Origin of the sequence: Anaerobacillus sp. MEB173 (genome assembly GCF_052119505.1) — a bacterium.
GTDB lineage: Bacteria > Bacillota > Bacilli > Bacillales > JBJMAU01 > JBJMAU01.
On the sequence record NZ_JBJMAU010000008.1, the window covers coordinates 1 to 115,343 of the forward strand.

Here is a 115,343-nt window from a genome sequence, read left to right on the forward strand (position 1 = left end):
ATTAATTAATTATCTTAGTATTTTGTACCCTTAGCTCAGCAACGAGCAAAACATCAGTGAAATAACTACGAGTTGTTTCGACGCAGCTAGCATCTAAGAAATACGAGAAGAGGAAGAAACAGGATTTTTTCTTTGAAAATACATCAATAAACATCTGCGCCCTTAGCTCAGCAGGATAGAGCAACGGCCTTCTAAGCCGTCGGTCAGAGGTTCGAATCCTCTAGGGTGCGCCATTAACAAAAAAATAGCTATACATAAATAAGAAAAAAAGATCTAACTTAGGTTAGGTCTTTTTTATTTACATAACATTATTTATATAGTAGAGAATATTTTGGATTAAGTGAGGGAGTACTGTTGTTAATTATTATTCAAAATGGATCCCTTCTGATAGCTTTATCTAACTGTTAACTAGTTTTGAAGGAAACAAATCGTTGAGTTAATAGCCGTTTTATCACCTATTACATATACTTGTTAAAAAAAGGGGTGAAGTTAATGATCGGTATCCTCCTTTCCCAATATATATTAAGTAAAATCACTAAAGGTAAAAAAACGATTGAAAATATAGATTTTTATGTAAAAGCAGCGGATGATGAAAAACAAGATATTTGCTTTTATGCCATAAAAAATATTCAACGAAATAAAAATCAGGTCAATGGATATATATACTCCTATTTAAAGCAAACATTTCAAAAGAAAACCGTAATCATCCCTAAGGTTAACTTATGTCGACTAAATTTACGTACGCGAAAAGGTGTAGGGAGATTAAACAAACTCGAAAAAAATTATGGGGTTATTTTTATCAATAAAACGCTACAAAAGGATCGTAACAAATACGATATTAACCATTATTTGTGTGGAATCCCTATGATACGGCCACATATTCCGGATACCGAACGTCTAACGCATGATCTTCTTCAGCAATTTTTACAAAAATATAAGACAGTCTATATTAAACCTTCTAATGGTAGCCTTGGCAGCAAAATAATAAAGATCTCAAGCAAAGGACTCGGTAACAATACCACTTATGTTGTAGATAATCAGTGGCGAAAAATAGTATTTCCAAAAGTGCAATTGCCTCACTATTTAGTAAGTCGATTCAAAAATCCAAAATTGTACCACATTCAGGAAGAAATTTCGGCCATAGAATATGAAGGAGCTAAATGTGACTTCTGGAACTGCAGTAATGTTTGGGGCAACTACAGGACATCCAACTGACATTGCCTCTGTAAAAATATTGCCGAATGATTCTCTTTGAGTTGTTGAGAGGAGACATCCACCAGAATAAGAAACCTTGGAATAGATCAGTGGGAGATCTTTGTAAAGAACAACAGGAAACCATTTAACATGGTTAGATAGTGACAGTTTTTGTATCATTTTTTCGAAATCACCTGCTTCAGCGCTATGTTTTCCTCCGATGACCCAAAGTTCAAGATCTTTATGTTCCATAATTAATGATTTATAGATTTGTAATAGAAATTTCCAGCGTTTTTGTTGGTCAAGTAGGTTTCCAACCCATAAGAGAACTTTTTTATTTTGTGGAAGCTCTGGTTCTTTGTTTCTTAGCAGATTCAAATTTGTAATCGGTTTAAAGAATTCTGTATCGATCGAGTTATAAATAACAGATAAAGGGATATCTTTGCGATAAGCAGTTACATTACTTTTTTGAAAATTAGAAGGTACAATAATATGAGTTGGATCAATACCTGTCGTATTCGTAATTTGCCGCTTCACGTATTCAGCTCGTGGGACTCTAGATTCAAGTATAATTGTTCCATTATAATTGGCTTTCTTAATCAGTGGATACATTTCTCTGTAATCTACAACAATAATACAGTCGTAATTATTCAATTTTATTATTCTAACGATTTCGGCATTATTTTTGGTCAAATAGTATTTTGCTACACCATCCAATAGAGTATTACCACCAGTATCTTCTGTATAAAGAAATTCAGTAGTGATGCCATACTTGGAAAAATAACTAGCCCTATTTCTCCAACCGGTGTTAATCCCTCCTACAGAAAGACGTTTCCACATGACTAAAATCTTCATCGCAGCCACCTCGTATAATAAATAATCGAATGCCAAATAGTATTTTTACTATCGAAATATAAGCATCAGCCTCTTTAGATAAGATATATTGAGTAGGTGCTTTTTGACACGGCGGTTGTATTTGTTTTGATGAAAAATCTCAATATATGAATTCCAGCAGAGTCTAGGATCCTGATACTTCCTAGCCTCTTCATTGTCCGAAAAGCCCGGTTAGTGTCCCGATGCACAGGCGTTGCATCGGGGACGTGGCGATCTTAGCCTGAGACCGTTAAACTATCAGTAGGGGGATGAAGATAAACCCCTGTTTATGATAGTTTCATTTTATTGTGGCATCATGGTATGAGTGCTATTATTTAGAGTGTAAATGTTAATCGGTTTGATAAGGGGGAAATTTATTGAAACAAATAAAAATTTCTTTATTACATCTATTACCTATTGCAGGGAATATCCCATATAATCAAAAACTAATTGAAAAAGCAGTAACACAAGCATCAGCTAATAAAGCTGATTGGATTATTACACCTGAATTAGCTGTAAGTGGCTTGCAGTTTTCACATCTAATTGGAACGGATTGGATTAATGAACAACCAGACGATTGGCTAAAACATTTTTGTAAACTTGTAGACGCTGTTAATGCAACTGTTTTTCTTGGCTGTGCTGAAAGGTCAATAGATAATCATCTTTATAATACAGTATTTGTTATTAACCAAAATGGTGAAATCATTGGAAAACAGAGAAAGCTATCCAGGGTGGATAATTGGTCGACATCGGGTAAAGAAATTATGCCTATTGAGATTAGTAATGTAAAAGTTGGCGTTCTAGTATGTGCTGATTCTTATAACCCAAAAATTGCTCATAGTTTATTAGATCAAGGAGCAAAGTTTTTAGTGGCACCTTCATCATGGGGACCAGGTTTACATGGACCAACTGGAGAGTGGGAGCAAAGATCAAAAGAAACAGGCTTACCTTTAATTGTTTGTAATCGTACAGGGGAAGATAAGACAGTAACATTTTGGGAAGCTGAAAGTCTTGTTATTAATAATGGACAACGTCTTCTCTCTCATAAGTCCTCACGATCGGCTATTTTGAGCTTTGAGTGGGATATGGAGAAGATGGAATTATTATCGAACGAATTTGAAGTTGAATATCTGTAAGTATTTTATTTAAGTGGAGACTTCCTTATTACATTTGCTAAGGAAGTCTTTTTTTGTTGACTCTCACTCAGCGTAATACTTTACAATAATGAGTGAAAGGAGGGCTGAATAATATGGCAATGAGAGTAATTAGAAAAGTGATAAGTAGCATTATTTTGATCAGCAAAAAAATGACAGAACAATAGGAGAAACCCTAGTGTTTCTCAGTGTCAGTTACCTTTCCACCTTGACTAAGTTTGTTTGTTTTGGCATGTTTTTTTGGAGGAGTAAATGTAACAGCTCTTTACTTTGCGGAAGTGACACCTGCAATAATGTGCCAAGAAAAAATGCAATAATAATCGTCCCCACACCAACAGGTCCACCTAATAACCATCCAAGGAGTAATACAGTAACCTCGATACCATTACGAACTGCCTGAATACTCCAACCCGTTTTCTCAACGATTAATAACATAATTGAATCACGTGGACCTGCTCCAAAATCAGCAGCAACATAAAGACCAATTCCATAACTTAAGATGATGACACCTAGAGAGAAAACAATGACTTGAATCATAATGCTTTCTGGGTTTGGTAATATAAAGTTGAATAGATCGATAAAAATCCCTAATAAAAACATATTAATAAAAGCGCCGATTTTAGGCAGTTTTTTTGTGAAAAGGGAAGTTATGGTTAAAAGTAAGAATCCGGTAATAATTGACCATGTACCAATCGATAATCCAAATTGGACAAATAATCCATAATGAAAAACATCCCAAGGTCCAATTCCTAAATCTTTTCCTTTTATCGTTAAAGTAATACCGAATGCAAGTGTAATTAGTCCAAATACAAAAAAAGACCAGCGTAATAATAATTCTCTTCTCATTCAATTATCTCCCTATTCGTTCTAAAATTCTATAGTAGTATAACATATTATTAGATAGTTAGAATAGATGGAGGAGTAAAGTACGATGATAGGATTTAGATTAAGATGTTTGCAATACTGAAGATACTTTTGTTATAAGTAAAATAAGAAGAATGAATAGAACGATCTAATATTATAGTAAAACAAATTTAAAAACGTAATCATAGGGTGGGATTGGCAATGGATTTAAAATCGATACATACTAGTAAGGAAAGAAGAAAATCGCTTGAAAAGATAGTAAAGCCGTTTATAGAGCGGGCAAAAAAGCATGATGAAGATAACTCGTTTCCATATGAAAACATTGAGGACTTACGAAAAGTCGGTTATCCTTCTTTAACAGTCCCAAAGCGGTATGGAGGTCTTGAAATCTCACTGCTTGAAATGGTTCAGCTCCAAGAAACAATTGGAAAGGCAGATGGATCTACCGCTCTTTCAATCGGTTGGCACATGGGAATCGTCAAGAATTTACATGAAAATCCAACGTGGGAGGAGTCAACGTACCAGAAATTTTGTGAGGATGTTGTAAATCGTGGCGCTTTAATTAATAATGCCTCTTCTGAACGTGCCACTGGTAGTCCAACAAGAGGTGGTAAGCCTGAAACTGAAGCCATTGCACAAGGGGAACAATGGGTGATCTCTGGTAGAAAGACATTTACTACGCTATCCCCAGTTCTTGATTACTTTGTTGTTAGTGCGTCGATAAAAGGTACTGATCAAGTCGGCAGTTTTTTAATACATAGGGAATCAAATGGTGTAACCATTGAAGAAACATGGGATTCAATTGCAATGAGAGGGACTGGTAGTCATGATCTTGTATTAGAAGGAGTTAAGGTAAGTAAAGAAAGCCTTGTTGAATACATAACACCAGGTAATAAACGAGCTGCTGGATGGTTATTACACATTCCTGCTTGTTATTTAGGGATTGCCAAGGCAGCCAAGGAGGATGCGATACAATTTGCAAAAAGCTATTCTCCCAACAGTATTGAAGGAACAATAGCTGATTTACCAAATGTGAAACAAAAAATTGGTGAAATGGAGCTGCGGATTCTTCAGAGTCAACACTTTCTATATGCTGTTGCCAAAACTTGGGATGAAGCAGATCAAGATGCTCGTCAACTGATGAAGCCAGACCTTTCAGCTGTAAAGCATTCAGTTGTCAATCAGGCGATTGAAGTTGTCGATTTGGCCATGCGGATTGTAGGAGCACAAAGCTTGTCACAGCAAAATCCACTGCAAAGGTATTACCGTGATGTACGAGCAGGCCTGCATAATCCACCAATGGATGATATGACAATTATGTTATTAGCTAATAGTGCGATGAAGGAATAACTCTAGAAGATATTTTTTAGCATTATCACTTTATACGTGGTAATGCTTTTTGTCTTGATCATAAAATTATTCTAGTAATCTTATAATTATTAATTATGAAGAATTTCATGTAATATAGATTATAATCTACAATCTATGTTGTTTGATAATTAGAAGGTGCAACTTTGTCTAGCTTCATTCCCTAGTTGTATGCGCTTTTCTTAAGTCTGGAGGGTTATATGTTAAAAACATTGGCTTACCTTAAACCTTATCGATTTTTTATGGCTGTAGCATTATTTTTATTATTTATAGAGCTAATTGTAGAATTAATTCAACCATTATTTATGGCAAAAATTATTAATGATGGCATTTTGAAAGAAGATCTTTCGATTGTAATGTTTTGGGGCGGGATCATGGTTGGTCTCTCTTTTCTTGCCTTTTTGGCGGGAATTATAAATTCGTTCTTTGCAGCCCATGTTAGTCAACATTATGGCTATGATTTACGAAAGAATTTATATGAGAAAGTTCAATCGTTCTCCTTTGCGAATTTTAACAGATTTCCAACTTCCTCTTTAATAACGAGAATGACTAATGATGTAAACCAAATTCAAATGGTTGTGTTTATGGGCTTGCGTATAATGTTACGTGCGCCGCTGGTTGTTATTGGTGGTATGATCATGGCTTTTTTGATAAATGTAAAAATCGCCATGTTTATTATTATTGCTGTTTCAATTCTTATGTTGTTTTTATTCTGGGTATTAAAAAAAGGGAGAATGCTGTTTAGTACAGTTCAGGAAAGGCTGGATGGAGTAAATAAAGTAATGCGGGAAAACTTATGGGGAATAAGAATCATTAAAGCCCTTTTAAGAAAAGAGCATGAAGAGAAACGCTTTACTAACGCAAATGATGAGTTACGCGAGAAAACAGTTTCGGCATTACGATTGATGGAAGTGACGATGCCGATACTCATGCTGGTTATGAACTTAAGTATATTGGGAGTTCTTTGGTTTGGCAGTATTGGTGTATCTTCTGGTAGCGCTAATGTCGGTGATGTCGTAGCTATTGTTAATTATGCAACAAGAATTACTGCGGCATTTTCAATATTTTCGATGATCATTATGATTTTTTCCCGTGGAAGAGCTTCGGCAAGTCGGATATCAGACGTATTAGAGACGGAAGTTGATGTAACGGATTTAGATAACCCAGACAAATCATTACGAATGAATGGTGGGAAAATTGAGTTTACATCTGTTTCGTTTACATACCCTGACTCAAATGAACATGTTCTTTCTGATCTTTCTTTTGTTATTGATCCTGGGAAAACGGTAGCAATACTAGGAGCAACAGGCTCTGGAAAGACTTCATTGTTTCAATTAATTCCAAGGTTATATGATGTAACAAAAGGAAATATCTTTATTGATGGTTATAACATCAAAATGATGAAACTTAATTATTTAAGGAAGCAAATTGGGTATGTTCCACAAGAGGCATTACTTTTTACAGGAACAGTGAAAGAAAACATCAAATGGGGAAAAGAAGATGCTACATTAGAAGAAATCATTGAAGCGGCAAAATCAGCACAAATTCATGAGACAATTATGAATATGCCACTTCAATATGATACGATCATTGGTCAAAAAGGAGTAAATTTATCAGGGGGACAAAAGCAAAGACTATCCATTGCAAGAGCTCTGATTAGAAAACCGAAACTCCTATTGTTAGATGACAGTACAAGTGCCCTCGATGTGAGTACGGAGGCGAAATTATTTAAAAAAATAAAAGAGCATCACTGTACAACGTTAATCATTACCCAAAAGATTAGTACGGCACTTTCGGCTGATCAGATTTTACTCTTAGAGGATGGGAAGCTGATTGCTGACGGAAATCATGACGAACTGATTCAAAGTTCTGCACTCTATTTAGAAATTGTACGCTCTCAGTATGGAAAGGAGTGGAATTATCATGTTCAAACAGTTAAGTAAACCTTTCCAACACAAGAAAATTTCATTTGACAATCCGCAATCAGAAAATGACCAAAAAAAATCAAAAGCAAAAAATATGCGAGGAACGATTACTAGACTGTGGGGGTATCTTTCTGAAAGTAAAGGGCAACTGGCTCTTGTCTTGCTCATGATTGTTCTCAGTTCAAGTCTTACTCTTCTTGGTCCATTTTTAGTGGGGATAGCGATTGATAATTATATTGTAACAAAAGATACTAGTGGTATTACGAGGCTGTTAATTGGCCTAGTAGTCATTTATGTAATGTTATCGGCATCAAAGTGGCTACAAAGCTATTGGATGATAAGGATTGCCCAACACACCGTCTATACATTACGAACACAATTATTTAGTCATTTGCATACATTGCCGATCACCTTTTTTGATCAGCGTCAACAAGGTGAACTAATGAGTAGAGTAACTAATGATATTGAAAATGTCAGTTCAACACTGAATAGCTCAGTTGTTCAAATCTTTACAAGTATACTAACGTTGATTGGGATTGTTTCTGTCATGCTTTGGCTAAGTCCGTTACTTACACTTATTACATTAATCATTATTCCGCTCATGTTCTTTGGTATGAAATGGATTACAAAACGGACCGGAAGACTTTTTAAAGAACAGCAAAAAAACCTAGGTGATTTGAATGGTTTTATTGAGGAATCAGTTTCTGGTCAAAGGATTGTCAAAACGTTTTCTCAAGAGGAGCGAGTGATTGCTGATTTCAAGGTTAAAAATGAAAGACTTAGAGAATCAGGGTTTTGGGCTCAAACATATTCAGGTTTTATCCCAAAATTGATGAATGTCTTAAATAATTTAAGCTTTGCCATCATTACTGGTGTTGGAGGGATCTTTGCTTTATACGGAATGATTTCAATTGGAGTAATTGTCATTTTTACTGAGTATGCTCGTCAGTTTACACGTCCGTTAAACGATCTTGCTAATCAATTTAACACCATTCTCTCAGCAATTGCTGGAGCAGAGAGGGTGTTTGAAGTGCTTGATGAAAGCGATGAAGCAGTCGATGAAATAGAGGCCATCAATGTTGAACAAGTAAAAGGAGATGTGGAGTTTCAAAATGTAACGTTTTCCTATGATAAGGAAGTTAAAACAATTAAAAGTGTCAGCTTCTGTGTTTCAGCTGGACAAACGATTGCATTAGTAGGATCAACAGGCGCGGGAAAAACAAGCTTAATTAACTTACTTTCACGCTTTTATGATCCAGATCGAGGAAGTATTTTCATTGACGGTATCGATAGTAAAAAAATGAAGAGAGAGAGTCTACGTAGGCAGATGGGTTTTGTCTTGCAGGATACCTTCCTTTTCGAAGGTACGATCAGAGAGAATATTCGCTACGGCAAACTCGATGCGAGTGATGAAGAGGTAGAAAGAGCAGCTAAACTCGCTAATGCACACTCGTTTATTATGAAATTACCTCATCAATATGATTCGTTTTTACAGCAGGATGGATCAGGGATTAGTCAAGGTCAAAAGCAGCTCCTATCGATTGCTCGTGCTATCCTTTCAAACCCATCAATTTTAATTCTCGATGAAGCAACAAGTAGCATTGATACGATAACTGAAATGAAGATACAACAAGCGTTACAGCGATTGATGAAAGGAAGAACGAGTTTTGTCATTGCCCATCGTTTAAATACGATCAGACAAGCGGATCAAATCCTTGTCTTACAAGATGGTTGTATTATTGAAAAAGGAAATCATCATGACCTACTCGATCATCAAGGCTTTTATGCCGGATTATATCATGGTCAATGGAAGAATGGATTGATTTCATAATAATTGAAAGAAGAGCCCAATAGGCTCTTCTATTATTGTACAACAATATAGCCAATCATCGGGCCATTGTCAGCAATTGTTGCATGTGTTGTACAGATTAACCGGTAGACGCCTTCTTTTTCGAATTGGAGATGAAGAACTGTTTCTTTTCCTTTCTGGACAGTTCCACTTACATCGGTTCCTTCAATAATGAAAGGATGTTCCTTTCCATTTACCCCGAAGATCGATAGTTTTACTTTTTCCCCTTTTGGAACAAAAATAGTACCAGGATCCCATCGGTATGCTTCTATTTCTTTTCCATCTTCTGTTGTTGTCTTGAATTCTCCAGTAACGAGATTAATTTCAAATTCATTTTGTTCCGCTTGGTTGGACATTGTTGTTTCAGTAGGTGATGGGGAGAAAAAGTACAAACCAGTAGCTATAATAATACATACAATTCCTAAAACAAGCCATTTTTTGCGTACAACCATAAATGTCATAACGATTGTCCTCCTTTTCATAGATTACTTATTTGTATGCACACATGTAATAAAAACTTGTCTACTATTTCAAATTTTGTTTAATAGGAAGTAGTTTTATTTTCAGAAAAAAGAAGGTACTGTATAGGGAAAATTTAGTAACTAAAAAAAACTATTGTAAAACGCTTTCATTTATTTTATACTCTAACTAAATCGATTTACTAAACCGATTTACTAAAACGATTTAGTGAATAGGTAAGTCAATTCATTATGTAGAAATAATAAGAAGTATGGAGATAAAATATGCGTAAAGTTACGATAACCGATGTAGCCAAAAAAGCAAATGTATCAAAAAGTACTGTCTCCCAATATTTAAACAAGCGTTTTGATTATATGGCTGAGAAGACCAAGGAGAGAATTGAACAAGCAATTGAAGAATTAGGTTATAAACCTAATATCGTTGCTAGAAGTTTAAAACAGAAATCCACTTCAACAATCGGAGTTATTGTAGCTAATATTTTACATGCATTTTCAACACAAGTAATTCGAGCCATTGAGGATTACTGCCATGAGTATGGGTTTCATATCATCGTTTGTAATGCCGATGATGAACCCGAAAAAGAAAAGAAATACATTGAAATGTTATTAGCCAAACAAGTTGATGGATTAATAATTTTTCCGACTGTTGGAAATGTGGATACTTATCAAGATTTAGTTAAAGCGAATTATCCGGTTGTTTTTATCGACCGAATGGTACACGATGTAAAGATTCCATCAGTTATGTTAAATAATGAAAAGGCTTCTGACTTAGCAGTTACTCACTTTGCTGAAAAAGGATATAAAAAAATAGGAATCATTACAACATCTGTCAGTCACAATGTGACACCGAGAATTGAACGTGTAAAAGGATTTAAGAAATCATTAGTAGAAAATAACCTTCCTGTAATAAATGATTTTATAAAAAGCCTTGAAGTTGATGAAATTCAACAAGGTCTCAAGGACATGCTTCAACAAGAGAATTGCCCTGACGCATTGTTAGCTGGAAATGATCTAGTGTTAATGGAAATTCTAAAGTATGTAAAAGATCACTCCATTAACATACCAACTGAATTAGCGGTAATTGGGATCGATGATGTTGAGTTTGCCGGGGTGTATTATCCGACTTTAACAACGATTGCCCAGCCTACATTTGAGATGGGGCTAAAAGCTGCAACTTTAATTCTTGATAAATTACAAAATAAAGAGATTGATAGTGAAGAGATTTACAGATTCGAACCGACTCTCATAAGTCGTGAATCTTGTTAGGAGGAACACAGACATGGATGTAATTACGATAGGAGATGCGATGGTATCCCTAAATCCTCAATCGAAAGGTCCACTGCGCTTTGTATCAGCTTTTGATCGAAAAGTAGGTGGAGCTGAGCTAAATGTTGCAATTGGATGTTCAAGGTTAGGGTTACAAACAAGATGGATTAGTCGACTTGGTAAGGATGAGTTTGGTCGCTATATTTATAACTTTGTACGAGGAGAAGGCGTTGATGTTTCGGAAGTGAAGTTGGTTGACGGATATCCAACATCAGTACATTTTAAAGAAATTTTTGAAGATGGAAGTGGAAGTACGTACTATTATCGTTCGAACTCACCAACATCAACAATTACAGAGAATGCAATACATCCATCACAGTTTGCTGGAGCTAAACTTCTGCATATTACAGGTGTCTTTCCAGCAGTGGATAAAGATAAGAATGTAGATGTTATTAAAAAAGCAATACTTCTTGCAAAGGAACAAGGCTTACTGATTTCATGTGATCCAAATATCCGTCTAAAGCTTTGGAGCAAAGAGGATGCTAAAGCAGCGTTACAAGAATTTTTACCTTATGTTGATATTTTACTAACCGGTGTAGATGAAGCAAAAATTATATTTGGAACAGACATACCTGAAGAAATTATCGCAGCCAGTAAGAAGTTTGGAATATCCTACATTGCGATAAAGCAAGGTGAAATAGGTTCAATTGGATACCATAATGAGGAATATCTTGTAGCACCTGCTGTCAAGCCGAAGAAGGTTGTTGATACTGTTGGTGCAGGAGACGGATTTGACGTTGGGTTTATCTATGGGGTACTGCAAAACTGGCCATTAGAAAAAATCTTACATTTTGCAAATACGATAGGATCAATGATTGTTAGTGTTTCTGGTGATAATGAAGGATTACCATACTTGGATGATCTCCTTGTACAGCTTGGAGAGAAGGAGTTTATTGAAAGGTAGAAAGGGGGACACAGCATGAATATACAGTTAGCGCTTGATCGACTTAGCAAAGACGAATGTTTCAGGATACTTGAGGAAACAGTCGATTCCATTGATTGGATCGAAATTGGTACAGGTGTCATTAAAGAATATGGAATGACCATTGTACGTGAAATCAAGAGTATGTATCCAAATAAAGTGATTGTTGCTGATATGAAAACGTGTGACGCTGGTAAACATGAAGCACTTCAAGCATTTGAGGCTGGTGCTGATATCACAACAGTTATGGCCTTCTCTGCAGATAAAACGATTACCGACATGCTAGAGGTTGCCAAGCAACTACAGAAACGAATTATGGTCGACTTATTAGGTGTGACAGATCAAAATCGTATGAAAGAGCTAGAAGGTTTAGGGATAGATCTCGTTAGTTTGCATTATGGGAAGGACATGCAAACAGAGGGAGAAATGCAAGATGATATCTTCTCTCTGTTAGATAATCACTCAACCTTTGAAGTAGCGGTTGCCGGTGGCATTAATGTAGGTAGTCTGCCTGGGATAATAGAAAAGAGACCAACTACTGTTATTGTTGGTAGTGCAATCACTAAGGCTGATAGTCGAGCTGTAGCTGAGAAAATGAGAGGAATGATCGAAAAGTATGAAATCAGTCATTGAAACTGTGGCAAATGAAATGTCCACTGTTCTTGCAAATGTAAATGAAGAGGAAGCTCTGCAGTTAAGTCAAGAGCTTAAACAAGCAAAGAGAATCTTTGTTACCGGTGAAGGTCGCTCCGGATTAATGGGTAAGGCCTTTGCGATGCGACTTATGCACGGAGGATTCAATGTGTTTGTCATTGGTGAAACCGTTACACCGAGTATTGAATCAGGAGACTTGTTAGTTGCTATTTCTGGATCGGGTTCAACAGGAGCAATCTATCAGTTTGCAACAAAAGCAAAAGACGTCGGTGCAAATGTATTTTTAGTAACGACAAATCGAGAGTCTAAGATTGCAGCAATAAGTGATGGGGTACTTGTCATTCCTGCGGCAACAAAGTATCGCCATCCGCATGAACCAAAGACGATTCAACCGCTTGGAAATCAATTTGATCAAGCTGTACACCTTGTGCTTGATGCGACTATTATCGGTACATTAAACAATGTAGAGTCAGACACTGATTTTGCGGAAATGACCAAAAGGCATGCAAATCTTGAATAGAGTAGTTAATCTTAGCCTATTCATTTTTGATAAAAAAACAAACAGAAAGCAACTTGAGGAGGAAATGAAATGAAAAGATCTGTAATGACAACAATATTTTCAGTGTTAACAGCTTCAATGCTACTAGTAGGTTGTGGAGGAAATGAAGAAACAAGTAACACAGGTGGGGAAGGTGCAGCTGAAAGTCTAAAGATTATCGCTGCTCATAACCAAACATCACCTGACAATCCATACCAGGATGGATTAATAAAATTTAAAGAAGTAGCAGAGAGTGAATCAGATGGAGCAATCGAAGTTGAAGTCCACGCAGGTACATTAGGAACTGAAGAGTCAGAATTGGTTGAAAAACTTAAATTAGGTGGCGCGGATGTTGTTTTAGTATCTCCTGGTTTTATGACGGCAACTGGTATTAAAGAAGTTGATTTATTTGCCCTTCCGTACCTTTTTGAAAGCTATGACCACTGGGAAAGTGTAGTTGACGGAGAAGTTGGGGAAGAAATTGCTGCGTTAATTAATGAGAAGTCTAACAATGACTTTAAGATTATTGGATATTGGACAGCCGGTGTAAGACACTATTACGGTAAAAAGCCTTTAGAATCAATTGAAGACATTAAAGGAATGACAATTCGAACACAAACGTCTGGTGTAGTTTCAGAGTACTGGCAACAAGTCGGCGCAATCCCAACATCTGTAGCTTGGGGAGAGTTATATCAAGCATTACAACAAAATGTTGTTGATTCTTCTGAAAATGCTTACCCTTATTTCGTGCAACAAAATCATCACAAGACACCAAACGGAAAATATACAACAGAAACAGCGCATGACTACACAACTCGTCTATTATTAATTAGCGGCAAGAAATTTGATGCATTAACTGATGAGCAAAAAGAAATCTTACTTGCTGCTGCGGAAGCATCTGTCGAAGCTGAGCGTCAGGCGTTATATACTCAAGAAGAAGAGTACAAGCAATTAGCAATTGAAGATGGTGCAGAAATTAACGAAATTGATCGTGCTCCATTTATCGAAATTGCGAAGCCGCTTCATGAGAAAGCTGCTCAAGATATGGGTGTTGTTGAGTTATTAAATAAAATTTACGAATTAAAGTAATAGGTAGAAACGAAAAGGGAGGACACAGGACACAATTGTGTTCCTCCCTTTACTCTTCTAAAAAGAAGGTGGAAATATGGCTATTAGACTACTAGAAAAAATCCAGTTAACAGTAGGTGTTATCTTTTTAGCAATTTTCTTTTTTGCTATTCTCATCCAAGTGATAAGTCGCTATCTAGGTATCTCAGTCATTTGGACAGAAGAAGTAGCGACAAATTCATTTATTTGGGCCATTTTTATGGGAGCAGCCGTTATGGTCAACCGAAAGGATCATTTTAGTTTTGATCTTTTATCAAAATTGTTAAAAGGCAAGGCCAGAGTAACTCTCTTGATTGTGATTGATATGATCCTCTTAGTTTTCTGTGCAGGATTGTTTTATTACAGCTTAACTGCATTATCAAGCTTTTGGAACTACACTTGGACAACATTACCAATGATTAAAATGGGTTATGTGTGGTTAGCCCTTCCTGTTATGGCTATCACTATGGTGATCTATTTAATTAATCATATTGTAAAGAATGCAAAACAAGTGGTAGTAGGGGAGGTAAGTGAATAATGGGAATCTTATTAGTCGCAATGTTCCTCATCTTAATGTTTATTGGCGTCCCTATTGCTTTTGTTATCGGAATTGTGGCATTAATGGGTATCCTTAATGTTCCATATATTCCTGAAGTAACAGTTCCAGTAAAAATGTTAAATGGACTGAATTCGTTCGTTTTACTTTCGGTACCTTTATTTATTCTTGCTGCGAATTTAATGAATCATGGTCAAATTTCGCAAAAGTTAATCGATTTCGCGCTTTCTATTGTTGGTCATATTCGCGGTGGATTGGCCCATGCAAATATTTTAGTATCAATGATTTTTGCTGGTGTTTCAGGTGCATCTCAAGCTGATACAGCAGGAGTTGGAAAAATCCTTATCCCAAATATGAAAAAGCAAGGCTATGACACAGCAACAGCTGTAAGTGTTACAGCCGCATCTTCAACGATCGGAGTTATTATTCCACCAAGTATACCAATGATTATCTTTGCTGGTTTAACAAATGCATCAGTAGGGGCATTATTCTTGGCAGGTATTGTTCCAGGTGTTTTAGTAGGCTTAGGTATGATGCTGTTAATCTATTATTATTCTGTTAAACGCGGATATCCAAAATACGAACGAACATCATTTTCAAAGTTTACGAAGCTGTTTATGGAATCGTTTCCTGCTTTACTGACACCAGTTATTTTGATTGGTGGTATCATTAGTGGAATCTTTACCGCAACAGAAGCAGCAGCATTCGCTTCACTCTATACGCTGTTAGTAAGTATGTTCTATTATAAGACGTTAAAAATTAAAGATTTGCCAAAAATTATGGTAGATACGTTAACATTAAGTTCATTATCATTATTCGCCTTAGCAGCTGCTAGTGCGCTTGGTGAATTGTTAAGTTATTATCAATTAGCAACATGGGCACAGGAATTCTTTGCAAACAATATTAGTAGTAAATGGGTCTTTATATTAATTATCATTCTTTTCTTCTTATTTATTGGTACATTTATGGATGCGATTCCAGCGATGATTTTATTCATCCCAGTCATTCTGCCGGTTGCCCTATACTTTGAAATTAGTCCTGTACTACTTGGTTTAATAACGATTATGACGTTAGCGGTTGGATTAGTAACACCGCCTTATGGATTATGTTTATTACTTGCGGCCAAAATTGGGAATATATCGATCGAAAAGTCGTTTAAGTCAGTAATTCCATATATCGCCGTCGTCATTGTTGTCTTATTGTTTGTTGCATTCTTCCCGGATATTGCTTTTTATATTCCGAAATTAATCAGTCCAGGTTTGTTTTAGTGTCTGATAGGTAGAAAGGAAATTTAAATATGGTTAAAAGAGAGATTTTAAATAATCAAGGTTCTTTAATGTTTGTTAAAGTTGAATTAAAAAAAGATTTCCATGGTGATGTGGATCAGCATGTTGAGGAGCAGATTAGTTATATTGAAGCTGGCTCTGTTGAATTTGAAGTGGGCGGAGTGAAAAGACTGCTTTCTAAGGGAGATATTCAATATATTCCATCAAATGTTGAACATCGTGTTAAAGTGTTAGAGGATTGCATTATTTTGGACGTATTCACACCGCTTAGGAAAGATTTAGTGAAATAAAATCATGACGCGAAAAAGGAAAGAGGCATTATCTCTCTTTCCTTTTTTCTATGACCAAACAAGGGTGGAGGGATTCACTGTAAATTCATTTTTACATCTTGACAGTTCCAGGGAATGTTCTTATAGTTATATAGCTAGGAAGCATTTGTTTTCCTTTTTCTGTGGGAGATTTGTATAATGTTATTCTAACAATACATCAAGAAGGGAACTAATGATATGCAAGCGGAAAATATGAATTTAGAACATAATCATAGTATAGAAGAAAATGAGATCAAAAGATTACCGATTATGATGTCGTTAATTATTGGGGTCTTTTTTGCAATATTAAATGAAACATTATTAAATATTGCCTTTACAGATCTTATACGAGAGCTGCAAGTAACACCATCAACTATTCAATGGTTATCGACTGGTTTTATGCTTGTTGTGGGAATACTAGTGCCTGTTTCGGCATTATTTATGCAATGGTTTACGACAAGGCAGATGTTTATCGGGGCAATGACGGTGTTTACGATTGGAACGATCGTATGTGGGTTGGCACCTAACTTTTCCGTTTTACTGATCGGTCGTCTAATTCAAGCGAGTGGAACAGGGTTGTTGTTGCCTGTATTAATGAATACGGTACTAGTATTATATCCTCCACATAAACGAGGTGGGGCGATGGGGACAATCGGACTCATTATTATGTTTGCTCCGGCAATTGGTCCGACATTATCAGGAATTATTATTGCATCACTCGATTGGCGTTGGTTGTTTTTTAGTGTAGTGCCATTTGCGATTTTTTCAATTGTGTTTGCCTATGTTTACTTAGTAAATGTAACAAAGGTAACAAGACCGAAAGTTGATATTCTTTCAATACTATTGTCAACGTTTGGTTTTGGGGGAATTGTGTTTGCTTTTAGTAGTGCTGGTGAAGGAGAAGCAGGGCTCTTTAGTCCTGAAGTGTATTTATCCTTTATTATTGGAGCGATCTCGATTACATTATTTGTTTGGCGCCAATTACGTCTAGAGGAGCCGATTCTTGATGTTCGTGTATTTAAGTCCCTAACCTTTTCACTTACAGCACTCTTATTAATCATTATGATGATGACATTATTTTCAACAATTATTATCTTGCCGTTATTTTTACAAGGACCACTTGCACTATCAGCACTTACAGCTGGTTTAATTCTATTACCAGGGGGACTCCTTAACGGATTAATGTCACCAATTACAGGAAGATTATTTGATCGGTATGGACCAAGAAAACTAGTCATCCCAGGGACAATGATTATTGTGATCGTCATGTGGTTATTTTCAACTGTCTCTCAATCAACATCTGTTATCATGTTAACAGTATTATTTACGTTATTAAACATTGGGATAGCCATGATTATGATGCCGAGTCAAACGAATGGGTTAAATGAATTGACACGAAAGCATTATCCGCACGGAACAGCAATCCTAAATACGTTACAGCAAGTAGCCGGAGCAATTGGGGTAGCGATGTTTATTAGTATTATGTCTTCTGTGCAATCAAAACAGCTAAGCGGTGTAAGCGACCCGACGTTACCGAATGAAGTAGCAGCGGCAATGACAAAAGGAGTTCAAACTTCATTTACAGTTGGGCTAGTCTTCGCGATTATTGCTTTCATCATCGCACTATTTATTAAACGAACAACTCCGCCTCAAGAGGCGTAAAAGGAAATAAATGACCAAAAACCTGGGGAAATTTTCCCCAGGTTTTTTATAACCAGTCATCTGCTTTAGATGTTCTGTCTGCTATTAAGTGAGCAGCATTTGTTATTGCTTCTGCTAATGTATCACCTGTATCGCATATTGTATGAAATTCGTTTTTAAAGCAAACCTCATAATCTCCATTTTTAATATAAGTAAATCCGACCTTTTCTAATCGGTCGACGATGAGCATTGCATGAACAAGATTTTGCTCGGGTTGAAATTCAGAATCATGAATGATCGTCTCTTTTTCACTGTCATACCATTTATCCCAGCTGTTTAATTTCCAGCCTAGAATTCTTCGTGCAATTGCTTCAGTTTTGTTCATATCTTACTCTCCCTTTTTTCTGTATACCAATTATTTTATCATTTTCATTGATTTTAGCCTATTCATAAATCAATTAATACCATCCTTAAAATTATTAAAGATCAAAGAAAGCTTAAGAGAAAACCACCAATGGCTCCTGTTAAGACGATTACCCAAGGCGGCAATTTCCAATACACTAACATACTGAATAAAATTGCGGCAAAGGCAAAATCAACGGTAGATAAAATGGAAGTCGTCCAGATTGGGTGATAGAGTGCCGCAATTAGGATTCCAACAACTGCGGCATTAACGCCCATAAGCGCACCTTTTACTTTCGTATTTCTACGTAACGTATCCCAAAACGGCAATGTACCAAGTATGAGAAGAAAAGCTGGTAAAAAAATTGCAATCGTTGCTAATAAACCGCCTTGCCAGCCGTTAATCACAGCACCAATATAAGCAGCGAAAGTAAATAGCGGTCCAGGAACTGCTTGAGCTGCACTGTAACCTGCGAGAAATTCTTCTTCACTTAGCCAGCCAGTAGGAACAAATTCACGTTCAAGTAACGGTAAGACAACATGACCACCACCAAAAACAAGCGAACCAGAGCGGTAAAAACTATCAAACATGGCTACCCAGTTTAATGCTGTCGCCTCTCTGATGATAGGAAGGACGATAAGTAAGCCAAAGAATAGAGTTAAACAAATGGCTCCAAAGCGTCGATTAATGGGAAAGTTTACGTTCGTTGCTGAATCATCTATTGTTTGTTGTTTATAGAGTAAATAGCCAACAAATCCTGCTAATAGAATGACAGCCACTTGTGTAAAAGCGGTTTGCCATAATAAGGTGACAACAATGGCAAACAAGGAAATTGTTCTTCGTTGTAAGTCAGGTGTTAAATTTTTGGCCATTCCCAAAATCGCATGAGCAACCACAACTACGGCGACGATTTTTAAACCATGAATCCAACCAGCATCTTCAAATCCAAAGTTATGTAAAAGTATGGCAAAAACAATTAAGGCGATCACAGATGGGAGTGTAAAGCCAATAAAAGAAACAATGCCACCTAATACACCGGCTCTCATGACACCAATCCCAATGCCAACTTGGCTACTAGCAGGCCCTGGGAGAAACTGACATAAAGCAACTAAGTCAGCATAACTTTTTTCATCCATCCATTTTCTTCTGCGTATATATTCTTCGTGGAAATAGCCAAGGTGGGCAATTGGTCCTCCAAACGATGTGAATCCCAATCTAGTCGAGACAATTAAAATCTCTAGTAATGCTTTCAAACTAACATTCTTTTTTTCTTGTTCCATTTAATTTGTACCTCCTATTCCTTAATTTCTTTAAAAAGCTCATATGCTTTTTTTCGGGCTTCTACTAGCACAATGTCTCCCTTTTGGGTTGTTGTGTAATACTTTCTAATTTTGCCTTCAACTTTTTTTTCATCTTTTTGTAAAAGACCATCAGATTCCATGTTGTGAAGGATCGGATATAGAGTGCCGGCACTAATGTTGTAACCATGCTCCTTGAGCTCCTCAAGCATCCATAAACCGAAAATAGGATGTTCTTTTGCATGATGTAAAATATGAATATGAATAAAGCCTAAAAACAATTTCCTCAATACTTTTTCTTCCATTTCAATACCACCTCAAAATGCTATATCGGACTTCAATATCGAAAATTGATATTAGTGATTTTAACAAAATTATACTCATAAAAGCAACTGCTTATGTGAATTTTAATATTATCTTTACATTGTAATAAAAAGATAATTATGTATGTACATAGGATAAATTCCCTGTTTTTGTATAGAATAAACTCATTATATAAAAAAAATTATTGCTGAAATTTTATGTTTTTAATAGAATAATTAGGTAATCGATTACGTGAAGGAGTTGTTGTTTTAGTGGGAAAACAAGATATAGGTGTAGTCGGCCTTGGGCTTATGGGGAAAAACCTAGCCTTAAACATTGAGAGCCGTGGCTACTCAGTTGCCCTGTACAACCGCTCGGCAGAAAAAACGGGCGAATTCCTGCAAGAAAGCGGAGTGGAAAAGCAATTTCACGGTACATATAGTCTAGATGAGTTTATTCGTTCATTAGCGCGTCCGAGGAAAATTTTACTAATTGTAAAAGCTGGCACAGCCACAGATGAAATGATTCAGTCACTACTGCCACATCTAGAGAGAGGGGATATTGTCATTGATGGTGGAAACTCATATTTTAAAGAAACGATAAAGCGGCATAATGAGCTAAGTAAACTTGGAATTCATTATATGGATATTAGCTTTTCTGGTGGTGAAAAAGGTGCTTTGTATGGACCTGCCATTATGCCTGCTGGATCAGAAGAGGCTTTTCAGTTAGTCAAGCCAATATTAACAGCGATTTCTGCCAAAGTGGATGGGGCTCCTTGTTTTGCCTATTTAGGAAGTAGTGGTGCAGGTCATTATGTAAAAATGGTTCATAACGGTATTGAGTATAGTGATATGCAATTGATTTCAGAATCCTATTTTCTTCTAAAACAAGTTCTCGGTTTAAATGCTGAAGAACTACATCAAGTTTTTATTGAATGGAATAATGGTGAGTTAAATAGTTACCTAATAGAGATAACTGGAGATATATTCACAAAGGTCGATGCTGAAACAGGTAAGCCCCTCATTGAGGTTATCCTTGATACAGCTGCCCAAAAAGGGACAGGGAAATGGGCTAGTCAAAATGCCCTCGATTTAGGAGTTCCGTTATCGGTTATTACAGAGTCGGTATTTGCACGTATTATTTCTTCAATGAAAGAAGAGCGAGTGAATGCGAGTAAAGTTCTTATGGGACCTCAAAAGAAATTGTCAATATCAGATCGTGAAGAGTTCATTGAAACAATCAGAAAGGCGTTATATATGAGTAAATTATGTGCATATGCACAAGGTTTTGCGCAAATGCGAGCAGCATCTGAAGAGTTTGGATGGAAGCTTCCTTATGGAGAAATTGCGATGACGTTTCGAGGCGGGTGTATAATACGTGCACAATTTTTAACGGAAATTAAAGATGCTTTTGATCAAGATTACAATTTAGCGAATTTATTACTTGCTCCATATTTTAATGATGTTGTTCAAACCTATCAGACCTCCTTAAGAAGGACGGTTATCACAGCCATCGAGGCAGGAATCCCAGTACCTGCACTTTCAAGTTCTTTAACATATTATGACAGTTACCGCAGTGAAACTCTTCCTGCAAATCTTCTTCAAGCACAACGCGACTACTTTGGAGCTCATACGTACAAACGAACCGATAAAGAAGGCTCATTTCATACGGAATGGTCGGAGTAAAAATGGTAACAGTCAAAGAAATTGCGAAATTAGCAGGGGTATCAACGGCAACGGTTTCTCGCGTCCTGAATAATAGTGGAGGATATTCTGAGGAGACAAAGCAGCGGATAGTAGAACTGCTTGATAAACATAATTACCAAATGAATGTAGTTGCTAAAAGTTTACGAACAAGTCATTCAAAAACGATTGGTATTATTGTGCCTGATATTACGAATGAATATTTTGCAACGATTGCTTTGGCAATTGAAAATTATTTTTATCCTAATGGGTATTCCATCTATATCTACAATACAAGTGAAGACCCGAAGAAGGAAAGTCTAATCATTCGTGATTTGGAATCACGTGGGGTTGACGGATTAATTTATATTTCGGGCACGATGACTGTTCCAAAACAAGTTCTGAAAAAGAATTTACCGATTGTATGTATTAATCAACGTGAATATATGACTGATGAATTTACTGTAGTTGAATCTGATAATTTTCAAGGTGGATTTATCGCAACGGAAGAGTTAATTAAGCAAGGTTGTCGCAGAATTGTTCTACTGAGGGATAAACGGGATATTGTACCAATGAATGAAAGATTACAAGGATATCGTGAGGCATTAATAAAATATGATATACCTTTTGACTCTGAATTAGTGCAACATATAACATTTGATGCTGAGCATGCAGCAAAATGCGTTCGCTCGCTTATTCAAAGAAAGATTTCGTTTGATGGGATTTTTGCATGTAATGATTTGGTCGCTATGGGCGCTTTATACGGACTGCGAGAGAATAAAATACAAGTCGGTAATGAAGTGAAGGTGGTCGGTTTCGATAACATTTCAATTGGTCATTACAGCTATCCGACACTTACGACGATTAATCAACAGAAAGAAGAGTTAGGTGAGAAAGCTTCAGAAATTCTATTACAGTTTATCGAGAAAAAAGAAAAGCCTTCACAATCAAAAATCGTTTTACCAGTAACGTTGGTTAAACGAGAAACAACGTAAATAACTTTTATTCGGTTTTGTAAATACTAATTGAGGTGGTATTTTGTTAAGTAATGTTGAAGAAAAGAAAAAAGCAGTTGGTGAAAAAGCAGTTGAATATATTCAAGATGGAATGACAATCGGATTAGGCTCAGGATCGACCGTCTATTGGATGCTGAAGAAATTAGGTGAACAAGTACGTAATGGCTTTAGGGTAAGAGGAGTTCCTTCCTCATTAAGAACGGAGGGATGGGCAAAGGAATTTGGCATTCCACTTGTTTATTTTTCTGAAGTAAGCAGGTTAGATTTGGCAATTGATGGGGCTGATGAGATCGATCCCCAATTTAACCTGACAAAAGGTGGCGGTGGTTCATTACTTCGTGAAAAACTTGTTAATGATGCAGCTGATAAGTTGATCATTGTTGCTGATGACAGTAAATTGGTTAATCAGCTCGGGGCGTTTCCATTACCAGTTGAAGTTGTTCCATTCGGGTGGGAAAATACAGCACGAAAAATTGCAAAGCTAGGATGTACAACAAATTTAAGAAAGAGAGACGGAGAAGTTTTCGTATCGAATAATGGGAATTATATCGTTGATTGTGACTTTGGTGTAATTACTGATCCAGCTACACTTCATCAACAGTTAAAGCTACTCCTTGGTGTCGTTGAAACGGGGCTGTTTATTAATATGACTGATATCGTCATTGTTGCTGAGGAAACTGATACTAAAATCTTGGAAAAAAAATAACGACAGAACATTGAGAAAAGGACTGGGTATGATGAATAACAAATTAGACGTTGTAACATTGGGTGAAACAATGGTTCTTTTTCAAGCGGAACAAATGCTGCCGCTTGAGTATATAAACCAATTTCCAAAACGAATTGGTGGTGCAGAATCTAACGTTGCGATTGGATTAGCTAGATTAGGTCATTCTGTTGGTTGGTTCAGTAAATTAGGTGATGATCCATTTGGAAGGTTTATTTACAAAACCATTCGCGGTGAAGGAGTGGATACATCAACATGCCTTTTCACTGGGGATGCACCGACGGGATTGCTATTTAAAGAGCAATTATCACCTGAGGATGTGAATGTCTATTATTATCGAAAAGGTTCGTCAGCTAGTTTAATGGAGCCTATCGATTTGAATGAAGAATATATTGCAAATGCAAGCATTTTACATATTACTGGAATTACACCGGCATTAAGTGAAACGTGCTATGAGACGGTGATGAAAGCAATTGACATTGCAAAAAAGAATGATAGAATGATTGTCTTTGACCCGAATATTCGATATAAGCTATGGAAAGAAGAACGAGCAAAGGCAGTGTTAACCGAAATTGCAACGCAAGCAGATGTGATTTTACCAGGTCTTGATGAAGCTCAGTTCATAACTGGGGAATCGGAAGTAGAAGAGGTCGCCCATGCTTTAATGGGGGATGATAATAAAACCATTATTGTAAAGCTCGGAAGTAAAGGTGCATATTTTCATACGAAAGACGAACAAGGGTATGTCGAAGGGTTTCCGGTAAGACAAGTCATAGACCCAGTTGGAGCTGGTGATGGCTTTGCTGCTGGGATTATTAGTGGAATTTTACGAAAAGAACCATTACATCAAGTCGTTAAACGAGCGAATGCAATAGGAGCGATGGTTGTAGGGACGAGTGGGGACGTAGAGGGTTTACCTACGTTTCAAGCAGTTGAGCAATTCATGAATCCTGGAGATGGACCTAGGGATGTAAAGCGATAACGTAATTGATAAGGGAGTGCTAATATGAGTCAATATAAAGTTGTAGTTACGGATTATGAATATGATTCTTTCAAACAAGAAGAAGAAGTGTTAAATAAGATAGGGGTTGAGTTAACATTTGCTCAGTGTAAAACAGAAGATGAAGTTATTGAAGCATGCAGAGATGCTGATGGATTAATTAATCAATACGCTCCAATTGGTCGTAAGGTTATTGAAAACCTTGAAAAATGTAAAGTCATCTCACGTTATGGGATTGGTTTTAATACAATTGATATCGATGCTGCCACAGAAAAAGGCATTATTGTTGGTAACGTTACTGATTACTGTTTGGATGAGGTGTCAGATCATGCAATGGCATTGCTGCTCTCAAGCATTCGAAAAATAACACATTTAAATAATACTGTAAAAAATGGGAAATGGGATTTTAAAGTAGCAGTACCGATTTTCCGAATAAGAGGACGGGTTCTCGGTCTTGTTGGATTTGGAAACATTCCACAAACACTTGCGAAAAAGGCACAAGCTTTTGGCATTGATGTCATTGCATATGATCCTTTTGTACCTGAATCAGTTGCAAAAGAGAGAAATGTTGAATTAGTAAGCTTGGATGAGCTTTGTGAACGGTCAGATTACGTATCCATTCATCTTCCATTAAATAAACAGACTGAAAAAATTATCAGTTATGATCAATTTAACAAAATGAAGAAAGAAGCATTTATTATTAATACAGCCCGCGGCCCTGTGATTGATGAAGAAGCACTGATTCAAGCTTTGCAGGAGGAAAAGATAGCTGGAGCGGGACTAGATGTATTAGAAATTGAACCGATTGAACCAAACAACCCGCTACTTACAATGGATAACGTCATTCTAAACCCGCATGCAGCTTTTTATTCGGTTGAGGCTGAAGAGGAGTTAAAACGAAAAACAGCAGAAAATGTTGCCGATGTATTGTCTGGATATTATCCAACGTATCTTGTTAATAAGGATGTCAAAGAAAAAGTCAGTTTAAAAGAGAAATAAGTTCAAAAAAAGCTGTATCACATATCTACAAGCAGATAGGGATACAGCTTTTTTTAAAACGTTATTATCCCTTTGGGGGGAGTTCACAGCCATCATCATCACAAAAAATGCCTTCATTTCCTTTTGTAAAGGGTCCATCTTGATCTATGATTTGCTGTAATGATTGTACAAATGTTTCAGTTGGCTGAGCACCAGTAATGGCATACTTCTTGTTAACAAGGAAAAACGGGATGCTGCGGATACCGTATTCTTGAGCTGTTTGTTCGTCAGCGCGAACTTCTTCAGATAGATCTCCATTTGCTAACATATCTGTAACTTCCTTTGGATCTAATCCGACTTCCTTAGCTAATTCAGTTAGTGTATTATAATTGCCAATATGTTTCGATTCTGAATAATAGGCTTTTAAGATTCGTTCCGTCATTTCATGCATTAAACCTTTCGTCTTTGCAAACATGACCAGACGGTGAGCATCAAACGTATTCGTTAAGATTTGTGAGTCAAAACGAAAGTCTAGGCCTGCTTTCTTTGCCATTTGTTCCATGTTCTTGCAATTAGATTTCGCTTGTTCAATACTCATTCCATACTTTTGCGCTAACTTTTCATAAATATTATATGGAACATCTCGCTCCATTGTAGGATCTAACTCGAATGAGCGATAAGTGACTTCAACAGGGTAGTCCATTTTCTGAAGTGCGTCCTCCAGACGCCTCTTACCAATATAGCAGAATGGTCATGCAAAATCAGTCCACATTTCAATATATAGCATTTGGATCCCTCCAGTTCATTTATTTTCTATCATAGTTAGTATACCGATAATGGTTATAATTGACTACTAATGGGTATTATATGTAGGTAAAACAAGTTGAAAGCTGAATTTGTTATCTTTAAAAAAGTAGACAAATTCATTGTAATCTTTATTTTCAATAAATTTAATATTGACAACTTGAGTTTATCAATATATTATCGTATTTAATTAATTAAATAATAATAATAAGCAAAGATTGGAAATAGTAAAAGGATGTTTAATCTTTTCAGAGAGCCGGTGGTTGGTGAAAATCGGTAGTTAATGCCTTTGAACTCATCCAAGAGCTACTCCCTGAACCAAATTAGTAGGGGCTGTCGGTTTTCTGCCGTTATAAAGATAGGTGGTGATTGCCACCGAAATGAGTGGGTTAATCTTATGATGATTAATCAATTAGAGTGGTACCGCGAGCAATGCCTCGTCTCTATATTTTTATAGAGACGGGGCTTTTTATTTTAATAATAAATTAATAATATAAATGAAAAGGTGGATGTCAGGATGAAAAATATCGATAAATATTCTAGAGGATACTTTATGCCTCCAGTGCAAAGCTTGAAATGGACAGAGAAGGAGTATATTACAGAAGCACCTATCTGGTGTAGTGTTGATCTACGCGATGGAAATCAGGCTTTGGTCGTCCCGATGAGTCTTGAGGAAAAGTTAGAATATTTTCAGTTGCTTCTAGAAGTAGGGTTCAAGGAAATCGAAGTTGGTTTTCCTGCTGCTTCAGAAACCGAGTTTGCTTTTTTACGTAAACTAATTGAAGAAGATTTGATTCCAGACGATGTGACAATTCAAGTATTAACACAGTCAAGAGATCATATCATTGAAAAAACATTTGAAGCACTAAAAGGTGCCAAAAAAGCAGTCGTGCATTTATACAATTCAACATCTGTGGCACAGCGTGAACAAGTATTTAGAAAATCGAAAGAAGAAATTATCGATATTGCTGTAACTGGAGCAGAAATGCTTAAAAAACATGCTGCTGAAACAGAAGGGAATTTCCAATTTCAATATTCACCAGAAAGCTTCACAGGCACAGAAGTAGACTTTGCCCTTGAAATTTGCAACAAAGTACTTGATGTTTGGCAGCCGACAGCAGATAACAAGGTGATTATCAACCTACCTGCTACAGTCTCAATGTCGATGCCTCACGTTTACGCAAGTCAAATTGAATATATGAGTGATAATCTTGGCTACAGAGATCATGTCATTCTATCACTTCATCCTCACAACGACCGAGGAACTGGCGTGGCTGATGCTGAGCTAGGAATGCTTGCTGGAGCGCAAAGAGTGGAAGGAACATTATTTGGTAACGGTGAAAGAACAGGGAACGTGGATATTGTAACGCTTGCTTTAAACATGTTTTCACACGGAGTAGATCCAAAGTTGAATTTTGAAAATATTCCTGCGATTATCGCCAAGTATGAAAAATTAACAAGAATGAGGGTTCATGAAAGACATCCATATGGAGGTGAGCTTGTCTTTACTGCATTTTCAGGTTCACACCAGGATGCCATTGCAAAAGGTATGAAATGGCGCGAAGAAAAAGAACGCCAGTACTGGACTGTTCCATATCTATTAATTGATCCAATGGACATTGGAAGAGAATATGAAGGAGATATTATCCGAATTAACAGTCAATCCGGTAAGGGCGGAATTGGTTATGTCCTTCAGCAAACGTATGGATTTGATCTGCCTGCCGCAATGCGTGAAAGCTTTGGATATAATGTCAAAAATGTTTCAGATCATGAGCACAAAGAACTTATGCCGAATGAAATCTATGACATCTTCATGAAAGAATATGTCAACATTAACACACCAGTCGAATTCATCCGTTACAAATACACACAAAATGGTCATTATGAAACAATTTGTTCAATCCAGATGAATGGTGAAGAATATGAATTTTCAGGTGTAGGAAACGGAAGACTTGATGCGATCAGCAATGCTCTTCAAATGAAATTAGGCATTAATTATACTGATTTGGTCTATAAGCAGCATGCACTAGAAATAGGCTCAGGATCAAACGCTGTATCTTATGTAGGAATTACTGCTGAGAATGGTGCTGTATACTGGGGATGCGGAATTGATACTGATATTATGACTTCGTCAGTAAAAGCTCTGTTTAGTGCCGTTAACAACATGGTATCCATCTTACAGCTTCCTGTTGAAAAAAGTTAAAAGTCGAAAGTTGAAAAGCAAAAGCCCAAGTTTTCCCTTATTGGAAATCTTGGGCTTCTTGAATAGATACAATCCTTAGTCTTTTTTTACAAGGAAGTACGTTCCAAAGTATGTTTTTCCTAAAATGTAGCCGCTTGAAGCAAGTGTTAATACCGAAAGCATCATATGAATAGAGGAGACTACGGCTGGTAAACTGGTGTAGACGGAAATCATTCCGACGATACCATTTAACAACACTAATGCGACAAAGATTACAGCAGGTATAACAAACATTTGCGTACGTAATGTATAGAATAGTAACCAAATCGCGTACACAACGACTACACCTGTCATAATTCCATGGAAATGATAGATCGTTTCTGCAATTAGTGTTGACTCAAAAAGTGATCGAACAACTGGTAAATCAAAGGCTAGCTTACTTGCACCAGTATGTTTGAAAAATGCTCCAAGAATAATCTCAAAATATAAGAATAGGAATGCAATTAATGAAGGCAGTTTCATTAATTGCAGTTTTTGATCTTCTGCTCTTAACTCTGGTGAAATTTCATAGACTTGCCTCCGTTGTAATACAATCATTAGAAAAATTAAGCCAGTTAGTAATAGTAAGCTGTTTGTAACATCAAATGTTGTAAATCCCGGTGGCGTACCTAACATAACATTTAGTCCGCCTGTTAGTGCTTGGAAAATGAGAAAAAAGGAAGTAAGTGGTGCAAGTACTTTAATGCCTGTTTCACCTTTATAACGTTTTGTCCAAGCTAATATACTATTAAAAAAGATGAAAAAACCTAGGAAAAGGGTAAAAACACGGTGTGAATATTCAATTGCTACATTGATTGTAAAATCAGGAATCCATACCCCGTTACATTTTGGATAGGATGTCCCACATGCATCACCTGAGTTTGTAGCTACAACGAGATTGCCTAAAAGCAGGGCAATGATTGTGACAACTGTTGTAAATAAAGCGAAACGGTGTCTCATAATACAGCTCCTTCTATTCTATTGTCGAAAAAAAGAGATCAATAGTTTTAAGGTATCATGGAAGACCATTTGAAACAAGGGAAATCTGACAGGAGATTGATGGGAGATATCTGATTTCCTTATTTCTGTTTTCAATCATAACTCAGTATATAAGCATCACTTCTAACCGAAGTGGTGCTTCTTCTGTATGGTAACAAACATAGATTGACGAAAAATAGGCTTATTTTAAGTTGTTATCATTCAAATGAATATTTGAATGAATTGAGATATGTGTTACAATATATTCAAATGAACATTTGAATGTAAATGAGGTGATCTTTTACCATGAGCAATAAAGATACATGTGAAATATATTGTTATGATGAAGATAAGGTTGAGCGAGTATCAAAAGAAGTGAATAAGGAAAATTTTTCTGGGGTTTCACAATTATTTAAAGCGTTAGCGGACGAAAATCGGGCTAAAATCACGTATGCACTTTGCCAAGATGGAGAGCTATGTGTCTGTGATATTGCAAATATTATTGGCTCTTCTGTTGCTACTGCTTCTCACCATTTACGGACACTTAGAAAGCAAGGTCTCGTTAAATACCGTAAAGAAGGTAAACTGGCATTTTATTCATTGGACGATGAACATGTTAATCAGCTGATTTTGATTGCATTAGCACATAAAAAGGAGAAGGAAGAAAATGTCTGAACAACAAGTAACGACGTATCGCGTTCAGGGCTTTACTTGAGCGAGCTGTGCGAAAAAGTTCGAAACGAACGTAAAGCACCTGGATGGTGTTTCTGATGTAAAAGTGAATTTTGGTGCAGCGAAAATTACGGTGTATGGAAAAACAACAATTGAAGAAATTGAAAAAGCAGGAGCGTTTGAAAATATAAAAGTTAGGAATGAATCTGAGCAAAAAGTAGAGCAACTTCCGTTTTGGAGACAAAAAGGAAATCTTAAAGTCTATCTAGCAGCAGTACTATTGTTTCTAAGTTTTTTTCTGCAATTACAATACGGTGAAGGGCACTTATTTCCTACTATAGGTTATGCAGCGGTTATCATAATCGGAGGATATTCACTTTTTACGAAAGGGCTTAAAAATTTAGTTCGATTAAATTTTGATATGGCGACATTGATGACAGTGGCGATTATTGGGGCTGCGGCCATCGGCGAGTGGGGAGAAGGTGCTGTTGTCGTTATCCTTTTTGCAATTAGTGAGGCACTAGAGCGTTATTCAATGGATAAAGCTCGTCAATCGATTGAATCATTAATGGATATTGCTCCTAAAGAAGCTCTCATACGCCGTGGAAATGATGAATTCCTTGTTGCTGTTAATGAAATTCAATTGGACGATATTATGATTGTAAAGCCAGGGCAGAAGTTAGCGATGGATGGTGTAGTCGTAAATGGGACATCAACAGTTAATCAAGCTGCGATTACAGGAGAAAGTGTTCCGGTCACAAAGTCGATTGAAGATGAAGTTTTTGCTGGAACATTAAACGAAGAAGGGCTGCTAGAGGTTAGAGTAACAAAGCGAGTAGAAGATACAACTCTAGCAAAAATTATTCATTTAGTAGAGGAAGCACAGGCTGATCGTGCCCCATCACAACAGTTTGTCGATCGATTTGCAAAATATTACACACCAGCTATCATTGTGTTTGCCCTCTTACTTGTTATTATTCCACCATTATTTATGGGCGGAGCTTGGAGTGAATGGGTCTATCGTGGATTAACCGTGTTAGTTGTCGGATGTCCATGTGCATTAGTTATCTCTACACCCATTGCTATCGTTACGGCGATTGGTAATGCCGCCAAAAATGGTGTCTTGATCAAAGGCGGTATTCACTTAGAAGAGGCAGGAGCACTGAAAGTCATCGCTTTTGATAAAACAGGTACATTAACAAAAGGAGTTCCTGCGGTGACCGACATTGTCACTTACGGAGAAAATGAGCAACAATTATTAACAATCACAGCAGCAATTGAAAAAGGGTCCCAGCATCCACTTGCATCTGCTATCTTACGAAAAGCTGAGGAAAATAGATTAAAATATCATAGTCTAGAAGTTGAAGAGTTTCAGTCACTCACTGGTAAAGGTGTAAAAGCAATTGTTAATGATACGTTGTATTACGTGGGCAGTCCAACTCTTTTTGAGGAATTACATGGAAGTATTGATGCTGCTCGAAAAGAAATGATGTCAGATTTAGAAAAACAAGGAAAAACTGTCATCGTGTTAGGAAGCGAGACCGAGATTCTCTTAAGTATCGCTATTGCCGATCAAATACGAGATACGTCAATTGATGTTATCGAGAAGCTTCACCAAGCAGGAATCGAAAAAACGATTATGCTAACTGGTGATAACGAAAGAACTGCAGAGGCAATTGGTAATAAAGTCGGTGTTTCTTATATTAAAGCGAATCTGCTCCCAGAAGATAAATTAAATGTCATTAAAGATCTTAAAGCAAAACACGATAAAGTTGCCATGATCGGTGATGGAGTCAATGATGCTCCTGCCCTTGCCGCTTCTACCGTCGGGGTGGCAATGGGTGGTGCAGGAACAGATACGGCGCTAGAAACAGCTGATATCGCTTTAATGTCAGATGATTTACGAAAATTGCCATACACGATTAAGTTAAGCCGCCGGGCACTGGCAATTATTAAGCAAAATATCACATTTTCATTAGCTATAAAAGCATTAGCGTTGTTGTTAGTCATTCCAGGCTGGTTAACATTATGGTTAGCAATTTTTGCTGATATGGGAGCTACATTGCTTGTCACGTTAAACAGCTTACGATTATTAAAGGTAAAGGAATAATAGTTTAGTAATCTAGTAATCAATAACTTCAAAGATACCAGGTGCTTTTACCTGGTATCATTTTTGTATAGTTAATGAGTTGTTGTTTAACAAGATAATCCACACGAACATCTAGATTTACCAAAAAGCAGAATGAGCGATCGATGGAAATTTCACAAACGGATTAAAAGTGGTAGGGGGATTATATCCTAAAAAGTAGCTATACATATTTACAGGTCCAGCTAAGTTCATTGCATTATTCCACAAAATGCATACATCCTTTCAATTGAATTTTACATCTTTCATAAACTTAGAATGTGTAAGATTTACGGTAATCTAGAATTCCTGATTCATGCCAGTTTATTAAAAGATAATTTTACTCAAGCCTAATAGAATAAAAATAAGTCCAGGTAGTATTGAAAGGTGATTAACAATCAAAGGATTTTTTAATGTTTGTCCTTGTATGATTCCAAGGACGAGAGCAAAGAAAATAAAGATCCCAACAAAAATAGCGAAACTATATCCCCGTCCATTCATACCGGCCTGAATGCCATATGCTAGTCCATCAATATTAATAATAATGGCTAATTGAAACAAAAAAGAAGGTCTATAGATAGGAGGGTCACTAATTAATTGATAAACGCCAATACCAATAAGTAGCATTCCTGAAAAAACCGTAAGCCCTCGTGTCGGAATAACTTCCCCAAGAACATGTCCAAAAAAGAGGGCGAAAAGCATGATAAAACTTGTAAATATTGCGATAACCATTAACGCTGTAAGCTTCACTCGAATCTTCTTTAGTCCAAAAATAAAGGCAATAACGAATCCATCTAGACTTAATAATATTATTGAAAAAAGTAGTGGTATCCAATCAAACATTTATTCATTCCCCCCTACTTACATGTATATTTGAATTGATAAGAGATAGTATCATTTTTTTAGAATAATATAATGGGTGATAAGGGAATGAATTACATCTATCATAAAAAGAGTACTGGTATTTTTCATTTTAATAAAGGCTATGGTCGAATCTAATCACTTAAACGAAATAGCTGTATTAAAGATAACTTTCCGATCACTTCAAAACCGTTACCAAAACCAAGCGGTCTCACGATCACAGTCCCCATATTTGATATGTCACCTAGTCCAACCCCAGTAGGAAAGCTGTGAGCAATGATTACCTTATTTCTTCCTGGTGGAGGTGGGACTTCTAACATTAAACGAAGAGCGTATAGTGTTCTTACTAGCTGTTCTTGATTTTGCGGTTGACTTAAGTTGTAAATTTGAACCAAAAATGGATCAACTTGAACAAACTGTCTACCAAAAGCAATTTCAGCAGTTTCTCTATTTCTGCAAAAAGGACTAGTGATAACAGGATTTATAAGAGGAATTCGGAGTCTGCTAAGTATAGCTCCATAAGTAGCAGCTTGTGTTCGTCCTCTGTTTGAAAGATTTCTTTGTGTTGAACAATCAAAAAAGTTAAGATTGGGTTGATCTGTACCTACAGTTGCTTCTGCATGTCTTGCATATAAAATATAACCTCCTTGACGAAGAGAGTCGAGTAACGAGCGGTAATGATGTGCGTCTCGTTCTTTAGGATTCTGGAAATTTTCCACATTTAGGTCATTTTGCAAATTGTGTTCTCCTTTTCATTTGATCTTTTAACCTATATGTATGTTTTTCGCTTTATTTTATGAAGTTCTACTGTTTAATCATGATAAATTTAGAATACTTATAAATTAGTAAAATTATGTTAGAATGTAGGTAATCACTTAGATTCGAATATAGTAAAGTAATGGAAGAAAACTGAAATAAAAGGTAGGGACTGAACATGACCAATCCAAAGAAATGTCCACTCTGTAATAAAGATAATGACTGCGGAAATGAACGAGGTGAGGCTACCTGCTGGTGTAGTACTGCGTTTTTTCCTGAAGGGATTTTTAAGCTTGTCCCTGAGAAAAAAAGAAACAAAGCTTGCATTTGTAAGGAGTGTCTGGAAAAGTATCAAGATAAAAAATGAGAGGAAAATCATTTAATGTAGATAATATTTTTTAGGAAAACTACTCCAAAAATCGCTTCCGTATTTCAGAGGACGGAATTTGACAGCTCTCACTTTTTCCGAACCATTGGTAGCGGTTATTGGCAACGAATGAATAGACCATGTCTCGAAAAGGTTTTGGAATGATAAGGAAAAGGTAAAAAATTTTCCAAGGTCCACGTAAGTTTTTGGAAATTCTTAAGGCAGCTGATGATTTAACATAGTATTTATTGTCTTCAATGACGATGAGGCTATTAAGATCATCTGGGATGTTATAGTCTTTTATTAATTTTTTCCCAATCTCACTTTGAAGGGAAGCAAATTGGAAATAGCCGTGTGGATCTCTATGAATGATAAATTGAACACTATGGTTACAGAAATTACATATGCCATCAAATAAAACAATCGCCATTCCTTTTCCTCCTAACTTAATATCTCTCTACTTACACGATAATGATGATATTCTTATACGTCAAGTATAGTGGGGTATTGTGTTCTTAATTATGGCAATACCATTTTATTTTACAGATAGAAAGGTTGTTTAGATGAGAAAAAAAGTAATACTTGCAGGTGGCTCTGGGTTTCTAGGGAAGGAGCTTGCTATATTTTTAAAAAAAAAGGGATATCAAGTAGTTATTTTAACTAGGAATAAGCCTACAATTAGTGAGGATATTACCTATGTTCAATGGGATGGGGCTCATCTCGATCAATGGGCCGATGAATTAGAAGGAAGCTATGCAGTTGTTAATTTTACAGGCAAAAGTGTAAATTGCATTTATACCAAGGCCAACCGGGAAGAGATTATTTCTTCTAGAATTGATTCTGTTAAGGTACTTCAAGATGCAATTCGTCATTGTCAAAATCCTCCTCAAGCCTTTGTTCAAGCTGGCTCATTAGCGATCTTTGGCGATACACGAAAAAAATGTACTGAAGATTCACCATATGGTACTGGTTTTTCTGTCCATGTATGTAAATTGTGGGAAGAGGAGTTTTTCAGGGAATCCTTCTCAAAAACAAGACAAGTGTTGTTAAGGATTGGCTTTGCATTAGGAAAAAATGGAGGCGCGCTTGAGCCATTATTAAAATTAGTAAAATATAATCTTGGCGGAACTGTAGGATCGGGGACTCAATATATTAGTTGGTTGCATATTGATGATTTAAATAATATGTTCCTACAGGCAATTGAAAACAACAAATATAATGGAATTTATAATGCAACTGGTCCAAGTCCAGTAACCAATAAAGAATTTATGTCAACATTAAGAAAAGTAATGGGCAAAAGCTGGACTCCACCAGCACCGACACCCTTTGTTTGGCTAGGGGCCTATGTCATGATGAAAACTGAACCTAGCCTAGCTTTAACTGGAAGAAACTGTATCCCAAAAAGACTGCAAGAACATGGGTTTACGTTCACATATACCCATTTAGAAACAGCTTTAAAGGATTTGATATTGTAAATAGGTAGTTAACAGTACTGTTCAAATAAAAGGAGATAATTTATATGCACTTTTTTCTAAAATTAGGGTTATCTTTATTAAAAATGAGAAATCTAACGTTACTTTTGTTTACTGTTAGCTTTGTTCTATTTTGCACTTTCTTTGTTTATCTCTTAGAACCTGATAACTTTGAGACTCTCCTAAATTCATTCTATTTTGTTTTGACTACTTTTTCGACCGTAGGCTACGGTGATTACTCTCCCGTAACGAATGCGGGTAAGCTTTTTGCTGTGTTGATGTATTTGATTGGTATTGGGTTATTGGGTGTGGTGATTGGAAAAATAGTCGATGCATTTACAATTTTTAGACGGAAGAGGGAGGAAGGGAAAGTGGCTTATACAAAAGAAAATCACATTATTATTATAGGATGGGGAAAGAAAACGGAATCGGCCGTTCAGGAAATTCTCGAATCAAATTTATCAGCTGAAATTGTAATTATTGATAATCTGGAAAAGTCTCCGATTGATCTAGGACAAAATCGGGTGCACTTCATCCAAGGTGATCCTACCGAGGAAGAGACGTTTGAAAAAGCAAATATTTCAGAGGCGAAGTCAGTGATTGTTTTTTCAGATGATAAAATCCAAGACCCTGCCTTACGAGATGCCAAAACATTATCTGTATCCATTACAGCAGAGCGATTGGCTCCAAATGTACATACAACTGTTGAAGTTATGATTGAAAAACATATTGCAAACTTTTCACATGTGAAAGTTGATGAGTTCATCTTATCGCAAGAAACAATATCTAGGCTAGCTGTTCGTTCGGCATTATATAAAGGTGTGAGTAGACTCTATTCTCAATTAATTAGTCGACAACATGGGGAAGATTTATATAAGATTAGAAAAAAAGAAGAATGGGTAACCTTTCACGATGCATTTGTAGAGCTACTTGAGCAAGGGGCAACGCTTATTGCAGATCGTGATCATTTGGATATTAATCGGCGTTTAAAAGAAATAATACCGAGTGATGCAGTACTATATGTGATCTGTAATAAAGAAACTTATGAAAAAATTAAATAAAAAATAAGGACTATCCATTGGAATTGGTAGTCCTTATTTTGTTATAGACTAACATGATTTTGCAACTACTAAGCTAGATATCTGAAAAATATTTGAAATTAGGTTAAAATGGTAAATAGACATGTAGCATGTAGAAAACGATATTCTAGAATCCGTTATTTTTAGGAGGAAAAAATGTGAAACGAATTGATACATTAAAGGTTCAGAAAGCAATAAACCAGTTGGCGAACCAAGATGTTTATCTCCATTTAGAAACAACAAATGGTGCGTATTCAACACACCATGGACGCACAAAAATAAATGTAGGTGCTTTCATTAAAAACGGAAAAATTAATTATGAGCATGGGAAAATTACAGGGGATAACCCCTTCCGAGTTGGGTTGAAGCTAGAAAATGGCTGGGTATATGCGGAAGGCTTAACTGATTGGGAAGAAGATCATCATGATGATCGCCTTATTCTTGCTGGTCATGATCCCGATGGAAAATTAGCAGTAGCATTTCAAATAAGTAAACAACCTTTTTAAAGGAATGATAGCAAATGGAAAAACATATTCTTGTAATATTTCCTCACCCTGATGATGAAGCATTTGGGGTTTCTGGAACAATGGCATTACATATTGAAAGTGGTATCCCTGTAACTTATGTTTGTCTTACGTTAGGTGAAATGGGACGAAACATGGGAAATCCACCGGTTGCAAATCGTAGAACATTGCCAATGATTCGTGAAGAAGAGTTAAACAATGCATGCAAGGCAATTGGGCTAACCGATTTAAGAAAAATGGGTATGCATGATAAAACAATTGAATTTGAAGACAAGGATAAACTAGCGGAACAACTTTATTCGGTGATTGAGGAGATAAATCCGTCATTAATTATTACATTCTATCCAGGCTATAGTGTTCATCCTGATCATAATGCTACAGGAGAAGCTGTAGTTTATGCATTGAAGCGCCTAGCGATCGATGAGCGACCAACATTATATTGCCTTGCATTCTCCCATAATTCCCATGAAGAGCTTGGGGAACCTGATGTACACATAGATGTTAGTTCAGTTATCGATAAGAAACTGAATTGCATACAGTCTCATCGCTCACAAATTTCAGGGTTCGAAGGCTTAGTGCCAGAGCTATCGAGAAAATTAGAAGAAAGAGATCCTGAACTTATAAACTTTATTAAGAATGAACGTTTTTGGACATATAGGTGGGAGGATTAGTTTATAGTTGAAAGTTGAAAGTGTATGAATAGTTATGAGTTTAGAGTGTAGAGTTTAGAGTTAAGATCTTTTGGGGTTATTTCTTAGAGGTTTTAAAAATGGACTTATCTAGAATTTACTTTCTGCAACTCTACACTCTAAACTTCAAAGGGGGATATGTAACTTTGAAATATAATTTTGATGAAGTGATAAATCGAAGAGGGACATATTCGTTGAAATGGGATGGTGAGGAATTAATTAAGCAGGCGGGACTTACGGAACGATATGATGAAGAGACGATTCCATTGTTTACCGCTGATATGGATTTTCCGGTGCCACAGCCTTTAGTAGATGCTCTTCATAAAACAGTTGATCACCGAATTTATGGGTATTCAGTCTTTCCCGAGGAATATTATACAGCAATTCAACATTGGTTCAAGAAGAGACATAACTGGGACATTAAAAAGGATGATATCATTTATAGCCCTGGGACTGTTCATGCAGTCAATGTTGCTGTAAAAGCTTATACTGACCCAGGAGATGGAGTTATTATCCAGCGTCCTATTTATCCGCCTTTTACCTCAGCAATTGAAGGGAACGGAAGACAACTGATAAATAATGCCCTTTTTTATAATGAAGAGGGTTATTATTCGATTGATTTTAAAGACTTTGAGGAAAAGGCAAAGGATGAAAGAACAAAGCTATTTATCCTATGTAATCCTCACAATCCGACGGGAAGAATTTTCACAAAAGAAGAGCTGAATAAATTGGCTACGATATGTGCGGACAATGGTGTATTGATTATTGCTGATGAAATTCATGGTGATCTTATCCGATGTGATCAAACGTTTATTCCGATTGTAAATACAACCGAGAATCCCGACCACATTATTACACTGACAGCAATTAATAAAACATTTAATGTTGCTGGACTCCATTGTACAAATGTTATTATTTCTAATCCTGACTTGAAAAAAACATATAGTGAAGCGCTGGGATTTCATTTGCCATCACCGTTTACAATAGCTGCTTTAATTGCTGTATATCATGAAGGAGAAGACTGGTTAGAACAACTTAAAGAGTATTTGGATGAGACAATACAATATGTCATTCAATTTATATCAGAACGAATGCCAAAAGTAAAAGTCACTCGCCCTGAAGGAACATACGTAATGTGGCTCGATTTTACTGGGTATGGTATAACACCTGAAGAGGTTCATGACCGGATTTATAATAAAGCGAATGTGCTATTAGAGGATGGGAAACTATTTGGTGAAGAAGGATTGGATTATCAGCGAATTTGTATTTCATCCCCAAGACCAATTATCAAAGAAGCATTAGAAAGAATTGCAAAGGAATTTGAAGATCTAAAATAAGTATCAAAAAAAAAACGCTCGTGTGAGCGTTTTTTTTTGATACTTATCCTCTCCTATAATTATCATTGAATCACTTGTTTCATTAATAATAATTCTAAGCTTTGATGAGAGAGTTAATACAATCCTTATTAACAAAAATGGATTTTAGTAAAAGACAATACGAAACGGTTGGTAAGAGGCATTAACGCTTTTAATTAGCTCCATTAGTAGAGTCAGCATCATATACTTCATTCAGCATGCGATTCATGATGTGATTAATGCCGACAGTTCTCTCAACTTCAAGAACAAAGGCAATTCCTTTCCCCGGTTTATCTAGCTCTGCTTCAATCATGATAGAGTTTAGGACTTCATCTGTTTTATCGCGAGTAATTAAGGTAAGGATTAATTCTTTCTCAGGTTCAATTTGAATTGAAAATAACTTCGCCTGTTCATGAATTCCAGTACCTCTTCCATAGATAATTGTACCACCTTCAGCGCCCGCTTTTTTTGAGGCATCGACAACCTTTTCAGAGTACCCTTTGTTAACAATTGTAACAATAAGATCATAAAAATTAGGATTATCCATTTGTTAACCACCTTCGTTAGTATTTTGGTTTTGTAATTTTAAAAGATGTACGATTCCAGCTACTTTTTTTACATCTACAACAAAACCAATGCCATTACCGGGTTTATCTAATTTTCCGGCTTTATTGACAGCAGTAAGGATACTATCAATTTTTTCAACCGGTACTAATGTAAGAATTAATTCTTTTTCAGGTTCTATCGTAATTCCTAGGAAGGTTTTTTTCTCATGAATACCAGTGCCCTTGCCGAAAAGAATTGTACCGCCTTCAGCACCCGCTGCTTTGGTAGCTTTTACTATTTTAGATGCTGCTCCTTTTTTTACGATCGTAATAAGCAGCTTATGATTCATATTCAAAAGTTCGTTCATTTTCCTTCTCCTTTCGGCCATAGAGTAATCCTAATGTCAGGACTGACAAGATGGGAGAAAGAGCAACTAGAGCAATCATTCCAAATCCATCAAGTAACGGGTCGCGCCCATCAATGACTGAGGCGATGCCGACTGTCATTGCCACAATAAAGGTGACGGTCATTGGACCAGTGGCAACCCCGCCTGAATCAAAGGCAATGGCCGTAAATGTCTTCGTTGAAAAAAAGATGAGTAGTAATGCTAGTAAATATCCTGGAATAATAAAATACCATAACGGGATTCCGAAAATGATTCGTACCATCGATAAAGCGATTGAAATAGCAACACCTATTGATAATGTAAATAACATAACTTTTTGAGGAATATAACCTCCTGATACTTTCTCAACTTCATGATTTAAAACCCGAACAGCTGGTTCTGCAAAAGTTGCAACAAAGCCTAAGATAAAACCAATAGGAATCAAGATCCATAAATAATCTTTATTTCCTAATATCGTTCCCATCATTTCTCCAGCCGGTAAAAAACCAATATGAACACCTTGTAAGAAAAAAGCCAATCCCCAAAAAGTTAAGAACATCCCTATTAGGATATCAACTAGTTTTTTTAATGGTAACTTTAATATGAAAAATTGGAAAAATAAAAAGAAAATTAATAAGGGAAGTAATGCAAACGTTACTTCATAAAGAACATGACCAAATCCTGAAAAGATATTGATGCTCATCCATAGATCACCCCTAACACTAATACAGCTAAAATGGGCCCAATTGATGCAAGAGCTACTAGTCCAAATCCATCTGTCGAGGCAGATTTCCCTTTCAATACTGAGGCTACCCCTACCCCAAGGGCAAGGATAAACGGTACCGTCATCGGGCCGGTTGTTACCCCTCCAGCATCAAATGATATTGGAACAAAATGGGCAGGGGTGAAGGCTGCTAAGAGAAACACCAAGCCATAACCTCCTACTAAAAGATAAGTGATTGGAACATTTAAAATGATCCGTAGCATGGCTAACCCTACAAAAATAGCGACGCCTAATGCAACAGTATAAATGAGAATGCTACTGGAAATGATACCATCTGAAACAAAATCAACTTGCATCGCCAACACACGAACATCAGGTTCTGCGATAGTGGCAACAAAACCAAGCAAAAAACCAAAAAACACGACTAGCCATGCTTTTCCCATTTTTGGTAAGGCTGCACCGATCATTTCTCCGATTGGCAATAACCCGATGTGGACACCTAATAAGAATAAGATTAATCCAACTGATACCATAATAATCCCAACAATAAATTGTAGAAATGTTTCCATTGGCATACCGATAATTGTATATTGCAGTATAATGACAACAAGTGATAGTGGAAGGATCGCATAGACCACTTCTTTGACAGTATCTTTAATATTTTGCATTACATCCCCCCTCATCCTATTACTATTTTTGAATAAAAAACTTCACTCTAATTGGTTACTATTATTTTACAGGTGAAAACAAGAAAAAAGTCCACCTTGTTAGAACTTTTCGTGACTTTTTCCAGGGTCTTTTAGAGAGCATATTCTAATATCTTCGCTAATTGACAACATAATTCCCTTTATTTATACTTAAAAAAAATATAAAAGGGGATTTTTATGAAATCGATATTCCATGATCATATTGGTATAAAAATTCATAGAACGGATTTAAAACTAACTAGTTTTATCAAGGCAAAAATGGAGACTTATAACATAGCCCCTGAACAAAATTTAATTATGATGTTACTTTGGGAAAAAGATGGATTAACGCAAAATCAAGTGGGTGAAAAGTTAAATAAAGATAAAACGAATATCGCTAGAATGGCTTCTAATTTAGAGAAAAAAGGATATATTAAAAGAAGTAATTGTCCCAACGATCGTCGCTCGGTTAAGCTTTATTTGACACCAGAGGGTAAACAGCTTGGGAAAGAAATTATACCAATTGCTGAAGAGTTCCAACAAATTATAACAGATGGAATTTCAACGGAAGAATTAAAAGAGTTAGAACGACTCCTTATAAAAATAAATGAAAACGTTGAAAGGCATTCATAGAGGAATAAAGAGCTATTATAGTGAATCATTTAAATAAAGTTGTTGACATTAAGAAAATGTATAGGATATAATTATCTCGAATTCGAGATAATTAAAAAGGGATGATAATATGGTCTTAGACAGCAATAAACTAACAGACGAAGAATTATCATTGAAATTATTTATCGTCTTATCCAGGGCGTTTCAATCGGTTAAAAAACGTGTTGAAGAAGATATTAGAACATATGGATTAAATCCAACCGAATTTGCAGTGCTTGAACTGGTTTATAGTAAGGGTGATCAGCCTATTCAAAAAATCGGGGAGAAGGTCTTAATTGCAAGCAGTAGTATCACATATGTTGTTGATAAGCTAGAAAAGAAAGGGCTAATCGAGAGAAAGCCATGCCCAAAGGATCGCCGGATTACTTATGCTGTAATTACTGCTGCAGGAAATGATTTAATGTCCGAAGTGTTTCCAAAGCATAGAGAAGCTATATCTGACATTTGCAGTGGACTTGATGCAGGTGAAAAACAACTATTAATTCAGCATCTAAAGAAGCTAGGGATGTCCATCTAAAAAATGTGACTATTTTTTATAGATATCTGTGATTCATAGTAATGACAGTAGTTAAGTATATATCATTCTTACAAAAAGCTAATCGATACCGATTAGCTTTTTGCGTTCGGTTATTTTTACAGAACATATTCAGCTAAAACCCTTTGAAGTTCATAAATGTTTAAGCTTTTATTAAATTGTTTTTGAATTGGTGCAGTGCTTCCGGATATCCATATTTTCAGCTCCGCATCCAAATCAAAGTTCCCAGCGGTTTCAATACTAAAATGAGTAATATTTTTATATGGGATGGAATGAAGTTCAACTTTTTTTCCCGTCAATCCCTGTTTATCTACAAGCAGCAATCTTTTATTAGTAAATATGAACATATCCCGAATTAACTTATAAGCCTTGTCTACAGTTTCATCACTTGTTAATACTTTTGAAAATTCCTTTCTTACATCATTAATATTGATTTCTGAAGCATTCCCCATTAAACCATCTAAAAAACCCAATTAAATCGCCTCCGTTTTTTTACTAAATATTCCCACCTTTTTTATATTCGCTTGAGGAAATGATAGTCCTTTCCAAATAAATAAAACAATAACTTTTCTGTGGTGTAGCTATGTCCTATTTTTGTACTACATATTAACTATTAATTATGCTAGAATAAATCTTTGATCTATCATTTTTATAAAAATTTTGAAGTTTTATTGAATACAAGGAGGACTTGCATGATGAAAAAAGTCTCTTTGCAAACAAAAATATTGGTCCTTATCATTAGTCTAATCATATTAATTACATTTTTATTAACAGCAATTTATGCCTATTTTGAGGCAAAAGATATTGAGGAACACTTTGGCGAGAGGGCCCTTCATGTTGCGAGTACGGTATCTTTAATGCCTACTGTACAACAGGCTTTTTTATTGGAAGAACCAGAAAAGGTCATTCAACCGATTGCCCAAGAGGTTAAGGATTTTACTGGTGCAGAATTTATTGTTGTAGGAAATACTGACAGCATTCGGTATGCTCACCCTGACCCAGAAAAAATAGGGAAAAAAATGGTAGGAGATGATAATGAAAGAGCACTGATTTACGGGGAATATTACATTTCAACAGCGGTTGGAAGTTTAGGCCCTTCATTACGCGGAAAAGCGCCCATTTTAAATGAAAACGGTGAAATTATTGGTATAGTTTCTGTAGGCTTTATGATCAATGATATAAAAACACTTATTTTTCAAAGATTATTAAAAATAAGTGGTGGACCGATTTTTGTCCTTATTATTGGAATTATTGGAGGAATACTCTTAACACGTAATATTAGAAAAGATACGATGGGGTTGGAACCGTATGAAATTGCTTCATTGTATAGAGATCGCAATGCGATATTAACCTCAATCCATGAAGGGATCATTGCGGTTGATAATAATAAGAGCATCACAATGCTGAATGAATCGGTTCAAACAATGCTAGGCATTTCAATGGATGCAATAAATAAGAGTTTGGATGATGTATTTCCAAATTCACGAATTTTTCAGGGCGATCCCAAAAATAACGAAATAAAAAATGAAGAAATGATCTTAAATAACCGTCATGTAATCGTAAACCGAACACCAATCGTGGAAAATGGTAAAGTTGTTGGAGGCGTATTAAGTATTCGGGACAAAACTGAAATAAACGAAATGATCAATGCATTATCTGAAGTAAGAAAGTATTCGGAAGATCTTCGTGCTCAAACCCATGAATATACGAATAAATTATATGCATTATCTGGGTTACTGCAATTAGGTGAATACGAGGAAGCAATTGACCTAATCGAAAAAGAATCAAAAATCACGAGTTCACAAAACAAAATTTTAATTGAACAAATTAAAGACAGAGCAGTTCAGGCTATTTTATTAGGAAAATTAGGCCGTGCATCAGAGCATAAAATACATTTAGAGATTGATCCTAATAGTTCGTTAGAGAAATTACCGGAAATTATTGACATTGCCAAATTGATTACGATTCTCGGTAATTTGATAGATAATGCTATGGAAGCGGTAGAAAAACAAACAAATAAATACGTATCTTTTTTTGCTACTGACTTAGGAGAGGATATTATTTTTGAAGTGGCTGATAATGGAATTGGAATTTCCGATGATATGGTTGAGCAAATTTTTACAAAAGGCTATTCTACAAAAGATAAAGAAAATAGGGGTTATGGGTTAGCCATTGTTAAGGAAGCCGTTCGGGAGCTTAATGGACAAATTGAAGTAAACAAGCAGTCATCAGGGGGAACAGTCTTTACAGTGTTTATTCCGAAAAAAATGTAAAGAGCATGGAGGTGTGACGAATGACGAGGATTATCATTGTAGAGGATGATTATCGTATAGCAAGTATCCATGAAAAGTTTATAAAAAAAATGAGTAACGTCACGGTTGTTGGTAAAGCACTTACGGGAAAAGAGGCGATTTCTTTAGTAGAGTCAAATGACGTAGATCTAGTTATTCTTGATTTATATTTACCTGACATGCTAGGAACAGAAATTATAGAACACTTACGAACACTGAATAACAATATTGATTTTGTGATCATTTCTGCAGCAACTGAAAAAGATATTGTTGGACAGATTCTGCGTAATGGTGTGTTTGACTATATTATTAAACCGGTTAATATGGAGAGATTTATAGATACAATTAATCGCTATAAAAAGATGAAGCAGAACTTTGATGCCGATGATTCTGTTGATCAAGCGTTTTTAGATCATTATTTTGGTTACAAGAAAGAAACAAGTCTACCGAATAAACAAACACCAAAAGGAATTGACCCATTAACCCTTGATAAGGTGAAAGAGATTATAACACAGCTGAAAGAAGGAATCACGGCTGAAGAAATGGGAATTCAAATCGGTGCTTCCCGTACAACAGCAAGGCGTTATTTGGAATATTTAATTTCTGTTGGTGAAATTAGTGCTGAGCTTGAATATGGAGCGGTCGGAAGACCTGAACGGAGATATTATGTAAAGTAAGATAAATTTTCTTAGGAGATGTCATCTATAGGTGGCATCTCCTTTTCTTGATTCTGTGCACTTAATGAACAAAATGTGCAGAAAAAACAAATTGTTCTTTAATTTGAAAACGATTACAAATTAGAAAAATTAAATTATATTGAATAATAAGCAAAGTCATAAAAGTTCAAAAACCAAAGATATAAAAGGGGGAAATAAAAATGAAAAAATTACTTACAACGGTATTAGCGTTAGGTATGTTAGTTGCTGCTGGCTGTTCTTCCAGTAATGAAGGAACGAGTGGCACAGTAGAAAATGGTGAGTGGGCACCGAAAGATAATATTGAAATTGTTGCACCTGCAGGAGCTGGTGGTGGCTGGGATACTACAGCAAGGATGGTTGCAAAGGTATTTAGTGAAGAAGGTATTATTGAGCAAAACATGGGAGTTGTGAACAAAGCTGGTGGCGGCGGTGCCGTTGGTTGGGCTTACATTGCCGGTTTTGACGGAAATCCACATAAATTGTTTGTATCTTCACCACCAATTGTATTGATCCCATTAAATGGACAATCACAATATGGTCATGAAGATTTCACACCACTTGCAAACGTTATCGCTGACTATGCAGCATTTGCTGTAGCAGCTGATGCAAAATGGAATAACCTTAACGAGTTATTTGAAGATATGAAACAAGATCCAACTAGCATTACAGTTGTCGGAACATCATCGCCTGGAAGTATGGATCATATCCAATTTGTACAAATTGCAAAAGCAGCAGGCGTAGATATTACAAAAATTAAGTATGTATCAGACCAAGATGGTGGTGGATTAACACAATTACTTAATGGCAGTGTTGATGTGTATTCAACTGGTGTTGCAGAAACAGTGGAGCAAGTTAAAGCAGGAAATATTAAAGTTCTAGGCGTGACATCACCAGAAAGATTAGAAGGTGAAGTCATCGAAGATTTCCCAACGGCAATCGAACAAGGTATTGATGAAACATTCATTAACTGGAGAGGTTTCTTTGGTCCGGCGAACTTGGACGAAGCAGCAGTAGCTTATTACGAGCAAAAATTTAAAGAGTTAAGTGATTCAGAAGCATTTGCAGAAATTCGCGCACAATTCGGATGGGATGAAATGTACCTGAATAGTGCAGAGTACAAACAATTCTTAGATGAGCAAAAGACTGAAATTAAATCACTGTTAGATGAATTAGGACTTGGACAATAATTGATGTTTTATGAAGTCAATGATCATAATCATTGACTTCATTTTTTACAAAATGAAAGATCTTGAAAACCAATTTACGGTGGTGAACTTATGTTAAAAACAATGAATCAAAGGGTAAGTATTGTTTTATTATTAATTGCTATTGTCTATCTAATCTTATCGTACCAATTACCTTCGTATGCCTATACTGAAGTGGATGCAGATATGATACCAAAAGCACTTGGTTGGTTGTTAATCTTTTTATCTGTACTTTTATTTTTGGCTAAGGATTCTGAAACAGAGGAACAAAAAGCAAGAAGAAAGATTCCCAAAAAAGATATTGGAGTTTTACTGACTGTAGCGGGATTTATTTTTGTTTATATTATGTTGCTTGAGTTTCTAGGATTTGTAATTATTACCGCGTTGTTCATCTTTTTTTGTTCATGGTTTCTTGGTTATAAACAACATGTCACGAATATGATTGTTTCGGTTGTATTTCCAGTATTTATGTATACAGTATTCACGATGTTATTAAAAATCAGTTTACCACAAGGAATATTGCCGTTTTAAAGGAGGGATCGTATGGGAGCTTTAGAAGGATTATTAACTGGTTTCCAGGTTGCGATTAGTTGGGAAGGAATATTATTTGTATTGATTGGTGTATTTGTAGGGACATTCATTGGTATGCTTCCGGGGTTAGGACCAATCAGTGCCATTGCAGTTATGATACCAGTTACGTTTGGAATGGATCCGACTGTAGCCTTGATCATGATGGCGGGCGTCTATTATGGGGCAATATTTGGAGGGTCAACATCATCGATATTATTAAATGCGCCAGGTGTTGCAGGTACAGTTGCAACTTCCTTTGATGGCTATCCGATGGCTCAGCAAGGAAAAGCGGGTAAGGCACTAGCAATTGCGGCAGTCTGTTCTTTTGCTGGTGGTACAATAAGTGTTGTTCTATTAATGCTTCTTGCACCAGCCCTTTCAAGCGTGGCAATAGCCTTTGGACCACCAGCCTATTTTGCACTTATGGTCATGGGTTTGACTGCGATTTCAAGTTTATCAGAAGGATCAACAATTAAAGCACTTATTTCTGCTGTTGTTGGTTTTATGATTGTAACCATTGGAATTGATGCGCAGACTGGGACACAACGTTTTACGTTTGGAAATGTAAATTTACTTGAAGGATTAGACTTTTTAGTTATTGCATTAGGTTTATTTGCCTTAGCTGAGGTATGTAGTTTAATCATTAATCGAAATGATACTTCTGCAAGTAATGCTCATAAGCTAGGAAGCTTAAAACTAACAAAACAAGATTTTAGTGAAATGAAAGGTCCGGTCACACGACAATCATTTTTAGGATTTATCCTTGGTGTCTTACCAGGTGCAGGTGCGACAATTGCCTCCTTTATCGCTTATATAGCAGAAAAGAAGATCGCGAAAAATCCTGAAGAATTTGGAAAAGGATCTGTTCGAGGAATTGCAGCGCCGGAAACGGCAAATAATGCAGCAACAAGTGGTGCATTTGTTCCACTGTTAAGTTTAGGAATTCCAGGATCAGGAACAACAGCTGTTATGTTGGGAGCATTTTTAGTATTAGGTGTACAGCCTGGTCCATTATTAATGGTAGATCGTCCTGAAATATTTTGGGGAATTATTGCAAGTATGTATATTGGGAATGTCTTTTTATTGATTTTGAATCTACCATTAATCCCATACTTTGCAAAAATTTTAAAGATTCCTAGACCATTGCTAATCTCACTTGTTATTATGTTTAGTATGATTGGTGTATATGCAATAAGCTTCAATACATTTGATTTATATATGTTGCTATTATTTGGATTCATAGGTTTCCTTATGCGCTTATTTGCTTTTCCTGCAGCTCCTTTTATTCTCGCATTTATTCTTGGTGGAATGATGGAGCAATCATTTAGACAATCATTAACGATTTCCAATGGCAGCTTAAGTATTTTTATAAATGAACCAATTGCATTATCTCTATTAATAGTTTCTTTACTATCATTTGTTTTTCCGCTTATTCGCCAATTACGAAAACGAAGAGGATAGTTATATTGTTGGTAAACAATTGTACAAAGCGTTAAAGGCACATTCCTTTGAATGTGTCTTTTATCGCTTAAAAGTATCGTTCAATATATTACAAGATTGTTAAATGAGTAAGTACTCACTTTACACAGGTGGGAAATATCGATTATGATTATAGTGAGTAATTACTCACTTATTTGGAAAGGGGTCGTTTTCATGACAGAAAAGATCATGATTGATCGTATATCGAAATCATTTGGCTCAAAAAAGGTATTACACAACATTACATTACAAGTCAATCAAGCTGAAATTTTTGGACTGTTAGGACCTTCGGGAGCTGGAAAGACTTTACTCGTAAAATGTATTGCGGGTATTGGTGAAGTGACGTCTGGTAACATTGAAATATTTGGTGCGAAGGTTCCCGACTTACAAATGATGAAAAATATCGGTTATATGACACAATCTGATGCTTTATATGAAGAACTAACTGCTCTTGAAAATTTAGAGTTCTTTGCAGAAATCTACGGACTTAAAGGTCAAAAGAAAAAAGAACGAATAAAGGAAGTCATGATTCTTGTAAACTTGGAAGATCATTTGAAAAAAAGAGTCGCAGAATATTCCGGAGGGATGAAAAGAAGACTCTCATTAGCGATCTCATTATTACATGAACCGAATCTTCTTATTCTTGATGAACCGACAGTAGGGATAGATCCAGTACTGCGAATGGAGATTTGGGAGGAGCTCAATCGGTTAAAAGAAAATGGAACGACCATTATTGTGACAACGCACGTAATGGATGAAGCGGAAAAGTGTGATCGTTTAGGTATGATTCGCGATGGAAAGCTTATTGCAATAGGGACACCAGAGGATTTAAAGGAAAAGATTGGTGCTTTAAATATTGAGGAGGTTTTTATTCATTTTGGGGGTGTTCAGCGTGAGAATTAAAGCGATCGTTCTTAGGATTATACGTCAATTTATTCGGGATAAGCGCACAATGGCATTAATGATTATCGCACCGATCTTCGTATTATTTCTCATGTCGTTAGTTTTTAAAGGAGCAGATTATGTTCCTGATATTGCAATAACAGATACTGTTCCAAGTATGGTCGTAACAAAAGTAGAGGAAGCAAAAGCGAATGTATCGAAATTTACAGAAGAGGAAGCAGAGGAACTGATTAAGCAAGGAAAAGTAGATGCGATAATGGCTGTTACAGATATGCAACTACAGATTACGTTAGAAGGCAGTGACTTAACTGCAAATAGGGCGGTAATGATGGTTTTACAACGGGCACTTGGTGCTGAATCAGATAATGAAAATCAACCTCAAATCACCTATTTGCATGGATCTGACACACTTGAACCATTTGACTATATGGGGCCAATACTCATTGGAGTATTTATTTTCTTTTTTGTTTTCATCATTGCGGGTGTCTCCTTTTTACGTGAGCGGTCAAGAGGTACATTGGAAAGAATGCTCTCAACTCCTTTAAAGCGTTCAGAAATTGTCCTTGGATATATTATTGGTTTTGGTATATTTACATCTGTTCAATCAGCAATTATTTCTTGGTATTCGATAAGTGTTCTTGGTATGTGGATGGTTGGATCAATTTGGTATGTTCTTCTCGTAACACTTTTACTAGCGATGGTTGCATTGACCCTGGGGATTTTATTATCTACATTTGCCAATAATGAATTACAGGTTGTACAATTTATACCAATTGTTATTATTCCACAAATCTTTTTATCAGGCTTATTTTCATTAGAAGCGATGAGTCCGTTTCTGCGTGGATTCAGTGCGTTTATGCCATTAACCTATGGAGCGAACTCTCTATCGGCAATTATGCTCAGAGGAGGAGGATGGGAAGCCATACAAACAGATATCTTTGTACTGTTAGGCTTTTCGCTCGTATTTATGCTCCTCAATATTATGGCACTGAAAAAACATAGAAGGATGTAAAGAGTATCCAGTAGCAAGGGTGGTGACAAAAAGTGAGTAATCACAGCAGTATGTTAAGTGAAATATTTCCTGAAGAGGAGCAGTCCAATTTAACTGATAAACAAAAGAAAATACTAGAAAGTGCAATTGAAGCTTTTTCTAAAAAAGGCTATGCAGCTACTTCCACAAATGAAATTGCAAAAATGGCGGGAGTTGCTGAAGGTACAATATTTCGGCATTATAAAACAAAAAAAGAATTGCTATCAGCTATTGTTTCGCCACTTTTGACAAAGATGGTCGCTCCGTTTATTTTAAAGGAATTTAAGAAAGATGTTTTTGATAAAGAATATAACAGTTATAGTGATTTTTTGCGTAAATTAATCGAAAATCGGCTGACATTTGCGAAAAGAAATAGTCCCTTATTAAAAATATTAATTCAAGAGATGGCTTTTCAACCTGAGTTTAAAAAGACTTTTCAGACGATCTTTATGGAACATATCTATCCCCTTTTCAAAAATGTTATCAAGCATTTTAAGGAAAAAGGAGAATTGAAGGATTTACCGGAAGATACGATTATTCGCCTTACTATATCAACGATTGTAAGTACGATTATTACAAGGATTATTATTTTAAATGACAGCCAGGTTGATGAGGAGCAGTATGTAAGTGATACAATTCAGTTTATTATGAGTGGAGTACGTTCAGTGAAAAAAGAGTGAATGTAAGAATAATTTTAGGGCACAAAGATAAATAAATATGAAGAAAAAAGCAGAGAATTTATATGTTCATAAGTTCTCTGCTTTTTTGTCGAATAGATTAGCAATGTATATTAAATAAGAAATAATCGACAAAATCTATTGTTTTTTTAAATTCAAACAATTATAATAATTTCATACCTAAATTCGGTATAGTTATTCCGAATTACGGAATACATTGTAGAGGAGGATGGATATGAAAAAATCAGAAGATACAATTGAATTTGACATTTATCCTTTAAGTGACACAGCGATAACTGTGAGTTTTGGCAATGAGATAGATGTACAAATACACAAACGAGTGAAAGCGTTCACAGAGTGTCTGGATCAACATTCTTTTGCAGGAATGATTGAATATGTTCCATCCTTTTGTAGTGTAACGGTGTTTTATGATCCAATTATTGTGGATCAAACATACAACCAAAACGGAAGTTCTCCCTATCTTTTGGTTCATTCCATGATCAAAAAAATGATTTTAAACATCCAACAAAAAACGAATGAATTTGAGCAAAGGGTCATTGAAATCCCTGTTTATTATGGGGGTGAATATGGACCTGACTTGGAATTTGTAGCAAAGCATAACGGTCTTACAACAGATGAAGTCATTCATATTCATTCACAGGGTGAGTACCTCGTTTACATGCTTGGCTTTGCTCCTGGTTTTCCATATTTAGGTGGCATGTCAGAACGGATCTCAACACCAAGAAGAGCAAATCCTAGGATGAAAATACCAAAGGGATCAGTAGGGATAGCTGGTAAACAAACGGGTGTTTATTCGATTGAAACTCCTGGAGGATGGCAGTTAATTGGCCAAACACCATGGGAGCTTTTTATACCAGATAATAACCCGCCAACCCTCTTACAAGCTGGAGATCTGATCCGTTTTACACCTATTACTCTTGAGGAATTTATAGAGTTAAAGGAGGGACGTCGATGAGCATGAAAGTTCTTCGTCCAGGTTTACTTACAACAATTCAGGATTTAGGTAGGGTCGGGTATCAGAAATATGGTGTGATCATGAGTGGAGCGATGGACACTTATGCACTACGCGTGGCAAATTTATTAGTTGGCAATGAAGAAGGTGAGGCAGGATTAGAAATTACATTGTCCGGCCCAACCTTGCAATTCGAGAAAGATAGCCTTATTGCGATTACTGGTGGAGATTTGTCTCCAACAATTGAAAATAAACCGGTTCCACAATGGAAGCCTGTTGTCGTCAAAAAAGGCAGTGTTATTCAATTTGGTCATTGTATTACAGGATGTCGTGCTTATTTGGCAGTGGCAGGTGGATTTGATGTTCCGGAAGTGATGGAGAGCCGAAGTACTTATCTTCGCGCAGGAATTGGTGGATATCATGGACGAGCATTACAGATTGGTGATCAGATTGAGTTTAGAGATACATCAGAGCTATCTTTACTAATTCAACGACTTACAGAAATAGATGAACAATATTTTTTGACAACATCATGGAGTGTCAAGCAAGCCGACAATAAGCAGAAGATTCGAGTACTCCGTGGAGCACAATATGACGCATTCACATCAGAAAGTAAAGACGCATTTTTTGAGAAGCGCTTTCAAGTTTCACCGCAATCAGATCGAATGGGTTACCGACTCTCTGGTGCAGCTTTAACATTTAGTCAATCACTTGAGATGATTTCAGAAGCCGTTTCATTAGGGACTGTTCAAGTTCCCCCAGATGGAAACCCAATAATATTACTAGCTGATCGGCAAACAACCGGAGGCTATCCGAGAATTGGACAAGTTGTAACCGTCGATATTCCACTCATCGCTCAAATGAAGCCGGGAGAGTTCATTCAATTTGAGGAAATCTCTTTGAAAGAAGCTGAACAATTATTTATGAATCGAGAACGAGATATTAGGGAGCTTAGTACAGGATTGTCATTAAAAATTTCGGAACTAAGATAACTGAGATAGGAAAAGCCCTATCATGTTCTGAAGGGGCTCTTGACACAGGGTTTATACAGATTGATATCCTAATTTTTTTGATATTTCAGCTGCCGCAGCAGTGACTTTTTCAATGATATCGGGTAAATGTTCTTTTTGAAAACGTACATCTGGACCAGCGATACTAATACCTCCTACCGCTTGACCTGTGTAATTGAAAATCGGTGCAGCAACGGACGATGTATCGTTTTCGAGTTCCGAATGACTGATTGTATAGCCATTAGTCCTCGATTTTTGTAAGATTGTTCGAAGCTCATCTTTGTCCGTTATTGTCCCTTTACCATACTGTTTAAGTTCTGTTACATTAATGTACTCTTCTTGTTCAGGTTCTGGTAGATAGGCCAAGATAATTCGTGAACAAGCACCAGCATAAAGAGGAGAGCGACGGCCCACCTTTGTAAATAAACGTACAGGATGGTTTGTATCCAGTTTTTCAATGTAGATAGCTTCCTGATTATCGATCATAGTTAGATTTACAGCTTCTCCTATTTCATCACGAAGCTCTTTCATGATCGGATAAGCAACTTGTCTAATATCAAGACGGTCAGCAACTAGTTGTCCAAATTCAAGAAATAGCATTCCAAGAATATATTTCCCATCCTCGTTTTTTGTAAGAAAACCCATATCTTCAAGGGAACCGATCATCCGGTGGACAGAGGTTTTAGGGATTCCAGAAAGTTGAACCATATCGTTTAAACTTAACTTTTCATTTGTTCGGAAAAGATCAAGTAGTTTCATAGACTTTACAACTGTTTTATTTTTGTTTTGCATGAGTTTTGCCCCTTTATTCGATAGTAAATAATACGGTTCGAGGGAAGATTGTAAAAGACGAATCTAAAAAATCATATCTAATTGTACTAAAACAATATGTTTGTGTCTAGATTTCAAAGGATTGAAACATCTAGGGACAATATTAATTCTAATTAAAGAAAGGAATATCTATCATGAATCAAAATCCAATTGACAAACAAGATAGAATGACACCAAAAGAGAGAGTAAGTGCCATGACTGGAGCTGCCTTTTTAATGGCTACATCTGCGATTGGTCCAGGATTTTTAACACAAACTGCTGTTTTTACTGAACAACTCCTCGCAAGTTTTGCTTTTGTTATTTTGGCTTCGATTATTTTAGACGTTGGAGCTCAAGTAAATATATGGAGGATTATTGCGGTTTCAAAAATGAGAGGACAGGAAATAGCGAATGCAGTCCTGCCAGGATTAGGATTTGTTGTTGCCTTTTTTATCGTACTCGGTGGACTAGCCTTTAACATAGGTAATGTAGCTGGTGGAGGATTGGGGGTTAATGCATTACTGGGATTTGATCCAAAAGTAGGGGCTGTGATGACTGGTGTTATTTGTATTATTATTTTCTCTTTAAAAGAAGCCCAAGTAGCAATGGACAAAATTGTTCGTTATTTAGGAGCAATGATGATTCTGTTAACTACTTACGTCATGATTGTCAGCAAGCCTCCTTACGCTGAAGCAGCCATTCGTACGTTTGCTCCACTTGAGATTGATTTTTTAGCGATTATTACAATTGTCGGGGGTACTGTGGGTGGTTATATTACATTTGCCGGTGGTCATCGACTTTTAGATGCAGGTGTAGCAGGTAAGGAAAATATACGTCAAATCACAAATACGGCGATTTCTGGAATAGTTGTTGCATCCATTATGAGGTTTATCTTATTTTTAGCGGTACTAGGTGTTGTTTCAGCTGGATTTGCTTTAAATCCAGATAACCCACCAGCATCAGTCTTTGAGTTTGCAGCTGGAGAAATTGGTTACCGAATTTTTGGGTTAGTGCTATGGGCTGCAGGGATTACATCTGTCATAGGAGCTGCTTATACATCTGTTACGTTTTTGACAACATTCCATCCAAGTATTAAGAAATACCAAAATTACTGGGTGATTGGTTTTATAGTTTTTTCAACGTTCGTCTTTGCTCTTATTGGTCGACCAGTTACATTATTAGTTTTAGCTGGTGCATTTAATGGACTAATTCTTCCATTAACATTAGGATGTATTTTATTAGCAGCGCACCGTGTAAAAATTGTTGGAGACTATAAGCATCCAGTTTGGCTGACAGTTTTTGGTGCTGTGATCGTAGTATTAACAACTTATTTAGGTGTTCGTACACTGATTCAAATGATTCCACAATTATTCTAGAGAGATAAGGAGGAGAGATTGATGAAATCTGTTGATCTAAACTGCGATTTAGGGGAAAGCTATGGTTCTTTTGTTGTTGGACAAGATGAACAAATTTTAGATTATATAACGTCGGCAAACATTGCTTGTGGTTATCATGCCGGAGATCATAATGTTATGTCCAAAACGGTAAAATTGGCGAAAGAAAAAGGTGTGAGCATTGGGGCTCATCCTGGCTTTCCTGATTTACTCGGATTTGGCAGAAGGGAAATTAAAACAAGCCCGGAGGATATCTACAATTTTGTCATTTATCAAATAAGTGCACTGCAGGGATTTTGTAAGATTAATGATATACGTATGCATCATGTTAAACCTCATGGAGCTTTGTTTAACATCGCTGCAAAAGATTCTAATGTTGCTGAGGCCATTGCTCAGGCAGTCTATGATACCGATCCAGCACTTGTTCTGTTTGGATTATCAGGAGGAGAATTGACAAAAGCCGGGGCAAAGCTTGGTTTAACTGTGGCAAACGAAGTATTTGCTGATCGAACGTATCAGCCTGATGGTACGCTAACACCTCGTACACAGAAAAACGCTTTAATTCATGATGCAAAAGTAGCGATTGAACAAGTACTAACAATGGTGAAGGATGGTACAGTGAAAGCTGTTGACGGTTCGAATGTTCCAATTCAAGCCGATACAATTTGTGTTCATGGGGATGGGCCTAGCGCACTTGATTTTGCTGAGAAACTACGAGAGAAAATAGTGGAAGAAGGGGTTAAACTTTGCCCAGTGCAAGGCTAGAGAAAATCGTAAAGTTTGAAAAGGAATCAAGGTTTCTTTTCTTATGTTGCAAAAGGAGGATTTAGTCATGAAATCGCGACAAATAAGAGAGAAGATTAGAAGTGACGAATTTCAAACAACTACATCTGGAGCATGTGATGAGTTCGTGCAAGCCAATGTTGTTATTTTACCGAAGGAATATGCTTTTGACTTCTTTTTATATACATTCCGGAACTCAAAGGCTTGTCCGTTAATTGATGTATTGGAAGCAGGAGAATATGAATCTCGCTTAGCAAAAGGTTCAGATGTTCGAACAGATATTCCACTCTATCATGTATATCAAAATGGCGAACTTCAGGAAAAGAGAGACAATATTATTGATCTGTGGAAGGAAGATTATGTAACGTTTTTATTAGGATGCAGTTTTACGTTTGAAAGTCAACTGCTGAAAAATGGAGTTTCGCTACGCCATATTGAGCAGAACAGAAATGTTGCGATGTATAGAACCAATATTTCAACCGAGTCTGCCGGACGTTTCTCAGGTCCGCTTGTCGTTTCGATGAGACCAATTTTAAATAAACATATAGATAAAGTTGTTGAAATTACGAGTCGATTTCCAAATATGCATGGATCACCAGTCCATATCGGTGACCCTGGAAAAATTGGGATTGAACAGATCGAAATACCTGACTATGGTGATTTTGTAGAAATTAAAGAAAATGAAACACCAGTTTTTTGGGCATGTGGTGTAACACCTCAAGCAGCAGCAGTACAGGCAAGAATTCCGCAGATGATTACACATGCCCCTGGCCATATGTTTATTACAGACTGGACGAATGAAGATTTCATGAAATAATTAATAAATAATTAATAACTAATGAATGGATGACTAAAAGGTTTATGGTTAACTTTTTATGTCATCCATTTTTTTATGTCATGTTAATGAACAAAAAAACAACAAATGGATACCTCCTGCATATTGTATAACAATAGATAAACTTTGAAGGAGAATGGATATGTTTGAAAAGGTACTTTCAAGCATTGGAATTGGCTCGGCCAAGGTAAATACGTTACTTTTTGAAAACAGACTTGAACGTGGTAAGGAAACGAAAGGTGAAATTCATATTTATGGTGGCAAAGCTGAACAGGTTATTTCAGAGATTTTGGTTCAGATTAGTTTGGAGTTCAATAAATATTATGATGAGATGACTGATTTTCGCGAATTAAAAGAAACCATCCTAGAATTAAAAATGCCATATCCACTAATTATTGCGCCAAAAGAAGAAAAGGTACTTCCATTTTCATTAACAATCCCTTACACAACACCGATCTCCTTTAGCGAACAACAAATCCGACTTCAAACAGAGTTAAAAATAAATATGTTTAATCATCCAGTTTGCAAGCACAATCTTATCGTCGTAGACCCGTTCATTGATGAAATATTAACGCTTTTAAGTAAACGAAGGTTTATCCATCAACCTGAAAGCGGGCTTTGCAGGTTTAGAGTTCCTAGTAATGAAAGTCAGGTTAACTATGTACAAACTTTTCATTTGCGAAATGCACAAGGTGTAGACATTCGTTTTGTCGGTAATGCGAAAGATATTGATATGTTTATCTATGAACAAGATAATGAATCTCATTGTTTAGTTAAGCGAGAGCACTCAGTAATGCAGCAACTTGAAAATTTTTTTACCAAGAAAGAAGGAGAATTGCCATAGAGCAGCTCTCCTTCAATTTATTTTATTGGAAATTTATCCGAAATTCATCGCAATAAATGGGATAAGAAGCGGTAAAACAATTCCAATGATATTGCATACTACACCGGCAATGGCCATCTTTCTTCCTGTTTGTCGCTCATGTTTGATTTCTCTAAGTCCAAAAATTCCAAAGATGAGTCCGATAATACCTAATGTAAAACCAGGGATCGTCAATATTGTCGTTATGATGGATATGATCCCCAGTATTAGTGAAGCAAGGGCGTAATTACTGTTTAATGTACGTTGTTCAGTATTTTCCAATTGGTTCCCGTCCTTTTCAAAAAACTAATCTTTGTTTGCATTTTAACATAATTTTTATGTTAACAGGAGGAAAGTCGATTGGGAAGTGCTGTTTACATGGCAGAAAACTGATCAACCAACTCATTAAAATAACGTAATGTATTTTCAATAGGCTCCGAGGTTGTTAAATCAACACCTGTTTTCTTCAATAATTCTAATGGATAATCAGAACTTCCGCTTTTTAGAAACTTAAGATAAGCTTCTAGGTCTTCCTTCTTCCCGTCTAACAGCTTTTTAGCAATTATGATGGCTGAGGCAAAACCAGTAGCATATTTGTACACATAAAATGGACGATAAAAATGCGGAATTCTTGACCATCCGTATTTTACTTCCTCATCAAATACGAGTTCATCACCGTTATACGTACGGAAAAGTTCTTCATATGTTTGATTTAATGTTTCTGCTGTTAATGGAATTTGATTTTCAGCCATTTCATGTGTCTTCTTTTCAAATTCAGCAAACATAATTTGTGTGAAAAATGTACCTCTGAACTTATCGATAAAATGGTTGAGGAGATGCTTACGAACATGCTCTTCACTCGATTGCTTTATTAAATAATTGATTAACAGTACTTCATTAACTGTAGAGGCGACCTCAGCAACAAAAATCGTATAGCCAGCCGTTATCTGTGGTTGGAATTTACTTGAATAATAACTGTGCATCGCATGCCCCATTTCATGAGCCAATGTAAATAAACTATTTAAATCATCATGGTGATTTAATAAAACAAATGGATGAACCCCGTATAAGCCCATATTGTATGCACCAGATCGCTTGCCCGGTGTTTCTCTGACATCGACATATCGGGCTTGTTTGAATCCGCGTAATGTTTCAATATACTCGGTGCCTAGTGGTAATAAAGCAGCTAGCATTGTTTCATAGGCTTCATCATATGAAATATCCTGCTTGATTCCTTTTACAAGTGACACATTTAAATCATATTGACGTAATTCATCTACACCTAATACATCTTTTCTAAGAGTGTTATATTTATGAAGAGGTGCAATATTTTTTTTCGTCGTTTCAATTAAGTTTTCATACACTTCAATTGGAACGAGATCTGTGAATAATGATTTTTCCAAGGCCGAATTGTAGTTTCTCATCTTAGCTAATGAAACATTATTTTTCACTGCTGCAGAAAGAGTAGACGCCATCGTATTATTCAATTGTACGTACGGTTTATAATAAGCTTTGTATGCTTCCTTTCGTTTCTCACGATTTTCGTCTTCAATTAATTTCGCATACATCCCGCGAGTGAGCTCAACCGTTTCACCCTTGTCGTTGGTGACGTCGCCAAACTTTATATCAGCATTGTTAAGCATCCCATACGTTTTACTAGGGGATGAAAGTGCATCACCTAAATGCGAGAGAACTTCTTCTTTTTCTTTGCTTAATACGTGAGCTTTATAACGAAACGAATCGAGGAGATCTTTTTCAAAATAGGATAAACCTTTAACTTCGGCAATATAGCCTTCTAATGTACTTTTATCGAGACTTAATAAGAACGGCATGAAGAAGGAAGTTGCCGAACGAATTTTTACACTTAATTGTGTCGCCTTTTCAACTAAGTTTTGTGCTAATGAATTTCTCGTGTCGACATCCACATGAAGTCTTGCATAGACAAACACTTTACTAAATATAAATGAAAGTTCTTCTTGTTTAGTTAAGTAGTCATATAAACTGGGACCATCTATAATGTTGCCATCAAACGCTTTTAATTCACCAACCATTTTTTCTACTTTATGATAATCATTTTCCCAAGTCTGATCTGATTCATAAATATCGGCTAAGTTCCATTTTTCCTGTTCAGGAACGTTTTGCCGTGAAGTGTAAGTCGTCATTGACACAACTCCTTTTCTATTTTATGGTAAAATACAGTTTTATCTTATCATGGGGATTTTTAAATGTTAACTCTTAGGACTTTAATATAATTAGTATTTGAAAAGGGTGGATCGCTATGCCATTAAAAGTAGGGGACGTTCTTATATTCGAAAAATAGGACAGAAGAATTTACTGAGGATTTTCAGAGTAATCAAATAACACTTATTTTGAAAAATGACTGGAAGGGGAATCCAGTCATTTTTCACGTTTGTCGAATGAATACTTCAGGGATGAGTACTCGTTGAAATTATAGCTAATATTACTTCTCTACAGCAATGGGATTAACTATATTTTAATGTTATTTACATAACATTAACAAACTTTAAATAAGTATTTCATTTACACCTTGCATAAAAAATTGATTGAAGGAATTTGAATGATTGTATTTCTATAATGGAATAGTAATTTTTGAAGCGAATTTATATGAAAGGAAGATACGATGAAAAAGAAAAATGAAAAAGGTCATATAAAAAAAATAAATGAGAGATCTGCTGAAGCAAATGATCAAATTCAAGATGAATTTTATGATGATAATAAAAATGAAAATATTGTCCATTTAGGTTTTTTTGTTGATAGTGTAAATCATCATAATCGAGACGATGGAATTGAGGACGTCTTAAATAAAAGAAAGTAAGAGACGAGAATAAGAATAAAATCGTGATTTACAAAACTTTTACACTTAATCTAAAATGAATCTTTTTGACGCGGCTATACTATTAGTGAAATAAAAATTAACCAAATGTAAGAAATAAAGTAGAACGTAGAGGTGATCTTGTGAAGAATATGAAAAAAATGATTTTATTTCTTGTTATGGTGGCATTAATGTTTGTTTCTGCAGCATGCGGTGCTGGAGGTGGAGATACGGAAGCTCCAGAAGAAACAAACAATACAGCAGGTGAAGAAGCACCTGCTGATGAGGAACTTTCAGGATCAGTTGTTATTGATGGTTCAGGAACAGTGTATCCGTTTATGGCCAAAATGGCCGAAAACTATATGACAAATAAAGCAGAAGACGTTTCAGTCGAAGTTAGCCGCTCTGGTACTTCTGCTGGTTTTAAAAAATTTCTAGTTGAAGATGGAACGGATTTCAACAATGCTTCCCGTCATATTAAAGATGAAGAAAAAACCACTGCTGAGGAATTAGGAATTGATGTACAAGAATTAAAAGTGGCCTTGGATGGATTAACGTTTGTCATTAATAAAGAAAATGATTGGGCGACTGAGCTAACTAAGCAAGAAGTGACTGACATCTTCCTTGCAAGTGCTAATAAGAAAAATTGGTCAGATGTTCGTCCTGAATTTCCAAACGAACCAATTGTTGCATTAGGACCGAACGAAAACCATGGAACGTATGAGTTCTTCTGGGAAAGCATTCTTGATAAACAAGATTTAGTAGAAGGGATTAATCTTCAACAAGAATATTCGACTCTCGTTGATTTAGTGTCGAAAGATAAGAATGCCATTGCATTTTTTGGTTATGGGTATTATGCAAGTAATACTGATAAGTTAATTGCTGTTGATGTTGACTTTGGTAACGGACCTGTAGAACCTTCTTTAGATACAATCGCTGAAGATGGCGAGTATGCACCATTTACTCGTGCTGTTTATACGTACTTGAATGCAAACCATGCAAAAGAAAAACCACAAGTATTAGATTATGCGATCTATACGATGGAAAACGCACAAGAGGTTGCAACTGATACAGGTTTTGCACCATTATCTGATGATGATGTCCAAGAGTCGCTTGACGCTTTAAACGGTTTAAAATAATTCATTCGTAATAGGATGAGAATTCAATATTTCTCATCTTATTACCCGTTATTTTGCTTTATTGATAATGGGCTTAATGATTTTGCTCTATAGGTATAGAGTGACGGGGGTTTTTACATGGTAAAAAAAAATGAAAACAGAGTAAATGTCCGCGAAATGATAGAGAATAAAAAGAAATCGGCTAGTATAGGTACTACAATGGAAAAGGCGGTACCCTACTTCTTATTGGCGATTGCCACTATTTCTATTTTAACAACGGTAGGTATTGTATTGACGCTTTTTAGCGAAACCATTCTCTTTTTTAAAGACGTACCGATTTTAGAATTTTATACAGGAACAGTACTAAAACCATTAGGTGAAAATGCACAGTTTGGAATATTACCATTATTAAATGGAACTATTTTTTCAACGATTATTGCGATGTTCGTTGCGATACCAATTGGGGTTATGACAGCTGTTTTTTTAAGTGAGTATGCATCTGATAAAGTGAGAAGAGTATTAAAACCCACTCTTGAAGTATTAGCAGGTATACCAACCATTGTATATGGATTTTTTGCCTTTACATTTGTCACGCCATTACTACGGTCGTTTATTCCAGGGTTGGATCCAACAAATATTTTAAGTCCAGGATTAGTCATTGGTATTATGATTATTCCGATGGTTGCATCTCTTTCTGAAGATGCCATGAGCTCTGTTCCGAATGCGATGAGAGAAGGGGCTTTAGGACTTGGTTCAACGAAACTAGAAGTAACGTGGAAAGTAGTTATTCCTGCGTCACTTTCTGGAATAATTGCCTCATTTGTACTTGGAATCTCTCGTGCAATTGGAGAGACCATGATTGTGACAATTGCTAGTGGGAGTTCAAAAAATTTCACATTTGATATAACCCAATCTATGCAAACGATGACAGCTTATATTGTAGAAGTAACAGGTGGAGATGCACCTGCTGGGTCTACTTTATATTACAGTCTATATGCTGTTGCGATGACACTATTTGTGTTTACATTGATCATGAATTTTATTGCACAATATATCTCTCGCAGGTTTAGGGAGGAGTATTAAATCATGAAGTATGTAGACAGTACTCAAGTTCAAAAGAAGATGAACCAACGGCTTACGACGAATAATTTAATGAAGGTATTATTCCTTTTGGCATCATTATTTGGCATAGTCATTTTAGTAGTTCTTATTTTACAGGTTTTGTCTGATAGTATGGGTTGGATTAATATTGGCTTTCTAACCAATAAACTATCTACCGATCCCTATAAAGCCGGTATTATGGGAGCTTTATTAGGAACGGTATGGTTAATGGTTGTTGTTGCTCCTGTTACAATGTTTTTGGGAGTTGGAACAGCAATTTACTTAGAGGAATATGCCAAAAAAGGGAGAGTTCGTTCCTTTATTCAGACAAATATAACTAATTTAGCAGGTGTCCCTTCTGTTGTATTTGGAATTTTAGGATTAACGATATTTGTAAGGGGGATGGATTTAGGTTCTGTCGTATTAGCTGGTGGATTGACGATGTCTCTCCTCGTCCTGCCTATTGTCGTCGTTGCTAGTCAAGAGGCTATTCGCGCTGTTCCACAATTCTTAAGAGAGGCCTCTTATGGAATGGGCGCTACAAAATGGCAAACAATAAGAAATGTAGTATTACCAGCATCAATTGCCGGAATATTGACTGGTGCAATATTAGCTCTTTCCCGTGCTATAGGCGAAACCGCACCACTTATAGTGATAGGAATTCCAGCGCTTCTTATTCCGTTACCAGATGGGATCTTTGATAGATTTACAATCTTGCCTGTACAAATTTATTATTGGACAATTGACTCTGCGCTAGTTACAGAATACGGAAACCTCGCCGCTGCAACAATACTGGTATTATTAGTTGTATTGTTTGTCATGAATTCAGTAGCAATAATTATAAGAAATAAATTTCAAAAACGATACTAATTAGGAGGATGGATATTGAATGGCTGTTTTAACGATAGATAATGACAAGCAAGCGAAAGAAATGACCGCTACAGAAAATACAGTGGACTCTAAAAGTATGGCGAAAAATATCGTTTACGATACGAAGGATTTAAACCTGTGGTATGGGAATGACCAAGCTCTAAAAAGCATTAATCTTCCTATTCGGGAAAATGAAGTTACAGCAATAATTGGTCCTTCAGGTTGTGGGAAATCAACCTATATTAAGACATTAAACAGAATGGTTGAACTTGTCTCGAGTGTACGTTTATCTGGAGAAATTTTGTATAGAGGCCGTAATATTTTAGATAGAAAATATAAAGTTGAAGAACTTAGAACGCGTGTTGGAATGGTCTTTCAAAAGCCTAATCCGTTTCCAAAATCCATTTTTGATAATGTTGCTTACGGGCCAAGAATTCATGGGATCAGGAATAAAAAAATATTACAGGAAATCGTTGAAAAAAGTTTACGAGGAGCTGCTATTTGGGATGATGTAAAAGATCGACTGCATGAAAATGCTTATGGCTTATCAGGTGGCCAACAACAACGTTTATGCATTGCGCGATGCTTAGCGATTGAACCGGATGTCATTCTTATGGATGAACCGACATCTGCTCTTGATCCCATTTCAACATTAAGAGTAGAAGAGCTTGTTAAAGAACTGAAGAAAGATTATAGTATCGTAATTGTTACTCATAATATGCAGCAAGCAGCACGAATTTCTGATAAAACAGCCTTTTTCTTAAGTGGTGAAGTGATTGAGTACGATCAAACAGAAAAAATATTTTCCACTCCAACAGAAAAACGTACAGAAGATTATATTACTGGACGTTTTGGTTAAGGAAGGGGTATTCAATCAATGAGTGTTCGAGGAAGTTTTGAGTCGGAATTAACATTGTTAAAGAATAATATCGTTGAGCTAGGAAAAAGTGCAGAAAATATGTTAAATGAAGTACTTAAAGGATTTAACGAACAGGACATATCTAAGATGGATTACGTCATTGGTTATGATAAGAACATTAATAAAATGGAACTTAAAATAAATGAAGCCGCTACATTAATGATTACAAGGCAACAACCAGTTGCTTCTGATTTGAGAAAAATTATTGTTGCGATGAAAATTTCTAGTGACTTAGAACGAGTTGCAGATTTGACAGTTGACATGGCAAAAGGCGGAAAGCGGATTGATGCCAATTCTTTCAATGCACATAAAGAGGCCCTCAATAAAATTGCTGAGCAGGCAAAGGAAATGCTATCGCTGTCCCTCGAAGCCTATGAAAAAAGTGATGTCTTATTAGCGAAAAAAATTGCTGCTCTAGATGACGATGTAGACAAGATGTATGGAGAGTTCATAAAACAGTTGTTTCATTTTGTAACGAACCAGTCCCAGGCAGAGCAGGCAACACAAGTTGCATTTATTACCAGATATCTTGAGCGTATTGCGGATTATGCAACAAATCTTGGTGAATGGGTTATCTATGAAGTAAATGGTGAACATTTTGATCTGAATTAATGAACAGAAATTTTACAAGCTCGATTCATTACAAGAACTAAAAACAAAATTAGTAATATTCCCTGAGAGCCAAACTTTTTCAAATGAGGTTTGGCTCATTTACATATTGTATTATATTAAAGATATTCTTTAACTTTTTTTTGTCGTTCTTGATTAAGAGGTAAATCATCAAATAATCTATAGTTTGCACTTAGGCCGCAAAATTCACATTTAGACAAATTCAATTGCCCATGATTGTTTAAAAGTTTTGTCACATGGGGCAAGTCGAGAACATTTATTCCATCTTTTACATGTTTTGGACAAACTGTTACCATTTTATTTACCTCCTTATGAATTTGAATCGACAGACACTTCAGTAGAGGCTTTCTTCCTGAAAACGATTTTACTAAGTGTAATACTAACTTCATATAAAATTAATAAAGGAATAATGACTAACACATCCGAAAGAAAGTCAGGTGGTGTAATAAATACAGAAACAACAATGAGTAAAAAATAGGCGTATTTCCTTCCTTTTATTAGTTTATGTGGGTTAACAATTCCTAGTTTCGTTAAGAACATGATGACTGCCGGCATTTCAAATAAAAAGCCGAATGGTAAAGTAAGATTTAGCATAAATTGAAAATACTTTTCTACTGTGAAAAATGTTTGAAATTGATCTCCAGCTATTTTTAATAGAAAGGTAAGAACTAACGGAAAAAGAACAATGTAGCCAAATGAAATACCGAAAATAAATAATATAAATAATCCGGGAATAAAGAATAGAGTGGCTCGCTGTTCCTCTTTTTTTAGAGCTGGTTGAATAAATTTCCATGCTTGATAGGCAGCTGTTGGAATTGTAATTGCTATAGCGATGACAGTTGCTAACATTAAGTAAACCCAAAGGATGTCACCAGGACCTAGTAATGCTAATTGTCCATCTAAGTCTTTTATCAAAAATCGGTAAATATCTTGGACAAAAACAAACGAACCAATTAAGGCAATGATAAAAATGATGAGTGTGACAATGATTCGTTTCCTTAATTCTGTTAAATGGTCAGTGAGCTGCATCTCTTCATTTCCCAATCTAACTAACTCCTTTCAGAAAAAAAAGAAAGATGCAGTAGGTAAAGACCGACCTACATCTTTCTATCTTTTTAGCTTCCTGTTTTCGTTTTCGTATGTTCAACTGCCTGCAGGTGTGTTTTTTCCTCGGATTTTTCCTTTTGATCATCTTCACCATTTACTAACTCATTGGTTGCTTTTTTGAATTCTTTTAACGTTGATCCAAATGCTTTACCAATTTCAGGGAGCTTTGATGGTCCGAAAATAATTAAAGCAATAACTAAAACGAGAATGAGACCTGGAATCCCAATGTTTTGTAACATGAATAAGCCTCCTAATTATTTAGTGAAATTTAATAGTGGTTAAATGTTGAAACCGTGACGATCTAAAACGGCCGCTGCTAATGGAGACATTCCATTTCTTTCAGCGTACTCAATAACCTTGCTAGAAATTTGTGGTGCAAAACTAGCCGGAGGAGCCGCGTGACTCATTGCCACTTGTCGAGCCGCATTGCGACGAGCAAATGGCCCCCAAATGGCAAACGTAATTCCTGGCGACTGCATGTTAATGAAGAATGTATTTCCATCAGGTGAAAAGGCTGGGCCAGCAAATTCTGAGTTATTTAGTCCATTTTCAGCAAAGGTGTAGACGTTTCCTTCAGGTGTAAGACCAATAATTCGGTCACGTCCGATGTTCCCATCCTCAGCAATCCAAAGGTCTCCCCACGGGGTGATTGTAATATTATCAGGCATTTCCAAATCATTGTGACTAGAAGATTCATAGAAAAGTTCTAATGTATTTGTTGCTGGAAAATAGCGATAAATACGACCATAATTTCCACTGCCAGCACTAGTGTCATCAAACCAGAAGGCACCTCCAGCAAACCAAGAACCTTCTAAACGGCTAAAACGAATACATCCTAAATCACGGGCATCTTCTTTAGCACGTTCAGGGTTTACCTGTTTCCAGACGATCCCGTACTGTTGCCCGGTTGAAAAATTACTTGCTTGATTGCTAGGAAGCTCATCAATCGCTGCTGCTTCTAAAATACCACCTTTTTGTAATGATCCTAGTTTTTGACTGCGATCATGTGGTGTAAAGCGGTAGAAGAAACTTGGGTTGTTATCTTCGGTTAAATACCAAATACCTGTTGATGGATCAACATTACATGCTTCATGTGAAAAGTATCCCATATCCCGAATTGGAGTTCTTGACATTTCATTTTCCGGATCATGAGGGTTTACTTCAAAAACGAAGCCATGTCCCATTTCACGGGTTTCTTCACACGTTAACCATGTACCCCACGTCGAAGGTCCACCAGCACAGTTACGGATATTTCCTGAGTTTGTTACATATTCGCTAATGACTTCGCGGTCAGGAGTTACTACAAGTGCAGTTGTTCCGCCAGCAGCACCTTTACTCCAAGGATTTTTTCCGTTTACAGGATGCGATGAGTTCGTTCCAAGTTCATGATTTCGGACAAGAATTGTTGAGTTTTTTGGACCTTGGAACGCAGCCATCCCATCATGACCAGCCGGAACTAGATCACCGTTTGACATTTTGTCGCCTGTTCTAGAAATGATTTTGTACTGAAAACCTTGTGGCAAGTCTAAAATCCCATCTGGATCCTTTACTAGTGGACCGTATCCACCAAAACCACTTGTCGGGTTGTTTTCTGTACCAGCTGCAAAACCCCGAGCTTGTCCACCTAGAGAAATAAGACCAGTCGTACCTAGCGTTAATGCTAGGGTACTCATACTGCCAACTTTTAAAAAATCTCTTCTGTTCACTTAAAAACCTCCTTAATGTTTATAGGATGCAAAGTCTGTGAAGTTGATCTATAACTAAGCTAACAAGTGAAAATTAACCCCTTATTAAAAGACTGTTAATACAATGTTAATGTTAAAAAATGATTATAAAGTAAGATTCAGTTGCTAGTTAAACGTGAGTAAACTACTAGTATTTGATCAGTCGCCATTGAATAAGGTCCTGAGGAATGGTTGATTATTATTTTTGGAAATAAATAATATGACAAATGGTAGAGTTATAAAAACTAGTTTTTAATTTTTTTGTAAAACTTTCATGTATATAAAGTAAATAACTTAGATGATAGGTAACAAAATTTGAAATATAGACAAATAGAAAAAGCAAGCAAGATACTAGCGTATCAAGCTTGCTTTCTCTGTTTTTTATTGGGTTTACCTGATAAACAGTTCTCTAGGGAATTTCGTTATCGTTTCGCACCCGGTTTCCGTAACCCTTAACGTTTCTGTAATGGCTACACCGTAGCCATCAAGCCATAATCCTGGCATCATATGAAATGTCATATTTGGCTTTAAGATCGTTTTTTCTCCTGGCTTAAAATATGCCGTATTTTCTGTCCAAACAGGTGGATAACTTAAGCCGACAGTGTAACCCATTCGTGATTCCTTTTGTAGACCATATTTATTAATCGTAGTTTGCCATGCTTTTTCAACTTCTTCACAAGTTACTCCTGGCTTGATTTTGTCTAGGGCCACATTTAGTCCCTCTATGACGATTTTGGCCGTTTCTTTGACTAAATTAGGTGGTTCTCCTATAAAGATTGTTCGGGTAAGTGGGGCATGGTATCGTTTGTAACTTCCTGACAATTCCATATACATGAGTTGACCATCTTGGTATGTTCCTTCTGTTGTCCAAGAGAAGTGCGCTCCGGCTGTTCTATCCCCTGCAGGCATAATAGGTGCCAGTGATGGGTACTCTCCACCATACTCCCCAGTTCCTATAATTAAGTCATTGTATATTCCTGCTGCAACATTAGATTCTCTTTCACCGATTGCAATTTTGTTAATGGCATTCGTCATTGTCTTTTCTACTATTCTTGCAGCAATGTTCATGTATTCTAATTCTTTTTCGGACTTTTGACCTCGTATCCAATTAACAAGCGATGTAGCATCAATAAATGTTGAATCTGGTAAACACTTTTCAAGACTCTTGTACCAGTGTGCATTGAAAAAGTAGGTATCAAATTCGAGACCAATCCTTTTTAAATGAAGGTTTTTTCCTTTCAAGAAGTCACCAATAAAATCCATTACATGAAGTGCTTTTGGCTCCCACAAGTATTTGTCGGGATATGCGATGACATTTTCTGTAATCATCCAAGTCGTTTCAGTTGCACAAAATAAGTCTTGCAACCTTACGATACAAACTGGTTCTTCTAAATCAAGTGCTACGATTACACCTTGAGGTACGTAATATGATAAGGCATCATATCCGGATATGTAGTTCATGTTTGCTGGATCTGTAATTAGTAATACGTCTATTCCTTGTTCTTCCATACTCATTTTTACATTTTTTACGCGATCTTGATACTCTTCTTTTTTAAATGGAAGGACCTTTTCTTTTTTTACAAATTGTAGCACTTATGCCTACCTCCTTATTTATCACTGCTATAAATTAGTTTTTTTAAATCATTTTTATGGATTTATCATACTTTATCGGAGGTTGAACGATCATCCAACAGAATGTAGAATTATTTTTTGAAAATTTGTACATTTTCGATATCCTTGTGTTTACGTAAAAAATGAAGGCAGTACAATAAATTTGAGCGAAATGAACCCTTTTGTTTAATTTGTATAATATTAGCCAACATTTTTATACAAAATTGAAATTGCTCTTTATACAGTGGTTTACTAAAATAGATATACCACAACAAATTATTTGAAAATTCTAAAGGTTTAGTCTAATATTGTGAAATTTTTTAATAGAAAGTTATTTATCACGTGGTTATGGCCATGAGGAGGTGCTAATAAAGAACCCATGTAGCAGATGAAAAAAATAACAAAGCCTTTATTTATGTTGGTAATGAAGTAAAAGAATTCCACCAAAATTTCTTAAAAAACTTATAAAGAGGAGTGTGATTACAATTAATACATATTTTGAACTGATACCTTCTTTATTAAATGGAGCCAAAATCACAATTCAAGTGCTTGTATTATCACTGATCTTTACGTATTCAATTGCATTTATTGCAGGATTAGGGAAATTATCAAAATATTTAATTATAAGAGGCATTAGTTCAGTCTATATCGAAATCTTCCGCGGCACATCTTTACTTGTACAATTGTTCTGGATCTATTTTGTATTACCGTTTTTTGGAATTGAACTATCAGCGTTGGCAGCCGGGGTTATTGCGATGTCATTATGTTACGGAGCATATGCATCGGAAATTGTTCGCGGTGCCATTCTTTCAATTCCTAAAGGTCAAACTGAGGCTGCTATCGCATTGAACATGACACCTTTTCAAAGAATGAGAAGAATTATTATTCCTCAGGCGATCAAAATTATGTTACCGGGTTTTGGCAATATTTCCATTGAATTAATAAAGGGGACTGCACTCGTTTCCTTAATTACTCTAGGTGATCTAACATACCACGCCTTAACATTACGCAATACAAATGTAGGGTTAACAACAGAGATTTTTACTGCTCTGATAATTCTTTACTTTGTTATTGCTCTACCTCTTATTATATTGGCACGTTGGTTAGAGCGTAGAGCGACGATGGGAGGTGTATAACAATGGATTTATGGAATTGGGATTTTGCTTTCGAAGTATTTCCTGTGATTTTACAAGCAATGTGGACAACTCTAGCAGCAACAGTCGTTGCCTTTGCCTTTGCTATGATATTAGGTCTCTTTTTAGCTGTGATGCGGCGCTCAACATTTAAACCGCTTGCTTGGACGATTATCGGTATCAGTGAGTTTATTAGGGCAACACCACCGCTTGTCCAGTTATTCTTTGTTTTTTATGTTCTCCCTTTTTGGGGTGTATCTTTGTCACCTTTTGTTGCCGGAGTGTTAGCTCTAGGGATCCACTATAGTACTTATTGTGCAGAGATTTATCGTTCAGGCATAGAGTCTGTTCCGCGTGGACAATGGGAGGCAGCAACTGCTCTAAATTTTACAAGAAGAAAAAAGTGGACGAGTATCATTCTTCCACAAGCAATTCCACCGATTATTCCCATGTTAGGAAACTATTTAATTTCAATGTTTAAAGAAACACCGTTGTTATCTGCAATCATGGTTGTAGAGATGTTACAAACAGCTAAAATCGTCGGTTCAGCATCCTTCCGTTATCTTGAACCATTCACGATTGTTGGAATTCTATTCTTATTACTTAGTTACCCGTCTGCATTATTGATCAAAAAGCTTGAAAATAAGCTGAACCGAAGAAAGATTGGAAAAACAAAGGGGAAATCAAATGGAAAGGGTGTGGCGGCATGACTTTATCAGCACGCTCAGAAATGATTGTTGAAAAGAGGGTATTATCAATTCGAAAATCAACGAAACCACTTGTAGTTTATAAAGATATCACGAAATCTTTTGGTGATATTAAAGTTATTCGGGGTGTAGACTTTGAGGTGACCCCAGGTGAAAAAGTAGCGATAATTGGTCCAAGTGGATCAGGGAAAACAACACTGATTCGCCTATTAATGACCCTTGAAGAACCAACTTCAGGTGTGATTGAAATTAATGGCGAGCCGTTATGGCATAAAGAAGTGAACGGAAAGCTCGTTAAAGCTGATGAGAAGCACTTGCATAAAATGCGAGGACAAATTGGAATGGTGTTTCAACAATTTAATCTCTTTCCTCATATGACTGTATTAAAGAACTGTACAGAAGCGCCTATTAATGTTCTAGGGGTAAACCGAAAAGAAGCTGAGGAACGTGCAATCGCAATGTTGGAGAAGGTAGGACTAGGGAATAAATTAGGAAATTATCCTTCTCAACTATCAGGTGGACAACAACAGCGTGTAGCAATTGCACGGGCTTTAGTCATGCGTCCCAAAGTCATGCTATTTGATGAGCCGACATCGGCACTTGATCCAGAATTAGTTGGTGAAGTACTTGATGTTATACGAGAAATCGCTGAAGAAGGTGAGATGGCAATGATCTTGGTTACCCACGAAATGGACTTTGCAAAAGATGTAGCAGATCGAATTGTGTTTACTGATGGTGGAAAAATCGTTGAACAAGGACCACCAAAAGATGTATTAGAAAATCCAAAAAGTGAACGTCTGCAAGCGTTTTTAAGAAGAATGCATATGCATTCAAAGTGAGGAAAATTTGACCATACTTCCTTAATATGAATGATAATTAAGAAGCCCAAAAATCAGGATCAGACAGATTTTTGGGCTTTTGATTTCCTTATTCCCCTACAAAAGAGAATGTAAGCTAAGTGTCTATCGTCTATAATTTCTATCAGCACGTTGTCGAAATAGAGAGGGTGTTTTTCTACATTTTGAATATTGTGAAAACTCAACAAAAAGAATATTCTTGTTAAAAGTTATATACAACAATAAAAGGAGGAAAAATTGTTGAAAAAATTAAAAGGATTTGCACTTGATCGAACACCAAGGGGGATAGCGACGTGTAAGATGATTGAATATGTTGAAAAAAACTCAAATGGACGTTTGAAAATCGAGCTACACCCTAATGAAACGTTTGGTACTGAACATGACATCATTAAAGCAGTACAAGCAGGTTCTCTTGATATTCAAATCGTTGGTGCAAATATGATCGCAAATACGATTCCTCAGTTTGCAGCGTTGTCACTACCGTTCCTTACAGAATCTATTGACGAAGGATTGGCCGTTTTGGATGGTTCAATTGGAAATCAGTTGAAAACGCTTGGAGAAGAACATGGGTTTAAAATTATAACGGATATTGCCCTTGGTTACGCCCAAATGACAAATAATATCCGCCCGATACATTCTCCTGCTGATTTAGAAGGATTGAAGGTGAGATCACCAAATGATCGAAGTTTTGTGGAAACATTTAAAACATTTGGTTCGGCCGTTTCTATCATAACGTACACGGATATTTATGATGGTCTTGCTCAAGGAGTAATCGAAGGACAATTTAATCCATTGGCAAACATCTTTGAATTAAAAATAGATGAGGTTCAGGATTATTTGGCAATGACGAACCATGCCTTTTACGTAGCTTACATTATCATGAACAAGGATGTATTTGATCGTTTAGACGATGAACTTCAACAAATTCTATTACAAGCCGGGAAAGAAGGAAAAGCTTGTGCCCGTGAATTCCTTATGGAAAATGAGAAACAGCTACAGGAAAGGGCGAATCAAGCATTTACAGGCGTTACATATCCTGATATGAAACCGTTCCAAGAAGCGGTTCAACCGATGTATAAACAAATGGAAGACATGATGGGGACTGATTGTATTAAAAGGATACAAGATTTTTTGAGGAGCTATCGTAGTAAACATAAAGTAGTCTATTAAGAAAATCAAAACGTGGAGTTAGACTATGAAATAATAGCCTATTAGATAATAAAAAGATCCCCTATATTCGGTTTTTAAACGAAATATAGGGGATTTCTTTAATGACGTTTTATTGCTGACATAGCTGCGTCGCTGTCATTTCACCTGGAAGTTCATTTTCACTAAATCCAAATGGGCTAATAACATCAAGTAATTCACCAGAGTCTTTTAACTTTTGAAGTTCAGCATTAAATGCATCACGGAAGTCTGTGTCATCTAAACGGAACGCAGATGCACCAAATCCTTGCGTAGGTTCACCGTCAATAATTGGTTGTTCAAAGTCAGTAACTCTTTCAATCTCATTACTTCCGGCACTTTCTAGCATGGCTTCTAATGATGGTCCAGTCATTGTTATTGCATCAACTCGACCAGCTAATAGAGCGGATACTGCGGAAGGAATATCATTTAAGATACTGATTTGATTGTCTGCGATACCTGAACCTTTCAAATAATCATGTTCAATTGCACCGGCCATTACACCCACTTTGGCATCTGGATTTGCCTTAATATCGTCGTAGCTGTAAAGACCAAGTGGATTTCCTGCTTTTACGCCAAGTGCTGCGCCAATGGTGTATTCCGGATCTGCGAAGCTGACTTGTTCACAACGTGCTGGTGTGATATACATTCCAGCGGTAATCATATCAAAGCGCCCAGCTTGTAGACCAGGAATTAACGAGCCAAACTCGGTAAGTACACCATTCATTTCTTCAATCCCTAAATTTTTTAGTACAGTACGGGCTACCTCAACAGCTTCACCAGTTAAGTTTCCATCATTGTCTGTATAGGCAAATGGTTTTTCATTGGCAAACCCAATTGTAACAGCACCATTACTTTTTACTTTTTCAAATGTTGTTTGATCCGAGTCATCACCATCGGAATTGGAAGAAGTAGAACTTCCGCATGCTGTCATTACTGCTAAGAATAATCCCATCATTAGTAAAAAAAATAGTTTTTTCATTTTAGTCCCCCTTGAAAATAAGTCAGATTTTCATGAAAATTTTAAACATAATGTAAGTTTACTGATTTATTTAATCTATGACTATCTACAGAATGTCTAAAATAGTTGGTAGACTATTCAACAAGTTGGATAGTCAATACTACTAGATTAAGGTAGAGTCTTTATGCTGAAATATAACAAAGGAAGGATTTCTAACAAAGTATATTGAAATAAGGATTAGTGTATTGTAAAGTTTATAAAAATAAGAAAATTATTAATTTTTCTGGAGGTTAAACAAGTGCTGACTGTACAAGATGTAATAAATCTGGATATATTAAAGGGTGGAAAAGTAATAACAGCTAAGCACAAGGTGTTCCATCAGCCCGTTGAATGGGTATCTATTATGGATATTCCAGTAGAAAACTATATTAGAAAAAATGAGTTTGTACTTAACACGGGGGCAGTTTCCGGTAAGAACTTGGATGTCTTTTATCAGTTTGTTGAAAGTGTATATGAATCAGGGGCTTCAGCACTTGCAATTGCAAAGGGAAGATATATTATGGAAATACCGGAAAGCGTTATTACGTTTGCAGAAGAGAGAGAATTTCCTATTATTGAAATTCCGTGGGAAATTCGATTTGCTGAAATTATACATTCTGTTATGAATGAAATTAAAAAAAGCCAAAATAAAGAGCTTCAGATCGTTGAAAATATTCAACAACAACTTTTAAATATGATATTGAATAACCCGAACCCCTCAAAGGTTGCGGATTTTATCGGAGAAAAAATAGGAAAACCTCTTATTATTGTAGATAAAGCAGGAGGAATCAAAGGAAAAAGCAATAATGGAAGAGATTTAGTAGAAGTTTGGAATCGATATCGGTCAACAAATAGTTTTGGTCCTCGAGCCATATCAATTTCAAATGGTCAACATCCGTTGCATGCGAGAATTGAAACGATTGAATTTATGGATCAGGTTATTTTACAAGTTCCAATTCAGTCGTCCAATCGGATTCAAGGGTACTTGAACGTTGAAATAAAAGATGAGATCGATTTGTTTTTAAATAACCAAAATGTTCGTTTACTTGAACAAGCCTCTAGCGTTCTTGCTATGTGGTTCCTGCGTGAAAATGCTATTGAAGAGACAAAAATGCGACTAAGAGGTGACTTTGTCTGGAGTCTTGCTAAAGGCGAGTTTGCAAGTTGGGACCAAAAGATAGCTCAAGCTAAATCACTTGGGTATAACTTAGATCTTCCATATATTTGTCTTATTGGTAATAGTGAAAATTTTGAAGAGCTTTATCAACGAAATAATAAGGACATTTCTTATGAACAGTGGAAGGATGGTATGTTTCATTATATCCATGATGAAATCTTTCTAGCAGCTAACTTTGTCAAACACAAAGTAATGACAACGAATCATGGTGATGATATTATTTTATTTCTTGAGTTGTCTGCGGACGCCGCTAAAGAAAAAGCACATAACTTTCTTGAGCTATTGCAACGAAGACTAAGTAACTTATTACCTGGAGTTATTATCTCTTGGGGAATAGGTAGTTGGCATGATGGCGAAAAGAAATTTGTTAATAGTTACAATGATGCAAAAATTGCTTTAGAAATTGGTCGAAAAAAAGAAGGTGCAGGTAGTCGAGTGTATTATGAGGATACGAGAACGGAGCGTGCTCTGTTAAGGTTAGCAAAAGATGATGAGATGAGTGATATTGTTAATAAGACGATTAAGACGCTAATCGAATATGATAAACAAAAAAACTCAAATTTAATTGAGACAATTATAGCGTATAATGAAAATCAAGGGAAAATCAGTCAAACAGCAAGAAGCTTACATCTCCATCGTCATACACTACTCTATCGATTACGAAAAATTGAGGGAATTACTAACTTATCGATCATTGACCCAGAGGATCGATTTCTATTGGAGTTATGCATTAAGCTATGGAAGTTGGGCGAGATTGAAGAATAGATCGAAGTTAGTATCCAAAGAAATATTGCGAATATACATAGATCATTTAGTTTAGAAACATTTCGTTTTAAAAAGAATAACAACTTAATAGGAATAAATGTTTTAACTTTTAAGAGTGGCATAATTGCCACTCTTTTTTTTACTCTGAAAATGCTATAAGTAGCCTTCATACGTCAATTTGTAGAATAAATGGTAGGAATTATAGACAGATTTTTGATTGATTACTAGTTATTCGAAAAATTGTCCTAATATTTTGAATATAGTTCCAACAAAATGTCGAATGACGATTTAGCCCATGAAGAGATATGATTACTACAAGGATTTGAAGGAATTATTCTCTACAATCCATCAGTTAAAAGAGAGAGGAGCATAAAACATGAATAAACTACCACAAACAGCTGATGCTGTCATTATCGGAGCGGGGCTAATGGGATGCAGTACCGCCTACGAACTAGCGAAAAGAGATGTGAAAAACATCGTAGTACTCGAGAAAAACGCGATCGGATCGGGGGCAACGGGTCAATCAAGTGGAGTGCTACGCGGCCATTATAGTTATGAAATTTTAACACGAATGGCAATCCAAAGCTTAGATACTTTTAAACATGCGAAAGAAATATTAGGGACTGACGTCGGGTATCAGCCTGTAGGATATTTATTTGGGGTTGATCACGAAAATGTGGAAACATTGAAGAGAAATGTTGAAATGCAAAAGAAAAACGGGGTTAATACAGGTATGGTTTCCAAAGAGGAAGTGCAAAAACTCTACCCTTATATGGATACTGATCAATTTGGAGGGTTTGCATTTGAACCTGAGGGTGGTTATGGAGATCCAGTGTTACTGAGTCAGGCATATGCTGATGCGGCCAGATCTTTGGGTGTCAAAATTAAACAACATTGTGGCGTCAAAAAGATACTGACAAGTGAAGATGGCAGTGCGATTGTCGGTGTTGAGACGACAGATAATCAAACAATCTTTACAACAACAGTTGTTGTGGCTGCTGGAGTTGGGGCGCATCATTTAATGAAAAATATTGGTGTTGACGTCCCAATTCGTGGACAGCGTGCGCAGCTCATCTACGTTGATCCAGGTACAGAGTTAGGAACGGTTCCTTCTTTCGGAGATTTCAAGCATGATCAGTATATTAAACCAGAGGTAAGCAGTGGGCATCTATTGTTAGGGAATGCCGACCACGCGAAACCACAATTTATTGATCCAGCTGATTATGACGCTGATAATTATCCGAAACATGCAACAGATGAAGCGATTGAAAAGGCCATTACGAAGTTTTTAACATGCTTCCCAGGGCTTGAGCGTGCAAAGCTACTCGCTAGTTATTCTGCCGCTTATGAAGCGACGCCAGATGGAATTCCTTATATTGGCCATACACCAATCGAAGGTGCATATCTTTGTACAGGATTTAGTGGTCACGGTTACAAGATTACACCAGTCGTTGGTAAGTTAACGGCAGATTTAATCTTAGAGGGAGAAAGTAAGCAGGAAGGAATTAGCCTTGCACCTTTCCGATTAACTCGTTTTGCAGAAAATGATTTACTTAAGCCAGAAAATCCTTATACAACAACAATTAATAGTCATGTATAATCTACGAATCTTATAAGAAAAAAGGAGGTATTTTCATAATGAAAATCGTTGTCATTATTAAACAAACATTAGATACGGAAGAAAAACTTTCAATCACAAATGGTCAAATTGATCATGAAAACGTGGAGCTTATTCTAAATCCCTATGATGAGTATGCGGTGGAAGAAGCTGTTAAGTTAAAAGAGGAAAATGATGGAGAAGTTACAGTTATTACAATCGGTTCAGAAGACGCAGAGAGTGCCCTGCGTACTGCGTTAGCAATGGGTGCTGATAACGCGATTTTGATCGAAGAAGATGAAGATTTATTGTTGGATGAAAACGGGATTGCAAAAGTATTAGCAGCGGCGATAAAGGATATTGACTATGACATTATCCTTGGTGGAAATATGTCCGTCGACAATGGTGCCAGTCAAGTTGGACCACGCCTTGCTGAAGAATTGGATATTCCGCATATTGCTACGGTTACAAAGCTAGAGATTAATGGTAAAAATGTAAAGGTAGAACGGGATGTTGAAGGAGATATCGAAATTATTGAATCATCCTTACCAATTTTGGTAACAGCCCAACAGGGTTTAAATGAACCGCGTTATCCTTCTTTGCCAGGGATTATGAAAGCAAAAAAGAAGCCATTAGAGCAGTTGGAAATTGACGATTTAGACCTTGATGAGGCGGATATTCTAGCAAAATCGGAAGTGGTAGACCTCTACTTACCTCCTAAAAAGGAAACGGGGCGAATTTTTGAGGGCGAACTTAAGGCTCAAGTAGAAGAATTAGTTCAAATATTGCATGAAGAAAATAAGGTCGTTTAAGGAGGCAGAATAGGATGACAAAAGTACTTGTACTTGCTGAAGCGAAAAATGGAAAATTAAGAAATGTGTCAATTGAAGTTCTAACCGTTGCTGGACGAGTGGCGAGCGATGTAGAAATCAATGCATGCATCTTTGGAAGTGATACGGAAAAGTATAGTGAAGAACTAGCTAAATATGGTGCCGAAAAGGTGTACGTTGTTGATAATGAAGAGCTAAATGAATACACACCGGATGGCTACAAACAAGCATTGCTCAAAGTCATTGAAGAAGTACAACCCGATGTTGTACTCACTGGGCATACAGCAATCGGAAAAGATATCTTTCCTCGTGTAGCGGCTCGATTAAATGTTGCGCTTATCTCAGATTGCATTGATGTGGAAACGGAAGACGTACTTGTTTTTACAAGACCAATCTATTCTGGTAAAGCATTCCAAAAGAAAAAAGTAATAAAAGATTTAGTAATGGCAACAATTCGTCCAAACAATATCGAAGCGAAAGAGAATCCGGTTACGAATGAAACGAGTAAACTACTTGTAACAATTAAAGATCTCCGTTCAGTCGTAAGAGAAGTTGTGAAAAAAGCATCTGGCAAAGTGGACCTTGCCGAAGCGAAAGTCATTGTTTCAGGAGGCCGCGGAGTCAAAAGTGCTGAAGGGTTCCAACCTCTGCAAGAGTTGGCAGATGTCCTTGGAGGAGCAGTTGGTGCATCACGTGCTGCTTGTGATGCCGAATATTGTGATTACTCGCTACAAATTGGTCAAACAGGGAAAGTCGTGACACCGGATTTATATATCGCATGTGGAATTTCCGGAGCCATGCAACACTTAGCGGGAATGTCGAGTTCAAAAGTTATTGTAGCGATTAATAAAGATCCTGAAGCAAATATTTTCCATGTGGCAGATTACGGGATTGTTGGAGATTTATTTGAGGTCGTTCCTTTATTAACGGAAGAATTCAAAAAGGTACTTGCTGAGAAACAGGCTTTAGCAAACTGAATAGTCAAAATATTATGAATACCGGGTGGCGCTGTCACCCGGTTAAACTTTAGTGATGTTTATTTTTTGTCTTAGGATAATTATACCAACGATACGATAAGAGGTGATTATCAATGAAATCATTAGCAGAAGAAATTATAGAATGGCGAAGGGATTTTCACAAACATCCTGAACTTTCATTTGAGGAAAGCAGAACGTCAAAAATCGTTGCAGATTTTTTGAGAAGCATAGGTTTAGATGTAAAGGAACGAGTGAACGGGAACGGAGTGGTGGCAGATCTAAAAACGATTGAGAACGGCCCAACGATTGCATTTCGAGCAGATATGGATGCTTTGCCAATTCAAGAAGAAACAGGCTTACCTTTTGCATCACAGGTTCCAGGGGTCATGCATGCCTGTGGACATGATGGGCATACGGCAATATTAATGGGGGCTGCGAAACGGCTATCGCTGCAAAGAAATCACTTAGGAGGAAATGTGAGGTTTATTTTTCAGCCTGCAGAGGAAGTAAGCCCGGGCGGAGCACTCGGAATGATTGAAGAAGGAGTCTTAGAGGGTGTTGATGCCATATTTGGATTGCACTTATGGTCTGAATTACCTTCAGGAACATTTCAAACTTCTTATGGCCCGATGATGGCGGCAACAGACAGCTTTTCGATTGAAATTAATGGGAAGGGCGGACATGGAGGGATGCCTCATAATACAATTGATTCTATTGTTATCGCATCGCACTTAATTATGGCATCACAGCAAATAATTAGCCGAAACATCGACCCTTTAGAATCAGGAGTAATTACATTTGGGAAAATGAACTCGGGTACAGCATTTAATATTATTGCAAATCAAGCGGTATTAGAAGGTACAGCACGAAGTTTTTCCCCGGGTGTAAGAAATATTCTTCAAACAAAATTAGAAACGTTAACTAAGGGTTTAGAAAACATCTACGGAGCGGACATTAACGTAAATTATCAGCGTGGATATCCTGCCGTCGTGAATCATAAGACAGAAGCTGAGATCATCCTAGATGTAGCCAGAGACGTTTTTGGTCCTGAGAATACAGGCATAATGAAACCGAATATGGTAGGGGAGGATTTTGCCTATTATTTAAAAGAGATTCCAGGCGCTTTCTGTTTCATTGGTGCAGGTGATACAAATAAACCCATCTACCCTCATCATCATCCACGATTTCAAATTGATGAAACTGTATTACCAATGGCAGCGGAATGGTTTTATCAATTAGCGTTGAAATACTTTGGAACGAGCTCGAGTACATAAGCTAGCCATTTTATTTCCATGATTCTATACAATAATTGACAGAAAGGAGTAAATCGTAACATGGAACAAATAGCTATTATTAACTTTATTGCATTTCTATGTGTAACAGGATATGCCATCTATTTATTTATTTCACTAGTAAAAACACGATATGAATATATCAAACTGGGAAAAAAGACAGAATTTACTCATACAATAAAGGACCGATTGGATGCTGTTATTGTAAATGTATTAGGACAAAAGAAACTAATGAAAGATAAAAAGAGCGGTACGATCCATGTCATGTTTTTCTATGGTTTTTTGCTTGTTCAGTTTAGTGCGATCGATGTGATTTGGAAAGGATTAGCAATAGGATCGCATTTACCATTAGGACCGGTTTATCCTTTTTTTACTATTTTCCAAGAGTTAGTCGTACTCATGATTCTTATCGCAGTTGTTTGGGCATTTCATCGTCGTTACATTGAAAAATTAACTCGTTTGAAGAGAGGATGGAAGTCTGGGCTCGTTCTTATTTTCATAGGTGGATTAATGGTTTCAAAGCTATTTGCGAAGGGAATGGAGAAAATTTGGCTTGATAAACCATTGACTGGTTTTGAACCAATTGCTTCAGTCCTTGCCTATGTTTTTTCTGGAATCGGCCCAACAGCTGCAGCCGTCATGTTCTTTCTATTCTGGTGGTTGCACTTATTATTTTTATTAACATTTTTAGTGTATATCCCGCAATCCAAACATGCACACTTACTTGCAGGTCCTGCCAATGTATTTGTTGGCCGAACACATAAAGTAGGTCAATTATCTACAATTAATTTTGAAGATGTCTCACAAGAAGTATTTGGAGTAAATAAAATAGAAGATTTCAATCAAAAACAATTGTTGGACTTATATGCTTGTGTTGAATGTGGTCGTTGTACAAACATGTGTCCGGCAACAGGAACAGGAAAAATCCTCTCACCAATGGATTTGATTGTAAAACTTCGTAATCACTTAACTGAAAAAGGAGCTGCTGTTACATCAAGATCTCCATGGCTTCCTAGCTTTGCATTTAATCATACAAAAGGAAATCAGTTAGCAATGCAAGGCTCGGCGAATCAAGAAGTAGCAGCAACAATCGAATATGATGTGAGCCTGATTGGTGATGTTATTACAGAGGAAGAAATTTGGGCATGTACAACGTGCCGTAACTGTGAAGATCAATGTCCAGTGATGAATGAGCATGTTGATAAAATCATTGATATGCGTCGTTTCCTTGTCTTAACAGAAGGAAAGATGGATGCTGATGCCCAGCGTGCGATTACAAATATCGAACGTCAAGGGAACCCGTGGGGAATTAGCCGAAAAGAGCGTGAAAACTGGCGTGACGGTCGTGATGACATTGATGTGCCAACAGTGAAAGAAATGGAGAAAAAAGGTGAAGAGTTTGAATACCTCTTCTTCGTTGGTTCAATGGGTTCTTACGACAACCGAAGTCAAAAGATTGCACAATCATTTGCGAAAGTGATGAATCTTGCAGGTGTAAAATTTGCAATTCTTGGAAACAAGGAGAAAAACTCTGGAGATACACCACGTCGTATCGGAAACGAGTTCTTATTCCAGGAGCTAGCAAATGCAAATATTGAAACATTTAAAAAGCATAACATTAAAAAGATCGTTACAACCGATCCGCATGCATACAATACACTGAAAAGTGAGTACCCTGAGTTTGGGTTAGATGCAGAAGTATTTCATCATACTGAATTACTGTCTCAATGGATTAAGGAAGGAAAACTAACACCGACAAATGAAGTCAATGAAATCATTACGTACCATGACTCTTGTTATTTAGGTCGTTACAACGAAGTATATGAGCCCCCACGTGACGTACTAAAAGCAATTCCTGGCGTACAGCTCGTTGAAGCGTCTCGTCACCATGAAAATGGGATGTGCTGTGGAGCGGGCGGAGGTATGATGTGGACAGAGGAAGACACAGGAACCCGTATTAACGTTGCCAGAACAGAACAAATTCTTGACGCGAAACCGACAATGATCGGAAGTGGTTGTCCGTACTGCTTAACAATGATCAGCGATGGTACGAAGATGAAAGAAGTGGAAGACGATGTGAAGACACTTGATATTGTAGAGATATTAGAAAAGTCACTAGATAATAAAGTAAGTTAGGAATGATATTTAATAAGAGACAACAAATACCTTCCGTTACTTTTGGAAGGTATTGTTCTATTTTATGTTTTGCCAATTTGAGTATTTGAAGTATATTTATTAAAATTGTATAAAGATCTTAAGTTTTTTTCCACAACTTGTCGAATGATTCTAAAAACTAAATTTGTTATTATTAAAATATTCAGAAAAGTATAGTCTCGGATTTATCTATTGATCCTAGACCGACGTGCAGACTCTATTTCATGGAAAAGGTATTAAGCAGTTTAAGACGGTGATATTGGAGGTTTGTTAATATATGAAAAAAATTGAAGGGGCAAACAGAAGTAGTTTAATAGACTACAAAATTTTTATTCCATCTTTACTTATTATTTTTGCCATTGGTATTCCTTTTTCCATGTACGAAGATGCATCTCTACATATGTTGAATAGTATTTTTGATAAAATTGTGGAAGCGTTTTCATGGGGGTACATTTGGTATGGTTTTTTAATGGCTGTAGCAGCATTATGTTTATCATTTTCTAAGTATGGGAATGTTGTTTTAGGCGATCCGACTGAGAAACCAAGATTTACTTTATTTGAATATGCTTCTATTCTTGTAGCAATGGGGTTAGGATCGACGATCATGCGGACTGGTATGATTGAATGGACCAATGTTGTACAGGATCCCCCTTATGGAGTAGAGGCTTACTCGATTGACGCATTATTGTGGGGAAGTTCGTACAGTATGTTTTTATGGAGTTTCCAAACGTTTGCCATTTTTGTCATGGCAGCACCGGCATTGGGATATGTATTACATGTTCGAAAGAAACCACTTTTGCGAATTTCCGAAGCGTGTCGCTGTATTTTAGGAGATAAATTAACAGATGGTATAGGCGGAAAAATCGTAGATGTAATTTTTTTAATTAGTATCCTTTCAGGAGCAGCAGTTACTTTAGGTTTAGGTGCCCCTATTATTACATATAATTTAGCCAAGTTATTTAGTATTGAGATTACGTTTACCTTAACACTCATTGTGACAATTATCTGGGTAGTTCTTTTTTCTATAAGTGCTTACTTAGGAATAGAAAAAGGGATAAAAAGATTAAGTACTCTCAATATGTATATCGCGGGTGCGTTCGCTTTATTCATCATGCTAGCCGGACCTGGTATATTTATTCTTGATTACTTCACCGATAGTGTAAGTTTTCTCTTAACAAATTATATGAATATGTCCCTACATACGAATTCTTTAGACATGGTAGGAAGCATGTATATCGTAAAAAACACGGTATTTTGGTTTGCTTATTCTGCTACATGGGCAATGCTGCATAGTGTGTTTGCTGCGAAGATTTCCCGAGGTAGAACGATTAAAGAAATGATACTCACTTATTTACTAGCTCCTACGCTTATTTCCTGGGTTGCATCAGGAGTTCTTGGAGGTCTTGGTGTAAATAGATTTCTTTCTGGTACTGTTCCTGTGATGGATATTGTCCAAGAACAGAATCCTATGGCAGCTATTCCTGAAATATTAGCCTCGTTGCCATTTGCTATCATCGCGATTTCAGTCTTTATTCTCGTAGCTATCATTTTTTTGACCACGACATTAGACTCGACAACTTATACTATTGCATCCTATTTAAGTACAAAAAATATGGTGGATGGAGAGCCTTCTAAAATAGTAAGAATTATTGTTGCTGGAATCATTACATTCATTGGTCTTATATTAATGAGAATTGGTGGCCTAGCTCCACTTGAAGTTCTTACTGGTCTCCTAGGTATACCGATCATTGTCATACAGTTCCTGACTATTTATGCAGCTAAGAAAATGATGGATGAGGATAAGGCATGGAAATATAATGTGAGAAAAAATGAGGAGACAACTGAGAATAAATGGCGAAACGTTAATAATTTTTGACAAAATATAGGGTGTTAAAAAACTCCAAAAAGAGGTGGCTTTATGCCGCCTCAATTTTTTTTAAAGTGAATAAGGTAGTAACATCATAATAGGTATATAATGATAAACAGAATAATTTTGATAAGATTATATAGGAGTGAATTTTTTTGCATAACCAATGAGTAGTTGATGGACAGGTCGTGTACGATCTTAAAGATGAGAGATGGATAAAAAATAAGAAACAGCTTACAACTACTGAGAAAAACGTTATTCTTACGTTTGATGATGGTCCTAGTAAGCATCTACATTCGATTTTAGATATATTTAAAGAAAAGAATGTCCAAGCAATTTTTTTCTGGCAATCGAGATTATTATATGGGGAAAGACCGTGGAAAAGAGTATTGGATGAAGGGCATGTTATAGGAGCACATTCCCATCAGCATAAAAATCTTGTAAAGCTAACAAAAGAAGTACAATATAAGCAAATTAAACAGGGTGTTGACATTATTCAAGAGATTACACAAACAAAAGTTCAATATTTCAGACCACCATTTGGTCAATATAATGACGATACATTGTCAATTTTAAACGATCTCCATTTAATACCTGTGATGTGGGAAATCTCATCCTATGATTGGATGAACAAAGCAACACCTGAGAAGATCGTGTGTAATGTCAGTGAAAATATGAGGGATGGATCTATTATCCTTTTACATGAATTAGAGCAAACGGTCACAATTTTGCCAGAGCTTATTGACCGAATTAGAGCGAAGGGCTTTGGGTTTAGTTTACTATAGAGAAGGGGATGTCTTAAGACATCCCCTTTACTTAATTATTAAGTTAAATCCAACCGCGCAGGTGAGAGGCTTCAGCCATTTTACGCACACCAACCATGTATGCGGCCAGACGCATGTTCACATTACGCTGTTGCGCTGTATCATATACGTTGGCAAATGATTTAACGATGACATCGCGTAGTTTTGTTAGTACTTCTTCTTCAGTCCAATAGTAGCCTAAATTGTTTTGAACCCACTCAAAATAGGATACTGTTACACCGCCAGCACTAGCTAATACATCAGGAACTAATAAAATATCACGTTCTGCTAAAATACGCGTTGCTTCAAGTGTTGTCGGTCCATTCGCTGCTTCAACTACAACTTTGGCATTAATGCGATGCGCATTATCGATCGTAATTTGGTTTGAAATTGCTGCCGGAACAAGAATGTCACAAGGTAACTCTAATAGTTCTTTATTTGAAATCGTGTTTTTAAATTGGTTTGTTACCGTTCCAAAGGAATCACGACAATCTAACAAATCTTCAATATCAAGCCCATCTTCATTATATAAAGCCCCGTACGCATCCGAAATTCCAATGACTTTTGCGCCAGAGTCATGCATGAACTTAGCAAGGTAGCCGCCCGCGTTTCCGAATCCTTGGACAACAACTTTTGCGCCTTTCACGTCGATTCCCTTTCGTTTAGCCGCTTCCTCAATACAAATGACGACACCACGAGCTGTTGCTGTTTCGCGACCGTGAGAACCACCAAGTATAAGTGGTTTACCAGTAATGAAACCAGGAGAGTCAAACTCACGAATGCGGCTGTATTCATCCATCATCCATGCCATAATTTGTGAATTTGTAAAGACATCTGGAGCAGGAATATCTTTTGTTGGTCCAACAATTTGACTGATAGCTCTAACATATCCGCGACTTAATCTTTCAATCTCAGGGAATGACATCTCACGAGGATCACAAATGATTCCGCCTTTTCCACCACCATAAGGAAGGTCAACAATCCCACATTTTAAGCTCATCCATATCGAAAGGGCTTTTACTTCTTCTTCAGTTACTTCTGGATGAAAGCGAACCCCCCCTTTTGTTGGCCCAACTGCATCACAATGCTGAGCGCGGTAGCCTGTGAATACTTTTACACTGCCATCGTCCATCTTCACTGGGATTCTTACAGTCAGCATTCGTAATGGTTCTTTTAATAGCTCATGTGTTTCTTCTTTATAGCCTAATTTTGTTAATGCCTCATGAATAACCGTTTGTGTTGATTCCAATAAGCTTGCTTTATTTGCATGATTGTTTTTTTGTTCATTTGTTAATGTAGTAGTGGCTGCCATTTTATTCACCTCGGAAAGTATTAAACATCTATATTAGAAATTAAGTAGGATCTATGAAAACTTTACGAATTAACTAGCTAACTTCATTACATTTTGTTTCTTTGATTTCATGACTTGTAAAAGTACTACAGTGACAAGAAGTCCAATTCCGATTCCATCGGATACTAATCCTGGATAGATAAGAAATAGACCGCCAGCAGCACCTAGTATTCTTTCTATTGCATTCATTGGGCAAAGTAAGTAACCCATGACGCCAGAACCGATACCGATCATTCCAACTAATGACGTAACAATTAACAGCAGTCCTGTCAGAAGTGGTGTATCAATCATAAATAGCTCTGGTGATAGAACAAAGATATACGGAATTATGAAGGCGGCAATTGCCAGTTTTGCTGCAATAAAGCCTGTTTTTATAGGACGGCCTTTAGAAACCCCGCATGCCGCAAATGCTGCAAGTGCAACTGGAGGTGTAATATCGGCAACAATTCCAAAATAAAATGCAAACATGTGTGCTGATAATAAAACAGCCATACTAACTTCAGCCCCAGGTTCTGAAAGAAGTAATATAATCGCTGGTGCTGCCATTGAAGATGTAATGATGTAATTGGCTGTTGTCGGACTTCCCATTCCCAGGATGATTGAAGCGATCATCGTAAAGAATAAAGTTAATAATAGAACACCGTTTGATAAGTCAATTAGGCCTCCCGCAAATTTTAATCCAAGTCCAGTCAGTGTTACGACACCGACAATCATTCCAGCACATGCTGTTGCTGCTGCCACACCTAAAGCAGTGCGAGCACCATTTTCAAGTGCCTCTAAAATGTCTTTGAACGATAATCTTGTCTCTTTACGGATTGCCCCAACAAGGATAACACTCAATATTCCGAAAAGAGCTGCTCGGATTGGTGAGAATCCTGCCATTAACAGGCCGATTATGACAAAGAGTGGGGCTAACAAGTATAATTTTTTCAAAACTTCCTTTTTATTTGGGAGTTCTTCCTTAGTTAAGCCGCGAAGTCCGATTCGCTTTGCTTCTAAATGAACCATAATCCAAATACCAGCAAAATAGAGGAGGGCGGGAACAAGTGCTGCCTTGGCAATATCCCAGTAAGAAATCCCAGTAAACTCAGCCATTAAAAATGCTGCAGCACCCATAATTGGCGGCATTAACTGACCTCCAGTAGAAGCAGCTGCTTCTACGCCACCTGAAAATTCTTTACTGTATCCTGTCTTTTTCATCATTGGGATTGTAAACGAACCTGATGTTACAACATTGGCTACAGAACTTCCACTGATTGTACCTTGCAGGGCACTCGAGAAAACCGCTACTTTCGCTGGCCCACCTACTGATCTTCCTGCTATAAGGAGGGCAAGGTCGTTAAAGTATTGTCCGACACCTGTTTTGACTAAGAAGGCACCAAATAGTAAGAACAAGAAAATAAACGTAGCTGAGACGGATAATGGAGTGCCTAAAATTCCATCAGTTGTAAAATACATATGTGTGATTAAACGCTCAAGACTTACGCCTCGATGCTCTAAGAAGCCCGGCATGTAATTTCCAAACAACGCATAGAGTAAAAATGCGGCTGCGATGATAACAATAGGCAGACCAACAACACGACGAGTTGCCTCTAAAACTAGTAAAATAGCGAGTCCACCGACTATAAAATCTAGGTTATTGTACATCCCTGCACGTTGGACAAGATTGCTATATTCAAATGTCCAGTATAGACCGACAAAAATACTTACAATCACGATAATGCCGTCATAGATTGGTAACCGGTTGTTTAACGCTTTTTTCGAAATAGGATAGAGTAGAAAAATAAGTGCAAGGGCAAATGTTAAATGGATTGACCGTTGTAATTGTGAGGCCAGTGTTCCAAATATTGCTGTATACAATTGGAATCCTGAAAATGAGATCGCCGCAATGGTCACAATCCATTTAAAAAGGCCGGCATAATTTCGAAATCTTGATTCTTTATCAAATTTACTTAATAGTTCTTGCTGTTCTTTTTCAGACAATTCTTGTACATTTTTTTCTTTTTCATTCAAATAGAAAACCTCCTTAACTCATAAAACAATAAATTCAACTAACCATCAGTTAGCTGACAAGTAGAGTGGGAACTGGTGGTTAGGTCAACTTTTTGTGATCAATAGAAAGCCCGAGGAAGGTATTTATACCTCCTCGGATAGATTGTAAAACTATTATTTTATACCATTTTCTTCATAGAACTTTAGGGCACCAGGATGAATATCGATGCTTAGTCCTTCTAAGGCATTATCAACTGAAATGAATTCCGCTCTTGTGTTGATCGCAACTAATTGAGCTGTATTTTCAAATAATGCTTTTGTTGCCTCGTAAACAAACTCTTCAGGAAGATCGCTTGATACAGCTAACATTGCTTTAACAGCAACAGTTTTTGTTTCTGCTACTCCAGGGTATGTGTCGGCAGGAACTGTTTCCTCAACATAGAAAGGATACTTGTTCATTAACTCTGCAATTTTGTCAGCTTCAATGTTAATTAATTTAACACCGCTTGTTGCAGATAATTCTGTTACTGCAGATGTAGGTGCACCAGCTGTTAAGAACGCAGCATCTAAGTTTCCATCTTGAATTCTTGACACAGAATCACCGAAAGCTAAATATTCAGCATTAAAATCATCAAAAGTTAAGCCGAAAACTTCTAATATTTGACGAGCATTGGCTTCAACACCACTACCAGGAGCCCCTACAGAAACACGTTTTCCTTCTAAGTCAGCAACACTCGAAATTGAGCTATTAGCTGGAACGACGATTTGAACAGTCTCATTGTATAAAGTTGCTAGACCCTGTAGATTTTCAACTTTACTACCTTCAAACATCATTGTTCCATTTGTCGCATAATCAGCAATGTCATTTTGTACGAATGCTAATTCTACGTCTTTAGAACCTAGTAAACGCATGTTTTCAACTGATCCGCCTGTTGTTTGAGCGGTAGCGCTTACATTTGTATTGTCAGTTATAATTTGGGCAATTCCTCCACCTAGTGGATAGTAGGTTCCTGACGTTCCACCAGTTGCAATGATTAATTGACTTGGCAAAGATGATTCTTCGTTTGTCTCAGTTCCACTTTCTTCACTTCCACATGCTGCTAGTATGACAAGCAGTGCAGAAAGGAGAAATGGAAATAAATATTTCTTCATGTAATAATCCCCCTTCATTTGTTCAACAAAATTTCAAATTCCTACTGATTGTAAAGGGGAAGTAATGAAAAGTGACGAAAACCTACAGAAAAAAACAAAAATATTTTACAAATTTATTAATTTTTTCTTTTAAGGTTGGAATAGAGGAAATTAAAAGTTGAAAAGCACCGATTAAATTAATCGATGCTTTTCTTTGCCTGTACTTTTCATTTTCAACTTTTAACCAATCTAAACCCTAATCTCTCATTACATTCTTTCCTGAATTTCTACATAGAAAGCGTATAAAAACTTTCGAATGTTTATTCGCGGGTTTCGAGATGACTGTTTTTCATCTAATTCATTCATTTTAAGCCGAACCTCACTGAAATCAAAAAATTTTGAAGCATAAAGTTCAAACTTCGGATGGGAATAGTCGGTAAGACCTATTGAAGCAAGGTTTGTTAATGCCTGATTTATAGCACGGCGTAAGCGCTGTTCAAATGCTTTAATTGTTTTGTCACTAGTATCTTGACCTCGAAATTTTAATACTTCAATATAGAGCGTTTTTAACGATATACTTTCAAAGTCATTTTCCATAATATTGAGCCGATTCATTACTTCCATTAGATCAGAACTACCGTTTTCACCTAAAATACCGAGATCTGAAAGAATTTCATGCATTATCTTTTCTAAGCTAGGCTTTTTCCTGTGGGATTTTGCTTCTGAGAATGGCAAAAGCGATAAGCTTTCTTTAATGGCTAGTAATGATTTTTCCATTTTAATTTGTTCAATGACTTTCATTATAACTGAAGTAACCTCAACTTTATTAATCGGCTTATGAATAAAGTATTCAACACCAGTTTCGTAAGCTTTTCCGACCATATCCTTATTTTCAATTTGGGAAATCATAATAAATTTACTTGAGGTGTTCATTTCTTTCAGTTGCTGAATCGTCTCAATTCCATCCTGCGTAGGCATCAGGAGATCTATAAGAATAATATTTGGTTTTTCGATAATAATTTCGGTTAATGCACTAACAGGATCGGCACTTTCCCCAACAACCTCACCAAGCGATTCATCACGAATGATTTTTGCTAGAATTCTTCGAGTTGAGATATCGTCATCGAGGATATAGTAATTCATCATTTTTTAACACCCCTTTACTTCAATTACATTGATAGGTAGTCGAATGTTGAACACAGTCCCATTGTGATCGGACACTACATGAATGGTTCCATTCATTTCTTCAACCATTGACTTCACATGAGAAAGACCGATTCCAGTAGATGCCTTACCGAATTGATCAAATTTAGATGTATAGCCAGGTTCAAAGATAACGGCTAGATCATCTTTATGAATACCAACACCATTGTCAATAATTCTAATGACAAGATCCTTTTGCTCATTTGCAATTGCAAGTTGAATGTGACCTTTCGTATTTATGGCCTCAATTGCATTGGCTATGAGGTTGTTTAGAATAATAAGAAGGGGGTAGACTAGTAATATGTCAAGGTCTAACTTCTGTTTAATCGTAAATTGTATGTCTTTCTTTAGCGATTGGCTGTATTTTTCGTTTGCTTTAATGCTTAATTTTATAATATCAGAAAGAGATGTCGGGCCAGTCCGATTCTCATTTAATATCAATTTTTCAAGTCCTGCCAAAATTCGTTGATTATCCTTTTTAACTTCGTGTAATTCTTGGGTGACCGTTAACGATAATGTGGCCAAATGGTTATGTGATTCGAGTTCTCTTAATTCACGGTATAGCTTATGGCTTTTTCCTGTTACATTTTCAATTTCATTTAAGGTTTTTTTTAAATAAAATCCTTCGATATACAACTCTGATAATATTGTCTGTATTTGTTCAAAGCGTGAGCGTTGAACTTGATAGACAGCAGCTAGCTTACTAGCTTCGAAAAGCGAAAATAGCCCAACGACAAAAAAGCTTCTAGTAATGGCAATGATGACTACATATGTAACCGGAACAGAATACAAATGATGGTCAGGGAGAAAAGGAATCATCACGAGTAAGAGGACAATATTTGAAAAAGCATCAGAAAATGCCCCCCAACCCCCAATCCAAAGTCCATTTTTATGAAAATCTTTATGCTGTATATACCGAAGCAGTATGGCAAAAGTAACGTAAAAGCCGATAACTGGACTATGTGTGAGCAAAGACCCGTAAAAAGAGAATGAATCTAATGAAATTGCATAATCAAGTCCTATTCGAAAAGACGCTGTAAAAATACCCGTTACTAGTCCAGTTAAGAAATAAGGAACATCCCGATAAAACAGCAATAGGAAGAAAAATCCGGCGCCTCCTAATCCAAACCGAAAAGAGCTATCGAAAGGGCTTACTTTTAATTCACCTAGAAAGGCTGTACATAAAACAATAGTTAGTATCTTTAAGAGTAGACGATTGTTCACGATTTCCTTCCTTCCAGCATGCTCTTAGAATCTCTAAAAAATATAAAGCAGTTACAATTAGTATACAATAATTTTCGACAAAAATCTTATTCTTAAAAATGAAAGTTTATTACATTGCGCGGAATTTGATTTTTTAGAAAATTTGTGGTAGATTAATAGTAAGTAAATAAAGGGGGGAGTAGTTCATGGAAAATATGAAATGCGCTGGAGAGACAGATGATATGCTCGACTTCTTTTCTAATTATTTATTAGAAAAAGGAAGATCGAATAATACTGTAAAGACCTATCGAGGTGTTCTCTATACATTTTGTAGTTGGTTAGATCAGAATAATAAATCAATCCAGAACGTTACGAGTGATGATGTCCAAATGTATATGGATTATCTTGAATCCCAACAGCGTAATGCATCAACGATAAATAAGATATATAATACAATCAAAGCATTTGCTGTATCGATTAATAAACCAGAACTTATGGAAAAGGTTCACCGTATTGAAAGCTCCGGCAAAGCTGTTCCCCCGGAATGTTTAAGTCATGATGAAATTAAAGGTTTACTTTCAAAAATGAATGAAGATGGAAGCAAGAGAAATGCTGCCATCGTAAATTTACTATTATATACAGGTGTCAGAGTTTCAGAGCTTTGTGCTCTCAATCGTTCTGACGTACAGATTAGTAATCAGACTGGGAAGTTAATTGTTAAGAATGAACATGCCGAACGAGTTATCCCACTTTCAAATGTATGTATTCAATCGGTAAAAGAATATTTAGATTCTAGAATCGATGACAATGAGGCATTATTTATAGCGAAAAATCAGAAACGGCTTTCAGTACGAACAGTACAGCACACGTTACAGCAGTATGGTGTACATCCGCATAAGCTTCGTCATACTTTTTGTTATGAATTATTAAGAAAAGGTGTAGATGTTTCGATTGTTGCTGAACTTGCAGGTCATTCAGATATTACGATTACCAAACAATATCTTCAGGCAACTGAAGAATAAAATGACTAAAGCCGTCTTTCTATCTTTTAGGAAGTAGAGAGGCGGCTTTTTTTTGATGATTTGGATATAATCTCATCATTGCGAGCTGTATAAAAGGTAACCTTCAAGACAACGTAAAGTTTTGTTACGAAGTTCTGCGTTTGAGTATTTACGTTTACCATGATATCCCCTGCAAAAGTAATCGTATTCACTGAACGCTACATCCTTATTGCCTCTTATTACTTTTATTCCGTTACTGAACGACTCTCGTTTCACCATCTGTAATTCTTTACTTAGCTGGATAAGTGCTCGGTCCACTAATTGAATATAAGGTTGTTTTAGTTTGAAAGGGGAACTGTGTATCGTTTTAAGATCCTTTTCCAAAACGATTCTTACTAATGGCAGGAGAATATTTTTTTCAATGAGAATTAACTCTTCATGAGACAGTTTCAATTTCCGTCACCTCAAATCATTTTGGTGCAAACAGATGTTCTTATATTGATTATTTTAATCAAAATGGGATGTTTAATCAATAGCAGAAATTCGTAATTCAGTATGAAATAGATTGTGGAAAAAGTAGAGAACTCTAATTATTTTTTGGGAATGTTATTTTTATCCAAAGTTTTAGTAAATAAACCTCAAATTGTGTAATTAAAGGTACAATTTAACAAATATGTAGGAGCCTTTAAATGGTAATGATAAAATAAGTGTAAGACATATTTAGGGGTAGGAAAAAATTAATGAACTTATTTTTTATTTTATCAACGATTATGTTTATTGTTAATATGTTATTAGCGAGTGTCATTATCTTTATCGAGCGTAAAGATGCGAGTGCAACATGGGCATGGATTCTAATTTTATTTTTTATTCCGTTTTTAGGTTTCATTTTTTACCTTTTCCTTGGTCAGAATCTGTCGAAAAAGCGATTATTTGATTTGGAAGTTTATCGTAAAATTGGAATAGAAGGTCTCATTGCTGCTCAGATTAAGGAAATTAAAAATGTAGAATACAAATTTGAGACGATAACTACTAAGAAATATCGAGATTTGATTTATATGCATCTGATTAATAACGATGCATTGTTAACAAATGGGAATGAGGTAAATATCTTTACAGATGGTCGTAAGAAGTTTGACTCCTTATTAGAAGATATTCGCCAGGCAAAAAGCTTTATTCATATCCAATATTATATTGTTCGAAATGATGGACTAGGGAAGCAAATCATTGACACACTTGTAGAAAAGGCCAAAGAGGGTGTGAAAGTTAGAGTATTATATGACGATTTAGGCTCTCGTAAATTAAGACGGAGGGATTTTGCTGAGCTAGTAGGTGCTGGTGGAGAGGTTGGTGTCTTTTTTCCTTCCAAGCTAGCTCTCATTAATTTACGATTAAATTACCGGAATCACCGAAAATTAGTAAATATCGATGGTCAAATTGGTTATATCGGTGGTTTTAATGTTGGGGATGAATATTTAGGGTTAAGTGAAAAGTTTGGCTATTGGAGAGATACCCATTTGCGAATCAGGGGACCTGCAGTTGATGCAATTCAGGCCAGGTTCATACTGGATTGGAATCATGCCTCTAAGCGTTATTTCATCAATTATGATGCACGGTATTTTCCAAAGAAGGTATCAACGGGCAAAGCGGCCATGCAAATTGTTTCAAGTGGCCCAGACTCTGAATGGGAGCAAGTGAAAAACGGTTATATTTATATGATTATGTCAGCTAAAAAGTCGGTCTATATTCAGACTCCTTATTTCATTCCTGATCAAAGTCTTTTAGATGCGCTTAGAATTGCTGTTCTTTCCGGTAAGGACGTTCGAATAATGATTCCAGATAAACCGGACCACCCTTTCATTTACTGGGCTACGTTATCCCATGTTGGAGAATTGTTAAAGACAGGTGCAAAAGTATATATATATGAAAACGGGTTTATGCATGCAAAAACAATTGTTATCGATGAAACGATCAATTCAGTAGGTACCGCCAATATCGATATGAGGAGCTTTAAATTAAATTTTGAAGTCAATGCATTTATTTATGATATTGAAACCTCAATAGCGCTTGCGAGATACTTTAAAGAGGATATGAAATACTGTACTGAATTAACACAAGAGCTATATGATCAGCGCTCAAAATATATACGATTTAAAGAATCGATTTCTAGACTGCTATCACCTGTCTTATAATGATGTGATTGTAGTCTATTATTTTTATCTTAATTACATACTAAATACATCAATATTGATGTATTTAGTATGTAATGATTATTTTTCATTACGTCTTTTTTGTGCTTCTGAACGTTGAAGGGATCGCATCTTTTTAATTTTTACATATTGTTTTGAGATTTCTTTCTTTGAGAGGATATTTTCATTAAGTGTAATGCTATCAATATACTTGATAAACAACTCTGCTGTATTGATCGCATCGTCAATCCCTCGATGTGCCTTGCCAACTGGTTCAATACCTGCTAGCTGCAGGGCATTTTTTAATCCTAATTGGGTGTGCTCAGCACTAATGATTTTCCCGATTTGTTTTTGAATATCATTATAGTTCTTTAACCATTCCAGTTCGATTCGATTTCGTACACACTGATTAATCAGATGTGCTTTATCGTCCTTTCCCCATGAACATAAATAATATTCATTGCCCAGCCACTCTGTAAACTGCTCAATACCTTGATGGAATGGAACAGTATTTTTCATATCCTCTTTCTTCATGTTAATAAATTTTCTTGTGCTTTTTGAAATGTACCCATGCTTTGGTGAGATATATAACTGAAACTGATCAATCATTTGCTTCGTCGATAAGTTGACCTTACATGCACCAATTTCAACAATTTCACTAGGTTGACCTACTTTAAAGCGTTTCACAAGCTCGAGATCAAAAATTACTGCATTCACATCTACTTTTCAACTCCTTCAACTAAATTAACTTTTATATTTCTCCTGTGTACGCACTTTTCCTTTTTCAGTTACACCAAAATATAAAGAATTGTATACTTTTATTATATAACTCGTAAGCCGGATTAACCTTAGTTTTGGGAAACTTTGTATCGCATTGTCCAGTTTTTATAAATTTTATTGTCTAGGCTCCTTTTCTTAACAACTCCTTCGTTTTTGGTGTTGCCAGCGTTGGAACTTGAACGAATTTAGCCATGATGATTGCGAGTATACAGATTACCCCTGAAAGAAAAAAAGCTTGGGTAAAAGGAATGACTTTAATAATAAATGGTCCTGCAAAGGCGGAAATTCCATAGGCTTGATACATAAAACCATAATTAGTTCCAATGTTAGTTGTGCCATAATAATCAGCGGTAACAGAAGGGAAGATAGCAAGAAATCCACCAAAACAAAAACCAATTAATGATACAGACAGCAAAAACATAGGATAATTCAACATGCCGGAACCCATATAAAACATCACAAGTGCTGTTAAACCGAAAATTACCATTAACGTATTTTTTCGTCCGAATTGATCTGAAATTTTCCCAAGGACAATCCGTCCGGCGGCATTAAATAAAGCTATGACCATTACTGCGTTTGCTGCTTTCTCAAGATCAAGGTGAACTAATTCAACACCAATATCAACTGCAAAACTAATCACCATGAGACCTGACATACTACCGAATAGGAACATTACCCACAACATATAAAATTGATGTGTTTTTAGCATTTGTTTTGTTGAAAAGTCAGTTGCAGTATGTAACATACTGCTGCTAGATTCTTTTGCTGCAAGAGCGGGCGGATTCTTTAACAGTTGTGCTCCTGCAATGACCGATATAGGATAAATCATTCCTAAGTATAAGAAGGAAGAAGAGACACCAGTTTGAGTAATAAAGTAACCAATAATAGGCTTGTAAATTAAGCCTCCTAATCCAAAGCCCGCAACAGCAACACCACTAATGAAGCCTCGTTTATCTGGGAACCATTTCACACAAGCAGATAAAGGGCAAACATAGGTCATGCCAATCCCAATTCCACCAATTACGCCATAGTAGAAATATAATTGGAAGAGAGTCGTTGCTTGACTGGACAGGATTAAGCCAAGCCCGAGTAATCCGCCCCCAATCGTTGCAACCCACCGTGGCCCGATCTTATCTTGTAGTCTCCCTGCAAAAATAGTTGTTAAGGCAAATACTGCAATCGTGAGAGAGAATGTGACGACAACGGCTTCTCGGTCCCAACCAAATTTATCAATAAGTGGTTGATTAAATAAACTCCACGCATAGACTGCACCTAAATTAATTTGAATTATAATTGCTCCAAGTACAACTAACCATCGATTCAATTGAAATCCTCCTTATATATAAAATAAAAATTAAATAGAAAAGTGAGACTATTGCAAAAATATAAATAAAGAGACCAACGGTGACGGAATGATTCATCAACGTTGGTCTCCTGTGCACTCACAAATCGTGTTTACTAAAGCTACCAAAGACTATAATTTAGACATCTTCAGATTGTTATTGTGTAAAAAACCTAAAAAACTTGTTGTGACTTCTTTTACCCTTATCTTTTGATATTGGTAACAGCTTTCACTAATTTTTTACCTACATATTATGCCACAATTTTCTAGGATAGTTATTTATAAAAATATTTTGATTTCAGGATGTCTTTTTTTTGCAAAAAAAATAACCCCATAATAGAGGTTGTTGTGACGACTGTCTCAATAACGTTCGATAAGCCATGTTCTGTACCATCGTACTTCAAGCGGTTTTACCCTCGTACTCCGGTGGCAACCATCTGACTACGACTGCTTATGCAGCCGTCCTTCTCTCCGTTTGATTCCTTTGAGAAGATTCCCCTACCAAATTTGGGTTTCTCGCTCGTGGGGTTTACCGCGTTCCACCTTAAAAGTTTCCCTTTAAGCTTCGTCACTGTGGCACTTTCAGGGATACTCGACCATATCTCAACAGAGACGTAGGCGTTTTTTCCCGCCGTCAATCCAGCAAGTATCTTGCCAAATTGCCCTAGCTTATTAATTGGCTAGGCACGAACACTACGGGCATTTCAGCACCGTGCGAGCATGGACTTTCCTCTACGACAACAGTGTCGCAGCGATTGCCTGAACGTTATATCAGCTGTACAAGAAATAGTATATCAAGAAAATGACCTAAGAGCAAAAGCAATTGCTGGTAATAAAACCAATCAGTGAATCGAGGGTCATTTAGGTTCTATTTCTTTGCTTGATGGACTTTTAACTGTTTCCCTTTAATGGTTTTCTTTTTCATTTCTTGGAGGACGCGTGGCCCTTTGCCATTTAAAATATCAACAAATGTTGCATTTTCCTCAATTGAAATAATGCCAATATCATCGGCGGTAATGCCTGAAATGCTCGTGATTGTACCAACAAAATCAACTGGTCTTAGCTTCTTTTTCTTTCCGCCATTAAAGTATATCTTCATGATGTTTTTATTCAAAGTACTACTTTTATCTTCTTTTTCTTTTAGCTTTTCGCTCATTTTCTTATGAAAGGCAGTTTTTTTGGCGTTCACATCTTTATTTGAAGGAGGAGAGGTGAACGGAATTGAAAATCCAATATATTCCTCAAGCTGAGGGATAAACTTTTCTTCTAGTGTTGTGACAAATGTGATCGCCTTTCCACCTTTACCGGCACGTCCAGTTCGGCCTGTACGATGGACATAGCTTTCTTTTTCTAATGGAAAATCATAATTAATAACAAGTGAAATAGCTTCAACATCAATTCCTCTTGCAGCTACATCTGTTGCTATAAGATATCGGAAGGCACCGCGTTTAAATGCATTCATTACAGAAAACCGGTCTTCCTGTTTGAGTCCCCCGTGTATTTTTTTACAAGAATAATTGGCACGGGTTAAATGGTGAAATAACTGATCAACCTTTTCTTGAGTACTGCAAAAGATCATACAGCTATCCGGATTTTCAACAATTGTAATATCCTTTAGCAGAGCCAGCTTATTTTCCTCGTTCACTCTAAGAAGTGAATGATCAATTTTCTCTGTTGTTAAACCAGTCCCGGTAATTTTAATCTCAGTCGGATTTTTCATATACTTTTGACGAAGACGTTCAACATCATCAGGTATCGTTGCAGAGTAGAGAGAGGTTACTCTTTCTGAAGGTAATGTATTGATAATGGCTTCAACTTGGTCGATGAAACCCATATTGAACATTTCATCGGCTTCATCGATAATAAGTGTATTTATTTGATCCGTCGAAAGAGTCCCTTTTTGAATGTGATCCAGTACTCGTCCAGGAGTTCCGACTACGATATGTGTTTTTTGCTTTAATTCTAATTTTTGCTTCTCAAAGGACTGTTTTCCAAAAATTGCTGCCGCTTTTACGCGTTTAAATCTACCAATGTTAATGATATCTTCTTTTATTTGTGCAGCAAGTTCCCGTGTTGGAGTCAGGATTAATGCTTGCGGTTTATTTTCCTCCCATTCAATTAATTCACATAACGGAATGGCAAAAGAGGCTGTTTTGCCGCTTCCTGTTTGTGATCTAACTACAAGATCGGCTTTTGTTAATGCCAAGGGTATCACTTTTTGTTGTACTTCTGTTGGCGCTGCATAGTGCAGGGCTGATAATGATTGTTGAATCTCTTCACTTAGTTTCAACTCTTTAAAGCTTTTCATCGGCATACATAGACCTCATTTTCTATAATTTACTGTTTAATCTTTCCAATTATAACTAATGCAATGCGAATACGCCAAGATTGTTTAAAGGAGGAAAAGGGAAAAAATAAAATAGCTACTAACCAATGATTGAATAAAAAATAGAAGCCCCCATAAAACAGCTGGCAGAAAAGTAAGCTTTGCGAGGTTTGTAGCATCACCTGCTTGAGTTGATTGAAAGATACTAAGATAGAAGACAGTAAAAGCACTTGATATTGAGTGAATTAGGATAATACTGGCCAATAATAACGTAAATGACAATTGTAAAGAGGAGAAGTCATTGTATGTAATGTATATGCTAAAGCTAATAAAGGTTAGGAGCCATAAAATTCCGTAAGTGTTACGTACCCATAGTAAAAGGTTCAAGATGGCTAACCCTAACAGACCATAAAAGATTACATGCGGTTGATCTTTATAAATGAAGAAAAAACAAACAAATGCAGCAAGTGATGAGGTAGTATATCCAGCATAACTTACAATTAACCGACTAAACCATGAACGTGTACCCGTTTCGGCGACTCCTTCACTATTTACGAATAAAGAGACAGAATACACTTTTCCACTTGTAAGAATGGCTGCGATCGCATGACCAGACTCATGAATTAACGTATTAACTGTGCAAGCAATCCTTCTAATAACCGGAACATGACAAATAATGAATGCAGCGATTAAATAATAGATAATGTCCAAATGGCAATCACCTCAAAAAACGTGGATTAAGATATGATAAGGTTAAGAGCTATTTTCTTTTTAAATCATTTTAACTATTGTATCGTTATTATATACGCGTTTGTAAAGTTATGTATTTTTAGTTGTCTGAAAACTAAAATAAGTATGAGAATTGTTGTAAAATGAATGAAAAGATATATTAGCAAAGGAGCTAATAACTATGGATGGAATATGCATTCGGTTTTATGAATTTGGTAAACCAAGCGACGTACTAAAAGTAGAACGGAGAACGATTGAGCGACTGCTGGATCACGAAGTACTTGTCAGAATGAGCGCGCGACCGATTAATCCTTCTGACTTAATTCCAATCAGAGGCTCATACTCCCATCGAATTTCATTGCCGAATATTCCTGGTTATGAAGGGGTAGGGATTGTTGAGGCTGTCGGGACAAAGGTCTCAAATCACCTCATTGGAAAACGTGTCTTGCCGTTACGCGGGGAAGGGACGTGGCAGGATCTTGTAAAAACAGAAGTGGATTATACAGTGATTGTGCCGGATTCTATTGATGACTTTACAGCTGCTCAATTGTACATTAATCCAATGACAGCCTGGGTAACGTGTACAGAAATATTGCGATTGAGACAAAACGATGTTCTCATTGTTAATGCTTGCGGTTCCGCTATTGGGCATATCTATGCGCAATTAGCAAAAATTTTTGGGTTTCGTTTGATTGCAGTCACGAGAAATCATCACTATACGAAAGATTTGCTAGAGCTTGGTGCCTCACATGTTATTAATACGTCTGAAACAAACTTATATGAAGCAGTGATGGAGTTAACGAACGGGCGAGGAGGAAAAGCGGCAATTGATTCAATTGGTGGGCCTGATGGTACAGAGCTAGCTTTTTGTTTAGAGCCTAATGGCTATTTTTTAACGATTGGCTTATTATCTGGTAAACAAGTAAACTGGGCGGAAATTGATAGACAAGGACAAGTTAATGCCAGCTTATTTCATCTGCGACATTGGAACAATAAAGTTACATCAGAAATCTGGCAAGAGACATTTAAACATATCTTATCATTGATCAACGAGCGTAAATTAAGTTTAATGCCGATAAACTCCACATATAATTTGATGAACATAAAAGAAGCACTGAAAGTTGTCGAGTTGTCCCAGAAAACAAATGGGAAAGTGTTTTTAACAAACCCATAAAGATTATCATATTTGAATGTGAGGAATTAATATGGAAGGTTATGATCTAATTATCATTATTATGTCAGCAATCAGTGCAATCACTGTCATGCCTATTGTTCTTCTCGTACAACGGAAGCTAGAACGAGAAGTAAACGGGTATCGTCAACTACTCTTGTTTCATTTGATTAATATTTTAGCAATGATGTTATTCTACGGTACAACTTCGCTGGCATTAAAATCGGTATTTCCGCCTTATTCTCAGGGAGGGTTTCTTCAAATTGTTCTCCATAGTTTGGTATTTCCATTTCCGTTTTTATTGCTGACTTATGTTGTCGGTGCAATTGTTTTCCGTAATTTTATTCGCCCTTATATTATTAAAAAAGGAACGAATGTTGTTTATATGAAAAAAGCAATCAAAAAGGAATACCAAGGTGAAAAAGAATGACAAACAAAAGCGAACAGTGCACCGCATTGTTTGCTTTTGTTTGTCTTCTATTCAAGAGGGAAGCTATTAATCTTGCAAATGGAATGGCTTAAAAAAAATCACATCACTGATGATTGATTTATTGTAAAATAGTGTTTGGTACAGATGATAAAAATGTCGAAAATGCACGGTTGGTTTAGGAGTGGAGGATTAATCAGTTGGAAAAATATAGACAAGCCTTAATGCAGAATATTCAAAAACAGTTAGCGGACTGGATGAATCAATCTAAAAAAGTTTCTCAGCAGGAGATATACCGTTTCCTTCATTCGATTCAAGGAACAGCAGCAACAATTGGTTTAGAAGAAATCTATCGTATTAGTAGTCGAGTAATGGAAGAGTTGGATGAGGATAATGAACAAGCATGGGAGATTGATCAGGTACAGCATTTATTACATGAGCTTATTATAACTTGTTATCGAAACATTCAGGAGAAAGTATTGTTTGAACCTTCACCGGTAGTCACAAGCAATACGAATATTCCAGAAATTTTATTAATTGATGATGATCTTACATTACTCATGTTTTTAAAAGAGGAGCTAGAAAAACAAGGTTGGCATGTTTTTGCAACAGCTGATCCTGAAAAAGCGATATCAATATTTTACGATTATCAACCTGACTGCGTCATTGTTGATCTATATCTGAAAGAAAAAACAGGACTGGGTGTTTTAAGCATTTTAAATCATAAGTTAAACAAGCAGTTTATCCCACAAATTATGATTAGTGTAAATAATAGTAAAGAGGTTCGAATGAAAAGCTATGAGCTTGGGGCAGACGATTTTATTGCGAAACCATTTGATATGAGTGAATTCATCATACGAGTAAAGCGGCAGCTTGAACGTAAAGCGTTAGTTGATCGACTTGTTCTAATTGATGAATTATCAGGAGTTTATTCCAGGAAACATTTAAAAGATAGTTTTGAAAGATTATGTAATGAGTCATATCGGAATGAAACTAGCTTTTGTCTGGCAATATTAGATCTGGATCATTTTAAGGATATTAATGATCAATACGGGCATTTAGTTGGGGATGAAGTAATTAAAGAGTTTGCATCGTATTTAAATAAGTTTAGTAGAAAAAATGATACTGTATTTCGATATGGTGGGGAGGAGTTCGTCCTTTTAATCCCAAATACTCAGGTAGATCATGCAGAAAATATACTTGAGCGTTTATTAGAGGGATTTTCAAGTAAAGAGTTTACAGAAGATCATAAAACCTTTAACGTAACCTTCTCAGCTGGCGTTGTAGAAATCAATGATGCAAATATTGAATTAGAATATTGGGTAAAAACGGCGGATGCTGCCTTATATAATGCAAAGCAATCAGGAAGGAACCAAATTAAAAGGTGGGATCGTAAGCTTCGTAAAACCCCGAAAAGGGTAATTAAAGCAGCTATTGTTGATGATGACCCTATTATTCGTTCAATTATGCTTGAGGTTTTGAAAAAAATAACTGAAGAAGGATCAATTACAATAGAAGCGTCACCCTTTAAAAGTGGCAATGAATTATTTGAAAAAGAATGGCACAAAACTGAGAGTTCAGGGTTAATTATTCTTGATGGTGTAATGCCAGACATAGATGGGATCGAAGTATTAAAGAGAATTCGTGCAATGGAACATCAAGACCGCTTCACAGTTCTCATGCTAACTGCTCGTAAAAGTGAAAAGGATATTTCACAGGCACTACAGTTAGGTGCAGATGATTATGTAGCAAAACCGTTTAATATCCATGTGATTGAAGACCGAATTAAACGGTTGATTCGTAAATTGAAATAAAAGTTTTGTTTAGGAAGGATGGTAAACTGTGGCTAAACTATTACTCGCAGAAGATGAAGAGGTTTTACGTATGTTAGTTGTCGATACATTAGAAGATGAGGGATATGAAATTGACGAAGCAGTTGATGGGGAAGAGGCTTTTCAATTGATTCAAAAAAATGATTATGATTTAATTTTGCTAGATTTTATGATGCCCGTCATGACTGGACTAGAAGTGATTGAGAAAGTTAGAGAATTACCTGAAAAAGAAAATGTAAAAATTATGATGCTTACAGCTAAAAATCAGCAAACAGATAAGGATCAAGTAAAAGAAGCTGGTGCTGATTATTTTATATCAAAGCCGTTTAGTCCAATAATGCTAGTAGAAGTGATTGGGGAGATTTTAGGTGAAACAACCGTATAAAAAAAATATCCATCGGCAAATGATTGGGATGGTGAGTATTGTCACGGTCATTATTTTAGTTGCCAGTATCATTTTTCAGTATTATGGACATGTTCACGATAAGCAGTTTGAAACAATAAACCAGAACTTACTAGAAAAAGAACAAGATGCTCTATACTTGGACAAGGCTTTTAATCGGATCTTTTTTGAGGCAAGAGGTTATATTGCTTTTCAGCAGGTAGAAATGCTCTATGAGATTAATAAACAACGTCAAGAAGTTGACACCGTAATTGATAAACTAGGAAATACTATGTCAAGTAATGAAGACAGTTTGTTTTTAAGTCAAGTAACAGACTTTTATGATTATTATTTTTACGAACTATTACCACGTATGGAACTTTATATAGAACAAGGAGAGTCAGAGAAGTTAATCCTTCTTTCTGAAGAAGAACAAGTAACAAAGGAAATTAATGAAGTTCAAATTACGTTGTCTAATTATCTAGATGATTTAAGCCAGCAGGTAGAGGAACATCTTCAACTATACGCTGCTGAAAAAGCAAAAAATCGATGGATTTATATAATTTTTATTACACTAATGATGATGTTTATTTTAATCATGACCAGATTGATGAGTATTCGATTAGAAAAACCGATTCAACATTTAGCTACGATAGCGAAAGAGGTTGGTGAAGGAAAAGAAATTAGAAAAATTGAGTATATTGAAAGTAACGATGAAATAGGGGATTTATCAAGGGCCTTCCAACGGATGTTAAAGAGTATTCAAGAAAACGAGCAGGAACTAGTTGCTCAAAATGAAGAGTTAATTGCTCAGCAAGAAGAACTTCAAGCGCAACAAACTGAGTTGCAAGAAGCTCTAAGTTATAAAGATACGAATGAAAGAATATTAAAAAGAAGAAATGAATTAGTAAATAGTCTATCAAATACTCTAGATAGAAAAGAGCTACTGACGAATATTGTTTATAATATGGTAAAGTTAATCCATGCTGATAAAGGAATGATTATTCTATTAGACAACAACGATTATGCCTCATTAGGAGTATCTGATGACGGAATACAACAATTTATTTCAGAATTAGATAAAAGTTATTTAGTGAGATTAAAGCAAACGAAAGCTTCTTTTATTATTGAAAGAGAAAGTTCTGCAGGGGAGAATGGTTATTTAACAGAATCTAGTTGGAGCTATGATCTTATACTACCAGTTCTTTCTACGAAAAAAGAGATTACTGCAATTATGGTCTTTACTAGAATTGGAAAACGGTATACAGATACAGAATTAACAGAGTTTGAAGGGTTAGCAAAGCAATTGGCACTATCATTAGATAAATTAAAGTCGTATGAAGAAACAGAAAATCAGCGTTTATTAACTAAAGAAATTATGGAAACCCTTCGTGAAGGTGTCCAATTAATTCATGATGATGGGACAATCTTACAATCTAATAAGCAGCTTTATTTGTTAACGGGGGTAGAATTTTCCAACGCTCAATTGACCTTAACAGACTGGCTAAGCAAGTTATCAGGAAGAGTGAAACAAGAGCAGGAGTTAATCCAGTTTATGATGGATATCCATAATGGGGAATCAGTTGAAAATGACTCTTTTATCTATGAAATCACTGAACCAGAACGAAAAGTAATTAAACTGTATTATGAACCTATTTATCGAAGAAATAAAAAGGTCGACTCTGTTTTTGTCCATCAGGATATTACAAAGCAATTTGAAATTGACCAAATGAAATCAGAATTTGTAAGTACTGTCAGTCATGAGTTACGCACACCGCTTTCAAGTATTTTAGGATTTTCAGAGGTTCTTTTGCATAAAAAATTAAAGCCGGAGCGCCAGGAAAAATACTTGACTACGATTTATCAAGAGGCAAAGAGATTAACGGTTTTAATTAATGATTTCTTAGATGTTCAAAGAATGGAATCTGGAAACCAAGTATATGAAAAGAAGTATCATAATATTATCCCAATTATTGAAAAAGTCATTGATGCGCAACTGATAAACACAAAGATTCATCAATTTCACATCAACAAAGAGACTGACTATGTGACAGTGCTAGGTGATAAAGACAAGTTATATCAAGCATTTAACAATCTTATTAGTAATGCTGTGAAATATTCGCCGAATGGTGGCAATATAACGATTACCATGTATGACAAAGATAGAAGTCTTTATATAGATATTAAAGACGAAGGGCTAGGAATACCTGAAGATGCACTGCCAAACCTGTTTACGAAATTTTTCCGTGTCGATAATTCCGATAGGCGAAAGATTGGCGGAACAGGGCTTGGTTTATCCATTGTAAAAGAAATTATGAAAGTACATGATGGAGAGATTTCCGTTCAATCCAAGCCACAAGACGGTAGTGTGTTTACCCTTTCCTTTCCACTAGTCAAAAGGGCCACAATACTTGATACTAATCGTTCTCAACAATCTATGTTAGGAACTGTAGTCGTTATTGAAGATGATGTAAGTTTAGGGTCCTTACTGCAAAGTGAATTGCTCGATACAGGGTTTAATGTGAACTATTATCAGAGTGGCACTGAGGCGCTCGATGGTATGAAGAAGATGACAGAGAAACCAGCTGCCATTGTTATCGATATCATGCTAAGTGATGAGATCAATGGTTGGGAGGTTATTACAAAGTTAAAGAAAGATGAACAGTTTAAGGATATACCGATATTCATTTCCTCAGCGTTAGATGAATATAACAAAGGGAAAAAACTTGGGGTAAGTGACTATTTGGTTAAACCATATCAACCAAGTAAGCTCTCAAAAGTCATTCTGCAAACATTTTTAAAGAGTGACAGCCCTGGTCAGATTCTGTTTCCAATAATTGAAGGTTAGTGACAAACACCTCAGCAAGACAAATCTGTTTATGATCTCTTTTTGAGGTGTATTTTTATCATACCCGAAGAGTTTATTGAAATGTTGTGATAATCGTACAATCTAAAAGAGTGCACAGTATTTTGTTACTGTGCGCTCTACTTTTTTATGAAGTTATTCATAAAAATCTATGCTTGTGTAACTTACTCTTTATTCATCAATTGTTGAACCGCAGGAAGGTCAGCAGGGGCCCACTTAAGAGAGGAGAGGTTTTCTTTTTTGAGCCAAATTAGTTTTGAGTGCTCATTTGGAACAGGTGTACCTGAAATAATTTTTGCACGAATGGTAATTAAGTTAATACCTACATTTTCATATTCGTAAGTAGTGTCAGTGTATTGTTCGATTGTTTCAATTTGACAGCGAAGCTCTTCTTTTATCTCTCTTTTTAAGGCTGTATAGATATCTTCATCTTTCTCTACCTTCCCTCCAGGAAATTCCCAGAAATATGGGGTCGACATACGAGGAGAGCGAAGCGCACATAGGATTTCCTGATCTTCATTTTCAATAATAGCTGCAACAACTTTAATAATCTTTTTCAAATTTTAGCCCCCTTATTAATCATCGATGTGAGTTGTGGAAGAATGAAATTAACTTGATTCTTTACAAAACCTTAACATAGTAACTGTTGAATTTTATATATAAGTGCAATATTATATAAGTAGATGATTATATAAAGGTGACATTTCATTTCTAAACATTATTGTATACTATCATGAACAATTAAAAAACTATTCATACTAAGTTATATCTTGTATATAAGCATATTATTATATCTTTATGTATGGATAAGTAAAGGAGGAAAGTTGATGGGAGCAGCAACGATTGACATTGATAAAGCGGCAACAATATTAAAATTGCTAAGTGATAAAACACGTTTGACGATGTTGAAGATTCTTGATTCTCACGAGTGCTGTGTTTGTGAATTTGTTGAAATCTTTAAAACGAGTCAACCTGCGATTAGTCAACATCTTCGAAAGCTAAAGGACATTGGCTTAGTCAAGGAAACTAGAAAAGCGCAATGGATTTTTTATTCGCTGAATAAAGAACATGCCGATTACCCGATTGTTCATTCTGTTCTTCGGCTTCTGCCAAATCAAGAGTATAAATTAACGGAATTGACAGAGCTTGGGCTACGGATTTCATGTGATTAATAAATTAATATAGGAGTGTGAAGAAATGAGTAATGATAGTAGAGAAGAAGAGAAAGGGATTGGCTTTTTTGAACGCTATTTAACGATATGGGTGGCACTATGTATTCTTGTTGGTCTAGCGGTAGGGCAGTGGCTCCCGCAGGTTCCAGAAACACTTAGCCAATTTGAATATGCCCAAGTATCAATTCCAGTAGCTATATTAATATGGCTGATGATCTACCCAATGATGGCGCAAATCGATTTCAAAAGTGTTGTCAATGCGGGGAAAAAGCCGAAAGGACTCGTTGTTACACTGGTTGTAAATTGGATCATTAAGCCTTTTACAATGTTTTTCTTTGCCTGGTTATTCTTCAAGGTGATATTTTCACCATTTATTTCAGGAGATCTTGCGACAGAATATATTGCCGGTGCTGTACTCTTAGGAGCTGCTCCTTGTACGGCAATGGTTTTTGTTTGGAGCTATTTAACAAAGGGTGATGCAGGGTACACATTGATTCAAGTATCGGTCAATGATTTAATCTTGATTTTTGCTTATGGACCGATTGTTATGTTCTTACTTCGAATTAATGATGTTATTGTTCCGTATGAAACCGTCATTCTATCGGTTGTCTTATTTATTGTCGTTCCATTAGCGGCAGGTTACATTTCTCGGGTGCTTTTAATAAAAAATAAGGGGAAAGAATGGTTTGAACAAGTGTATTTGAAGCGAGCCGGAAAGTTTACTATGGTTGGACTTTTACTTACCTTAATCATTATTTTCTCTTTCCAAGGTGAAGTGATATTAAATAATCCATTTCATATTGCTTTAATTGCGATTCCGTTAATTATTCAAACGTTCTTAATTTTTATTATTGCTTATTATTGGGCGAAAAAGTGGCGGCTTGAGCATAGTGTTGCGGCACCTGCTGCGATGATCGGAACGAGTAATTTCTTTGAATTAGCTGTTGCTGTGGCGATTGCTTTATTTGGCCTGAATTCAGGGGCTACCTTAGTAACGGTTGTAGGGGTTCTTGTTGAAGTGCCGTTAATGCTTTATTTAGTCAAAATCGCCAATAATACAAGACATTGGTTTCCTGCAGCCAAATTAGCAAAATAATTAATTTCAAAAAGGAGATTGGGATCATGAGTAAAAAGACGATTTATTTTTTATGTACAGGAAATTCTTGCCGAAGCCAGATGGCAGAAGGTTGGGCGAAGCAATATTTAAGTGATGACTGGAATGTTTATAGTGCGGGTATTGAAGCACATGGTCTAAACCCTAATGCGGTAAAAGCGATGAAGGAAGCGGATATTGACATTTCAACGCAAACATCAGATATTATTGATCCTGAAATTTTAAATAATGCTGATTTAGTCGTGACATTATGCGGGGATGCAGCAGACAAATGCCCAATGACACCACCACATGTAAAAAGAGAACATTGGGGATTCGATGACCCAGCGAAAGCAGAAGGAACAGATGAAGAGAAATGGGCATTCTTTGAACGTGTTCGTGATGAAATTGGCGAAAGAATCAAGCATTTTCGTGATACTGGGAAGTAAAAGTGTATGAGTAGCTTCAAAATAAATAGGGGGGTATTGGTATGAAAAAAGTAGAAATCTATGATCCGGCGATGTGTTGTCCAACTGGAGTATGTGGTCCAAGTGTTGACCCTGAATTAACAAGAGTAGCAACAGCGATTTATCTTCTTGAGAATAAAGGCTTTGATATTAAACGTTATCAGTTAACAACTGATCCTGATAAATTTGCTAAAAACAATGTTGTGAACCAGGTATTACATGAAAAAGGACCAGACGCTTTACCGGTTGTATTAGTGAATGGTCATATTGAAAAAGTAGGGAGCTACCCTACAAATGAAGAGCTTGCACAATTGTTTGAGGTGAAACTGGAAGAGATCACGGAAAAACCAAAAGATCGTGTTTCCTTTGATTTATAATAGAAAGAAGTGATAAATATGCTTTCAGTATTTCAGCCAGAAACGGTCATTCAAACTCCTTTTTTATTTCTGACTGGCAAAGGCGGAGTAGGTAAAACGTCAACTGCTTGTGCAACAGCGGTGGCATTAGCGGATAGCGGAAAGAAGGTACTGTTAATTAGCACAGACCCCGCTTCCAATTTACAAGATGTCTTTGAACTCGAATTAACGAATACACCTCGAGCAGTACCTGCTGTTGAAAACTTATATGCAAGTAACTTAGATCCCGAAAGCGCAGCCTATGACTATCGTGAAAAAGTAGTAGGCCCGTATCGCGGCAAACTTCCTGACTCTGTTGTTGCTACAATGGAAGAACAATTATCAGGAGCGTGTACTGTAGAGATTGCAGCTTTTGATGAATTTACGAGTTTGTTAACAAATTCCGACATTGTCAATGAATTTGACCATATTATTTTTGATACAGCACCTACTGGACACACGCTACGGTTATTGCAGTTACCAACGGCTTGGAGTGGGTTTTTAGAGGAAAGCACACACGGAGCTTCATGCTTAGGACCATTGTCCGGTCTTGCTGATAAAAAGGATCTCTATGCAAAAACAGTGGATGTACTTTCTGATCGTAGTAAAACAACATTATTACTAGTAGCTAGACCTGATGCATCATCACTAATGGAAGCGGATCGTGCTTCCAAAGAATTAAAGGAAATTGGAATCGAAAATCAATTACTTATTGTAAATGGACTTCTTCAACACCATATTGAGGAGGATGAGGTATCATCAGCATTCTATCATCGCCAAATGAATGCTCTAGCTGAACTTCCTCAAAATTTACAACAGATAACAACGTATTCCGTACCATTTGTATCTTATTCATTAACTGGTATTAATAACCTTCGTCAATTATTTAAACAAGACAGCATGCCTGAAAATGAGTTAGAATGTGATCGCGAAATAACGAACCTTCCAAGGCTGAATGACGTGATTGAAGATTTCTCAGCAAGCAACACGAGGTTAATCTTTACAATGGGAAAAGGTGGAGTAGGCAAAACAACAGTAGCTTCTGCAATTGCTGTTGGATTAGTAGAAAAGGGACATCGTGTTCATTTAACGACTACAGATCCTGCTGCGCATTTAAACTACCAATTTCAGAGTGATCACCTAAATGAAAACTTAACAATAAGCAGCATTAACCCGAAAGAAGAAGTTGAAAAGTATAAAGCACAGGTCTTAGAAAATGCCCGCAAAGAGCTGGATGAAGATGGAATCGCGTATTTAGAAGAAGATTTAAATTCACCGTGTACAGAGGAAATTGCTGTTTTTCAAGCTTTTGCTGAAGTCGTTGCCAAGTCAGAAAATGAAATTGTTGTGATTGATACAGCACCAACAGGACATACGCTATTATTGTTAGATGCAGCACAGTCCTATAGTAAGGAAATTGCAAGATCGACTGGTGAAGTACCTGAAAGTGTTAAAAAGTTACTACCGCAAATAAGGAATGCTGAGGAGACAGCGGTAGTTATCGTTACACTAGCTGAAGCAACACCAGTATTGGAGGCTTCCCGATTACAAGAGGATCTAAAACGAGCCGATATCTCTCCCGAGTGGTGGGTGATTAATCAAAGCTTGTATGCAACAAATACAAAGGACCCAGTACTAAGAGGGAAAGCGAATTCAGAAAAACAGTGGATTATTGATGTACATGAGAAAAAGGCAGAAAAATGTGCGATTATTCCTTGGTTTAACGAAGAAAAGATCGGTTATGAAAAGCTAAAAGATTATATTCTGTAACATTAGTAGGACTAACAATCGTTGGTCCTATTTTTTATTCCAAAGTTAAATAAGAAAGATTTGCCATTCAAATTCAGGTCTTACGGTTCATTTTATCTACCTAAAAAAATGCTATGATTTTATAGGTTGTATAAAAGTGTCGAATAATGACGATCTCAGCATTATCAATGTTTAAGAGATTCGACTATTTTTAATCGAAGCTTGGATTTAAAGGGGTGACTAGAATTGACGTTGTTGATCATTGTATTGATTCTATCTGGAATAGGATTATTCATCTATTCTTTCTTTGCGAAAGATTATGAATCAGAAGTAACGAATCAAGTAAGTAATGTACATATTAATCTTATGCGTGAGATTACGGAATTAAAAGATAAAATGAAAAGCATGGAGGAAAACAATAACCGTGGATAAACATACTGCACGAGGACTAGCGATGGGACTAATCATTACAGCCATTGCTCTAATCCTTTTTAAGCCTGTCTTTGCAAATGAACCTGTCAATACAAAAGTACATGAGGAAATGATTACTCAGGAAAGCATTCAATCATTTTTAGAGGAAAATAACTTCATTGTCGTTCATAAAGAAGAATATGAAACTTTGATCAGTGGTCAGAGCGATAATAATTCACAAGATGAAGCATCTAATCAAAAGACTGAAGAGACCAGCACAGTTGAGACACCTAAGCAACAATCAACAGCCGAGCAACAAAAAGCTGAAGAGAAAAAAGAAGAAGAAAATCAAGTTGTAACACATCAGATTACGATTGAAAAAGGGATGGTAAGCAGGGATGTTGCAATCCTATTGAAGCATAGTGGTCTCGTTAGAACTGAAACTGAGTTTATCAAACGATTAGAGGCTAAAGATGCTGCAAAATATGTACAAATCGGTACATATAAATTAGATACATCGATGAGCATTGATCAAATCATATCTGTCATTACGAGAAATCGAGCGTAATAATCTCTACAGTAAAAGGTCTTACGGATGTTTCCCCGTAAGACCTTTTACTGTTATTTTAATTTTTATTTCCTGATTTTTTTTTAAAGTTTAGAAACATTGACAAAATAAATTGAAAAATATATATTTGTATTGTTAACTCTTTGTTTATTTAAGTTAACAAATTTGTTTTTGCTAAATATAGGTAAGGAAGGTAGGGTTATGAAAGACGAAGAGCTTTATAGTGTTAGAATGAGAGCAGCCAAGGACAGAGCTCACGAACAGGGTGGAAAGCATATATCTGGTGGGGAATTACTTTCTACTTTTCAAGATCTAAAACAGTCAGTGAATGTTTTAATGGAGAAGGCATTGAATCATTCTCGTGGAAAACCTGATTTTTTACAAATTCAGTTTGAAGTGATTAATGAACCGATAAAATTCGTTGAGCCATTACAGGTAGAAACAAATAAAGTTAATTCTGTAGAAGAAGGACAAGCTTTGGCACGAAGATTGTTAGAAAAGTCAGGAGTCCCTAAAAGGATGATTGAAAAGGCATATAAATTAATTTCAGAATGTTCAGATAGTAGAGGGGCAATCTTGTATGATATTCATTCTGGTGAACGAATCGATGACCGAAGTGAAAAAGGTATAAGAGTTTCTAGAATGGATTGGTCTACACCTAATTTTGAGCAGTGGGCGATTGAAAACAGCATGCAAAAAAGCAATAGAGTAAAAGAGGCTCTTGTTCTGGCAACAAAAGTCTGCGACCATCCCTCAACGATTGCAGAGTTATGTTGGTCTGATGACCCTGATTATATTACAGGCTATGTAGCTAGTAAGAAACTTGGCTATCAACGGATTACGAAACTAAAAGAGCCTGGAGATGAACGAGGTTGTCGCATCTTTTTTGT

General features: G+C 36.4%; 112 protein-coding genes, 1 tRNA gene, 1 other RNA gene, 2 pseudogenes and 1 other annotated feature (1 of these 117 running past the window's edge). Of the genes and pseudogenes, 79 read left to right on the forward strand and 37 right to left on the reverse strand.

The features are described from left to right. The first annotated feature begins 156 nt into the window (after positions 1-156). Positions 157-233: transfer RNA gene (locus ACJ2A9_RS15620), tRNA-Arg, on the forward strand. Positions 234-492: 259 nt separating this feature from the next. Then, positions 493-1,215, forward strand: a complete 723-nt coding sequence (locus tag ACJ2A9_RS15625; RefSeq protein ID WP_441422608.1) for a YheC/YheD family protein — start codon at positions 493-495, stop codon at positions 1,213-1,215. 9 nt (positions 1,216-1,224) lie between these two features. Here ACJ2A9_RS15625 and ACJ2A9_RS15630 read toward each other — a convergent pair. Continuing rightward, positions 1,225-2,049, reverse strand: a pseudogene (locus tag ACJ2A9_RS15630) (glycosyltransferase family 4 protein); the annotation flags it as partial. Positions 2,050-2,444: 395 nt separating this feature from the next. Between ACJ2A9_RS15630 and ACJ2A9_RS15635 the strand changes: the two are divergent. Further along, on the forward strand, positions 2,445-3,203 hold the full coding sequence (locus ACJ2A9_RS15635) for a carbon-nitrogen hydrolase family protein (protein WP_441422609.1): 759 nt from the start codon (positions 2,445-2,447) through the stop codon (positions 3,201-3,203). A gap of 213 nt (positions 3,204-3,416) precedes the next feature. On the opposite strand, the gene ACJ2A9_RS15640 is transcribed toward ACJ2A9_RS15635, so the two are convergent. Then, the gene (locus ACJ2A9_RS15640) at positions 3,417-4,067 is read right to left on the reverse strand and encodes a YczE/YyaS/YitT family protein (protein WP_441422610.1); all 651 of its coding nucleotides are present in this window, start codon (positions 4,065-4,067) and stop codon (positions 3,417-3,419) included. 219 nt (positions 4,068-4,286) lie between these two features. Between ACJ2A9_RS15640 and ACJ2A9_RS15645 the strand changes: the two genes are divergently transcribed. From ACJ2A9_RS15645 to ACJ2A9_RS15655, 3 genes are all read left to right on the forward strand, one after another. Beyond that, positions 4,287-5,435, forward strand: a complete 1,149-nt coding sequence (locus ACJ2A9_RS15645) for an acyl-CoA dehydrogenase family protein (RefSeq protein WP_441422611.1) — start codon at positions 4,287-4,289, stop codon at positions 5,433-5,435. 218 nt (positions 5,436-5,653) lie between these two features. Further along, on the forward strand, positions 5,654-7,396 hold the full coding sequence (locus ACJ2A9_RS15650; protein WP_441422612.1) for an ABC transporter ATP-binding protein: 1,743 nt from the start codon (positions 5,654-5,656) through the stop codon (positions 7,394-7,396). After that, complete coding sequence (locus ACJ2A9_RS15655; protein ID WP_441422613.1) at positions 7,377-9,209, forward strand: ABC transporter ATP-binding protein; 1,833 nt, start codon at positions 7,377-7,379, stop codon at positions 9,207-9,209. The genes ACJ2A9_RS15650 and ACJ2A9_RS15655 overlap by 20 nt, the downstream gene beginning before the upstream one ends. 32 nt (positions 9,210-9,241) lie before the next feature. On the opposite strand, the gene ACJ2A9_RS15660 is transcribed toward ACJ2A9_RS15655, so the two are convergent. After that, positions 9,242-9,688 carry a cupredoxin domain-containing protein gene (locus ACJ2A9_RS15660; RefSeq protein WP_441422614.1) on the reverse strand — a complete coding sequence of 149 codons (447 nt, stop codon included), beginning with the start codon at positions 9,686-9,688 and terminating at the stop codon, positions 9,242-9,244. A gap of 282 nt (positions 9,689-9,970) precedes the next feature. Here ACJ2A9_RS15660 and ACJ2A9_RS15665 point away from each other — a divergent pair, with 282 nt between their 5' ends. From ACJ2A9_RS15665 to ACJ2A9_RS15705, 9 genes are all read left to right on the forward strand, one after another. Beyond that, positions 9,971-10,972 carry a LacI family DNA-binding transcriptional regulator gene (locus ACJ2A9_RS15665; RefSeq protein WP_441422615.1) on the forward strand — a complete coding sequence of 334 codons (1,002 nt, stop codon included), beginning with the start codon at positions 9,971-9,973 and terminating at the stop codon, positions 10,970-10,972. Positions 10,973-10,985: 13 nt separating this feature from the next. Then, a complete protein-coding gene (locus ACJ2A9_RS15670; protein WP_441422616.1) occupies positions 10,986-11,936 on the forward strand; it encodes a sugar kinase in 951 nt (316 codons plus the stop codon). A gap of 15 nt (positions 11,937-11,951) precedes the next feature. Further along, positions 11,952-12,587 carry a 3-hexulose-6-phosphate synthase gene (gene hxlA, locus ACJ2A9_RS15675; RefSeq protein WP_441422617.1) on the forward strand — a complete coding sequence of 212 codons (636 nt, stop codon included), beginning with the start codon at positions 11,952-11,954 and terminating at the stop codon, positions 12,585-12,587. After that, positions 12,571-13,128, forward strand: coding sequence for a 6-phospho-3-hexuloisomerase (gene hxlB, locus ACJ2A9_RS15680; protein WP_441422618.1), 558 nt, complete (start codon positions 12,571-12,573; stop codon positions 13,126-13,128). Before hxlA ends, hxlB begins: the two co-directional genes overlap by 17 nt. Positions 13,129-13,197: 69 nt before the next feature. After that, on the forward strand, positions 13,198-14,235 hold the full coding sequence (locus ACJ2A9_RS15685; RefSeq protein WP_441422619.1) for a TRAP transporter substrate-binding protein: 1,038 nt from the start codon (positions 13,198-13,200) through the stop codon (positions 14,233-14,235). 76 nt (positions 14,236-14,311) lie between these two features. Next, positions 14,312-14,791 carry a TRAP transporter small permease gene (locus ACJ2A9_RS15690; protein WP_441422620.1) on the forward strand — a complete coding sequence of 160 codons (480 nt, stop codon included), beginning with the start codon at positions 14,312-14,314 and terminating at the stop codon, positions 14,789-14,791. Further along, positions 14,791-16,077 carry a TRAP transporter large permease gene (locus ACJ2A9_RS15695; protein ID WP_441422621.1) on the forward strand — a complete coding sequence of 429 codons (1,287 nt, stop codon included), beginning with the start codon at positions 14,791-14,793 and terminating at the stop codon, positions 16,075-16,077. Before ACJ2A9_RS15690 ends, ACJ2A9_RS15695 begins: the two co-directional genes overlap by 1 nt. 29 nt (positions 16,078-16,106) lie before the next feature. Then, positions 16,107-16,385, forward strand: a complete 279-nt coding sequence (locus ACJ2A9_RS15700) for a cupin domain-containing protein (protein ID WP_441422622.1) — start codon at positions 16,107-16,109, stop codon at positions 16,383-16,385. Between the two features lie 231 nt (positions 16,386-16,616). After that, positions 16,617-18,065, forward strand: coding sequence for a DHA2 family efflux MFS transporter permease subunit (locus tag ACJ2A9_RS15705; protein WP_441422737.1), 1,449 nt, complete (start codon positions 16,617-16,619; stop codon positions 18,063-18,065). A 46-nt stretch (positions 18,066-18,111) separates the two neighbouring features. Here the strand turns inward: ACJ2A9_RS15705 and ACJ2A9_RS15710 are convergent, their stop codons facing one another. The 3 genes from ACJ2A9_RS15710 to ACJ2A9_RS15720 form a co-directional block, all read right to left on the reverse strand. Then, a complete protein-coding gene (locus tag ACJ2A9_RS15710) occupies positions 18,112-18,429 on the reverse strand; it encodes a BC1872 family protein (protein WP_441422623.1) in 318 nt (105 codons plus the stop codon). 101 nt (positions 18,430-18,530) lie between these two features. Further along, positions 18,531-19,727, reverse strand: coding sequence for a chromate transporter (locus tag ACJ2A9_RS15715; RefSeq protein WP_441422624.1), 1,197 nt, complete (start codon positions 19,725-19,727; stop codon positions 18,531-18,533). Positions 19,728-19,741: 14 nt separating this feature from the next. After that, entirely contained in the window at positions 19,742-20,050 is a 309-nt protein-coding gene (locus ACJ2A9_RS15720) for a PadR family transcriptional regulator (protein ID WP_441422625.1), read from the reverse strand. Positions 20,051-20,320: 270 nt separating this feature from the next. On the opposite strand from ACJ2A9_RS15720, the gene gndA reads away from it, so the two are divergent. The 5 genes from gndA to ACJ2A9_RS15745 are packed head-to-tail and all read left to right on the forward strand — an operon-like array spanning position 20,321 to position 25,469. Then, positions 20,321-21,733: an NADP-dependent phosphogluconate dehydrogenase gene (gene gndA, locus ACJ2A9_RS15725; protein ID WP_441422626.1), complete on the forward strand. Its 1,413-nt coding sequence runs from the start codon at positions 20,321-20,323 to the stop codon at positions 21,731-21,733. 2 nt (positions 21,734-21,735) lie between these two features. Further along, positions 21,736-22,725, forward strand: coding sequence for a LacI family DNA-binding transcriptional regulator (locus ACJ2A9_RS15730; protein ID WP_441422627.1), 990 nt, complete (start codon positions 21,736-21,738; stop codon positions 22,723-22,725). A gap of 43 nt (positions 22,726-22,768) precedes the next feature. Beyond that, positions 22,769-23,452, forward strand: coding sequence for a ribose-5-phosphate isomerase RpiA (gene rpiA, locus ACJ2A9_RS15735; protein ID WP_441422628.1), 684 nt, complete (start codon positions 22,769-22,771; stop codon positions 23,450-23,452). Between the two features lie 31 nt (positions 23,453-23,483). Next, the gene (locus tag ACJ2A9_RS15740; protein ID WP_441422629.1) at positions 23,484-24,452 is read left to right on the forward strand and encodes a sugar kinase; all 969 of its coding nucleotides are present in this window, start codon (positions 23,484-23,486) and stop codon (positions 24,450-24,452) included. A gap of 24 nt (positions 24,453-24,476) precedes the next feature. Further along, positions 24,477-25,469 carry a C-terminal binding protein gene (locus tag ACJ2A9_RS15745; RefSeq protein ID WP_441422630.1) on the forward strand — a complete coding sequence of 331 codons (993 nt, stop codon included), beginning with the start codon at positions 24,477-24,479 and terminating at the stop codon, positions 25,467-25,469. Positions 25,470-25,533: 64 nt separating this feature from the next. Here ACJ2A9_RS15745 and ACJ2A9_RS15750 read toward each other — a convergent pair whose 3' ends face one another. After that, complete coding sequence (locus tag ACJ2A9_RS15750) at positions 25,534-26,187, reverse strand: DsbA family oxidoreductase (protein ID WP_441422738.1); 654 nt, start codon at positions 26,185-26,187, stop codon at positions 25,534-25,536. Between the two features lie 270 nt (positions 26,188-26,457). Beyond that, positions 26,458-26,700: a binding site (T-box leader), on the forward strand. A 69-nt stretch (positions 26,701-26,769) separates the two neighbouring features. Here ACJ2A9_RS15750 and ACJ2A9_RS15755 point away from each other — a divergent pair. Further along, entirely contained in the window at positions 26,770-28,455 is a 1,686-nt protein-coding gene (locus ACJ2A9_RS15755; protein ID WP_441422631.1) for a 2-isopropylmalate synthase, read from the forward strand. Positions 28,456-28,530: 75 nt separating this feature from the next. Here the strand turns inward: ACJ2A9_RS15755 and ACJ2A9_RS15760 are convergent, their stop codons facing one another. Then, positions 28,531-29,433, reverse strand: coding sequence for a COX15/CtaA family protein (locus tag ACJ2A9_RS15760; RefSeq protein WP_441422632.1), 903 nt, complete (start codon positions 29,431-29,433; stop codon positions 28,531-28,533). Between the two features lie 324 nt (positions 29,434-29,757). Between ACJ2A9_RS15760 and ACJ2A9_RS15765 the strand changes: the two genes are divergently transcribed. Continuing rightward, the gene (locus ACJ2A9_RS15765) at positions 29,758-30,126 is read left to right on the forward strand and encodes an ArsR/SmtB family transcription factor (RefSeq protein ID WP_441422633.1); all 369 of its coding nucleotides are present in this window, start codon (positions 29,758-29,760) and stop codon (positions 30,124-30,126) included. Further along, entirely contained in the window at positions 30,119-32,233 is a 2,115-nt protein-coding gene (locus ACJ2A9_RS15770) for a heavy metal translocating P-type ATPase (RefSeq protein ID WP_441422634.1), read from the forward strand. The genes ACJ2A9_RS15765 and ACJ2A9_RS15770 overlap by 8 nt, the downstream gene beginning before the upstream one ends. A gap of 342 nt (positions 32,234-32,575) precedes the next feature. Here ACJ2A9_RS15770 and ACJ2A9_RS15775 read toward each other — a convergent pair whose 3' ends face one another. Then, positions 32,576-33,091, reverse strand: coding sequence for a hypothetical protein (locus ACJ2A9_RS15775; RefSeq protein ID WP_441422635.1), 516 nt, complete (start codon positions 33,089-33,091; stop codon positions 32,576-32,578). A 152-nt stretch (positions 33,092-33,243) separates the two neighbouring features. Next, on the reverse strand, positions 33,244-33,846 hold the full coding sequence (locus tag ACJ2A9_RS15780) for a histidine phosphatase family protein (protein ID WP_441422636.1): 603 nt from the start codon (positions 33,844-33,846) through the stop codon (positions 33,244-33,246). Positions 33,847-34,043: 197 nt separating this feature from the next. Between ACJ2A9_RS15780 and ACJ2A9_RS15785 the strand changes: the two genes are divergently transcribed. Next, positions 34,044-34,232: a cysteine-rich CWC family protein gene (locus tag ACJ2A9_RS15785; RefSeq protein WP_441422637.1), complete on the forward strand. Its 189-nt coding sequence runs from the start codon at positions 34,044-34,046 to the stop codon at positions 34,230-34,232. A 40-nt stretch (positions 34,233-34,272) separates the two neighbouring features. Here ACJ2A9_RS15785 and ACJ2A9_RS15790 read toward each other — a convergent pair whose 3' ends face one another. After that, positions 34,273-34,662 carry a thiol-disulfide oxidoreductase DCC family protein gene (locus tag ACJ2A9_RS15790; RefSeq protein ID WP_441422638.1) on the reverse strand — a complete coding sequence of 130 codons (390 nt, stop codon included), beginning with the start codon at positions 34,660-34,662 and terminating at the stop codon, positions 34,273-34,275. A gap of 133 nt (positions 34,663-34,795) precedes the next feature. Here ACJ2A9_RS15790 and ACJ2A9_RS15795 point away from each other — a divergent pair, with 133 nt between their 5' ends. From ACJ2A9_RS15795 to ACJ2A9_RS15820, 6 genes and pseudogenes are all read left to right on the forward strand, one after another. Continuing rightward, the gene (locus ACJ2A9_RS15795; protein WP_441422639.1) at positions 34,796-35,707 is read left to right on the forward strand and encodes a TIGR01777 family oxidoreductase; all 912 of its coding nucleotides are present in this window, start codon (positions 34,796-34,798) and stop codon (positions 35,705-35,707) included. Between the two features lie 83 nt (positions 35,708-35,790). Then, positions 35,791-36,051, forward strand: a pseudogene (locus ACJ2A9_RS15800) (potassium channel family protein); the annotation flags it as partial. Between the two features lie 24 nt (positions 36,052-36,075). After that, a complete protein-coding gene (locus tag ACJ2A9_RS15805) occupies positions 36,076-36,765 on the forward strand; it encodes an NAD-binding protein (protein WP_441422739.1) in 690 nt (229 codons plus the stop codon). A 176-nt stretch (positions 36,766-36,941) separates the two neighbouring features. Continuing rightward, a complete protein-coding gene (locus tag ACJ2A9_RS15810) occupies positions 36,942-37,289 on the forward strand; it encodes a YojF family protein (RefSeq protein ID WP_441422640.1) in 348 nt (115 codons plus the stop codon). Positions 37,290-37,303: 14 nt separating this feature from the next. Further along, positions 37,304-37,978 (forward strand): bacillithiol biosynthesis deacetylase BshB2, encoded by a 675-nt coding sequence (gene bshB2 / locus ACJ2A9_RS15815; protein ID WP_441422641.1) that lies wholly within the window; start codon positions 37,304-37,306, stop codon positions 37,976-37,978. Between the two features lie 164 nt (positions 37,979-38,142). Further along, positions 38,143-39,333 carry a MalY/PatB family protein gene (locus ACJ2A9_RS15820; protein WP_441422642.1) on the forward strand — a complete coding sequence of 397 codons (1,191 nt, stop codon included), beginning with the start codon at positions 38,143-38,145 and terminating at the stop codon, positions 39,331-39,333. 190 nt (positions 39,334-39,523) lie between these two features. On the opposite strand, the gene ACJ2A9_RS15825 is transcribed toward ACJ2A9_RS15820, so the two are convergent. From ACJ2A9_RS15825 to ACJ2A9_RS15840, 4 genes are read right to left on the reverse strand one after another with little or no spacing between them, the layout of a single operon-like run. Further along, positions 39,524-39,898 (reverse strand): P-II family nitrogen regulator, encoded by a 375-nt coding sequence (locus tag ACJ2A9_RS15825; protein ID WP_441422643.1) that lies wholly within the window; start codon positions 39,896-39,898, stop codon positions 39,524-39,526. Between the two features lie 3 nt (positions 39,899-39,901). Beyond that, on the reverse strand, positions 39,902-40,264 hold the full coding sequence (locus ACJ2A9_RS15830) for a P-II family nitrogen regulator (RefSeq protein ID WP_441422644.1): 363 nt from the start codon (positions 40,262-40,264) through the stop codon (positions 39,902-39,904). Beyond that, positions 40,236-40,985: a DUF1538 domain-containing protein gene (locus ACJ2A9_RS15835; RefSeq protein WP_441422645.1), complete on the reverse strand. Its 750-nt coding sequence runs from the start codon at positions 40,983-40,985 to the stop codon at positions 40,236-40,238. The genes ACJ2A9_RS15830 and ACJ2A9_RS15835 overlap by 29 nt, the downstream gene beginning before the upstream one ends. Beyond that, positions 40,982-41,674: a DUF1538 domain-containing protein gene (locus ACJ2A9_RS15840; protein WP_441422646.1), complete on the reverse strand. Its 693-nt coding sequence runs from the start codon at positions 41,672-41,674 to the stop codon at positions 40,982-40,984. Before ACJ2A9_RS15840 ends, ACJ2A9_RS15835 begins: the two co-directional genes overlap by 4 nt. A 216-nt stretch (positions 41,675-41,890) precedes the next feature. Here ACJ2A9_RS15840 and ACJ2A9_RS15845 point away from each other — a divergent pair, with 216 nt between their 5' ends. Then, complete coding sequence (locus tag ACJ2A9_RS15845; protein ID WP_441422647.1) at positions 41,891-42,325, forward strand: MarR family winged helix-turn-helix transcriptional regulator; 435 nt, start codon at positions 41,891-41,893, stop codon at positions 42,323-42,325. 109 nt (positions 42,326-42,434) lie between these two features. Continuing rightward, on the forward strand, positions 42,435-42,881 hold the full coding sequence (locus ACJ2A9_RS15850; protein WP_441422648.1) for a MarR family winged helix-turn-helix transcriptional regulator: 447 nt from the start codon (positions 42,435-42,437) through the stop codon (positions 42,879-42,881). Between the two features lie 116 nt (positions 42,882-42,997). Here ACJ2A9_RS15850 and ACJ2A9_RS15855 read toward each other — a convergent pair whose 3' ends face one another. Next, positions 42,998-43,372 (reverse strand): PH domain-containing protein, encoded by a 375-nt coding sequence (locus tag ACJ2A9_RS15855; RefSeq protein WP_441422649.1) that lies wholly within the window; start codon positions 43,370-43,372, stop codon positions 42,998-43,000. Between the two features lie 219 nt (positions 43,373-43,591). Between ACJ2A9_RS15855 and ACJ2A9_RS15860 the strand changes: the two genes are divergently transcribed. The 10 genes from ACJ2A9_RS15860 (at position 43,592) to ACJ2A9_RS15905 (ending at position 53,717) form a co-directional block, all read left to right on the forward strand. Continuing rightward, positions 43,592-45,172 carry an ATP-binding protein gene (locus ACJ2A9_RS15860; RefSeq protein ID WP_441422650.1) on the forward strand — a complete coding sequence of 527 codons (1,581 nt, stop codon included), beginning with the start codon at positions 43,592-43,594 and terminating at the stop codon, positions 45,170-45,172. A 20-nt stretch (positions 45,173-45,192) separates the two neighbouring features. Further along, on the forward strand, positions 45,193-45,867 hold the full coding sequence (locus ACJ2A9_RS15865) for a response regulator (RefSeq protein WP_441422651.1): 675 nt from the start codon (positions 45,193-45,195) through the stop codon (positions 45,865-45,867). Positions 45,868-46,067: 200 nt separating this feature from the next. Further along, positions 46,068-47,075, forward strand: coding sequence for a tripartite tricarboxylate transporter substrate binding protein (locus ACJ2A9_RS15870; protein WP_441422652.1), 1,008 nt, complete (start codon positions 46,068-46,070; stop codon positions 47,073-47,075). Positions 47,076-47,165: 90 nt separating this feature from the next. Further along, a complete protein-coding gene (locus ACJ2A9_RS15875; RefSeq protein ID WP_441422653.1) occupies positions 47,166-47,624 on the forward strand; it encodes a tripartite tricarboxylate transporter TctB family protein in 459 nt (152 codons plus the stop codon). Between the two features lie 12 nt (positions 47,625-47,636). Beyond that, positions 47,637-49,124 carry a tripartite tricarboxylate transporter permease gene (locus ACJ2A9_RS15880; RefSeq protein WP_441422654.1) on the forward strand — a complete coding sequence of 496 codons (1,488 nt, stop codon included), beginning with the start codon at positions 47,637-47,639 and terminating at the stop codon, positions 49,122-49,124. A 192-nt stretch (positions 49,125-49,316) separates the two neighbouring features. Next, complete coding sequence (locus ACJ2A9_RS15885) at positions 49,317-50,045, forward strand: ABC transporter ATP-binding protein (RefSeq protein ID WP_441422655.1); 729 nt, start codon at positions 49,317-49,319, stop codon at positions 50,043-50,045. Beyond that, the gene (locus ACJ2A9_RS15890) at positions 50,035-51,057 is read left to right on the forward strand and encodes an ABC transporter permease (RefSeq protein ID WP_441422656.1); all 1,023 of its coding nucleotides are present in this window, start codon (positions 50,035-50,037) and stop codon (positions 51,055-51,057) included. The genes ACJ2A9_RS15885 and ACJ2A9_RS15890 overlap by 11 nt, the downstream gene beginning before the upstream one ends. A 32-nt stretch (positions 51,058-51,089) precedes the next feature. Further along, positions 51,090-51,755 carry a TetR/AcrR family transcriptional regulator gene (locus ACJ2A9_RS15895; protein WP_441422657.1) on the forward strand — a complete coding sequence of 222 codons (666 nt, stop codon included), beginning with the start codon at positions 51,090-51,092 and terminating at the stop codon, positions 51,753-51,755. A 232-nt stretch (positions 51,756-51,987) separates the two neighbouring features. Next, on the forward strand, positions 51,988-52,728 hold the full coding sequence (pxpB, locus tag ACJ2A9_RS15900) for a 5-oxoprolinase subunit PxpB (RefSeq protein ID WP_441422658.1): 741 nt from the start codon (positions 51,988-51,990) through the stop codon (positions 52,726-52,728). Further along, positions 52,725-53,717 (forward strand): biotin-dependent carboxyltransferase family protein, encoded by a 993-nt coding sequence (locus ACJ2A9_RS15905; protein ID WP_441422659.1) that lies wholly within the window; start codon positions 52,725-52,727, stop codon positions 53,715-53,717. The genes pxpB and ACJ2A9_RS15905 overlap by 4 nt, the downstream gene beginning before the upstream one ends. Before the next feature lie 51 nt (positions 53,718-53,768). Here ACJ2A9_RS15905 and ACJ2A9_RS15910 read toward each other — a convergent pair whose 3' ends face one another. Next, the gene (locus ACJ2A9_RS15910) at positions 53,769-54,527 is read right to left on the reverse strand and encodes an IclR family transcriptional regulator (RefSeq protein ID WP_441422660.1); all 759 of its coding nucleotides are present in this window, start codon (positions 54,525-54,527) and stop codon (positions 53,769-53,771) included. Positions 54,528-54,733: 206 nt separating this feature from the next. On the opposite strand from ACJ2A9_RS15910, the gene ACJ2A9_RS15915 reads away from it, so the two are divergent. The 4 genes from ACJ2A9_RS15915 to ACJ2A9_RS15930 all read left to right on the forward strand — a co-directional run bounded on the left by ACJ2A9_RS15915 (position 54,734) and on the right by ACJ2A9_RS15930 (position 58,401). Next, positions 54,734-55,921, forward strand: coding sequence for an NRAMP family divalent metal transporter (locus ACJ2A9_RS15915; RefSeq protein WP_441422740.1), 1,188 nt, complete (start codon positions 54,734-54,736; stop codon positions 55,919-55,921). 21 nt (positions 55,922-55,942) lie between these two features. After that, a complete protein-coding gene (locus tag ACJ2A9_RS15920; protein WP_441422661.1) occupies positions 55,943-56,704 on the forward strand; it encodes a LamB/YcsF family protein in 762 nt (253 codons plus the stop codon). A gap of 67 nt (positions 56,705-56,771) precedes the next feature. After that, entirely contained in the window at positions 56,772-57,539 is a 768-nt protein-coding gene (locus tag ACJ2A9_RS15925) for a putative hydro-lyase (protein ID WP_441422662.1), read from the forward strand. 160 nt (positions 57,540-57,699) lie between these two features. Then, on the forward strand, positions 57,700-58,401 hold the full coding sequence (locus tag ACJ2A9_RS15930) for a sporulation protein (RefSeq protein WP_441422663.1): 702 nt from the start codon (positions 57,700-57,702) through the stop codon (positions 58,399-58,401). A 33-nt stretch (positions 58,402-58,434) separates the two neighbouring features. On the opposite strand, the gene ACJ2A9_RS15935 is transcribed toward ACJ2A9_RS15930, so the two are convergent. Beyond that, positions 58,435-58,701: a DUF4190 domain-containing protein gene (locus ACJ2A9_RS15935; RefSeq protein ID WP_441422664.1), complete on the reverse strand. Its 267-nt coding sequence runs from the start codon at positions 58,699-58,701 to the stop codon at positions 58,435-58,437. A 92-nt stretch (positions 58,702-58,793) separates the two neighbouring features. Beyond that, the gene (pepF, locus tag ACJ2A9_RS15940) at positions 58,794-60,581 is read right to left on the reverse strand and encodes an oligoendopeptidase F (protein ID WP_441422665.1); all 1,788 of its coding nucleotides are present in this window, start codon (positions 60,579-60,581) and stop codon (positions 58,794-58,796) included. A gap of 479 nt (positions 60,582-61,060) precedes the next feature. On the opposite strand from pepF, the gene ACJ2A9_RS15945 reads away from it, so the two are divergent. The 6 genes from ACJ2A9_RS15945 (at position 61,061) to phoU (ending at position 65,872) form a co-directional block, all read left to right on the forward strand. After that, positions 61,061-61,255 (forward strand): hypothetical protein, encoded by a 195-nt coding sequence (locus ACJ2A9_RS15945; protein WP_441422666.1) that lies wholly within the window; start codon positions 61,061-61,063, stop codon positions 61,253-61,255. Positions 61,256-61,404: 149 nt separating this feature from the next. Next, positions 61,405-62,391, forward strand: coding sequence for a PstS family phosphate ABC transporter substrate-binding protein (locus ACJ2A9_RS15950; RefSeq protein WP_441422741.1), 987 nt, complete (start codon positions 61,405-61,407; stop codon positions 62,389-62,391). A gap of 117 nt (positions 62,392-62,508) precedes the next feature. Continuing rightward, positions 62,509-63,453, forward strand: coding sequence for a phosphate ABC transporter permease subunit PstC (pstC, locus tag ACJ2A9_RS15955; RefSeq protein WP_441422667.1), 945 nt, complete (start codon positions 62,509-62,511; stop codon positions 63,451-63,453). Between the two features lie 3 nt (positions 63,454-63,456). Further along, a complete protein-coding gene (gene pstA, locus ACJ2A9_RS15960; RefSeq protein ID WP_441422668.1) occupies positions 63,457-64,341 on the forward strand; it encodes a phosphate ABC transporter permease PstA in 885 nt (294 codons plus the stop codon). 61 nt (positions 64,342-64,402) lie between these two features. Continuing rightward, entirely contained in the window at positions 64,403-65,200 is a 798-nt protein-coding gene (gene pstB, locus ACJ2A9_RS15965; protein WP_441422742.1) for a phosphate ABC transporter ATP-binding protein PstB, read from the forward strand. 18 nt (positions 65,201-65,218) lie between these two features. Continuing rightward, positions 65,219-65,872 carry a phosphate signaling complex protein PhoU gene (gene phoU, locus ACJ2A9_RS15970; protein ID WP_441422669.1) on the forward strand — a complete coding sequence of 218 codons (654 nt, stop codon included), beginning with the start codon at positions 65,219-65,221 and terminating at the stop codon, positions 65,870-65,872. Positions 65,873-65,988: 116 nt separating this feature from the next. Here phoU and ACJ2A9_RS15975 read toward each other — a convergent pair whose 3' ends face one another. The 5 genes from ACJ2A9_RS15975 to ACJ2A9_RS15995 all read right to left on the reverse strand — a co-directional run bounded on the left by ACJ2A9_RS15975 (position 65,989) and on the right by ACJ2A9_RS15995 (position 70,314). After that, positions 65,989-66,186, reverse strand: a complete 198-nt coding sequence (locus tag ACJ2A9_RS15975) for a hypothetical protein (protein WP_441422670.1) — start codon at positions 66,184-66,186, stop codon at positions 65,989-65,991. 13 nt (positions 66,187-66,199) lie between these two features. Beyond that, positions 66,200-66,934 (reverse strand): twin-arginine translocase subunit TatC, encoded by a 735-nt coding sequence (gene tatC / locus ACJ2A9_RS15980; RefSeq protein ID WP_441422671.1) that lies wholly within the window; start codon positions 66,932-66,934, stop codon positions 66,200-66,202. Positions 66,935-67,005: 71 nt separating this feature from the next. Further along, positions 67,006-67,236, reverse strand: coding sequence for a twin-arginine translocase TatA/TatE family subunit (locus ACJ2A9_RS15985; RefSeq protein ID WP_441422672.1), 231 nt, complete (start codon positions 67,234-67,236; stop codon positions 67,006-67,008). A gap of 39 nt (positions 67,237-67,275) precedes the next feature. Beyond that, positions 67,276-68,703 carry an alkaline phosphatase PhoX gene (locus ACJ2A9_RS15990; protein WP_441422673.1) on the reverse strand — a complete coding sequence of 476 codons (1,428 nt, stop codon included), beginning with the start codon at positions 68,701-68,703 and terminating at the stop codon, positions 67,276-67,278. Between the two features lie 408 nt (positions 68,704-69,111). Further along, on the reverse strand, positions 69,112-70,314 hold the full coding sequence (locus ACJ2A9_RS15995; RefSeq protein ID WP_441422674.1) for a M24 family metallopeptidase: 1,203 nt from the start codon (positions 70,312-70,314) through the stop codon (positions 69,112-69,114). Between the two features lie 494 nt (positions 70,315-70,808). Between ACJ2A9_RS15995 and ehuC the strand changes: the two genes are divergently transcribed. The 4 genes from ehuC to ACJ2A9_RS16015 all read left to right on the forward strand — a co-directional run bounded on the left by ehuC (position 70,809) and on the right by ACJ2A9_RS16015 (position 74,199). Beyond that, complete coding sequence (ehuC, locus tag ACJ2A9_RS16000; RefSeq protein WP_441422675.1) at positions 70,809-71,468, forward strand: ectoine/hydroxyectoine ABC transporter permease subunit EhuC; 660 nt, start codon at positions 70,809-70,811, stop codon at positions 71,466-71,468. 2 nt (positions 71,469-71,470) lie between these two features. Further along, positions 71,471-72,175, forward strand: a complete 705-nt coding sequence (ehuD, locus tag ACJ2A9_RS16005; protein ID WP_441422676.1) for an ectoine/hydroxyectoine ABC transporter permease subunit EhuD — start codon at positions 71,471-71,473, stop codon at positions 72,173-72,175. 20 nt (positions 72,176-72,195) lie between these two features. Beyond that, a complete protein-coding gene (gene ehuA, locus ACJ2A9_RS16010; RefSeq protein WP_441422743.1) occupies positions 72,196-73,011 on the forward strand; it encodes an ectoine/hydroxyectoine ABC transporter ATP-binding protein EhuA in 816 nt (271 codons plus the stop codon). Between the two features lie 258 nt (positions 73,012-73,269). After that, positions 73,270-74,199: a TRAP transporter substrate-binding protein gene (locus ACJ2A9_RS16015; protein ID WP_441422677.1), complete on the forward strand. Its 930-nt coding sequence runs from the start codon at positions 73,270-73,272 to the stop codon at positions 74,197-74,199. Between the two features lie 109 nt (positions 74,200-74,308). Here ACJ2A9_RS16015 and ehuB read toward each other — a convergent pair whose 3' ends face one another. After that, complete coding sequence (gene ehuB, locus ACJ2A9_RS16020; RefSeq protein ID WP_441422678.1) at positions 74,309-75,196, reverse strand: ectoine/hydroxyectoine ABC transporter substrate-binding protein EhuB; 888 nt, start codon at positions 75,194-75,196, stop codon at positions 74,309-74,311. Positions 75,197-75,473: 277 nt separating this feature from the next. Here ehuB and ACJ2A9_RS16025 point away from each other — a divergent pair, with 277 nt between their 5' ends. The 8 genes from ACJ2A9_RS16025 (at position 75,474) to ACJ2A9_RS16060 (ending at position 86,658) form a co-directional block, all read left to right on the forward strand. Then, positions 75,474-77,156, forward strand: a complete 1,683-nt coding sequence (locus ACJ2A9_RS16025; protein ID WP_441422679.1) for a PucR family transcriptional regulator — start codon at positions 75,474-75,476, stop codon at positions 77,154-77,156. 376 nt (positions 77,157-77,532) lie between these two features. Further along, positions 77,533-78,756, forward strand: a complete 1,224-nt coding sequence (locus ACJ2A9_RS16030; protein ID WP_441422680.1) for an NAD(P)/FAD-dependent oxidoreductase — start codon at positions 77,533-77,535, stop codon at positions 78,754-78,756. Positions 78,757-78,794: 38 nt separating this feature from the next. Further along, entirely contained in the window at positions 78,795-79,565 is a 771-nt protein-coding gene (locus ACJ2A9_RS16035; protein WP_441422681.1) for an electron transfer flavoprotein subunit beta/FixA family protein, read from the forward strand. A 14-nt stretch (positions 79,566-79,579) separates the two neighbouring features. Then, positions 79,580-80,560, forward strand: a complete 981-nt coding sequence (locus tag ACJ2A9_RS16040; protein WP_441422682.1) for an electron transfer flavoprotein subunit alpha/FixB family protein — start codon at positions 79,580-79,582, stop codon at positions 80,558-80,560. A gap of 113 nt (positions 80,561-80,673) precedes the next feature. Further along, a complete protein-coding gene (locus ACJ2A9_RS16045) occupies positions 80,674-81,834 on the forward strand; it encodes a M20 metallopeptidase family protein (protein WP_441422683.1) in 1,161 nt (386 codons plus the stop codon). Positions 81,835-81,894: 60 nt separating this feature from the next. After that, positions 81,895-83,988 (forward strand): (Fe-S)-binding protein, encoded by a 2,094-nt coding sequence (locus ACJ2A9_RS16050; RefSeq protein WP_441422684.1) that lies wholly within the window; start codon positions 81,895-81,897, stop codon positions 83,986-83,988. A 295-nt stretch (positions 83,989-84,283) separates the two neighbouring features. Further along, positions 84,284-85,882 carry a BCCT family transporter gene (locus ACJ2A9_RS16055; protein WP_441422685.1) on the forward strand — a complete coding sequence of 533 codons (1,599 nt, stop codon included), beginning with the start codon at positions 84,284-84,286 and terminating at the stop codon, positions 85,880-85,882. Between the two features lie 179 nt (positions 85,883-86,061). Next, positions 86,062-86,658 (forward strand): polysaccharide deacetylase family protein, encoded by a 597-nt coding sequence (locus tag ACJ2A9_RS16060; protein WP_441422686.1) that lies wholly within the window; start codon positions 86,062-86,064, stop codon positions 86,656-86,658. A gap of 43 nt (positions 86,659-86,701) precedes the next feature. Here ACJ2A9_RS16060 and ACJ2A9_RS16065 read toward each other — a convergent pair whose 3' ends face one another. The 5 genes from ACJ2A9_RS16065 to ACJ2A9_RS16085 all read right to left on the reverse strand — a co-directional run bounded on the left by ACJ2A9_RS16065 (position 86,702) and on the right by ACJ2A9_RS16085 (position 93,577). Then, positions 86,702-87,988 (reverse strand): Glu/Leu/Phe/Val family dehydrogenase, encoded by a 1,287-nt coding sequence (locus ACJ2A9_RS16065; protein ID WP_441422687.1) that lies wholly within the window; start codon positions 87,986-87,988, stop codon positions 86,702-86,704. Between the two features lie 69 nt (positions 87,989-88,057). Continuing rightward, positions 88,058-90,040 (reverse strand): TRAP transporter permease, encoded by a 1,983-nt coding sequence (locus ACJ2A9_RS16070; protein ID WP_441422688.1) that lies wholly within the window; start codon positions 90,038-90,040, stop codon positions 88,058-88,060. Between the two features lie 153 nt (positions 90,041-90,193). Continuing rightward, the gene (locus tag ACJ2A9_RS16075) at positions 90,194-91,171 is read right to left on the reverse strand and encodes a TAXI family TRAP transporter solute-binding subunit (RefSeq protein WP_441422689.1); all 978 of its coding nucleotides are present in this window, start codon (positions 91,169-91,171) and stop codon (positions 90,194-90,196) included. Positions 91,172-91,417: 246 nt separating this feature from the next. Then, positions 91,418-92,296, reverse strand: a complete 879-nt coding sequence (locus ACJ2A9_RS16080) for a response regulator (RefSeq protein ID WP_441422690.1) — start codon at positions 92,294-92,296, stop codon at positions 91,418-91,420. A gap of 3 nt (positions 92,297-92,299) precedes the next feature. Continuing rightward, positions 92,300-93,577 carry a sensor histidine kinase gene (locus ACJ2A9_RS16085; RefSeq protein WP_441422691.1) on the reverse strand — a complete coding sequence of 426 codons (1,278 nt, stop codon included), beginning with the start codon at positions 93,575-93,577 and terminating at the stop codon, positions 92,300-92,302. 185 nt (positions 93,578-93,762) lie between these two features. On the opposite strand from ACJ2A9_RS16085, the gene ACJ2A9_RS16090 reads away from it, so the two are divergent. Next, the gene (locus ACJ2A9_RS16090) at positions 93,763-94,578 is read left to right on the forward strand and encodes a tyrosine-type recombinase/integrase (RefSeq protein ID WP_441422692.1); all 816 of its coding nucleotides are present in this window, start codon (positions 93,763-93,765) and stop codon (positions 94,576-94,578) included. A 75-nt stretch (positions 94,579-94,653) separates the two neighbouring features. On the opposite strand, the gene ACJ2A9_RS16095 is transcribed toward ACJ2A9_RS16090, so the two are convergent. Beyond that, the gene (locus ACJ2A9_RS16095; RefSeq protein WP_441422693.1) at positions 94,654-95,010 is read right to left on the reverse strand and encodes a hypothetical protein; all 357 of its coding nucleotides are present in this window, start codon (positions 95,008-95,010) and stop codon (positions 94,654-94,656) included. Between the two features lie 287 nt (positions 95,011-95,297). Here ACJ2A9_RS16095 and cls point away from each other — a divergent pair, with 287 nt between their 5' ends. Further along, a complete protein-coding gene (gene cls / locus ACJ2A9_RS16100; protein WP_441422694.1) occupies positions 95,298-96,746 on the forward strand; it encodes a cardiolipin synthase in 1,449 nt (482 codons plus the stop codon). 78 nt (positions 96,747-96,824) lie between these two features. Here the strand turns inward: cls and ACJ2A9_RS16105 are convergent, their stop codons facing one another. The 5 genes from ACJ2A9_RS16105 to ACJ2A9_RS16125 form a co-directional block, all read right to left on the reverse strand. Then, positions 96,825-97,460 carry an exonuclease domain-containing protein gene (locus ACJ2A9_RS16105; protein WP_441422695.1) on the reverse strand — a complete coding sequence of 212 codons (636 nt, stop codon included), beginning with the start codon at positions 97,458-97,460 and terminating at the stop codon, positions 96,825-96,827. 184 nt (positions 97,461-97,644) lie between these two features. Then, a complete protein-coding gene (locus tag ACJ2A9_RS16110) occupies positions 97,645-98,847 on the reverse strand; it encodes an L-lactate MFS transporter (RefSeq protein ID WP_441422696.1) in 1,203 nt (400 codons plus the stop codon). A 387-nt stretch (positions 98,848-99,234) separates the two neighbouring features. Beyond that, positions 99,235-99,632: RNase P RNA component class B (rnpB, locus tag ACJ2A9_RS16115), an RNA gene on the reverse strand. 101 nt (positions 99,633-99,733) lie between these two features. After that, positions 99,734-101,179 (reverse strand): DEAD/DEAH box helicase, encoded by a 1,446-nt coding sequence (locus ACJ2A9_RS16120; RefSeq protein ID WP_441422697.1) that lies wholly within the window; start codon positions 101,177-101,179, stop codon positions 99,734-99,736. A 78-nt stretch (positions 101,180-101,257) separates the two neighbouring features. Next, the gene (locus ACJ2A9_RS16125) at positions 101,258-101,902 is read right to left on the reverse strand and encodes a M50 family metallopeptidase (protein WP_441422698.1); all 645 of its coding nucleotides are present in this window, start codon (positions 101,900-101,902) and stop codon (positions 101,258-101,260) included. Positions 101,903-102,101: 199 nt separating this feature from the next. Between ACJ2A9_RS16125 and ACJ2A9_RS16130 the strand changes: the two genes are divergently transcribed. The 5 genes from ACJ2A9_RS16130 (at position 102,102) to ACJ2A9_RS16150 (ending at position 108,580) form a co-directional block, all read left to right on the forward strand. Continuing rightward, positions 102,102-103,094: a zinc-dependent alcohol dehydrogenase family protein gene (locus tag ACJ2A9_RS16130; RefSeq protein ID WP_441422699.1), complete on the forward strand. Its 993-nt coding sequence runs from the start codon at positions 102,102-102,104 to the stop codon at positions 103,092-103,094. A gap of 31 nt (positions 103,095-103,125) precedes the next feature. After that, positions 103,126-103,521, forward strand: coding sequence for a hypothetical protein (locus ACJ2A9_RS16135; RefSeq protein ID WP_441422700.1), 396 nt, complete (start codon positions 103,126-103,128; stop codon positions 103,519-103,521). A gap of 197 nt (positions 103,522-103,718) precedes the next feature. Further along, positions 103,719-105,332, forward strand: coding sequence for a diguanylate cyclase (locus ACJ2A9_RS16140; protein WP_441422701.1), 1,614 nt, complete (start codon positions 103,719-103,721; stop codon positions 105,330-105,332). Positions 105,333-105,360: 28 nt separating this feature from the next. Beyond that, positions 105,361-105,735, forward strand: a complete 375-nt coding sequence (locus tag ACJ2A9_RS16145; RefSeq protein ID WP_441422702.1) for a response regulator transcription factor — start codon at positions 105,361-105,363, stop codon at positions 105,733-105,735. Continuing rightward, positions 105,719-108,580 (forward strand): ATP-binding protein, encoded by a 2,862-nt coding sequence (locus tag ACJ2A9_RS16150; protein WP_441422703.1) that lies wholly within the window; start codon positions 105,719-105,721, stop codon positions 108,578-108,580. The genes ACJ2A9_RS16145 and ACJ2A9_RS16150 overlap by 17 nt, the downstream gene beginning before the upstream one ends. 182 nt (positions 108,581-108,762) lie before the next feature. On the opposite strand, the gene ACJ2A9_RS16155 is transcribed toward ACJ2A9_RS16150, so the two are convergent. Next, positions 108,763-109,158: a (deoxy)nucleoside triphosphate pyrophosphohydrolase gene (locus ACJ2A9_RS16155; protein WP_441422704.1), complete on the reverse strand. Its 396-nt coding sequence runs from the start codon at positions 109,156-109,158 to the stop codon at positions 108,763-108,765. A gap of 267 nt (positions 109,159-109,425) precedes the next feature. Here ACJ2A9_RS16155 and ACJ2A9_RS16160 point away from each other — a divergent pair, with 267 nt between their 5' ends. The 8 genes from ACJ2A9_RS16160 to bioW all read left to right on the forward strand — a co-directional run. Next, positions 109,426-109,770 (forward strand): ArsR/SmtB family transcription factor, encoded by a 345-nt coding sequence (locus tag ACJ2A9_RS16160; RefSeq protein ID WP_441422705.1) that lies wholly within the window; start codon positions 109,426-109,428, stop codon positions 109,768-109,770. A 25-nt stretch (positions 109,771-109,795) separates the two neighbouring features. Continuing rightward, positions 109,796-110,866, forward strand: coding sequence for an ACR3 family arsenite efflux transporter (arsB, locus tag ACJ2A9_RS16165; protein ID WP_441422706.1), 1,071 nt, complete (start codon positions 109,796-109,798; stop codon positions 110,864-110,866). 26 nt (positions 110,867-110,892) lie between these two features. Further along, complete coding sequence (arsC, locus tag ACJ2A9_RS16170) at positions 110,893-111,312, forward strand: arsenate reductase (thioredoxin) (protein WP_441422707.1); 420 nt, start codon at positions 110,893-110,895, stop codon at positions 111,310-111,312. Positions 111,313-111,353: 41 nt separating this feature from the next. After that, on the forward strand, positions 111,354-111,707 hold the full coding sequence (gene arsD / locus ACJ2A9_RS16175; RefSeq protein ID WP_441422708.1) for an arsenite efflux transporter metallochaperone ArsD: 354 nt from the start codon (positions 111,354-111,356) through the stop codon (positions 111,705-111,707). A gap of 18 nt (positions 111,708-111,725) precedes the next feature. Further along, positions 111,726-113,495 carry an arsenical pump-driving ATPase gene (gene arsA / locus ACJ2A9_RS16180; protein WP_441422709.1) on the forward strand — a complete coding sequence of 590 codons (1,770 nt, stop codon included), beginning with the start codon at positions 111,726-111,728 and terminating at the stop codon, positions 113,493-113,495. A gap of 225 nt (positions 113,496-113,720) precedes the next feature. After that, a complete protein-coding gene (locus ACJ2A9_RS16185; protein ID WP_441422710.1) occupies positions 113,721-113,906 on the forward strand; it encodes a hypothetical protein in 186 nt (61 codons plus the stop codon). After that, on the forward strand, positions 113,899-114,453 hold the full coding sequence (locus tag ACJ2A9_RS16190) for an endolytic transglycosylase MltG (RefSeq protein WP_441422711.1): 555 nt from the start codon (positions 113,899-113,901) through the stop codon (positions 114,451-114,453). Before ACJ2A9_RS16185 ends, ACJ2A9_RS16190 begins: the two co-directional genes overlap by 8 nt. A 201-nt stretch (positions 114,454-114,654) precedes the next feature. Further along, positions 114,655-115,343, forward strand: partial view of a 6-carboxyhexanoate--CoA ligase gene (gene bioW / locus ACJ2A9_RS16195; RefSeq protein ID WP_441422712.1) — the 5' portion only. Its footprint extends 79 nt past the window's final position; only the first 689 of its 768 coding nucleotides appear in the window; the start codon lies at positions 114,655-114,657; the stop codon falls past the right edge of the window.

Coding starts and splice junctions, on each gene's coding strand:
- ACJ2A9_RS15740 (WP_441422629.1), top strand. CDS start 23,484: ATGAATAACAAATTAGACGTTGTAACATTGGGTGAAACAATGGTTCTT.
- ACJ2A9_RS16065 (WP_441422687.1), bottom strand. CDS start 87,988: ATGGCAGCCACTACTACATTAACAAATGAACAAAAAAACAATCATGCA.
- pstB (WP_441422742.1), top strand. CDS start 64,403: ATGACCGCTACAGAAAATACAGTGGACTCTAAAAGTATGGCGAAAAAT.
- ACJ2A9_RS15915 (WP_441422740.1), top strand. CDS start 54,734: ATGACACCAAAAGAGAGAGTAAGTGCCATGACTGGAGCTGCCTTTTTA.
- ACJ2A9_RS16075 (WP_441422689.1), bottom strand. CDS start 91,171: ATGAAGAAATATTTATTTCCATTTCTCCTTTCTGCACTGCTTGTCATA.
- ACJ2A9_RS16130 (WP_441422699.1), top strand. CDS start 102,102: ATGGATGGAATATGCATTCGGTTTTATGAATTTGGTAAACCAAGCGAC.
- ACJ2A9_RS15920 (WP_441422661.1), top strand. CDS start 55,943: ATGAAATCTGTTGATCTAAACTGCGATTTAGGGGAAAGCTATGGTTCT.
- ACJ2A9_RS15625 (WP_441422608.1), top strand. CDS start 493: ATGATCGGTATCCTCCTTTCCCAATATATATTAAGTAAAATCACTAAA.
- ACJ2A9_RS16120 (WP_441422697.1), bottom strand. CDS start 101,179: ATGCCGATGAAAAGCTTTAAAGAGTTGAAACTAAGTGAAGAGATTCAA.
- phoU (WP_441422669.1), top strand. CDS start 65,219: ATGAGTGTTCGAGGAAGTTTTGAGTCGGAATTAACATTGTTAAAGAAT.
- ACJ2A9_RS15860 (WP_441422650.1), top strand. CDS start 43,592: ATGATGAAAAAAGTCTCTTTGCAAACAAAAATATTGGTCCTTATCATT.
- ACJ2A9_RS15825 (WP_441422643.1), bottom strand. CDS start 39,898: ATGGATAATCCTAATTTTTATGATCTTATTGTTACAATTGTTAACAAA.
- ACJ2A9_RS15985 (WP_441422672.1), bottom strand. CDS start 67,236: ATGTTACAAAACATTGGGATTCCAGGTCTCATTCTCGTTTTAGTTATT.
- arsA (WP_441422709.1), top strand. CDS start 111,726: ATGCTTTCAGTATTTCAGCCAGAAACGGTCATTCAAACTCCTTTTTTA.
- pepF (WP_441422665.1), bottom strand. CDS start 60,581: ATGACGACTTACACTTCACGGCAAAACGTTCCTGAACAGGAAAAATGG.
- ACJ2A9_RS16090 (WP_441422692.1), top strand. CDS start 93,763: ATGGAAAATATGAAATGCGCTGGAGAGACAGATGATATGCTCGACTTC.
- ACJ2A9_RS15720 (WP_441422625.1), bottom strand. CDS start 20,050: ATGGAAGAAAAAGTATTGAGGAAATTGTTTTTAGGCTTTATTCATATT.
- pstC (WP_441422667.1), top strand. CDS start 62,509: ATGGTAAAAAAAAATGAAAACAGAGTAAATGTCCGCGAAATGATAGAG.
- ACJ2A9_RS15865 (WP_441422651.1), top strand. CDS start 45,193: ATGACGAGGATTATCATTGTAGAGGATGATTATCGTATAGCAAGTATC.
- ACJ2A9_RS15905 (WP_441422659.1), top strand. CDS start 52,725: ATGAGCATGAAAGTTCTTCGTCCAGGTTTACTTACAACAATTCAGGAT.
- ACJ2A9_RS15975 (WP_441422670.1), bottom strand. CDS start 66,186: ATGGTAACAGTTTGTCCAAAACATGTAAAAGATGGAATAAATGTTCTC.
- ACJ2A9_RS15910 (WP_441422660.1), bottom strand. CDS start 54,527: ATGCAAAACAAAAATAAAACAGTTGTAAAGTCTATGAAACTACTTGAT.
- ehuD (WP_441422676.1), top strand. CDS start 71,471: ATGGATTTATGGAATTGGGATTTTGCTTTCGAAGTATTTCCTGTGATT.
- ACJ2A9_RS15695 (WP_441422621.1), top strand. CDS start 14,791: ATGGGAATCTTATTAGTCGCAATGTTCCTCATCTTAATGTTTATTGGC.
- ACJ2A9_RS15945 (WP_441422666.1), top strand. CDS start 61,061: ATGAAAAAGAAAAATGAAAAAGGTCATATAAAAAAAATAAATGAGAGA.
- cls (WP_441422694.1), top strand. CDS start 95,298: ATGAACTTATTTTTTATTTTATCAACGATTATGTTTATTGTTAATATG.
- ACJ2A9_RS15790 (WP_441422638.1), bottom strand. CDS start 34,662: ATGGCGATTGTTTTATTTGATGGCATATGTAATTTCTGTAACCATAGT.
- bshB2 (WP_441422641.1), top strand. CDS start 37,304: ATGGAAAAACATATTCTTGTAATATTTCCTCACCCTGATGATGAAGCA.
- hxlB (WP_441422618.1), top strand. CDS start 12,571: ATGAAATCAGTCATTGAAACTGTGGCAAATGAAATGTCCACTGTTCTT.
- ACJ2A9_RS15845 (WP_441422647.1), top strand. CDS start 41,891: ATGAAATCGATATTCCATGATCATATTGGTATAAAAATTCATAGAACG.
- ACJ2A9_RS15950 (WP_441422741.1), top strand. CDS start 61,405: ATGAAAAAAATGATTTTATTTCTTGTTATGGTGGCATTAATGTTTGTT.
- ehuA (WP_441422743.1), top strand. CDS start 72,196: ATGATTGTTGAAAAGAGGGTATTATCAATTCGAAAATCAACGAAACCA.
- ACJ2A9_RS16040 (WP_441422682.1), top strand. CDS start 79,580: ATGACAAAAGTACTTGTACTTGCTGAAGCGAAAAATGGAAAATTAAGA.
- ACJ2A9_RS15700 (WP_441422622.1), top strand. CDS start 16,107: ATGGTTAAAAGAGAGATTTTAAATAATCAAGGTTCTTTAATGTTTGTT.
- ACJ2A9_RS15835 (WP_441422645.1), bottom strand. CDS start 40,985: ATGAGCATCAATATCTTTTCAGGATTTGGTCATGTTCTTTATGAAGTA.
- ACJ2A9_RS15705 (WP_441422737.1), top strand. CDS start 16,617: ATGAATTTAGAACATAATCATAGTATAGAAGAAAATGAGATCAAAAGA.
- ACJ2A9_RS15870 (WP_441422652.1), top strand. CDS start 46,068: ATGAAAAAATTACTTACAACGGTATTAGCGTTAGGTATGTTAGTTGCT.
- ACJ2A9_RS15715 (WP_441422624.1), bottom strand. CDS start 19,727: ATGGAACAAGAAAAAAAGAATGTTAGTTTGAAAGCATTACTAGAGATT.
- ACJ2A9_RS15710 (WP_441422623.1), bottom strand. CDS start 18,429: ATGAACAAAACTGAAGCAATTGCACGAAGAATTCTAGGCTGGAAATTA.
- ACJ2A9_RS16135 (WP_441422700.1), top strand. CDS start 103,126: ATGGAAGGTTATGATCTAATTATCATTATTATGTCAGCAATCAGTGCA.
- arsB (WP_441422706.1), top strand. CDS start 109,796: ATGAGTAATGATAGTAGAGAAGAAGAGAAAGGGATTGGCTTTTTTGAA.
- hxlA (WP_441422617.1), top strand. CDS start 11,952: ATGAATATACAGTTAGCGCTTGATCGACTTAGCAAAGACGAATGTTTC.
- ACJ2A9_RS15745 (WP_441422630.1), top strand. CDS start 24,477: ATGAGTCAATATAAAGTTGTAGTTACGGATTATGAATATGATTCTTTC.
- ACJ2A9_RS15640 (WP_441422610.1), bottom strand. CDS start 4,067: ATGAGAAGAGAATTATTATTACGCTGGTCTTTTTTTGTATTTGGACTA.
- ACJ2A9_RS15670 (WP_441422616.1), top strand. CDS start 10,986: ATGGATGTAATTACGATAGGAGATGCGATGGTATCCCTAAATCCTCAA.
- ACJ2A9_RS16045 (WP_441422683.1), top strand. CDS start 80,674: ATGAAATCATTAGCAGAAGAAATTATAGAATGGCGAAGGGATTTTCAC.
- ACJ2A9_RS15775 (WP_441422635.1), bottom strand. CDS start 33,091: ATGTTTGATTGGATACCACTACTTTTTTCAATAATATTATTAAGTCTA.
- ACJ2A9_RS16035 (WP_441422681.1), top strand. CDS start 78,795: ATGAAAATCGTTGTCATTATTAAACAAACATTAGATACGGAAGAAAAA.
- ACJ2A9_RS15795 (WP_441422639.1), top strand. CDS start 34,796: ATGAGAAAAAAAGTAATACTTGCAGGTGGCTCTGGGTTTCTAGGGAAG.
- ACJ2A9_RS15925 (WP_441422662.1), top strand. CDS start 56,772: ATGAAATCGCGACAAATAAGAGAGAAGATTAGAAGTGACGAATTTCAA.
- ACJ2A9_RS15655 (WP_441422613.1), top strand. CDS start 7,377: ATGTTCAAACAGTTAAGTAAACCTTTCCAACACAAGAAAATTTCATTT.
- ACJ2A9_RS16080 (WP_441422690.1), bottom strand. CDS start 92,296: ATGATGAATTACTATATCCTCGATGACGATATCTCAACTCGAAGAATT.
- ACJ2A9_RS15665 (WP_441422615.1), top strand. CDS start 9,971: ATGCGTAAAGTTACGATAACCGATGTAGCCAAAAAAGCAAATGTATCA.
- ehuB (WP_441422678.1), bottom strand. CDS start 75,196: ATGAAAAAACTATTTTTTTTACTAATGATGGGATTATTCTTAGCAGTA.
- ACJ2A9_RS15650 (WP_441422612.1), top strand. CDS start 5,654: ATGTTAAAAACATTGGCTTACCTTAAACCTTATCGATTTTTTATGGCT.
- ACJ2A9_RS15685 (WP_441422619.1), top strand. CDS start 13,198: ATGAAAAGATCTGTAATGACAACAATATTTTCAGTGTTAACAGCTTCA.
- ACJ2A9_RS15885 (WP_441422655.1), top strand. CDS start 49,317: ATGACAGAAAAGATCATGATTGATCGTATATCGAAATCATTTGGCTCA.
- pxpB (WP_441422658.1), top strand. CDS start 51,988: ATGAAAAAATCAGAAGATACAATTGAATTTGACATTTATCCTTTAAGT.
- ACJ2A9_RS15690 (WP_441422620.1), top strand. CDS start 14,312: ATGGCTATTAGACTACTAGAAAAAATCCAGTTAACAGTAGGTGTTATC.
- ACJ2A9_RS15880 (WP_441422654.1), top strand. CDS start 47,637: ATGGGAGCTTTAGAAGGATTATTAACTGGTTTCCAGGTTGCGATTAGT.
- pstA (WP_441422668.1), top strand. CDS start 63,457: ATGAAGTATGTAGACAGTACTCAAGTTCAAAAGAAGATGAACCAACGG.
- ACJ2A9_RS16030 (WP_441422680.1), top strand. CDS start 77,533: ATGAATAAACTACCACAAACAGCTGATGCTGTCATTATCGGAGCGGGG.
- ACJ2A9_RS15785 (WP_441422637.1), top strand. CDS start 34,044: ATGACCAATCCAAAGAAATGTCCACTCTGTAATAAAGATAATGACTGC.
- ACJ2A9_RS15760 (WP_441422632.1), bottom strand. CDS start 29,433: ATGAGACACCGTTTCGCTTTATTTACAACAGTTGTCACAATCATTGCC.
- ACJ2A9_RS15840 (WP_441422646.1), bottom strand. CDS start 41,674: ATGCAAAATATTAAAGATACTGTCAAAGAAGTGGTCTATGCGATCCTT.
- ACJ2A9_RS15660 (WP_441422614.1), bottom strand. CDS start 9,688: ATGACATTTATGGTTGTACGCAAAAAATGGCTTGTTTTAGGAATTGTA.
- arsC (WP_441422707.1), top strand. CDS start 110,893: ATGAGTAAAAAGACGATTTATTTTTTATGTACAGGAAATTCTTGCCGA.
- ACJ2A9_RS15755 (WP_441422631.1), top strand. CDS start 26,770: ATGAAAAATATCGATAAATATTCTAGAGGATACTTTATGCCTCCAGTG.
- ACJ2A9_RS15875 (WP_441422653.1), top strand. CDS start 47,166: ATGTTAAAAACAATGAATCAAAGGGTAAGTATTGTTTTATTATTAATT.
- ACJ2A9_RS15765 (WP_441422633.1), top strand. CDS start 29,758: ATGAGCAATAAAGATACATGTGAAATATATTGTTATGATGAAGATAAG.
- arsD (WP_441422708.1), top strand. CDS start 111,354: ATGAAAAAAGTAGAAATCTATGATCCGGCGATGTGTTGTCCAACTGGA.
- ACJ2A9_RS16160 (WP_441422705.1), top strand. CDS start 109,426: ATGGGAGCAGCAACGATTGACATTGATAAAGCGGCAACAATATTAAAA.
- ACJ2A9_RS15850 (WP_441422648.1), top strand. CDS start 42,435: ATGGTCTTAGACAGCAATAAACTAACAGACGAAGAATTATCATTGAAA.
- ACJ2A9_RS16050 (WP_441422684.1), top strand. CDS start 81,895: ATGGAACAAATAGCTATTATTAACTTTATTGCATTTCTATGTGTAACA.
- ACJ2A9_RS15830 (WP_441422644.1), bottom strand. CDS start 40,264: ATGAACGAACTTTTGAATATGAATCATAAGCTGCTTATTACGATCGTA.
- ACJ2A9_RS16055 (WP_441422685.1), top strand. CDS start 84,284: ATGAAAAAAATTGAAGGGGCAAACAGAAGTAGTTTAATAGACTACAAA.
- ACJ2A9_RS15645 (WP_441422611.1), top strand. CDS start 4,287: ATGGATTTAAAATCGATACATACTAGTAAGGAAAGAAGAAAATCGCTT.
- ACJ2A9_RS15930 (WP_441422663.1), top strand. CDS start 57,700: ATGTTTGAAAAGGTACTTTCAAGCATTGGAATTGGCTCGGCCAAGGTA.
- ACJ2A9_RS15730 (WP_441422627.1), top strand. CDS start 21,736: ATGGTAACAGTCAAAGAAATTGCGAAATTAGCAGGGGTATCAACGGCA.